The following is a 115343-nucleotide window of genomic DNA, read 5'->3' on the forward strand; positions in this document are numbered from 1 at the left end:
ACCGAATACACTACAAATATTGTATATACGGTTGCGGCGCATTGATTTTTTGCCGCACCCATAGCGTGGATTTTTGAATAACAAGAACTTCCTGCTTTATTATTTTAAAATGATCGCTCCCCCAATGAGCCATTGGCCCCTTTGCCTCCTCTTAAGCCTTCTTTTTTGCTGTGGTTTGCAAGCCCAGCAGATCTCCTTTTCGCCCATGCGTCTTTTTTTTAAAGGCGCGCCAGGAGAAACCGTGAGTGAAACCATCACGATATCCAATACAACCAGCCAACCCTATGAATTCCTGCTGAATCTTAAAGACTGGAACCGCGATTCGCTGGGCACCAAACATTATTTTCCGGAAAGCAGCCTGCCGCATTCCAATGCAAAGAATATCAGTTTGCCCCAGACCAATTTTATAATCGCTCCCGGCGAAAAAAAAATCTATACGGTCAATATGCGGATACCCCTGGCAGACACCCAGAAAACGGCAAGCAACAGCATGTTGTTTTTTACGCAGGTAAATGCGCCGCGTACTAATGCAAAGGCTAAGCCCGGCCTCGGTATCCGGATCAGCATGGAATTTGGAATACAGTTGTTTTACACGCCACAGGCGGCGGATCGCGGCTCGCTCCAATTTGAGGCATTTAATTATGAGTCCCTGCGTATAAAGGATAGTGCTGTGCAGCGCCTGATCGTAAAGTATCAAAATACCGGGCAGGTGCATAAAGATGGCTTTATTCGTTTTGAACTGACGAATAAACAAACAGGAGAAGAAATAAAACCGGCGCCGGTACCTATGGCCATAGCGCCCCTGAGCAACCAGGTAGCGTATTGCCCGCTGGTTAAACAGGCCCCGGGCGATTATCTTGCGGTAGCCATACTGGACACCGGCGCCGGTAATGACCTGCAGGTGGCAGAAAAAAACATTCATGTGGATGAATAAATTGGCCGGCCTTTTCTGGCTGAGGCTGTTTCTTGGGTGTGGTGCGCCGGTAGCGGCCCAGAACCCCCAGCTGACCATTGACGAAGCGGCTTTAATTGCGGATACTAAAAGTGTAGAAGCAGACGGCTACAACTATAACCACGGCTTGCTTTCGCTGCTGCCCAATATTATGGTAAAGGGCAATGGAGACCTGAACCCTGTTTCCGGTGCTGCCATTCCCCTGGGAAGATTTACGGCTACTTATATCAGGGGAACCACAACGGGAAATACCGTTACCCTTAGTACTTCGCTCAACCAGTCAATGACCAGTTCGCTTTTGGAGTCATCATTGCTTAGTGATGGGCTTTTCAAGGTAAAGTACGAGGCCCCTGCGCTTTCCCAAGCGACCTGGCTGGCCGGAACCTATTCCAATACATTGGCTTATACGCTTAGTGCCATCGGCATTGGAGCTTCCGTTACTCCTGCACAGGTTACCATGACCGTTATTGTGCCCGCATTTATCAACGCAAGCAGTATCTCCGCTGCGCCCGCTAATATGGAATTGACGGTTAATGACCTGAAATATTTCCGCAATACAACGCTCGAATTCAGCAACGCATTTCAGCTGCGGCATACGGTTCCGGTACAGTTAACGGTGGCGGCAACCTCCTCACCCCAAATGGATTTTACCAATAGCTACCCGGGGGTAGCAGATCCGCAAACTTCCATTGGTAAAATACAGGTGCAAATGGGAGCAGTAACGGTGCCGCTGGGGACTACCAGCCAGCCGCTGGTGGCTAATGCACCCGTGTTGCAGGGCAACAAAACCGATTTTAATGCCCGTTTTTTTATCAGCCCAACGGATCTTAAAGCAGGCTTTATCAATAAAGGAAGTTATAAAACCACGGTTGTGCTGCAGGGTACCGGCACCAGCGGACCGGCGGCCACCTACAATAAAAACGTAGATCTTCTTGTAACCGTAAATGATCTTTCCGAATTGGTTGTTTCTGCTACGGATGTGACCCTTTCTTTTCAATCCGCGGAAAATTACAAAAACGGGGTAGCCGTAGATATGGCCAATCATTTGCGGGTAAGCAAAACAACACCCTATGATATCAGTGTAAAAGCATTGGCGGCTGATTTTACAGGCGCCGGCGCTGCCTCCGGGGTCACGCTGCCGGTAGGTATATTGGAGTTGGGCCCGGCTTCGGGCCAAACCGGTGTTAACACCATCAGTGCCCTCTCTGCAACAGATCAATTGCTGGTGAGCAGCGCTCTTCCTGCGGTGGACCGGTATTTGAATATCCGCTACCGGGTACCTGCGTCCGGCACACAATACCTGATCAACAAACCTGCCGGCACTTATGTGGTCAATATTCGTTATACGCTAACGGCGCATTAAGTCATTTTAGCTAAAACCGGGTTACCTCTACTTTCCGGCCCTGGTAGCTATACTTTAGTTCAATCGTTTGGCGCTGCTCCTGCCGAACCTGTACTATCCGGTTTTCCTGGAGCATGGTGAAGCCCGGTGCCCCGGTTTCTACTGAAAGGGTATATTGGTTTTCGGGAAGATAAAGGCGGAACAACCCCTCCTCATTAATAAGCGTCATAAATACGGCTCCGTTTTTTGAAACCGCTTTTACCCGGATACCGGCCGGCGTTGGCGGAGCATCGGCATATTTATCTGCCACATAAACCAATCTACCCGTTAGCAATTCCGTTTTTACAAGCGCTACGTCCATCCGGCTGTTTTTTTTGAGTGTTATTTCAAGGCCCTGCAAGAGGCTCCAGTTCTTATTATTCAGGATGGAGACCGAATAGCTTTTGTTTTTTTCGCCCGTAAATTTCACAGCACCCTTCCTGTTGGTAATGGCCATCGTACCATCGATACGTACCTGTACACCTGCGGCGGCGGGTTCCTCCGCATCGCGCCGGCCATTGGCATTGAGATCGGTATAAAAGAAAAGCTCCAGTTTTCCTTCCTGCTGATGATTTTTGGTATTGAAGCTCTTTTCTATTCCGAACCGGAGTTGCCTGCTGCTGTATCGGTATGCCGGGGTGGGATCGCCAGGGTCATCACCGGCCCCGGCCCCCCGGATAATATTATAGGCCATCGGCTGTACATTGACTCCAAAGAGCAGATCAGCAGTTAATGCCCAGTTGTTTTTAAGCTGCCAGCGGAGATTGCTGTTTATGGAATAGTTGGAGCCATGATTATAGCCGGAATAATTATAGGAAGCGCCTGCATTTACAGATACCTGCTGTTGAAAAAGGGTAAAGGCTGCCGTAGGCCCAAGGGACAAAAAACGATATTGTGGCCGCTCCAGCTTAAGTGCCAGGGCGTCCGTTAAATAATAGCTGTTAAACTGGGCAAATACCGAAAAACCCAATACCTGGCCTTTGTACGATGCATTGACGCGCGAGGAAAAGAAAGAAGTTTTGGGCTGGTGAGCGGCGTTTTGAAACGTATAGCCATTATCTGCTTCCAGGAAAACCGTATGCATGGCGTCAACATAACCCAGGTTTATTTTTCCACGAACGGATCCCGACCTCCGGGTTTTGTTTTCCGTTTGCATCCGGATATGTTGTGCAAAATAGTAAGGCCGGAGGGCAAGGTTCCAGTTTCCAGGCCGGCTGCTGTAGCCAATTTCGTAAATGCTGTTTCCAGAACGGTTAATTGTTGAAAGATATTCATTGCCAAAATAGTAAAGCAGCCTGGGGTTATTATTTAGCAGGCGTATGGTGGCGGAGAGGGTGCGGCTCCTGCCCAAATCAAAGGAACCGCTGTTGTCCAGCTGAAGCAATCCTCTTCTTAACCCTCCGTAGTAGGGTGTCGAATAATAATGGTAGCTATAGGCCCTGATACGGCTGCCATTGTATGCGAACTTTAATCCTGCAGCAAGCCCCCTCCGGCTGCGGGCGTCTTTTATATGAAGCTGGCTGTAGCCGGCTTCAGCCCCAAAATGTATTTTTTCGCTAACCGGCAGGGCGATGCTTCCGGAGAAAAGCGAAGTATTAACATGGCTCCAGGTATTGGAATTTCGTAATAAGATGAGGGTTTTATTATTTACGGGCGATGACTGGTCCTGATAAGCAATGGCAAAAGTAGCGCCCTGGTTTTGGGGAAGGGAGCGAAGCTCGTTGTATAACATGTAGTTGTTATCAATTCCGTATAAATTCAGCGATCGGCCGGGTCCGGTTTGCAAACGGGCTTTAATGCCCCTCCCGTTCAGGTTAAAATCAAGCAACTCGTAAATGGTTCCGGCCCTCAATCCCCACTTGGAGGATTGGTAGTTGATGTAGGTGTCATACAGGTTGAAACCCTTTTGCACCGGGTCGTTTACATAATCGGCGTTTAACCGGTATTGGAGCTGGCGGCTGCCGGCAAGGAAAAGACTGCCGTTGCCCTGCAGCTGGTACGCAGATAGACCAGCATTTACAGACAGATACCGCAAGCCAACGGTATTGGGCAAACTTTGCGAAAAAGAAGTCTGGTTCAGCCCAAGCCGTTTGTCGCTGCTCATGCTCATCATACGCAGGCTCTTTGCGGCAAGCTGGTTTCCTCTTTTGTCGAGGGCCCGGATAGTGACCAGGAAGTCGGAGGCAATACGGCTTCTCAGCTTGTTGGTGGCGGTAAACACAATGGTTTGCTGCTGCCCTGGCCCAAGGGTATGCCCGGTTCCATCGCCGGTAAATTCCAGTTCCTCCGGGATATTGCTTAACTCCAGGCGAAAGTCGACAGGGATCAGGCCGTTATTGTAGCAATGCACAGGGACGCTGGTTTGCCGGCTCATCCGGCTCAGGTAGATCTCCGGTTCGTCCGTATCCACCACCAGCCCCTGTATTTGTTGCAGGTAGGCCGTAAAGGAAGCCTGGGTTTGTACCGGAATGTGTTTTTGTACAGCCGCCAGCATGAAGCGAAACTGCTGAAAATGGCTATGCACCGTGCGCCGGTTGGCAAAATATTTAAGGGGGAACCATTTTTTTTCACCGGCCTGTAAGCGAATGCTGTCCGGCAGATCCAGCAGTCCTTTTACGGAGGTTTCCAGGTTTGTTTGGAAAAGGCAAACCGCAGCGGCGCTTTTGTTTTCAACCCAGAGACTATTGGAAAATGTTTCGCCCGGTCGGATGACTACCGTATCATATTTGAGGCCATAGCGCACAAGAGACTGCTGCGCTGTAACAAACAGGCTACCCATCAAACCCAGGATAAAGAAAACAATGCGCACGTAGATATAAGCAGTAAAAGCGGTAAGAGGACTTTAAATACGATTACACAAATGTACGTGGTAGCCAACCTTTTTGGCCGGTTACATAATCACATAAAGATGTGATTTAAAGATAGTGGAACCGGAGCAATGCAATAAGTTCTGCCTTGCTGTTGATCCGGAATGCTTTATATATATTTTTGATATGTTCGCGCACGGTATCGATAGAGATCTTGTATTTATGTGCGATCAGCTTATAGCTGAGTCCTTCCAGGATACCCTCTACAATTTGCCGCTGCCGGAAGGTAAGTTTGTCGGCCAGGTCAATATTGTGGTTGAGATAATCAAAAATCTTACGGGTAACGGCGGTACTGATAAAAGCATCACCCCCGATGATTTTTACCAGCGCTTCATTGAATGCAATGGCGGAGAAGGAGGCAGGAATGAAACCGCGCACACCGGAGCGGATGTATTTCAGCAGCAGGCCAAGATCCCCCACTTCGCCAAAGGTTACCAGCAGGGACCCGGGAAGGGACCGTGACAATGCAGCAACTGCCGACAAACTTTCGGGCCGTGTGAGGTCTGCTGCAAAAAAGATAAGCGCTGGCTGAGCAGAAGGGAGCCGGGATATATGCAAAGAAGGATCGCAGGGGGCCGTTACTACCTGAATCCTGAAGCGGAAAGCGCTGCTTTGCTCCAGAAATGCAGTTAAAGGCTCTGTAAAACAAATATTGTCCGATACAATCATCGTATCGATAATGGTATTAAAGGGCAAAACCATAATTTTTATTTATGTCAGCACCCACTGGGAGGAAAAGACCAACTAAATTTCAATTTTGGCTGAATAACAAGGTAAAATTACATATAAAAGTTTGGTTTTGCATACCGTTGTTGGTATATTTGGTTATAAGCTAATACCATGAAGACAGTACAGCGCTTTTGGAGTGCGTTTTCTCATCTTTTTTATCCGCATGTGTGCGCAGGTTGCGGCAGTGATGCCTTACCGCAAAACAGCGAACTCTGTTTGTCCTGCCTGCACGGGTTGCCGGTAACCGGCTTTGAAGATAATGCCCGCAATCCTATTGAAAAAATTTTTTCGGGAAGGATCCGGGTTGAAGAGGCTTGCGCCCATTATTATTTTTCAAAACAGTCGGCTATGCAGCATATACTGCACCAGGTTAAATACGGTGGTAACAGGGCGCTGGCGCAGCAGTTGGGCGTAGCGCAGGGCGCTGCATTAAAGAGGTCATCTCGTTTCAGTTCGATCGATCTTATCGTGCCCATGCCCTTATTTATTGCAAGAGAGCGGGAGCGGGGCTATAACCAGGCGCTGGTTTTATGCGGTGGTATTGCTTCGGTTATCGATCGGCCCGTTTGCGCAAAACTCGTTTACAGAAGCCAGGCAACAGCCACCCAAACAAAAAAAAACCGTATCGATCGCTGGAACAATATCCAGGGTAAGTTCAGCGTACCGGACGGCGCCCCTGCAGCAAACCGGCACCTGCTGCTGGTGGATGATGTGGTAACCACCGGTGCAACGCTGGAGGCCTGTGGCAACGTCCTACTAAAAATACCTGGTGTAAAGTTGAGCATTGCCGTTTTGTGTTTTGCCAGCGACTGAGCCCCGGGGCATTGTTGTTTAATAAAAAAGAATAAGAAAAACCGGTTACCTTTAGCAAATAAATCACATATATATGAAAGTATTTTTAATGACGTTGGTGCTGGTAGCGGGGATCGCAGCCAGTTCCATTTATGATTTTAAGGTAGACGGGCTTACCGGAGGTTCCATCAACTTCAAGGATTTCAAAGGGAAAAAGATCCTGGTGGTAAATACGGCCAGTAAGTGCGGGTACACCCATCAGTATGAGGGACTTGAGGAGTTGTATAAAAAGTACAAGGATAAACTGGTGATCGTTGGATTTCCGGCTAATAATTTTAAGTCCCAGGAGCCCGGCAGCAACGATGAAATTGCTGAGTTTTGCAAGAAAAACTATGGGGTCAGTTTTCCAATGGCCAGCAAAATATCTGTTCAGGGAAAAGATATGGCACCTATTTATAAGTATTTAATTGCTGAAGCGGAGAAGAAAGGAATAAAAGATCCGATCAAGTGGAATTTTACAAAGTTTTTGATGGATGAGAAGGGCGCACTGATTGCCGTGTTTCCCTCGAAGGTAGAACCCATGAGCGAAGATCTTTTAAAATACCTGAACTAAGTTTTCTATATATTTTTTCCGGCAACAAGCAATTAATAGCCCCCGTAAAAAGGGGCTATTTTTTTATATTCGCTATAAAATAGCTTATGCGTACGCTGGCCCTTGTTGTATTAATAAATGTATGTATGATCGCCTGCCACACAAAAAAAGAAGCAGATTTGCTGGTGTTTAACGGTACCATTTATACGGCGGATAGCTCCTTTAGCAAGGCGGAAGCCATGGTTATCAAAGACGGTAAGATCGTTGCACTGGGTACCAAAAACAATCTGGAAAAGCAATATACCTGTAAAGAACGGCTTGATGCGGCAGGAAAATTCATTTACCCGGGTTTTATTGATGCTCATGCACATTTTGCAGGGTATGCGAAAGCAGTTTCTGAATTGGACCTGGTAAATACCCGGCAATGGGAAGAGGTACTGCACCGGCTTAGTGACTATGAAACCAGCCGCGATGCTGCGGCCTGGATCATTGGCCGGGGCTGGGATCAGAATGATTGGCCGGATAAAGAATTTCCGACCAATGAGGCGCTGAATAAAAAATATCCCAACCGGCCGGTGTACCTGGTCCGGATCGATGGACATGCGGCCATTGCTAACAATAAAGCATTAGAGCTGGCAGGAGTAAAAGCAGGCGACACTATTGCCGGGGGCGAATACCAGGTAAAGAATGGAAAGCTTACCGGTGTCCTGGTCGACAATGCCATGGATAAAGTGGCTTCGCAAATCCCGGAACCCTCCTTTGAGGAGCTCAGAACCATGCTCGGGCAGGCGCAGGCCAACTGCTTTGAGCAGGGCCTTACCTCCATACACGATTGCGGACTCAACTACGACATGGTGGAGAAAATGGAGGCCATGCAAAAGAGCGGCGCCCTGAAAATGCGGTTGTATGTCATGCTGAGCGATGCAAAACAGAACTATGATTACCTGCTGAAGCGGGGTATCATTAAAACCAGCCGGATGCATGTGCGGGGGTTTAAGGTCTTTTCGGATGGCGCGCTGGGATCAAGAGGCGCCTGTCTGTTGCACGACTATTCCGACAGGGCGGGATGGAAGGGGTTCCTGTTGAGCAGTCCCGAACATTTTGATTCGGTGGCGCGTGTTATTGCAGCGCAAGGCTGGCAGATGTGCACGCATGCTATTGGAGACAGCGCCAACCGCACCATACTGGAAATATATGCAAGACACCTGAAGGGCCGGAATGATCTGCGCTGGAGGATTGAGCATGCCCAGGTGATCAACGGCAACGATTTTCATTTCTTTGGCGATTACCAGATTGTGCCCTCGGTGCAGCCCACCCATGCCACATCCGATATGTACTGGGCCGGTAGCCGGCTGGGCAGGGATCGGGTAAAAGACGCGTATGCTTACCTGAAATTATTAAAACAAAATGGCTGGATCCCGCTGGGGACCGACTTTCCGGTGGAGGACATTTCGCCACTGAAAACTTTTTATGCGGCGGTGGTCAGAAAGGATGCAACGGGATTTCCTGCATCGGGGTTCCAGGTAGAAAATGCGTTAACAAGAGAACAGGCACTGCGGGGAATGACGATTTGGGCAGCAAAGGCGGCATTTGAGGAGCAGGAAAAAGGCAGCCTGGAGCCAGGAAAACTGGCTGATTTTGTGGTGCTGGATTATGATCTGATGCAGGCCCCGGAAACGGAATTATTAAAAATAAAAGTGTTGAAGACCTATTCAGGCGGGGAGGTGGTGTTTGAAAAGAAATAGGAAAGACCTGTGAGGTTTACAAAACCTCACAGGTCCGGGCGGCTACACATCGTAGGTGGTAGACGCAGTATCGCCACCCCTTCCCGTCCAGTTGGTATGGAAGAACTGTCCGCGGGGTTTATCGGTTCTTTCGTACGTGTGGGCGCCAAAGTAATCGCGTTGTGCCTGTAGCAGGTTTGCCGGCAACCGCTCGGCGCGGTAGCCATCGTAGAAGCTGATTGCCGCGTTCAGGCAGGGTACGGGAATACCGTTTTGTATGGCTGTAGCAGCTACCTGCCTTAACCCGTTCTGGCAGGCCTGAATTTTTTCAGCAAAATAGGGATCCAGCAGCAGGTTGGCGAGGTCCGGGTTTTGGTCAAATGCTTCTTTAATATTGCCCAGGAAGCGGGAACGGATGATGCATCCGCCTCTCCACATCAGCGCAATATTGCCATAGCTCAGTTCCCAGTTATATTCTTTCGCAGCCGCTTTCATCATCTGGTAGCCCTGTGCATAGGAAATAACTTTTGCGGCATACAGCGCGTCCCTCAGGTTATCAATAAAAGCTTTTTTGTCGCCATTAAATCCGGGCTGCGGACCAGCGGTCAGCACCTTCGATGCTGCTACTCTTTCATCCTTTAATGCAGAAAGACAGCGGGAGAATACCGACTCTGTGATCAGCGTTAGCGGAACGCCCAGTTCCAGCGCCACGGTTCCGGTCCATTTACCCGTACCTTTTTGTCCTGCGGTATCCAGGATGCGGTCAATGATGGGGGTACCGTCCGCCTCTTTATAAGCCAGGATATCACGGGTGATTTCGACAAGGTAGCTGTCCAGTTCGCCCTTATTCCATTCTTTAAACACTTCATGCATCGCATCAGCCGACATGCCCAATACGTCTTTCATAATATGATAGATCTCGTTGATCAGCTGCATATCGCCATATTCAATCCCGTTGTGCACCATTTTTACAAAATGACCCGCACCACCGGTACCCACCCAATCGCAGCAGGGCGTACCATCGGCTACTTTAGCGGCAATACCCTGGAAGATGGGTTTTACCGCAGGCCATGCTTCTTTGGATCCGCCGGGCATAATGGAGGGGCCAAGTAAAGCACCTTCTTCTCCGCCCGAAACGCCCGTACCAATAAAATACAGTCCTTTGCTCTCTACATATTTCACCCGGCGCTCGGTATCCGGAAAATGGGAGTTGCCGCCATCAATAATGATATCGCCTTCATGCAGGTGCGGAATCAGCAGGTCGATGAAGTCATCTACCGGTTTACCGGCTTTTACCATCAGCATCACCTTCCTGGGAGATTTTAATGAGGCCACCAGGTCCTCGATCGACTTTGCACCATAAATATTCTTTCCTTTTGCCCTGCCGTTTACAAAATTTTCTACTTTATCAACAGAGCGGTTGTATGCGGTTACATGAAAACCCTTGCTTTCCATATTCAGGATCAGGTTTTCGCCCATTACTGCAAGGCCAATAACGCCTATGTCAGATACTTCATTCATAATTACGCGGAATTAATGTATAAACTAAAAATATTAACCTCCAAATTTAATCCGATGGGCGGTTAAATCCAATTCCGTTCTGCGGATATGGGGTATAATTATAAAATTTACAATTAATAGCGTGTTTTTATGATAGTTTTTTAAGAAGCGCTAGGGGAAATGTTTTAATAGGACCATCATCACGGGGAAATGATCGCTATACCCGCCGCGGTACAGATCCCCGGTATAGCTGCGCATGGGGTATCCTCTGTAGGGACCAATGTTTTCGATAAGCGCGTCTTTTTTAAATACAGCATTTTTATAAAAGAAGAACCCGGTTTGCTGCTTCTCAAGAAAGCCTTCGGAGAGGAGGATCTGATCAAAAAGGCTCCAGGCGTTCTGGTAGGCAAGGGTTCCTGTTCCGTTTTTGTAAAGGGATACCCATGGGTTGTACAGTTCTCCCATTTTTATGGCTGCCGCCTGATCGGTGGTCTTTAGCCCGTTTACAATACTATTGCTGACCGGCTCATCATTAAAGTCGCCCATAACAATAATTTTAGCCATAGGATTGTACCTGATCAGGGTATCGATGAACCGGCGGATGGTAAGGGCAGCGGCCATACGGCCCGGGGCTGATTTTTTTTCACCGCCATAGCGGCTGGGCCAATGGTTTACGAACACATGTACTTTTTCTCCATTCAGCAGCCCGGTTACCCAAAGGATATCGCGTGTATAGCCGGATTCTTTTGTACCCTCGGGGATTTTCACAAAAAGCGGCCTGCTTTTTTGCAAACGGAAATACCGGGGATTATAGAACAGTGCTACATCCATGCCACGCGCATCTTTTGAATCATGATGTGCATACCGGTAATGACGGATAGTTAGCAGCGGATGCTGTGCCAGGGCATCCAGCACGGTATTGTTTTCAACCTCCGATACCCCCAGCAGGGCGGGTCCATCGGGGTTAATATCTGTACCAATGCGGGAGATGACCGCCGCCAGGTGATCTGTTTTTTCCTTAAAAACAGTACTGGTATAGGCTTTCGTGCCTCCCGGAGTAAAGGCTTCATCGTCCTGCCGTTTATGAAAAACGGTATCATAGAAATTTTCCAGATTGTAAAAGGCAATAATGGCAGACTGGTATTTCCGGGGCTGGGCGGCTGCATTTAAACAGCAGGAAATGATGATTGCCAATGTCAGAAATGGGATCTTTTTCATAGGTTTTATTTCTATTGCGAAAGTCATAAAAAATTTTAAAATAAAAAAAATTAAACATTTAATTTATTTAGTATATTTACAACAACCTATTAAAAATTATAACAAATGAAAAGCACCGTTACCTTAACGCTTGCGTTTATGTATTTGTCGGCAAATGCACAATCACTTTCTTCTGTGCCCGGCCGCGACACTCTTCCGGGAACTGATTCCCTTGTAAATGATCTCAAAGCCGATGCCGAAGCGCAGTTGCCTGTGATCCTCCTGGATGAATCAGATCTGTATGAAGGAAACAGTGCCCCGGTTTCATCTGTATTGTCGGCAGGAAGAAATCCTTTTCTTGCTGCTGCTGCTTTTAGTTTTTCACCATTGCGTTTCCGCCTGCGCGGCTACAACAATGGCGATGCTGTTTACCTGAACGGGGCCGGTTTTATAAGTTTGGATAATGGCAGTACTCCATTTGGCCAATGGTCCGGGCTTACTAATATAATGCGTGCCCGGCAAAATGCCTATGGGCTGGAGGCCGCTGATTTTGCGTTTGGCAAACCCGGCCTCAATACCAATATTGATTTGCGTGCCGGTGCGCAGTGGGTGCAAACACAGGTGGGATACGCCGCATCAAACCGGAGTTACCGGCATCGTTTTTTACTGACGCATGGGTCCGGCTTTAATAAAAAAGGCTGGGCCCATAGTTACATGCTTAGCACCCGTTACAGCGCGGAAGGGTATGTGCCGGGTACTTATTACCGAAGCCTGAGCTATTATGCCGCCATTGATAAGCGAATCAATACACGAAATGTTTTTTCCCTCATTGCCTTTGGTGCGCCTACGGAAAACGGAAGACAAACGGCAAGTGTACAGGAGGCCATGGATCTGGCGGGTACTGTTTTTTATAATCCTGCATGGGGCTATCAAAATGGAAAGAAGCGGACCGCCGCGGCAACCACCACATTTCAGCCCGTTTTTATGGCGGTGCATGAACGCAGGCCCCATGCGCAAACGAGCTGGACGACCACCCTGGCCTATATATTTGGGAAACGGAAACTTTCGGGATTTGACTGGTATAATGCTCCCGATCCGCGCCCGGACTACTACCGTTACCTGCCCGGTTACTATGCCGTAACACAGCCTGCTACAGCCGCATCATTGCGCGCATTATTATCCGGAAACCCGGATTTACTGCAGGTGAACTGGAATCGTTTGTACGAAGTAAACCGGGCAAATTGGGTCACCATGCGCAATGTTTCGGGTTTGCCGGGAAATGACGTTGGCGGAAAACGATCGCTTTATATTTTATCCAACCGGGTTAGTGACCTGCGCCGGTACCTCATCAATTCCATGTATGCTACAAAACTCCGGGGAGGGCTGGCGCTTGCCGCGGGCATCAGCTACCAGTACCAGGATAACGTGTATTACCAGGAGGTAGAGGACCTGCTGGGCGGCGATTTTTGGGTGAATGTAAACCAGTATGCGGAACGAGATTTTCCCAATGACCCCGGCCCGGCGCAATACGATCTGGATCATCCGGATCAGCTTAAAAAAGAAGGGGAACCCTATGGGTATCACTACCGGATGATTGCGGGCCGCGCCACGGCCTGGGGGCAACTGAGGGCCAGTTTGAACCGGGTTGACCTGTTTTTTGGAGCTAACGCTGTTCAAACGCAATTTTACCGGCAGGGGCTTAACCGCAACGGGCTTTTTCCCGGCAATTCTTATGGCCCATCCACACATCAGCAGTTTATGAACCCTGGCTTTAAGACGGGCGGCACCTACAAATTAAATGGACGGAATTATTTTTTTGTGAACGGAGGTTTTTTCCGGACCCCGCCCTTTTTTGACAATGTTTTCATTTCGCCGAGGACCCGCAATACACTGCAGGAGGGCCCGCTTAAAAGTGAAACCACCTGGTCTGCGGAGACGGGATACAAGCTGAATAGCCCCCGGTTCAAAATTGGATTAACGGGATATTATACCCAAATAAAAGATGCCTATGATGTGATGAGCTTTTATCATGATCAATACCGGAATTTTGTGAACTATGCATTGAGTGGTATCCATACCGTTCATTTTGGCGGAGAAATAGGCGCCGAAATCAAACTGAATACGGCATTAAGTTTTAATGGGGCGGCATCGGTTGGCCGCTATTATTATAATAGCCGTCCCTATGCGGTGGTTACAGCAGATAATAACGCAGAAGTGCTGGCGGAGCAGGTGGTTTACCTGAAAAATTTCCGGGTGCCCGCTACTCCGCAAAATGCCTGTAGCGCTGGCTTTTTTTTCCGGTCGCCGCAGTACTGGTTTATCAGCCTTACTGCAAATTATTTCGATAATGCCTGGCTCAGTATCAACCCCATTCGCAGAACCTTTGCTGCTATTGGTGATGCAGATCCTGCATTGGACGGCATCGGGGAACTGATCGATCAAATGATCAAACAGGAAAAGCTTCCTGCATCGTTCACATTAGATTTTTTTGGCGGCTGGTCAAAGCGGCTGCCCCGGCGCTACACCGTTCATAAACAACCGGTGTACCTGGTATTCAGTATTGGGGTTAATAATGTTTTGAATAATACCGCGATCCGCTCCGGCGGGTTTGAGCAGCTGCGTTTCGATATGGAAGATAAGGACGCAAGCCGGTTTCCGCCCAAATACTATTATGCATTAGGGCTCAACTATTATGCAAGCATTATGCTCCGGTTTAAATAGACCGGGGAGCTAACCTTTATTGTACAAATAATAAAAATAATTTTATGAAAACATACCTTTCTGTTTCCGGCGTGTTGCTGATCTGCACAGCGGCACTGATCATCTCCTGCAACCCGGCCCTTGACGTGCCTCCTTTAAACGCAGATCCGGAGGTGCCGGTAAACATGACCATTGCTGTATTGAAGGACCGCTACCAGGGATATGGCATCTTTCAAAAAATCTATGATGATATAACGATTACAGGGGTGGTGACGGCCAACGACCAATCGGGTAATTTTTATAAACAGATTGTCATACAGGACGAAACCGCCGCTATTCCGGTGCTGATGGATGGGAATAATATATATACATCCTATCCCCTGGGCCGCAGAGTTTTTGTAAGGCTAAAAGGAATGATGCTGGGCGACTATGGCGGTACAATCCAGCTGGGACTGGATTCTGTACGTGATGGAGCATACCTGAACCTTGGCCGGATACCTGTTGCGCAGTTTGACCAGTTTATAGTAAAAGGCTCTTTCGGAAACGCCATAGTGCCCAGTATAATTACGCCTGCCGACCTTACAACCAATATAAAGGATCCGTTGCAAAGTATGCTGGTACAGCTGGAGGGGTTTGAGTTTGCAGCCCGGGATACCTCCAAAACCTATGCAGACCCTGCAAAGGAAGTAAGCGCTGTTAACTTTACCCTCCACGATTGCGGGCAGCAATCCATCGTTTTACGGAACAGCAGTTATGCCAGTTTTGCAGCCTTAAAAATACCTGGCGGAAGCGGGACCATCACAGGTATCTACAGCATTTTTAATAAGACGCAGCAGCTGTTTATACGGGATACCGGGGATGTACAGTTTCAGAAGCCCCGGTGCGGGCAAGGTCCGGCCCGGCCAATGACCATTGGGACGCTTAGGCAGCAGTATGCCGGAAGCCCTGTAGCCCTGGACCGGTATGCATTGGGGGGCACCGTAATTTCGGATGCCGGCTCGGGAAATATTACTGCCGGATGGGTGGTTTTGCAAAGCGGCAACAGCGGGGTAATGGTTGATCTTGGAAGCGTTGTTACTTACCGCACGGGAGATTCGGTTGTTTTAAATCTCAGTAATGCGGATTCGCTGGTAAGCCACGATGGCCTGTTGCTGTTAAAAATGCATAAAGACTTTGAGCCACCCGCACCTATCGCATCAGCGCGAATGATTATACCAGCTGTGCGAACCATACAGGAGCTGAAGGCAGCACTGGAATTGCCGGCGGGCGATTCCGGCAATATAGAATCAACATTGGTAACAATTCATCAGGCCAGTACGGCACCCGGGTTTTTTTCAGGCGCTCATATACTCGGGGATGGCAGCGGCGTCATGGAATTGTATATACAGGAAGATGCTGTTTTTGCATCCGGTATCCTTCCATCGGGAATGCAATCCTGGACCGGTTTTGGAAGGGATAGCAATGGGATAAAACGATTTTGTATAAGAAACACGGGCGATGTTACCGGCTTTACACCTGCGGTACCGTTTGCGGCCCTGTTCAGCTTTTCGGGTGTTTCCGATAAAACCGGGGTTATAGATCCCACGCCGTTGCCGGCGATCCCCAACCTGGTTATTACACCTTTTAAGGCGGTTGGCGTAGGGGATCACGCTACCGCAGGCGGACGTTTTTCGTTCAGCGGCTGGCCCGCCGGCGCCGCTAATGGATCCGATGTGCTGAATGGAGCCGTTGATGCGGATCGTTACTATGAACTAACGATTGAACCTTCACCGGGAACGCTACTGAATTTTTTCAGAATCAGCTTCACCTTAAGACGCTCCGGAACGGGGGTACGGCAGGTAGTAGTGCGCTCCAACAGGGATCTTTTTAAACAAAACCTTCCCGTTGTTTCGGAGCCGGGAAATAAAAATATACAGATCTTGCCTGATAACATCTTGCAGGTAAGCGATGCTTCTGTAACGGACAATTCGGGGTGCGTGGTAATACCGGGTACCGCATTTATAGCGCTAAAAGAACCGGTAACCCTTCGTTTTTATGGTTTCAACAGTGAGTCTGCGGGAGGAACATTTAGTATGGATGATGTGATTATTTCGGGGAGCGTTCATTAACCCCGGGGCAGCCGGGGAATGTAAAATATGGAATATTAAATGTAAAATACCGAAGTAGTAACTCCGGTCAGCAACCGGATCTATATTGCTGCATTCGATATTTTACATTGAATATTTTAAATTTCTAAGCGCCCTGTTTGCGCAGGTACTTTGTAAGAATGACGATGGTTTGCCCTTCGATCCGGCCTTCGATCTGTTCGGTGTTTCCTTCTACCAGCCTGATATTTTTTACAACGGTACCCATTTTAGCATTCAGGGTGGAGCCTTTTACATCAAGGCTTTTGGTAAGCACTACGGTATCCCCGTTCTGCAGGGTGTTTCCGTTACTGTCCTTATGCAGGTCAACCGTGCCATCATCTTCATGATCACCGGTGGCTTTTGCCCAGGCCAATGTAGCATCATCTAAATAAAGCATGTCCAGGTTATCGGCCGCCCAACTTTCGTTTCGCAGCCGGTTCAGCATCCGCCAGGCCGTTACCTGTACAGCAGGTACCTCGCTCCACATGGATTCGGACAGGCATTGCCAGTGTGTGGCATCCAGCTCCTCCCTTTTTTCGATCTGCACTTCGCACTTGTTGCAGATGAAGATCGTTTGGTCCGCACTGTTCTGTGCTTTAGGCGCTACTTCATAGGCGCGTATTCCTTCTGTGCTTTTACAAAGTTCGCAGCCATTTTTACTTCTTTCAGCCAGTTCGTTTGCCATGCTTCAATTTTTGCCGGCAAATGTAGGGTTTATTGCTGAATTGTTCTGATGACACCTGCGGTACAAAAGCAGATTCCTTTAGATCGTGTGAACCATACATAAATGCCGGATAAAAGCTGCAACAATTCCGAATCTTCGTAATTGAAATACATTCATTGATAAATGCTAACCCCGGGCATATTTTATACAACGCTGTGGAAAATTGAATGGCCCTCGATCTTAAGAAAAGGGAGTTTTGGGCTTAAAAATTCGTATCTTTAAGTATGGCTATTATGAAAAACACGGAGTTGCTTCCCATGGGAAAGTACATCGATCCGCTAACTGATTTCGGGTTTAAAAGAATATTTGGTTCAGCGCCCCAGAAGGATCTGTTGATTGCCTTTTTGAATGAGTTATTCAAAGGCCGTAAGGTAATACGTGACCTGGTCTACAATCAGACGGAAAACGGTGGCCCTGCAAGACATTACCGCAAAACTATTTTTGATGTTACCTGCACAGGAGTTCATGGAGAGACCTTTATCATTGAAGTACAAAGAGCCAGCCAGAAGTATTTTATCGATCGTGCGATCTTTTATGCAGCGAGCAGGTTACATGAGCAGGGACCAAAGGGTGATAAGTATTGGGGTTTTGAATTAACAGAAGTATATTTTATTGGATTGGCAGACTTTAATTTTAGTGATTTTTCATCTGGGCAATACCTGCACCGGGTAAGACTGACGGAAGAAGCAACCCATAAAGTATATTATAATAAGCTATGGTTCATTTTTTTAGAGTTGCCAAACTTCAACCTTGAGGAGAAAGAACTAAAAACGGACCTTGAGCGCTGGGTCTATGTACTACGAAATATGGGGAAATTGCAGAAAATTCCGGTAACTTTGTGTAACGAAGTTTTTCAGAAACTGTTTGAAATTGCAAAGATAGCTAACTTAAAAGCGGAGGAATATATGTTATATCAAAAAGATATTTTGGACAGATGGACCGAGTATGCCGTATTAAAAACTGCAGAAGAAAAAGGAATAGCAGAAGGTAAGGCTAAAGGAAAGGCAGAAGTGGTTGAGAACCTGATCAGCAAATTTGGTTTTACGGATGAGCAGGTCATAAATGCTGCCGGGGTTTGTCTTGATTTTGTAAAAAAAATCCGGTTGTCTCTGAAGAATACAAAATAGTGTTTTTAAGATAATTGAAAAGGGCCGTTGCTACTTGTTTAGTGACGGCCCTTTTGTTTACTGCGATCAGTTTTGGAGAAAGATCTGCAAAACTCCAATGCTTTCATTATTCCGGCAACCTCGTATTTTTGCCGGATTCTTTGGTGGATATGCAAAAAAAAAATACCGGGTTAAAGTGGATACTGGCGGGGCTGGTGTTTGCTGTATTATGGTCGTCTGCGTCAACAGCAACAAAGGTAGCGTTAACCGTTTCGCAGCCGCTTGTAATTGCCGTAACGCGTTTTGGTGTGGCTGCGTTTATTATGCTGGTGATAGCGCATTTGGTGCTGCGCAAACCGTTGCCTCAAAAAAGGGAATGGAGGCCCCTGGCGATTTATGGTGTGCTCAACATCACCATTTATCTGGGTTTGTATGTAATTGCCATGCAGCAGGTAACCGCCAGCATCGGAGCATTAACGGTAGCGGTAAGCCCGGTGTTTATCAGTTTTATATCTGTATTCTTTTTAAAAAAACCACTATCACCCCGCATTCTTCTGGCTATTTGTATCTGTCTCCTGGGCATCTTCGTGGTGGCCTGGCCCCTGCTGGGCGGGGCAGCAGTTACGCTGCCGGGCCTGGTGTTGCTGCTGGCCAGCATGTTGTCCTATTCAATCGGGACGATGTATTTTTCCTCAAGGAGTTGGGGAACAATGCATCTGTTTGTGATCAATGGCTGGCAAACTTTTTTTGGAGGTCTGCTGATGCTGCCCATAGCCCTGTTTAGCTATAAAACAACTGCCAATCATTATACCTGGGCTTTTTGGGGAGGTACGCTCTGGCTGGCTATACCGGTTTCAATTGGTGCGGTGGCGCTTTGGCTCAACCTGTTGAAACAGGATGCGGTAAAGGCCGGGATGTGGTTGTTTATTTGCCCGGTATTCGGTATCATCATCGCCGCGCTTTGGGTGCATGACCCGGTAAGTATCTATACCGTTTTGGGAGTAATAATGGTATTGGCGGGCCTGGCATTGAGCCAGCTGGAAAGAGGCCGGACAAACCCTAAGTCTTAAATGTCGGGTGCAATTACCGGCTGTGGTAAGACCAGTTGTCGGCGCTAACTTACCGCTCATCCAATTTTTTTGGAGGAGTATAATCTTTTTATAATTTTAGCCCACCTTATACTCAAGAACAATCAACGTTTGCACTCAAGCAGGCATTCCTGCACCTGGGGCTATTATTTGTTGAAGATTTTATTATTTATTAATGTCATGTTAGTACAACAACGTCTAATTTCGTTTGAAAGCGGAAAGAGAAAGGTATTCCGCTATTTGCTGTTTTTAGCAGCGATTGTTTTTTATCCCGGTTTTTCTTATTCCCAGCCCGGCGGCCCTGGCTCTACATTTACAGCAAGGCTGATGAACCTGGAAGCTGCAGTTAATGAAACCTTCCGGTACAATACTTCCCTGCATAATGCCGCGCGGCAGCCCAAAATTTTTGAGCTGAGATCGGATGCCCCCATTGGCTGGAGCGTGGCCTTTAAAGTGGAGGGAAGCCAGGTGGCATCCTTTCGTCTGGACTCTAACAAAACGCAGGAAATTTCCATCGAAGTGAATCCCTCGCCTGTGGCACATCCTGGCAAGTACAGCATTCCGTTGAAGGCGATTTCCGGTACGGATACTGCTGCTTTAACCATTGAAGCTGTTGTAAAGGGATCCTATGCAGTGGAGCTGAGCACGCCTACAGGAAGGCTCAGCGATGAGGTAACCGAGGGTAGCAGTACCGCTCTGCACCTGGTGGTGCGCAATACCGGTACCATTGCGCTGGATAACCTGGAGCTTTCGGGGCAGGCGCCTGCGCAGTGGGATGCTTCTTTTGAACCATCAAAGATCAACCGGCTGGATCCGGGAAAAACCGTTGACGTAACCGCTACATTGAAAGTGCCGGGCAAAACCATCGCGGGCGATTATGTAACCAACTTCAGTGTTAAAAACCCCAATGCAAATGCCAGCGCGGCATTCCGCATGACGGTAAAAACCTCCCTGTTATCGGGCTGGGTGGGATTGCTGGTAATCCTGCTGGCAGTTGGCATCATCTATTATCTGATCCGTAAATATGGAAGAAGGTAATCATGAAGACTCCGATCATTGAACTGAAGGGGTTAACAAAGTGTTACCGATCGCTCAGGGCTGTAGATAACCTGGATCTGACCGTTTACAAAGGAGAGATCTTCGGGTTGCTGGGACCCAATGGGGCCGGTAAATCCACTACGATCCTGATGATGCTGGGACTAACGGAACCGAGCTCGGGCCTGGCCACGGTTTGTGGTTTTGATGCCACCAGGAACCCCATACCGGTAAAACGGAAAATAGGCTATATGCCCGATAATATTGGGTTTTACAACAATATGACGGCCCTGGAAAACCTGGTATATATCGGGCGGCTGAATGGTATCCCGGAAAGCGAGGTGAAAGAACGGGCGCGGGATATGCTGGATGAAGTGGGCCTTTCGGGCGCCATGCATAAACGCACGGCCACATTCTCCCGCGGGATGAAGCAGCGGCTGGGCCTGGCGGATGTGCTCATCAAACAACCGGAAGTGATTATCCTTGATGAGCCCACATTGGGGATCGACCCCAGCGGGGTAAAAGATTTTCTGGCGCTCATCAAACAACTGAGCCGGCAACAGGGGCTTACGGTATTGCTATCCTCCCACCACCTGCACCAGGTACAACAGGTTTGCGACAGTGTGGGGATCTTTGTAGGCGGCAAGCTATTGGCAGAAGGAAATATTGATACCCTGGCAAGTAATCTGTTTGCCAGTGACCCTTTTGTAGTGGAAATAGCCGTAAAGAACGAAGTTCCGCCAACATTGGAAACAGACCTGCTGGCCATAGATGCCATAAAGAAGGTTACGGTAAATGGGCAGTTGCTGCAAATATCCGGCAGCACGGGATCTACCCCCGACCTGGTGCGCCTTCTTGTTCAAAAAGGGATGGATATTACCGGTGTGCAGCAGCGTTCTTATGGGTTAGATGAAATTTATGAACGTTATTTTGAAACCAATTTAAACGAAAATAGTTCCAGTGAAAAGTCCAGCGGTTTATTTCAACGATCTTTTTTCAAAAAGCGTAAGTAGCAGGAAGAAACAATTGGTCAACCGGCCATTTTCGGTAATGGTGCGCAAAGAAGTGGCGGATCATATCCGGAGCTGGCGGTTTATTATATTGCTGGCCCTGGTACTATTTACTTTTTTAGGGTCGATGTATGTTTCGTTATCTAATATTTCTAAAGCTGTTGGAAATACAGAAGACCCTGATCGTCTTTTCTTATACCTGAAATTACTGACAACCACCGACAACAGTTTGCCCCCTTTTCACATTTTTATAGGTTTTCTGGGCCCCCTGCTGGGTATTGGGCTGGGGTTTGATGCCGTCAATGCCGAGCAAAATAATGGAACACTCATTCGCTTGCTGGCGCAGCCGGTGTACCGCGATAACCTGCTGCTGGCCAAGTTTACGGGGGCGCTCGTCGTAATCAGCGCACTTTTTTTATCGCTGGGCTTACTGATGATCGGGGGCGGCCTCATCATTACCGGTGTACGGATGGAGCCCCAGGAGCTTTTGCGCATCCTGTGTTTTATCGTGCTCACCATTGTTTACGTTGGATTCTGGCTAAACCTCTCCATCCTGCTTTCGGTGGTCTTCAAACAGGCGGCCACTTCCGCATTAACGGCCATTGGCATCTGGTTATTTTTCACCGTTTTTTACCAGATGATCATGAGCCTGGCGGTGAAGGCATTCCTGCCCGATCCGGCCCTGCTTTCGCCGGATGAAGTAACCGGCTACAACAACACCATCATGACCTTTCTGAGGCTGGTGCCCAGTCAGTTGTATGCCGATGGGACTACCACCCTGCTGATGCCCTCGGTAAGGAGCCTGGGGTCTTTGTCCATGGAGCAAATGTCGGGCGCCATTCCCACGCCACTTTCGCTCCGGGAAAGTCTCCTGATTGTATGGCCGCAGCTCTGTGGTTTACTGGCGGCTACCCTTTTGTGTTTTGCCCTGGCGTACCAGCGCTTTATGAGAAGGGAGATCCGCAACTGATGGTCTCATGCAGAGACGCGAAGGTTTTCGCAACGAATGCCAGGACATTCTATTAAGTTCCTATCGCGGGCTTCGCGGATTCTTTGCGCACCTTGCGGTTAGGTTTTAAACCGTTTCTCAGCAGCGATGTGTCCTGTTTCTGTTGCTTTATCTCTAATTTCGCAGTCCTGCGGGATTAAAATTTAAAGTAAAACAGCGGGTCATTCGTTATCAATAAAAACAGTGTCAAACCCGTTGAATCGCTCCTGTAAAAATATATGACAGCGCAAACTACCAAGGCCCCAAAAGCGGCAAAGCCCAATATGTTTACTATGCTCCGGCCCTACAGGGGGCTTATCAGTATATTGCTGATGCTCGCTTTATTCAGCAATGGACTGAGCCTGGTGATTCCTAAACTGGTGCAATCAGCCATTGATAATGTTGGTCAGCAGCAGTTCCAAATGCAACGGCTGGTGTTTTACTTCCTGGGTGTATCGGTGCTGATCCTGTTGCTTACCTATTTCCAGAGCTGGGTGCAAACCTATGCTTCGGAAAAAGTGGCCCGGGATCTGAGAAAGCAACTGGCGGATAAGATCTCCCGGCAAACACATGCTTTTATACAGGATACGAACCCTGATAAATTGCTGACCAATATTACTTCGGATGTCAACGCGGTGAAGACCTTTGTTTCGCAGGCCATTGTCAATATTATTTCATCGGTGGTACTGATTGTGGGCACGGCCATCCTGTTGCTGAGTATCAACGGGCGGCTGGGACTGATCGTGCTGTGCGTGATTCCCATTATTGCGCTGGCCTTTGTGTTTGTGTTCAAAAAAGTAAAAACGCTGTTTAAGCGGTCGCAGGAAGTGATTGACAAGCTCAATAAAACTATTAGTGAATCTATACTGGGAGCTGCACTCATCCGGGTGCTCAACGCACAGTTCCAGGAGTATGATAAGTTTATGGAGGCCAACAATGAGGCTAAGAGCCTGGGATTTTCAATCCTGAAGCTTTTTGCAACATTGATTCCCATTATCGTATTTACCGCCAACCTGGCGGTATTGGCTGTTGTAGCGGTGGGCGGGCATTATACTATTTCCGGATCCATGACTATGGGCGCATTTGCCGCGTTTAACAGCTATATCTCCATTTTAATTTTTCCCATTTTGCTGATCGGGTTTATGAGCAACCTGATAGCGCGGGCATCGGCTTCCTATGGCCGCATTTATGAAGTACTGAATGCACCGGATACAGAAGCCGGCGGCCGCTTTGAGAAACAGCTTGATGGGGCTATTGAAGTCAAAGATCTTACAGTAATGTTTGGTGAAAAAAAAGCGTTGGATCATGTTTCCTTTAGTATAAAAGCGGGATCCCGAACTGCCATTATCGGCCCCACTGCAGCGGGCAAAACCCAATTATTTTACGCATTAACCACGTTGATCAGTCCCGGGCAGGGTACGATCTGTTATGATGGTGTGCCCATACAAACCTATAACCAGGAAGTGTTGTTGCGGCAGATCGGGCTGGTGTTCCAGGATGCTATTATTTTTAATATGAGCCTCCGTGAAAATATCGCCTTCAACGCCGATGTTCCGGAGGCTGCACTGCAAAAGGCGGTACGCACTGCAGAACTTGCCGATTTTGTGGCAACCCTTCCCCGGGGATTGGATACCGAAGTATCTGAACGGGGGCTGAGTTTGTCGGGCGGACAAAAGCAGCGGATCATGCTGGCAAGGGCACTGGCAGGCAACCCGAAGATTTTGCTGCTGGATGAGTTTACGGCTCGGGTAGACCGGAATACCGAACAGCGGATCTGGAAAAATGTGGCGGAAAATTATCCCGGCATCACCATCGTGTCCATTACGCAGAACCTGGATCCGGTAAAGGATTATGAGCAGATCATTTTGCTGATGGAAGGGGAACTGGTTGCCAGCGGTACGCATGAGCAGCTGCTGCGCTCCAACCCGGAATACAACCAGATTTTGCAAAGCCAGCAAAGTCTGAATAATTATCAAACCACAGAAGCTAAATAAAATGCAGGGAGAAAACGGGAATTATCAAACGGATTATAACCTGGGCGCGAAACAGAAAACTTCTGCAGGCACCGCATTGCGCAAGATGTTCCGGTTTATGAAGGGCGAGAAAAAAAACCTCCTGGTTGCTTTTTTTGTAATGATGCTCAATGCCGGCATCACCATGCTGACGCCTTACCTGGTAGGTTATATTGTGGATCATTTCATTCTTAAAAAGCAATATGGCCCGTTGATGCAATACAGTGCCCTGTTACTGGGCATTTATATTGTATGGGCCGGTACAGAGTACCTGCAGGCCAAGCTAATGGGTGGGGTAGGGCAGCGCATGCTGTACCTGCTGCGAAACGAGGTGTTTAATAAATTGCAGCAGCTGCCCGTGGCGTTCTTTAACAGTAATCGCTCGGGCGACCTCATCTCAAGGATCAATAATGATACCGATACGGTGAACCAGTTCTTCTCGCAGTCGCTGATGCGGTTTATGGACAGTATTTTTTCCATGATTGGCGTGGCGGTATTTGTACTATCCATCCACTGGCAGTTGGGGGCTGCTTCCCTGGCGCCGGCTGTTTTTATCCTGTTGTTTGTATTGCTGGTTTCTCCCTGGGTGAGGAAAAAAAATGCGATCAGTCTTAAAGCCAATGGCGGCCTGAGTGCCAATATACAGGAGGGCCTGCATAATTTTAAGACGATTGTTGCATTTAACCGGCGCGACTATTTCAGGGATCGTTTTGCAAAATCCAACGAAGAAAATTATAAGACCGCCATCGCAGCGGGTATTGCCAACAACCTGTTTACGCCGGTATTTGGATTTTTCTCCAACCTGGCGCAATTGATCGTACTGGGCTTTGGGATCTACCTGATCCTGAACGGGCAGTTTACGATTGGGCTGCTGATTAGTTTTATGAGTTATGTGCAGTTCTTTTACCGGCCGCTGCGCGAGCTGGCTGCTTTGTGGGCCAGTTTCCAGACAGCCCTGGCCGCCTGGGACCGGATCTCAGTAATCCTTTCCAGGCAATCGAATCTGCCGGTGCTGAGCAAAACGGAAAAGGGCGCGCCGGTACCCGGGGCCATTATGGCGTTTCGGCAGGTATCGTTTCACTACCCTGGGGGTAAGAATGTGCTGCATGCTGTCAGTTTTGAAATGCAGCCTGGCAAAACCTACGCGTTGGTAGGGCCTACCGGTGGGGGCAAGAGTACAACGGCGGCATTAATTGCACGTCTGTACGACCCTTCAGAAGGAACCGTGCTTTTAAAAGGAATTGATATCCGCACTTACACGGCTGAAGAACGCACCCAGGCAATCGGCTTTATTTTGCAGGAACCTTTTTTATTTACGGGAACACTGCGGGAGAATATCCTGTATGGAAATACTGCGCTGCACCGGCTTAATAATGAACAGCTGCTGCAGGTGATCAGCGATGCAGGCTTAAACGACCTGCTTTCCCGTTTTGACACCGGGCTGGATACCCCGCTCAGGGCTTCGGCAGATTCAGTAAGCCTTGGACAAAAACAGCTGATCGCTTTTATACGGGCGGTATTGCGTAAACCGCAGATCGTGATCCTGGATGAGGCTACAGCCAATATTGACACAGTAACAGAAAAACTTTTGGACGGGATCCTGGACAGGTTGCCGGCAACCACCACGAAGATCATCATCGCGCACCGGTTGAATACCATCGAAAATGCCGATGAAATTTTCTTTGTTAATGCCGGTGAACTGATCCCTGCAGGCACCCTGGAACATGCCATGGATATGCTGCTGCAGCATAAGCGCGCGAGTTAAAATGCAGGATTTTTTAAACTATTAAGAAGTGAAGGTTCATTAAGTTGCTGGTTGTGCGGTTTTTTTCTTAATGTTTTTTAATGCCTCCTATGTTTGTTTTTTTAAAGTTCTTTGAGATTTTGATAAAAAATACCAATAGATTAGAGACTTAGATAAAGTGAAAAAGGGTGAGAGTTAATTAGTGCCTAAACAACTGTCAAAGTATGTTCTCATTAAGATATAACCTCACTCTTTTTTATCTCTTCGAGTTTGAACAGAATGTAAGGAGTGTCCATTTATTGCGACAAAACCAGAATATCCATCCAGGAGACAAAATGAAGGGAGATTTTTCACTTTATTGTTTTTTATTTTAAAAGTATTGGTATGAAACAAATTGTAAGACAAGTCTGTGGTATTGATGTAGCGCAGGATGAGTTGGTAGTGGCCCTTGGGCGGATGTACGATGATTTAAGCCGGGAAGTGTATGCTTATAAAGCGGTTAAAAACAATACAAAAGGCTTTGAGTTGTTGTTGAAATGGGTAAAGAAATTGACCGCTGATAGTATTGATGTGCATTACGTAATGGAAGCCACCGGTGTGTATCATGAAAAATTAGCCTATTGTCTTTATTTGAATGCCCCGTCACTGAGTATTGTGTTGCCTAATAAGATCAGCAATTATCTCAGGACACTGGATGTAAAAACAATTACAGATAAAACAGCTTCCGAAGGAATTACCTTGTTTGGGTTAGAGAGAGACTTAGACAGTTGGGCTCCACCAGATCCGGTATATAAGCAAATGCGTCAATTGGTCAGGGAACGAGACCAGATAGTGCAGGCCCGTACCGTGGCTAAAAACCAGCTTCACGCTGAGCAGGCAGAAATGTTTCCGCATAAAAGTACTATCGCCAGACTGAAGAAGCATATAGTGCTTTTAGACCAACAGGTTGTAGAGGTTGTTTCAGAGGTCAACGAATTAGTCAAATCAAACGAAAAAATAGCAGCAGCCGTGGAGCTATTAGCCTCAATCCCAGGTGTGGGATTATTAACCGCAGCAACGGTTTTAGCCGAGACCAATGGGTTTGATTTAATCAATAATAAAAGACAACTGGCCAGCTATGCGGGACTGGATGTGAAAGAAAAACAGTCAGGTACTTCGGTAAAAGGTAAGCCCAAAATATCAAAGAGAGGGAATAAATATTTGCGAAAAGCGATGCACATGCCGGCACTGGCAGCTATCAGGCATGATGAGCGATTCAAGGGCGTATTTGCAAGATTGGTCGCTAAGCACGGTATCAAAATGAAAGCAGCTGTAGCCGTGCAAAGGAAGCTTTTGGAACTGATGTACACCTTGTTTAAAAAGCAGGAAAAATATGACAAGGATTATTTACAAAGCCAAAATCAGGTAGCGGACGCAGGAGCAGAAATAAAAAAGTAGAGAGCAATCTAAAATAATTGCTCCCTTACACAGGCTGGTATAAAACCGCCTAAAGAATAAAATTAAAAAATCTCTTGGAAATTAACACAGAATCTTAATGGTTTATAAAACCCGTAGTGCTGAATTTGCCCGAATCTTTAATGGCCTTAAAGCCGCCCTGCACATCGATCACATGATCAAAACCCCGTGCTTTTAAAATAGAAGCAAAGATCATGGAACGGTATCCTCCCGCACAATGTACATAAACAGGCTGATCCCGGTTGATGGCCGCAATATGATGATTGATATAGTCCAGCGGCATATTCTCTGCGCCTTCAATGTGTTCGGCCTGGTATTCGCTTTCTTTGCGTACATCCAGGATATGAGGTTGGTTAACGGCGGCTAACTGATCGGGGGAAATACTTTCGATATGGTCCGTTTCCTTTCCGGCGTTTTCCCAGGCCCGGATACCACCTGCCAGGTAGCCGATGCTGTAATCGTAGCCCACGCGCGCCAACCGGGTAACCACTTCTTCTTCGCGGCCTTCATCGGCAATAATCAGGATTTCCTGTTTAAGATCAGGGATGAGGGTGCCCACCCAAACGGCAAAACTGCCATCAATTCCAATATTGATGGAGTTGGGAATGAAAGCCTTTGCAAAATCCTGCGGCGCCCGGGTATCCAGCATGATGGCGCCGGTATGGTTGGCGGCTTCTTCAAAAGCATCGGGGTCCAGTGCATGGTTACCCCGCTTCAGCACTTCATCCACGCTATCGTATCCCTCAATATTCATTTTTACGTTTTGGGGAAAATACAGGGGAGGTTCGGTTAATCCATCGGTAACGGCCTTAATAAACTGTTCTTTGGTCAGCTCCGGGTTCAGGGCATAGTTTATTTTTTTCTGGTGGCCCAGGGTATCCGTGGTTTCGCGGCTCATGTTTTTGCCACAGGCGCTTCCCGCACCATGTGCCGGGTAAACGATCAGCTCATTGGGCAGGGGCATGATCTTGTTTCGAAGGGAGTCATACAGCAAACCAGCCAGCTTTTCTTTGGTAAGATCACCGGATATTTTTTGAGCCAGATCCGGCCGGCCTACATCACCAATAAATAAGGTATCCCCTGTAAAGATGGCGGTTTCCTTCCCCGTTTCGTCTGTCAGTAAATAAACGGCACTTTCCAGGGTATGGCCGGGCGTATGCAGCACTTTTATGGTAGCGTTGCCGATCTTAAATGTTTCCCCGTCTTTGGCAATATGAGCATTATAGCCCAGGTGTGCGTTGGTGGGGCCCAGCACGATCTGCGCCCCGGTTTTTGCTGCCAGGTCAATATGGCCGCTTACAAAATCGGCATGAAAATGCGTTTCAAATATATACCGGATGGTAACTCCGTCTTTTGTGGCCCGGTCGATATAGGGCTGCACTTCCCGCAGGGGATCAATGATGGCGCCTTCTCCGCCCGAAGAAATATAGTAGGCCCCCTGGGCCAGGCATCCCGTGTATATCTGTTCTATTTTCATACTTCATGAAATTCAATCTGCAAAGTTCGTATTTACTACTATATTATAACGGTAGGGTGCAGGGAGCGGTTGACGGGTGGGGGCTATTTATTTTTAAGGAGTATTGTTACGATCTGCAGCAAAATCGCGTTTTGTTTTTGGAATAGCTATAAAATGAAATATTTATCAACACTTTTGCTGCTTTTGATCGTTGTTGCCTGCCATAAAAACCAGGATGAGGGGGCCGTTTTTTGTCAGAATCCGCCCCCTAAATTTGGCTTCCGGGTTGCCGATGCGGTTACAGGGGCCGACCTGCTGGCTAATGGTACCATACAGGAGCGTGAATTAAAAGTGATGAACGAGAAAGCAAAAAATTTTTCGCTACGTATTTTTGGAAATGATACACTTAAGATCGTTGAAATATTTGTTGGAGCCGAAATTGGGGTGCACCAGTATACCTTCTCAGCAGGTCAGCGGTCAGCAACTTTTCCGCTGAATATTGTGTCCGGAAAATGCGGTGCTTATATTAAGGATGAAGTAAGCACCCCGGCTATTTCCCGGGGTACCCGGGGATTTTACGTCCTTAAGTTTTAAAATACTGCCGGCTGCCACCTTCTTCCTACATTTGCCGCATGCAGTTTAAGCAGGTTATTGGTCAGCATACGTTAAAAAAGGAGCTCCCCGAACTGATGAAGGAGAACCGGCTGGCGCATGCCCTCTTATTTTTAGGCAAAGAAGGCAGTGGCGCCCTGTCGCTGGCCCTGGCATTTGCCCAGTATATTGTTTGTGAACGGGCCTCCCCCAAACCCCCTTCTGCTGAGGGGGCTTCACTATTCGGAGATTTGCTTCCTCCTCCTCTCCCGGGGGAGAGGAGGTTGGGAGGTGAGGCCGACTCTTGCGGTACCTGCCCGTCCTGCGTAAAGGCAGCGGCTTTTGCCCACCCGGATATACACTTCAGCTACCCCGTTGTTACAAAAAAACCGGGAACGCCCCCCATCAGTACGGATTATATTACCGAATGGCGGGAATTTTTAAAAGAATACCCCTTTGGTAATGCCTACGACTGGCTGCAGTTTATTGGTGCGGAGAACAAACAGGGAAATATTACGGCACAGGAGTGTAACGATATTATCAAAAAGCTAAATCTGAAAAGCTTTGAAAGTGAGTATAAAGTGCTGGTGATATGGCTCCCGGAGTACCTGGGAAACGAGGGCAACAAACTTTTAAAACTAATTGAAGAGCCACCCCCCAACACGGTGTTTTTATTGGTAGCCGAAAATGAAAGCCAGATACTGGCCACCATTCTCAGTCGTGTGCAGCTGATAAAAGTGCCGCTGCTGGAAGACAAGGATATTGAAGCCGCCCTCAATGAGAACAATCGTACCACCCATGAAGCGGCGGCCCGCATTGCTGCTGTAAGCCAGGGCAATTATCATACCGCCCTGCAAATGGTCCAGCACGCCGATGAGGACTGGCAGGAGCTGCTGCGTGGTTGGCTAAACGCCATTATGAAAACGGGACCCGTAGCCCAGTCGAAGTGGGTGGATGAGGTGAGCAAGCTGGGCCGCGAAAAACAAAAACAGTTTTTACAGTATTTTAATCATCTTCTGCAACTGGCGCTTAAAATGCAGATATTTGAAAATGCCGGCGAGGGATACCCCGACCGCGACCGGGATTTTGCAGCCCGCCTTAACAAGATTACCGGCATGGAGCAGCAGGAAGCCATCATTACGGGGCTGGACAATGCTGCATACTACATAGAACGAAACGCTAACAGCAAAATGCTGTTTATGGCGCTGACCATTAAAATTTATCATATCATTAAAGACAAAATCGTATTTTTGAATGAATGAGGTGTTGGGTATGAAGCTGTTTGAAAATGATCAGACAACTTTTAAGAAGAGGAATTGATTTTTTAAAACAAATGGGGTGTTGAAGTTTTTGTGCGTTTAGTGGATTTGATTTCTGCCGTTTATTAGCCAGATATATCATAACCGGTCGGTTTATCGGTTATTACTACAATTAAGACCAATGCATTTAGTTGGCCTGGTATAATAATATTACATCAAAAACACACCACCCTCCCTATAAAAAATTAAGAATGGGTTGTTCAAATTGCGGTACCGCCACGGGTGGAAAACCGAACGGATGTAAGAGTAATGGCGGCTGCAGCACCGGTGGTTGTAATAGGATGAATACCTACGATTGGTTGCGTAACCTGCCTATAGCAGACACAGAAGTTCAGTGCAACGTGGTTGAAATCAGCTTTAGCAAGGGCACAAGAAAAGATTTTTACAGGAATACAACATTACAATTATTTGAAAAGGGAGACCTGGTAACCGTTGAGGGCGTCAGCGGTTTTGATGTAGGAGAAGTTTCGCTTACCGGCGAAATTGTACGGCTCCAGATGAAAAAATATGGGGTGAAAGAAGAAAACCCCGAAATGAAAAAAGTGTTGCGCATGGCCACAGACAGGGATCTGGACCAGCGCAGGGTCAATAAAGACCGGGAGCCGGAAGCCGTTATCAGGAGCCGGGCAATAGCCAAGCAGCTGAACCTCAATATGAAGATCAGCCAGGTGGAAATGCAGGCGGATGGACGGAAAGCAACCTTTTTCTATATTGCCGATGGGCGGGTCGATTTCAGGGAACTGATCAAAGTATATGCCCAGGAGTTTAAGGTAAAAGTAGAAATGCGCCAGATCGGCGCCCGCCAGGAAGCGGGAAAAGTAGGGGGTATCGGAAGCTGCGGAAGAGAACTTTGCTGCTCCACCTGGCTAACCGATTTTAAATCGGTGAATACCACGGTGGCCCGTTACCAAAACCTTTCTATTAACCAAACCAAGTTAAGCGGTCAGTGCGGCCGCCTCAAATGCTGTTTAAACTACGAGCTGGATACCTACCTGGATGCGCTCCAGGGATTTCCCAACGATTGTGACCATATCCAGGTGACGAAGGGCAATGCCTACCTGATTAAGAAAGATATTTTCAAAAACCTGATGTGGTATTCCCTGCCAGACAGTAACAAACAATACCCCCTTACTATTGAAAGGGTGCGCAAAATAAAATCGCTGAACCGCCAGAATATCATTCCCGAGGAACTGGAACCGGTAGAAGTAACCAGCTCCAGGCCCGTAGAAGTGGAGCCTGAGTTTGTGGATGTGGTGGGCCAGATCAGTTTGCGTAGCCTGGAACGGGCCGATAAAAAGAAACGGCAGCAAAAGAAAAACCAGCAACAACAACAACGCCCGCAGACATCGGGTCAAAAGCAGCCTGCCAGGCAACAACAACCGGCAAGGCCCCAGCAAAAAAAGGCAGAAGGAGGGCGTCCGCAGCAGTCAAGGCATAAGCCTAACCCTAACAGGGCTAAACAACCCGAGGGGAAAAAACAGGACGGAACAGGCTCCTGATCTTAAACGCTGTCTGAAAGATTTTCCCTGATATAATTCCCATCCTGAATCCTCCGGGAAATGTAAAACAATAAATAAACAGCTTCTTATATTTGCGATAAAGGATCAAGACATGCTTAAGAGGATGCCCTACGTTTTATTGCTGGTAACCGCTATTGTTTTGTTTATTGCCGGGCTTTTTACCAGCACTAAAACAACAATCGATATTCACCTGCATGATACAATGCTGGTGGTGGCACAAGCGCATATCCTGGGCTTTGCCGCCTTTTTCCTGTTTTTATTATGGCTTATATACATGGCTACCCACCGGATCCTTTTTTCCAATAAGCTTACCTGGTTTCATATACTGGCCACTCTTGTACTCCTTGTTTTTGTTTTATGGTATGGTTACAGGCATCTTAATGGCTTACTGGTTTCGCCCCGCCGGTATACAGAGGAGCCGGCATCTTTTTTTAGCGATGCCAATGCCGTCCTGGTCTGCAGCATTGCCGCGCTTATTGTGGTGCAGCTGGCTTTTATTATCAACCTGCTTACCGGCTGGTACCGGAAGCCCATCCGGTAAACCGGGGCATTTCAGGTGCTTCAACCGTATATTTGCGGTTTAAATAACACATATAATGCCGGACAGAACCGTGGCGCCCCCCTTTGTGGATGCCGTTAATTTCAACTTGCAATTACAACCCTACCAGAAATATACCCTGAAAAACGGGGTGGATGTTTATGCTATCGATGCAGGAACCGAAGATGTGCTGCAGATTGAATGGGTGTTTGATGCCGGCAACTGGCAGGAGGAAAAAAACCTTCAGGCGGCGGTAACCAACCACCTGTTAAAGAATGGAACGGAATCTAAAAATGCGTATGAGATCAATGAATACTTCGATTATTATGGGGCTTACCTCAACCGGAACTGTTATGCGGAAACGGCCACCATCAGCCTGCATTGTCTTACAAAACACATCAAAGAATTGTTGCCTGCGGTAAAGGAGATCATTGCCGGAAGCACCCTTCCCCAAAAAGAAATGGAAATAGCCGTGCAGAATATGAAGCAAAAGCTGGATGTGAACCTGAAAAAAAGCAGCTTTGTTGCCGGCCGGCTCATTGATGTATACCTGTTTGGGGCAACGCACCCTTACGGGCGCTTTAGCCGGCATGAAGATTTTGACCGGTTAACGAGGGAAGACCTGTTGGCTTTTTATGAAACCTATTACAGGAACGGGAGCCTGAGAATATTTATTGCCGGAAGACTACCCCAGGATGTGGGCGGGCTATTAGACACTTATTTTGGCGACCTGCCCAATAACCCGGCCCAAAACCAGTCGATCGGCATTGAGCCGGCAACGCAAAAAAAATACGAGGTGGTCAATGACTCCAAAAATAACCAGGGGTCCATACGCATTGCCCGGCCTTTTTTTAACCGCCACCACCCCGATTTTTTAAAATGCCAGGTGCTGAATATCGTATTCGGAGGCTATTTCGGAAGCCGGCTAATGGCCAATATCCGTGAGGAAAAAGGATATACCTATGGTATTCATAGTTACCTGCTTAATAACCGTTATGACAACGGCTGGATGATTTCGACCGAGGCAGGCCGGGAAGTGAGCGCGGCGGCAATAGCCGAGGTCTACAAGGAAATGGAACTGCTGCGGGAGGAGCCTGTTGACGCTGAAGAGCTCCTGCTGGTCAAAAACTTTATGATGGGCTCCATCCTGGGCGATCTCGATGGCCCGTTTCATATTATAGGGCGCTGGAAGAACATGGTGTTGAATGACCTTGGCGATGACTTTTTTGAACGTTCTATACAAAACATTAAAACCGTTACGGCAGCCGATTTGCAGGAAATGGCTAATAAATACCTGCACCCGGAGGCGTTTTATGAGCTGACGGTTGTTTAGGTTCCATGTTTCACCGTTTAAAGTTTCAGGTTTGGACCGAACCTGGAACTTTTGAAACCTTAAACTTGGAACTTCTTAGTCCGGCAGCCTCTCTTTTACGGGCCCCTCATTTACACATTTACATATTTTCAAATTCTCAAATTAGTCCAGCAACCATCCGAACCCTAAAGTATTGATGGCCCTGCGCCCCCAGTTTACTACCGTGGGTATGGTTTTGCCGGCAGGGATGCGCCGCAGGTACGCCAGCCGAAACTGATCAGAATAGTTTTGATAGTTGGCATCTTTTTCATTGGAGCCGATGAAGAACCGGTTGGAGATTACGGATGCCACCAGCTCCCATTTTTCGGTGTTGTATCCAAACGCTCCGCGTAAACTGAGGTTGGGGCTAAAATACCAGCGGGTTTGCTGTGCGCCTGCGACCGTTTTTTCAACCGTCTGCGCCGCATCGCCATTAACAGAAACCACCCCGGTTGCAAACAGGTGTTTTTTAATTACGAAGGTATGGGCATAGCCTGCTGTGGGGCCAAACATCATATAACGCATATAATTTACCGGAGCATTAGGGAACAAAGGTTGCAGCAATGCTGGTACAAAGGCACTATCGCCTTTGGCGTTCCCGTAAATAAATTCGCCCCCGATGAGGAACGAGCCTGCAGACCGTAACTGCCAGCTGTCGTATACGAAAGGCGCTTTTATGGAAAACCGGTCGCCTTTCAGGATCTTACGGATGGTAACTCCGAAGATCTGTGTTTGAATATCGGGGCGTGTATAGTAGGCGCCCGGGGCCAAAGGGGGATCAGGCCGCCCCCTCAGGTAAAAGCCCTTATTTACCTGGAAGTGCAGATCGCCCAGAACGTATTTCCCGTTGATGGCCATCTGAAAATTTGCCGCCTTCGTTTTTCCTTTTTCTTTTTTATAATCGGGATCCAGGGTGCCCAGCCCTACCGAGCCGCTAACGGTAAGCCAGTCGTACCCGATGGAGAGCCCCAGCCGCGTGGGGCTATTGGTAGAATACCGCAGGGGCAGGGCGCCATCTTTGGAGCGGATTGCATAAACGCTGTTCTTTTTTACCAGCAAAGGCCCCAGGGTCAGCTTGTGACTGTAACGCTGGTAGTAGCCGGTATCCTGCGCTATATGCCGGCCGGCCTCCTGTGCAGCGGCATAGAGGCCCGGGCAAAAAAAGAGCAGAACGGCTATAATTTTGTTCATGTGCAAAACCTGACAGTTTTGCCAGGTTAAAGTAAAAATAGGATTTTATACTATTTGTTGGGAATGCCCGCGATCCATTCCCTGACCATACTCCAGCTTTGCCGGGACGTTTGGCTATCCAGTTCATCGGCGCTTACCATCCAAACGGAGGGTTGCACACCGCCGCCTTCGTCTTTGCCAAGGTCTTTATCCTTCAGCAGGTTCAATAAATATACGATGGCTGGTGCGTTGCACACCGTTCCCCAGGTATAGCGCGAGGTGGAGCTGGCCGGATGCCGGGATGCGTTAATACAATAGGCGCCTAATCTTACAACACAGGCAATGCCGGCTGCTATGTTTATTTCATAGGTTTGTGCCACGATGCCATTTTGGTCATCGGCGCTGGCCGATACCAACGTAAGGCCCGCGGGGAAGGTAACCCTGATTTCGGCGGCTGTGGTGTTTTTTAGTACCAGGTACACATCCACCAGCGTACCAAAGCCAACGGTTTCGCAAACGTCCGATGTGCTTTCGCCCGCGATGCTCCCCTGAAGCTGGATGCCCTGGGGCAGTGAAAAGGCGGTGCCGGGTATGGCACCCTGGTTATCTCCAAAACCGGGGATGGCTGTTATTGGGGGAGCGCCGCTGCTATCTACTTTATCTTTTTTGGAACAGGAAAAAAAAGCGAGGCCAATAAAGGCTGCCAGGAGCATTGTTTTCATGTAGCTATATTTAATGATTCATGGTTAATAAGCGCAAACCTAAAAATAATCCGGCTTATTTGTTGTTTTTGAACCGGGTTTTTTTGTGGTTGCCACTGAAACATTGAAGCACTGAAAACCGTTGGGCTGTTTCCCGCAACGATGCAAGGGGCAATGGCGCGGCGGCAGGTCTTCAATCCCTGGGTTTGCTACTAAAGCAATGAAGGCCAAATTTTCCGGAGCCGTCAACTTCTTTGTGAATCTTTGTGTCTTCCGGTCTTTGTGGCCCTCCGCGGCCTTTAATCAAAAAATGAAAACGATTTATTAGGTTTGTAGTATGACAAGGGATCTGAAGGGCCTGGCCCCCGATCAGTTAACGGAAATGTACCGGCAACTGCTGTACCCGCGGCTGATTGAGGAAAAAATGCTGATCCTGCTCCGGCAGGGAACGGTTAGCAAATGGTTTAGCGGCATTGGCCAGGAAGCCATTGCTGTGGGCGCCACGCTGGCGCTGCCCCCAAATGAGTGGATCCTTCCGCTCCATCGTAACCTGGGTGTATTTACCGCGCGCAATATGCCTCTTGGCAGGCTATTTATGCAGTGGCAGGGTATGCAGGAGGGCTATTCAAAAGGCCGGGAACGGAGCTTTCATTTTGGCAGCCGTGAGCATTATATCTGTGGAATGATCTCGCACCTGGGGCCGCAGCTGGCAGTGGCCGATGGTGTTGCGCTGGCCGGCCGGCTAAAGGATAACGACCGGGTGGTGCTGGCGTTTAGCGGCGAAGGAGGCACCAGTGAAGGTGATTTTCATGAAGCGCTGAACCTGGCGGCTGTTTGGGACCTGCCGGTGATCTTTCTGGTTGAAAATAACGGATATGCCTTAAGCACACCTGTGCAGGAACAGTACCGGTGTATTTCCATTGCTGATAAAGCCCGGGGGTACGGGATCGAAGGGGCCACCATTGATGGCAATGACCTGCTTGCTGTTTATGATACGATAAAAGGGGTGCGCGAATACTGCATCCGGTACCGGATGCCTTACCTGGTGGAGTGTATGACCTTTCGTATGCGCGGACACGAGGAGGCCAGCGGCACCCGGTACGTACCCGATGAACTCTTTGCCCGGTGGGCGCAAAAAGACCCGGTGCTGCGGTATGAGCAGCTGCTTTTAAATGAAAAAATAATTACGGAAGATTTCATACAAGCCACCCGCAAGGTACTGAAGCTGCAGGTTGAGGAGGAGCTGGCAAAAACAGCAGCAGGAAGCCTGCCGATGATCGACACAGCCGAGGAGCTGCGGTCTGTTTATGCTGCACCGGGCATTGCCGGTTTGCCAACGGATACCGCAGGCATGCCCGCAACGGAGCGGCGGTTTGTGGAAGCCATCAGGGAAGGGCTTGTTCAAAGCCTTGAAAAGGATGAGGACCTGGTAGTGATGGGGCAGGATATTGCGGAATATGGCGGGGCGTTTAAAGTAACGGAAGGCCTGGTAGCCATTTTTGGAAAACACCGGATCCGCAACACCCCCATTTGCGAAAGTGCTGTGGTGGGCGCCGCGCTGGGACTGTGCCTGGAGGGGAAAAAGGCCGTGGTGGAAATGCAGTTTGCTGATTTTATAACCATGGGCTTTAACCAGGTGGTCAACAACCTGGCAAAGATCCATTACCGCTGGGGCCAGCCGGCCAGCGTGGTTATCCGTATGCCTACAGGAGCGGGGGTAGGGGCAGGCCCCTTTCACAGCCAGAGCAATGAAGCCTGGTTTGTGCATACGCCGGGCCTTAAGGTGGTATACCCCTCTACACCGGCAGATGCAAAGGGCCTGCTGATGGCGGCCATCCAGGACCCTAACCCGGTATTGTTTTTTGAGCATAAAGCCTTGTACCGGAGCATCAGCGGCCCCGTGCCCAATGAGCCGTTTGCAGTGGAGATCGGCAAAGCCCGGCAGGTACGCAGGGGCGAAGATATAGCAATGATTACCTATGGGATGGGGGTAATTTGGGCGGAGGAGTATGCGGCGGCGCACCCGGAGACCTCTATAGAAATACTGGACCTGCGAAGCCTGGCACCGCTGGACTATGAAGCCATCCGCGGCTCCGTAAAAAGAACGGGAAAAGTGCTGGTTTTGCATGAGGATACGCTTACCGGCGGAGTGGGCGCAGAAATTGCTGCGTGGATTGGCGAGCATTGCTTTGGTATGCTTGATGCACCGGTTTTAAGATGCGCTTCGCTGGATACGCCGGTGCCGTTTAACAAAGAGCTGGAAAAAAACTTCCTGGCAAAACAAAGGCTGGAGCAGGTGGTTGAAGAGCTGATGGGGTATTGAAGAGGAAAGTGAATGGTGAAAAGGTAATAGTGAAATGTTGATAGTGAGATGTTGATAGTAAAAAGTTGATAGTAAAAGGTTGGTAGGGAAAAGACAATAGGGGAACGTAGTAGTAAAAGATAATGATGGGTGAGAAGATGATAGTAAGAAGTTATAGTGCGCGCCTGGCGTTAAAAGCCCATGCCCACCGGACTTCTTACCTCCAACTTCTCACGTAAAACTTCTCACTTCTCAAATCAAACTTTTCACTTCTCACCCATAAAACAAAAACAAATGAATACGGAAACACAATTCCTGGTAAACAGTATTAAGAAACATGTAGCGCTAACGGCCGCGGAAGAAGAAAAACTGATAGCGGTTTGCCTGGTAAAACAGGTGAAGAAGAGGCAGTTCTTTTTGCAGGAGGGAGAAGTGCAGCGCCACCTGGTATTTGTGGTGGAAGGATGCTTAAGGAGTTATTCGGTAGATGAAAATGGCTTTGAGCACATCCTGCAGTTTGCACCGCCCGGCTGGTGGATCAGCGATATGCGCAGTTCTTTGGAGCAAACGCCTGCGTCCCTTAATATTGATGCGGTAGATGATAGCCAGATTATATTGATCAAACTGGACGATCTGCAGCGCCTGTACAGGGAGATTGAATACCTCGACCGGTTTTTCCGTATCCTCTCCGAGCGGGCCATAGCCACCCATCAACACCGGCTCATCGATTCCCTAAGTCTTACTGCCAAAGAGCGTTATACCAGCTTCTGCCAGCAATATCCCTCACTGATTACCTGTCTCCCCCAAAAATATGTAGCTTCCTATATCGGTATTACACCGGAGTTCCTGAGCAAGATGCTGAAGGAACCGCTAAAAAAATAATTGAATACATTTTATGAATTGTCAACATCGGGATGGACGGTTGACGAATCTGCATACGGCATTTTTGACACCTGCCGGAAGCGCAAACGATTGCATAAAAACAATATTATACGATTTTTTATTTGTACAAACGGTTGCGCATAGTTTTCTCTTTGTTTATATGAAATGTCCCATTACCTTAGCCCTCGTTATTGAATTTTAATAAAACAATAACAAACATAATTGAGAGGAGATTGATATTACTAATGATTAGCTGTTGTAGCAAATGTACAACGCTGCGATAACGAAGGGCGAAAGCTAAAGAGACACTGCATTTTTTTAGTAAGGAGGCGGATTGTTTTACCAAATATAGTACACGTTTTTAACGGAACAGGTTTTTTATGTTTTCAAGGAAAAAGTATTTAGAAACCAACTAATTTTTTCAATGACTGTAAACAATTGTTTGACGTATTTTAGACGCTGGAGTTTTTGCGGGCTGTTTGTCTTCATAAGTTTATGGGCCAATGCCCAGGACTCCACGGTTGCCGAAAAAAAGGATACGCTGCCCCCTATGTCGCAGAGCGAACAAAGGGTTGCACTACAGGCTACCAACCTCCGGGAAGATATCATTAGCGCACTTCCCGTAAGGTATGCGGAGCAAAAGCCTTATGTATCAGCTCAGCAAATCATAAAAGGCCTGCTACCCGGAACCTTTGTACAGGAGCCCACCGGTGAGCCGGGAACGGATCAGCATATTTTTGTAAACGGGCTGGGTGCGCCCCTTTTGTCAAAAAAAGACCTTTACAACCAGCAGGCTGTGGTGTACATCAATGGGATTCCCATGCAAAAGGATCACCCCTCTGCTTATGAGCTGCAAAAAAATGAGGATACCCGTATTGGCACCGGCATCAACTCCCTTGCTGTTTTCAATATTGAAAACATTGAGTCTGTAGAAGTAATTAAGGACCCGGTACGCCTGGCAATGCTGGGGCCCCTGGCATCCAACGGCGCCATCTGGATCATTACAAAAAATGCCCGCCCGGGAAGCAATAACATTAATGTAAACCTGCATTCCGGCTACACCCCTGTACCGGATATTATGCCGGTGAATGCTGCTTTTGAGTATAATTTCCGGAAACCGTTTTATGAAGAATATAATGCTTCCGGTACCACACAGATGCCCTATTTTTTGAGGGACTCTACCAATCTGGATTATTACGGACCGGCCAACTGGTATAAATCGTACTATAAGCCGGCGTTTACTTACGGAGCCGATGCCAGCCTCACCGGCGGGTCGGACCGGGCTAATTTCCGCTTATTCCTGAGCGGGTTAAAGGATGCCAACAGCGCCGATAATACAGCGCTGAAGCGGTACAATGCGGGTTTTTATATTACCGTGCTGCCGGTAAAATGGCTGGTGTTTAACTCCATGATCAATTATACCCGGCTGGAGCGCGTCCGCAACCGCAGCATCGGAGAGCGGGTGATGGAGCAGCGGTATATCCCGGATATTACCAACCCGCTTACCCCCAACCGCTCCCTGTACGACAAGTACCTGGAGGAGTTTGACAAGGCCCTTGATAACAATATCAACAGCTCCCTGCAAACGGCATTTAATGCAACGGCCATGTTGAAACAACTGACGCTTAAAGCCTCCTTTGCACTGAACTATGAAGATGCCGCAAGAGACGCCTTCTGGCCCTCCTCCCTTTTGGAAGGCAACCGCTTTGTATCGGCCTACCTCGGCATCAACCAGCGCGTGGTATTCAATAGCTCCGCCTCCTATAAATTCCTGCTTCCCAATGAGCAGTCGCTGACGCTGGGGCTAAACCAGAGTTTTACCAACGATTTTCAACGTCTCAAATATGCCTACGGTTATAACGGGCCTAATGATTTTATTAAAATCAACCTGTATGCCGCCAATACAGATGAGAACAAATTTGTTACTTATTATTTCCCTGCGCGTCAGCAAATGGCGGTTTCCTCCTTTTTTGGAAATGCCGGTTATGAGTACCGCGACCTGTTAAAAGTGGCTGCCGTTGTAAGAAGAGACGGCGCTTCTACCATGCAGCCCAACAATCGCTGGTTTACCGGCTACTCGGCCGGGCTGGATTATAACCTGGGTCGCCAGTTGAACCTCAGCAATACCAAATTGTCTGTGCAGGCTGCGTATGCACGGGTGGGTATTCCCCTGCAGGATGATCGTTATTCCACTGGGCCGGTTTATACTTCCTACATCGGGTGGCCGCAGGAACCTACGCTGGGTACTTATATAGGCGTGCCCGCTATTGCGCGGCCTTATACCACGGGATGGATCGGATATGATATACCCTGGGCCTATTACAATAAAGCAAGTCTGGGCGTTCGGCTTGGATTGCTGAATGAAAACCTGGTGGTAGGAGCCGATTTGTATAACCGTGATAACAAAAACGGAATGCTGCTGATGCCCGTGGCCAGCGAATGGGGTTATACCGGTGAAAATAAAAGCGGTTTAACGGTTAATAACAGGGGGCTGGACTTAGTGGTAAACGCCAGTCTGCTGGGCGCATCCTCCCCGCTAAAATGGACTTTTAACGGTAATATCAGTTTTAATCAAAATAAGTTGAAAGCCTTGCCCGGCGGTGTTTCCAGCGTAGAAATGAACAATACAAAGCTGGAAGTAGGCAAACCTATTGATGCTTTTTGGGTATATGAAAATACCGGCATTTATAACTCCAAATCGGAAGTACCTGTAAACCCGTCTAACAACCGGCCGCTCACTTTCCAGGGTGTGGAGCTCAAAGGCGGCGACCCCCGCTGGGTAGATCAGAATGGTGATTATGATATTAACGAAGACGATAAGGTACAAAAAGGCAATTATATGCCCAAACAGTTTGGCGGCTTCGGCAGTGTGCTGCAGTATGGTAAGCTTTCGCTCGACTTCCAGTTCTTCTTTGCCCTGGGACGCTACGCGATGAACCAATACGCATCTACCCGCCTGGATTTTGTAAACAACGACTATACCAAAAGCTTAAATGCGGTAAAAGAGATCACTTACTGGGAACGAAAAGAGGATCTGTCGGTGTATCCGCAATACAACCCATGGAGTGATGTAATCGCTTATCGTAATGACCAGGACCTGTTTATTCAAAAAGCTTCGTTTTTAAAGCTGCGGTCCGCCACATTGGCCTATGACCTCAACAGCAGCAATTTTTTAAAGAAGTTTAAAACCTTCCGCCTTTACCTTACCGGTACCAACCTGGTAACCTTTACGCCGTTTAAAGGCGATGATCCGGAGCTGATCACCTATAACGGTATTTACAATGGAAGGGCATTGCCGCTTCCGCGGACCATAACTTTTGGGGTTAAACTCAATTTCTAAATTTTTTAATAAAGAAACTGTATGTTATCGCGTTTATTAAAATATACCTTCATACTGTCTGCAGCATTGGTGCTGGCAGGTGGGTTTAGCGGTTGTAATAAAAAGCTGGACTTAATGCCCACCAGCGTTGTTTCACAGGCCAACCAGTGGAAAGCACTTGAAGATGCCCGCTCGGGTGTAATGGGCATGTATGGCCTTTTAAGAACAGCGCTGGCAGAAGGCAATAATTACTGGCTTTGGGGTGAATTCAGAAGCGGAAATTTTCAATCTGTTTCCCGCCCGGATTTAAAGGCTGTTATTGAAAGCAACCTGAATGCATCCTATCCCCTGGTGCAAAATGCTACCGACTGGCGGCGCTTTTATGCGGCTATCAATAGCTGTAATGTGCTCATCGAAAACCTGGAGGGTTGTTTAAAAGATCAGCGTTATACGAAGGCGTATTATGACCTGGATATTGCACAGGCGCGGGCGCTGCGGGCATTTACCTATTTCCTGATGGTGCGCATCTGGGGCGATGTACCCCTGATTACTACTTCCGGCGAAGGCAAAAATTTTGAACAGTTTGAGCGAACCAGTGAAGCGCATGTACTTTCATTTGCGAAGACGGAACTGGAAGAAGTGGCCAAAGACCTGCCGTTTATTTATTCCGGCGAAGATCTGGAGTTCAAGTTCCCGACCAACTATTACGACCAGGGCAGCGGTTTTTGGCTAAATGCGCCATTTACAAGGCTGGCGGCCTATGCCATACTGGCCCATATCAGCGCCTGGCAGGGCAGCTACTTAGATGTGGCAACCTATACCGATTTTGTAATTTCCAATGCCGATAAGGCCAACGTATTCCTCTCTACCACTGATAACCTGGTGGATCCTCAGGGATTGTTTGCCGGCGGTTTTGACAACTATCGCCAGCTGGTGGCTTTTCCCTTTATAAAAAACCGGGGCGAAACCACCATCGATGGGCATATAGAAAACCTGACCCTGGCCAATACCACGGCATTTGGCATGTCCAAACAATTGCCGGATGTGTATATACCCAAGGAACGGATCACCACTATCTTTTCCGAGCCCGATGATGAGCGTTTCAGTATTAACCTGGATGTATCGCCCCCGCAATACCGTACGGCCTATTTTGAAAATTTTAATGCGGAGATACCGGTGTTTAAGAAAATACGGGTTATTGACGGCGGCCAGTATGCCGATGGCAAATTTGCCGTGTTCAACTCCTCCATCATCTTTACAAGGCTGGAGGAAATAAAACTGTTAAGGGCCGAAGCGATGGCCGTGCTGGGCAATACCTCACAGGCATTGCTGGGACTCAATGAAGTACGCCTGCAGCGGGGCCTTTCACTGGGCTTTACCGATGATAAGGCGCTATTGCTGAATGCTATTTTTATTGAAAGGACAAGGGAGCTCATGGGCGAGGGCTGGTTTTGGTACGATCTGATCCGGTTTAACAAACTGCTCCACTTCAGCAGCCAGCTCACCAGCTGGACCAGCAATGGCGGCATCTACTGGCCGGTGTCAAAAGAGGTGCTCAAGAGAAACACGAAGATTACACAAACTGAATTCTGGAAATAACTATTTTAAAACTGCCTCCTATGCAGCAATTAAAAACGATCTGTACATATACCTTGTTGGCCGCGGCCCTGTTTTTTATGGCTTCCTGCAAAAAAGCAGACCATAGCTACGTCAACTATAAAAATGAGCTGGGGGTTTACAGCGGCAATGCGTATCAGTACTTCAAAGATCAGCCCCAGGGCGTGTACGATTCCTTACTAAAGGCATTGGATCGCTGCCCGGACCTGGCAGCAGCGCTGGCCGGTGATTCCGTTACCGTATTTGCGCTTACCAATAAGAGCTTTGCGCTGAGCCTCCGCAATATTAACCTGGCCCGGCAGGACTCCGTGCCCCGGATGCCGGAGGTAACCCTTTCCAATATGGACCAGGTGCTTTTGCAAACCTATCTTTCGCGGTATTTCCTGCAAGGCATTTACCCCAGCCGGGAGCTCCTGCGGGCCTCCGATGGATACGCCGTTCCCTGTGTGTTGTACGGATACAAAATGCAGATTCAATTTGCATCATCCAACGGCTCGGGGTTCCTGGGCGGCGGGCCAAGATCCATCCTGTTCAGCGATCGCAATGGGTCACAGTTCAACAGTAACTGGGTAAGTGTTAATACCGTTACGGTTGACATTAAAACACAAAATGCGAGTGTAAATATTTTACCCGAAACCCACGATTTTGGCTTTGGTGTGGGGTTTATCCAAGCTGTTAACAGTATTAAATAGCCATCATTTCAAAAAATGATTATATGAAGTTTTTCCGTTTTACTTATTGGGTTCTTTTTGCCGCCGGCATCGGCTGCCTGTTTTCCTGCAAGCGGCTGATTCCCCAGGAAAGAGAAAATATCGGGCTTGAGGATGCCCTGAATGTACAGGTGTTTACACCCACGCTGGGGCGCACTACCACTTTTTTCGATATTTTTTCCAGGCAAACCACTACCTACCCGGCTACGTTTAAGATCCTGAATTTTCGCCGCAGGAGCGGTGCTCCGGCCCGGGAACTGGAAACCGTAGTACCTGTATCCGTGTGGAAACAGGCTTATACCGGCAAGGAAACCTCCCTGCAGGAAATTGAAAACAAAAGGACAAAGGAAAACCACCAGTTGTTTGAAATTGGGGAGCACTCCGGCGAGCTGACCCTGTGGGCGGAAGCCACTTCCGCACTGTTTCGCTCGCAGCCCGACTCCGGTTACCTCTTTGATCTGGAAGTGTCCAATTCCGGCGGACGCCGCTATTTTCAGGCGTTGCAGCTGATGCCGCTGAAGGCCATTCCGGCCGAGCCCTCCTCTATAGACCCCCTTACCGGCATGTCTACACGGGCCTTTGTATATCCCTCCATGGTTAATATGAAGGGCGACAGCACGGGACGCGAACTTTCTGCCGGTGATCTGCAGGTATATATCCGTAAAGTGGATGATGGCGGTAAAAATGAAAACAAATTAACCATCCGTTTCCTCGACAAACAGGACCGGTTTATAAACCCCGACAAATTTTCGGCCACCAACTGGGCCACTCAGGTACACGGGTTTAATATGGTAAAAAATGCCACCGGCGTTACCTACGATGTAGCTTACCCCATACCCCTTGCAAAACTGAAGACCCTGTATACCACTTCCAGCGGGGAGCAGGCAGCCCTGCGTTTTTCCTACCTCCGCACCGTAATTGGCGGGGAAACCAAGGAAAACTACCTGGGCCTCAACTTCCGCATTTTTGAAGCGGGCAACTGGGAAATTGTGTTCAAGTTTGTAAACGATAATCCGCGCTTTACTAATGACTAATTATTTAAGAGATAAACGCATTCAGATGAGAAGATATCGATTTGCCGGAGTTATGTTAATGCTGCTGCTGCTGGCGGGTGCCGCACTGCCATCCCGGGCGCAAAAAGCCATTACGGTTACCGGTACGGTGGTGGACGGTACCACGCAGGCGGGGCTTGCCGGTGCTACCATTACACATACCAAACAGCGCACCGCACTAACGCAAACGGATCAGGACGGAAACTTTTCGATCACCGTTCCGCTGGGCGCTACCATTACCGTAACCATGGTAGGGTATGAAAGTAAAAACCATATCATTTCCCGCGCATCCGATGTGATGATTGAGCTCAAATCCAAGAGCACCAGTGAGCAGGAGGTAGTGGTACAGGCGTTTTCGCAACGGAAGAAAGAGCTGGCTACCGGCTCCACCGTGCGCATCAGCGGTGAGGTAGGACAGTCGGCCCCCGTTTCCAACGTGATGGAGCTGCTGCAGGGACGGGTTGCCGGTGTTAATATCCAAAACAATACGGGTTCTCCCGGCTCCATCGGTACCATCAACGTGCGGGGGGTATCAACCATCGGCATGAGCGCCAGCGGCTATATTACACCCACTTCTCCCTTATTTGTAATTGATGGTATACCGGTAGATATTAACAGTAATTATTCCTACGGTACCCAGTCGGGCCCGGACAATATCAACCCGCTGTCACTGATTCCACCGGAAGATATTGAGTCCTTCGACTTCTTAAAAGATGCCGCCGCCATCTCTATTTACGGATCGCGCGGTGCCTATGGTGTGGTAATCATTACCACCAAAAGAGGCCGGTCCAAAGTACCAGTGGTAAGCTACCGGGTAGATATGTTTGTGCGCAAACCACCCACCTTGTTACGCACCCTTGGGGGAATGGAAGAACGTATGATGCGCATCAATACCATGCTGAACTATGATACCACCAACGCTGAAATCATAAAAGCAAACATCAATAACAATTCGTTGCTCTCGGATAGTCTGAATCCTTATTACAATAATGCCACCAACTGGCAGGATTATTTTTACCGGGCCACCCTCAACCATCAGCATAACCTGCAGATTCAGGGGGGTGATAATACCTTCTCCTACAAAACCAATATCGGGTATTATAAGGAGGGCGGTATTATTAAGAATACCGATTTTGAACGCTATACCCTTAGCATGCAGGCCATCTACCAGCCCATACAGCAGTTTAAGCTAACGTCCAGCATTATGGGCGGTATGGGTTTTAAAGGAAACGGAAGCGGCGAGGGCGCCCTGCAAACCGGTGTGGCAAAAGGCGCCAATACCTCATCCCTGCTGCCGCCTCCCTCATTGTTTTCCGGCAACAGCGTGCTGCTGGATGATGACCGCAAAAACAATGTAAATAAGGCCAACCAGATCCAGGGAAATGTAAAACTGGAATATGAATTTTTGCCAGGGCTCCGGATCAGCGATGCCTTCAGCTATAATTACAATGCCAATAACAACATCAGCTTTACCCCGGCCTGGCTTTCGGGCAACTCTTCTTACCTGAAGCTGCTGGACGATAAATCGACCGAAGCCTATAACCTGGCCCAGCTGCAGTATACCCGGGAGTTTGGCAGTCATACCATCAATGCATCGGCATTTAACGAGCTAAGATCTACCAAGTTTCGTGCAGACGCGCTGCAGGTGGGCGGCTTTGCCAACGATCAGCTGCAGGGCCCGCTGGGTGGCTACTGGATGCAGAGCTCCGGTGGTACCTACGACCGGGCTGATATTGCCGTTATCAAAGATGAGCGTGCCATGGCCGCGGGCGGATTGATCAGTTATAACTATAAAAGAAAATACGTGCTGGATCTGCAATACCGGGCCGATATTACTTCCCAGACAGGTCCGGCATCCGGTTACCAGCACAGCCCCACCATTGCGGCACGCTGGAACTTCGGCAAGGAAAAATGGTTCGAAAATTCTACCTGGCTCAACGAAGGTTCAGTTAGGGGAAGCTGGGGTAAACGGATTACCCCTGTGGGTAATATTTTTGATGTATACGGCAAATACACCGTGGGAGGCTATTACAATAATAACCCCACCGTGCACTTTGATTTTGGTAGCGTACCCAACGTAGACTTTGTACCCCAGGTAACCACAGAAACCAATGCGGGGCTGGATCTGACGCTGTTTAAAAACAAAGTAAATATTACCATCGATGCCTATTATAAAACCACCGATAACCAGGTAGTACAAAGGGCACTGACCTCTTCCACCGCTTTTGGAAACTATAAGGTAAACGGGGCTTCGGTGGTAAACCGCGGAGCGGAGTTTACCCTTAATACCACCCTGTACCAGCGGGATGATGTGCGGGCTTACCTCAACTTCAACTTCTCCTATGATAAGGGTACCCTGGTGGCCCTGCCCGATGGCTTAAGGGAACAAACGGCGTTTCAGAACGATGCCAATATCAGCGTACCGGTGGTACAGCGTGTGGGAAGAAATATCTTTACCAACTGGATGCTCGTAAACAAAGGCGTATACGCTACGGTGGATGATGTACCCGTAAACCCGCGCACCGGTTTGCGCCTGCAGTATGGCAATACGGGCAACTACTTTTTCAACGCGGGCGATCCCATTTGGGTAGACATTAACGGCGATTATATCATCAATGATGATGATTATGTAGCCGTAGGTAACCCCGTTCCGCTGTTCATTGGAGGCTTTAACCCCTCCATCCAGTACAAAAATTTCTTCCTTGATATCAGCGTCAACGCTACGCTCAAACGGGATATTATCAACTTAGTGCTGGCCAAAAGACTGGGCGCCTACATGAACCCAACAGAAGCTACTGCATACCAGCCCATTGACGACCTCAACTACTGGAAGCCCATTAACGGAAATCTTGAAAAAGGAACCTCCGGGGCCGTTTACCCCAACCCCTTCGATTATATACGCGGCAACGCCATGCAAACGCTGCGCTCCAACCAAACCCTGTTTATTGAGGAAGGTTCTTATGTAAAATTAAACGTGGTATCCTTCCGCTACAGGGTCAACCGCCAGCTCATTGCCCGCTATGGTATGACCCAGCTGGAGTTTAAAGCAAGTGTTAATAATGTGTATACCTTCTCCAAATACAGCGGCATAAACCCCGAAAACGTAACCAGCCTGGGGCGGGATGTATCCGGCGGTTATCCCAATGCCCGGGGCTATTCTCTTGGTTTAAGTGTACAATTCTAAATTTTTCAAAAATGATGAAACAATATTTTTCAAATATACTGCGCCTGTTCATCCTGGTAACCCTGCTAACAGGTTGTAAAAAGTTTTTGAATATTAACCCGCCCAGCAATTTATCCGGTAACAATTTCTGGAGAACAAAGGCCGATGTGGAAGCTTATACCAACGGTAATTATGAGCTGCTGCGCGAAAGTATTACCCGTCCGGATTTAACGGCGCCGGCAGGCACCAATGAATTTCCTTATTTCCTTTTTGCGGGTGATCTGCGGGGCGCACCCGTTATCCGCAATACTGCCTGGAGCCGGGATTATATCGATTGGCTCAAAAATAATGACCTGCGGGCCTTTTTTGCGGATCCAAACGGGTACTGGCAGTTTGATATCTGGAAAATGTATCGTTTTGCCATCTGGGATCAGTTTTATAAGGTAATCGGTTCCGCCAATATTGCGGTAGACCGGGTCCCTTCGATGCCGGATAATGCCTTAGATGAAACAGCTAAGAAGCAATACGTGGCGGAAGCCGTATTCCTCCGCAATTTTGTGTACTTTTTAATGGTGCGCCAGTGGGGCGATGTTATTTATTATACCAAACCCTACCAAACAGATCCCCTGCCCCGTACCAAAATGGTGCAGGTATTAAAAAACTGCGTAGCCGATATGAGCGCCGTGTACCAGGATCTGCCCTGGACTTACGAAAACCCGGTATATGTAGCCGTAAGGGCCATGCGGGGATCGGGCCTGGCGCTGCTCATGCACATGAATATGTGGCTGGCCGCCTTTGATGAAACCAATGCCAATGCCTACTACGAACAAGTGGTAAAATATGGCAAAGAGCTGGTAGAAGAAAACCAGGGCAATTACGAATTATTGCCGCTTTCGCGCACTTCCGAAATCTTTAAAGGACGTTCAAAAGAAGGCTTGTTCGAAATACCTCAAAACAAAAACTATAACGAATCCTTTGGCTGGGGCACTTATTATGATCATACCAAAAAGCCGATCAATAATTTTCAGAGCTCGTCCTATCCCTATATTTTTTATACCAAAAAATTTATGGAGGATATTTATCCGCAAAACATTACGGATAACCGCAAATCGGTATGGTATGATGCGGGTACCATGTATAATGCCAACGCAACCTTCTACATCAAAAAATTCCTGATCAGCGTAGATGAAAACAGTCCGGATAACGCGGCATTTGATGCCAGCCAAACCGTATTCCGCTACTCGGATGCCATCCTGCTTTATGGGGAGGCCCTGGCCAACCTGGGCCGCGATGCGGAGGCCATAGCTATTACCGGCCTGGTACGTGCCCGCGCGGGCGCTCCGCTGCTGGATGGCACCGGGCAAAAGCTCAAAGACCAGATTTACCTGGAGCGGGCCCGCGAGCTGATGGGCGAAGGCCATTGGTGGTTTGACCTGGTACGCACCAAACGGATCCTTGATAATCCTTATGGGTATACCGCCACCCTCTCGCAGTTTTTAAATGGCTGCTGGACCTGGCCCATTAATAAAGATGCCGGGAAAAATAACCCTTACCTCACATTAAATACGTATTGGCAATAAATAGCAGAGTTATGAAAAAGATAGTTATGAAACTGTTTGTATTTTCCTTATTGCTGCTCACCATCGCATGCGGTAAAAAAGATTATTTTGAGGATACCGGCACCCATGTGGGCAGCTTTAACGGTACGGCGCTGCAGTACCTGCAGTCTAAACCCGAATATTTTGATTCGCTGGTAAAAGTGATCAAACTGGCGGGCATGGAGGATCAGTTGAATGCAAAGGACATTACCTTTTTTGCGCCGGCAGATTCATCCATCCGCGATGCGCTCCGCCTGGCTAATATACAACTCGATAATTTAGGTAAACCCCGGATTACAAAACTGGAAGAGATTTCGCCGGCCATCTGGAAAAAGCATCTTTCCAAATACCTGTTCCATTTTTCAAAATCCCTGAATGATTTCAGCCAGATCGATTTTGGCAATATCAATACCTATGCCGGCCAGATGTACCAGTCGGCAGGAGGCGTATCCATGAACATTGGGGCCGTTTACCAGGATGTGTTGTTGCCCCGTAAGGACAACCCTAATGAGTACAACGTTATCAAATATGCGGGGGCGCGTATTCTCACCATCTCTTACCTCACCAGCCCCTTTACCCCCAGGGATGTGGGCACCTGGCGTACCGCCTTTGTTTCTTCCGTTAACATTAAGCCTACCAATGGCTATGTGCACCTGGTAAAAATTGCCGGTCATCAGTTTGGTTTTTCGGATACGGAGTTCTCCACTGATGTAGCTTATTTTAACAACTAACAACCTGAAAACAGATAAAAATGAGATTAAGACAAATACAGTTCCTGGTGCTCTTTGCTGCGGCCATTATTGCCGGGTCCTGCAGTAAGGATGTGAAGCTGGGAGACCCACCTTACCCGGGGAGCGTGGAGCCTGCCTATAAGTTTGGACCAGACAGGCCGGTGCCGGCGCGTACCAATGCCGGCGCCCTGGTTACCTACCAGATTGCGGGGTTAAAGAGCCGGGAGGGAACCTTTAAATTTTTTATCAGTAATGTAGAAGCGGAGATCACCGCAGTAACCGATAATTCGGTTACCGTAAAGGTACCCCTTACCGCTATATCCGGCAATGCCTCTATATTGATTGACGGAAACTACGTTTTTGGTCCCAACCTTACCATCTTAGGCGATGTGGAAGTAGATCCCGGGTTTTCGGTGTCGGGCACCCGTTCCAACGGAAGCATATTGGGGATTTCGATGGTTAGCAATACCAATTTTTATTTATACGGAAGGTTCAGCAACTATGCGGGCATTGGTACTACCCAGGTTCCCCTGCGGGGCATCGTAAAGATTGATGCCGATGGAGACATTGTGGGTGCCGTGGGTAATCATACGCTTTCGGGCGCCATCCAGGGAAATGTAAACTTCCTGCAGCAGCTCAGCACCGGCGAATATATTGTGGGCGGCGGCTTCTCTGCCTTTGATACGGTGCCCAATGTAAACGGCCTGGCCAGGCTGAGCAGCACCGGCATTTTACAAACCCGCGTGGTGGATGTGGTAAACCCGGATCCCATCAACGACCCGGGCGCCGATAAGGACACCGTTTCTGCACTAAACGCCGGTGTAAGCGGTGGCGATGTGCTGCGCGCCTTTGAAACCGATGACCAGGGCCTGATCGTAATCGGCAATTTTGAAGGCTATATTTCTACTTTTTACGATAACTCTACCAAGAGCAGTCCCTATTTTGATAATATACTGGCACCCGGCGCCTTTAAGGTGTTTAATGACGGAACCTATGATTCTACCTTCAATTATGACTATGCCACTAAAAGAGGCCGCAGCGGTCCCAACGGAAAAATACTGGATGCCATCCAGCTGCCCGAAGGCGATGTAATTATGGTGGGTAATTTTACCACCTACAACGGTACGGCGGCCAATCGTATTGTACGGCTGGGAGTGGCCGATGGAAAGGTAAATGCCGCATTCAGCAGCCTGGGCGGCGCCAATGGTATTATTAATACCGTAAAGTATAATGAAAATACCGGCAAAATTATGCTGGCGGGTACCTTTAGCCGGTATAATGATGTGGCGGTAAACGGGGTGGTGATGATTAACCCCGATGGCAGTATCGACAACAGCTTTCAATTTAAGGCCATTGAAGGAGGTATTGTCAATTTTGCAGCGCAGATCAATCACCATGGATTTATTATCGTGTCGGGATCCTTTACTCATTACGGCGGCCAGGTGCGCCCGGGTTTGGCCATTCTGAACCCCAATGGCGAGCTGGCTTCAGGGTTTAATAATTTTGGACTATTCAGGGGAAGCATTTCCAACGTGCTGGAAGTAAACTCAGCAAGCGGCCTGCCATCCCTGTTCCTGACGGGTTTATTTGACCGGTACGACAACCTGGAAGTGGGCAACTTTTTGAAATTGAATTTTAAAAACTAACAAGGCATGCATCTACAAAAAACAATAGGAAAATTAGGTTTCGGGCTTTTTTGTTGCTTCCTGCTGGCGGCTTGTAATAAAACCTTCGACAACGGATTAAAAAGCGCCGAAGAAAATGATCCTCCTGCTCAAAAAGTAAGTAAAGTGCTTTTTGTAATGGCGGATGGCCTGGTGGGCACTGAAATAAAACAGATCAACCCGCCAACGCTTTCATCAATGGTAAATAACGCCATCTATTCTTATAATAGTATCAATAGTATTACCGATGATAGCATCACCAACGAAAAGGGCTGGGCTACCTTATTAACGGGGGTTACCAGCAGCAAACACCAGGTAATAAATAATCTTACAGATCCCAACGACCTGGCACATTACCCCACGCTGCTTACCCGGATAAAAGCGGCCGGCACCGGTATCAAATCCGTAAGCATTGCTACCAACCAGGCTTTTAGCGATGTATTGCAACGCGATGCCGATGAAAAATTTGTGTTTGCCGCCAATGATGAGCAGGCAAGCGCAAAAGCAACGGATGTGCTGGCGCAAACCACCGCCGGGCTGGTAATGGTGCAGTTGGGCGGAGCGGATGCAGCAGGCCGGCAGTATGGATATGCTGCAGGTGTAAGCCAGTATACCCAGGCCGTAGCAAAAATAGATGGTTACATCAGTCAGTTTTTAAACACCTTAAAAAACCGGGGCAACTATGATAATGAAAACTGGCTGGTAGTGGTGGCCTCCAATAAAGGAAGCAACCAGCGCTTTACCCCCACTGTTGGCACATGGAATGCTTTTGATGATGCCATGCATAATAATTTTATCGTATTTTATAACCCCCGGTTTTTAACCAGCCCAAGCTCAAGGCCTGTAGGCATCTTACCCTATACCGGCCAAACGCCCGCGTATACGATAGCAGGATCCCAGCCCACCAATAATGGCGGCTACGTACCGGATGCACAGCTGGGCAGCCTGATGGATTTTGGACCCGGCAGCGAATTTACCATGCAGTGTAAAATTAAACTGCCTGCGGGTACTACCAGGAGTTACCCCTCGTTTTTAGGAAAGCGCAATACGTTTAATACCGGCGCTACTAATGCGGGCTTCCTGTTTTTCCTGGAAGGCGCTTATTGGGGTATGAACGTAAATGGCGGCGGAAGTAATATGCAGTCTATGGGAACCGATATCAATGATGGCAAATGGCATACCCTTACCGCCGTGGTGCGCAATGAATCCGATGGCGTACGCAGGGTAGTGGCTTATACTGATGGCGCCCGCACCACCAAGGTGACCAATACGGTGGCGGCCTCGGTAGATTTTTCCAATAATGTCGATTTTACAGTGGGATGGAGAGATGGCGGCGGCGGCAGCCAGCTTGCCGGTGTAAATATTACGGATATCAGGGTGTACAATACCGCCCTTTCAGAGGCCTATATTGGCTCTAACTTTTGTAAAACGGATGCGGCTGCTACCGACCCTTATAGAAACAACATGGTAGGTTTTTGGCCCAATACCTCTTTGGGATTTTTTATCAATGAATCGAAATGGATCTCGCCCGATTTTACCGGAAGAGGCAACCACATGATTCAGAAAAGCGGGCCGGCAACCATCTCGTTTTATGAAACTTCCAATCTGATTTGCCCCCCGGTGTCAGTTGCCATGTATGAAGCGGTACCCAATAGTGTAGATGTAACATCGCAGATTTTTGCATGGCTCGGCATATCGCCGGCATCAGATTGGGGCCTTGACGGAAAAGGCTGGATTCCGAAATATATTGATGTAGAGAATTAATAAAAGATAGTAGCGATGAAACGAAATCATATTTGGGCCATAGCGCTCGGTGTAGTTGCGGTTTTGGGATCTTCCTGCCAGAAAGCTACGGTAGATGTAGACAACGGCTTTGATGTGGCCAGGGACTCCACCCACACGCCGGTGGAGCCTTCCGGCAACGGCACCAATACCAGCAAGTACGCACAGGCACGGATCTTTCCGGGCCTGGTTTGCAGCGATGAGCCAAGGATTACCACCACGGTAAGTATGAATCTTAAGTATTTTGATGTGGACCAGGTTCTGAGGGTGTCGGTGCCGCCGGCCCCCCAGTTTAGTACCGGCCTATATGCTGCCCCGGGAGAACTGGTAGAAGTAACCGTGCCGGACAATATGTACTCTCTCTCGCTCCAGATTGGAGCCTGGACGGATAACCTTACCGCGCTCAGTGCCACCGGGCCCATTAACCGCGACCCCGTTATTGTATCGCGGGTACAGCTGGCGCCGGGCAAAAACCAGGTAAGAAATTTATACGGCGGCCATATCTATATTGTTCCCAATGTGGCGATGGACCAGCCCGTTAATATCAGTTTTGCAAACGTGGTAAAATCGCCTGACTATATCATGGGGCAAACAAGCGTGGCCGATTGGCAGGCGGCCATAAAAAAATCCTGCGTTCCCTGGCTGGAGCTGCGGGGCAAATACACCATCTTTACCGTACCCCGGGAGTATTGTCTTATGAGCCCGGTGCAAGACCCGGAAGGGCTGCTGCGGGAATGGGATGAGGTGATGAAGCAGGATTTTTATGGCTGGCAGGGCCTGAGCGAAAACCCGGCCGACCCCATCGACCAGTCGCCGGTACTGCCCGCCCGCATTGTACTGGACAATAACCCCGTAGTAGGTTATGGACACAATGGGTTCCCGGTGGTGGCTTTTATGGATATGAACTGGTTTGTATTTTCTGCCGATCTGCGCAACCTGATGGAATCCAAAACCTGGGGCACTCACCACGAGTTAGGGCATAACAACCAGCAGGGCTGGTGGTCCTGGAGCTCACTGGGCGAGGTAACCAATAACCTCTTTATTTACAAAACAGCTAAAAGGCATTCCTTCACCAACCCTTCGGCCTGGCCGGCCCTGCATGATATCAATGCGGCAGCAGGGCGCTTCGATAACCTGGCCTCTACCTTTGCAAAAGCGCTCAGTTTCTCCGCCTCAACAACCGCCAACAAGGATTTTGACAAGGCATCGGATCCCATCCTTGGTGATGATCCCTTTGCGCGGCTTACGCCTTTTTTACAGCTGTTTGAAAAAATTCCTGCCAATTATAATGGCAACGGCAGGGCCGATGGCTGGGGCTTCTTTCCCTACCTGTACAGCCAAACCCGCCGCGCCGTACGCACACCGGCCGGCGACCTGGGCAAGCATGATTATTTTTATGAAATGCTCAGCGATTATGTAAAGGCTGATTTCCAGCTCTTCTTTAAGGCATGGGGTATCCAGATAAGTGATTTAACGAGGAATCGCGTGGCTGCAAAATATGATCCTTTTCCCTATGATATCTGGAATTACAATCCTGCAACAAAAACAGGCGGAGATAAAGATGTATTCTTCATTCCCAGCGCCTGGTCGGTAATCAGCTTTAGCTCTGATCATTCCGAAGGAAGGGTGGGCAACCTGATTGATGATAATCTGACTACCTACTGGCATACACAGTATGGCCCCACCATTCCGCCGCCGCATTTTGCCGTTATTGATTTGAAAAAGGCATTGACATTTTCTAAAGTGGCCATGGCGCACCGGCCTAACGGATCGGGTACCAGCAGGCCTATCAAGAATATTTATGTGGATTATAGCACGGATAATGTAAACTGGACGCCGGCGCCCCTTTCTAACTCCTCGGCCGATGGCAACTATATTGTAACGCAGAACATACAGGGGTTGCAAACCTTCAACCTGGACGCCCCCGTTACGGCAAGGTATGTAAGAGTAAGGGTACCCAGCAGAAACGATATGTTTGCTCCGGATGACCTGGCCTGCCTGGCAGAATTCAGGGTGGTTAAATAAACTTTAATGATTGATGATTATGGCTAATAAATACAACATATTATACGTTTTACTGGTAACCTTTTTTATAGGATTATTTTCAGCCTCCTGTAAAAAATACCCGGATAATCCGCCCTATTTCCAGGAGATAGACTCCCTGCGTCCGCCGCCCAACCGCAAAGTGCTGGTTATTGGCGTGGATGGTTTTGCCTCCGGGCCCACACAGGCTATTGCCCCGGCCAAGCTGATGGCCCTGCTGCAAAAAAGCAAGTACAGCTGGGATGAAATTTCGGACCGTCCTTCTAATTCTGCCACGGCATGGAAAACGCTTACCTCGGCGGTACAGTCGTCTACACACGATATCATCGACAGCAGTTTTATACCCACCCAAACAGGCGATAACGAGCACCAGGTTATAAAAAGGTACCCTTCCATTTTTAACCTGCTGTTAAGCTCTACCAAACCCGAAATTACTACCGGGTTTATCGGACGCTGGAGCAAGATTCCCGAGTTTTTAATTCCGGAGGTTGACAATCCGCTGGTGCTGAACACCGACCAGGCGGTAAAAGATTCGCTGGTTGGCCGTTTGAAGGCTGCCGAAGCAGCTGATCTTACACTGGTGCAGTTTTCGGATCCGGTGCAGGCGGGTATCCAGGGTGGCTTTACAGCTACCGCAGCGCCCTATAAGGCGGCCATCGAAAAGCTGGCCGATAACCTGGATGAAATTATCAATACCTTAAAAGCGCGCCCCGGCTATAACACATCGGAAGAATGGCTGGTGATCATTACCGGCACAAACGGAGGCGTTAACAACAGTTATGCAAACGGAACCGTTCCGGAACGGGCAGTACCGGTAATTTATTATAACGAACGGTTTAAACCCCTGGAGTTTTCGGCACAGGGCATTAACCTGAATGTGACGGTAAACAATGCCTCCGGTAATGTAATCAGGGCCAAACTGGATGACGATGCCTCGGGCCTGTTTAATTTCGGCCTTCAAACTTATGGGCAGCCGGAGTATACCGTTCAGTTTAAAATGAACACCACCAGCGGCGCCAGTTACCCGGTGTTCTTCTCCAAGTCGGGCCCGTCACTGGGCGATGCTACCGGCTTTGCTATCTTCTTAACCGGAGGCTCGGGCTCCTGGCAGCTCAACCTTGGTAACCGGCGCATGCAGAAGCAGTTTATCAAAATTAATGACGGGGAATGGCATACCTGTACCTTCGTAATATATGATAGTATTAACAGTTCAGGAGCTAAAAAGCGCTGGGTAAAGCGTTTTACGGACGGCAAACGGATAGAACCCGATGATGTAAGCCGGGATATTACCAATTTTAACCTCAACAACACCCGTTCTGTAATTTTGGGTTTTGCGGATTTTACCAGTGGCGGTAACACGGGTGCGGCGCCCATCAACTTCCAGGATATAGCACTTTACCAAACTGCGCTTACGGATGAAGAAGTAGCCGCAACAACCTGTGCCGCTGGCATGAAAGCATTTCCGCAACAGGATAAGCTTATTGGGTTCTGGCCCTGCAATGATGGTTTTCAAACCCAGTTTGCTAATACGGTAAACCAGGCGCAACCCTTTAATATATCGGGAAATTTTTCCTGGCTCAATTTGGGTAAAACCCATTGCTCCATGCCCCCGCCTACACCCAAGCCGGGTACGGTTCAAACACAATTGCAGGTGCCGGATATTGCGCGCCAGCTCTTTTACTGGATGGGTATAACGGTACCCAATTCCTGGGGCATCAGCGGTACTATGTGGCTGGATCAATACGAAACAGAATTTTACCGGCAATAAGGTAGAGCCGTTATTGCATGTTTATTGCGGGCGTTTGAAACAATTGTTTTGAACGCCCGCTTTTTTTAGCAAAGGGTTTTTGTCCACCCCCCTTCAGATGCGGGCGGGCCCTTGTTATTGTTTTCTGTTCCCCCGCCAGCGGGGGACAATGAAATTTTCTTTTATCGCAGAACCAAAGAAGGCCACGAACTAAAGGCGGCTGCACTATCCCCCGCTGCCTGCCCTGAGTTTACTCGAAGGGGCGGGGGCTGGGTTTTAGCAATAAGGGAGATTGAAAATGGGGGTGGATTCCCACAAATGAATCAGTTAAATTGCGCCCAGCATTTGTTAAAATCCGGTTATTTAACAGATCCTGGGTTTTTTATTTTTGTTGCAGTTCTTGTTTTATAAATGGCTGGGGGGCTATTATTTTTTTTCGGAATAAAAACGTTTGAAAAGTTAAGTTAAAAGATATTTTTTCAGGTCAATTTTTTGCGTTACTTAACAGTTACTGAACCGTTTGCATAAAATTTTCTTAAAATAAAACTCTTAATGCAATCGGTTGCACGGAAAAAAAATATTTTTAAATCCAAAATTGCCCCTATCTTAGGCAAAGAATTGTGTAAAGCACAATTTATTAAATCAAACAGAGCTAAAATAGAGAATGAACAGGTTGTTTGCCAAATGCACGGTGCGCTTGTAATCGTGTTTTCCCTGTGATGCGTCATGTTTGAGCATTATTGATCAAAGCAATTTTATTGCCGGTGTATGCCCGGTTTGCCTGAAAGGCAATGGGTTTGCAATGGGCGGGGTAGGGGTATATTGTTTATAACCAAATTATACATAACATATGAGGATCGGGTTTATAGGTAATTTGAGAAAGGGACTGTTACTAACGGTATGGCTGATGGCTTACTGTGTTGTGTTTGCACAGGAGGACTCAACGGCTGCTGCCGGGGATAGCATAAAACTAAAGGCAACTGTTGGTATAACAATTGCCGCCGTTGATGCCGATTCTTCGGACATCTCCATCAATAAAGTGCCGCTTAAATTTATTCAGAAGCAACCGTACGTGTCGGTGCAGCAAATGCTTAAAGGCAATGTAGCGGGTGTTTACATACAGGAGCCCAGCGGTGAGCCCGGTACAGAGCAAAATATCTTTGTACATGGTATTGGCGCGCCCCTGCTGAATAAAAAAGATCTGTTTGAACAGCAGGCAACCGTTTTTGTAAACGGCATCCCCCTCATAAGGGAAAACCCCTTTGCCTATGAGGTTCAGAAATTTGATATTAACCGGATCGGGCCAGCCACCAACCTGTATTCGATCCTGAATGCCGATAATATCAAGTCAATAGAAGTCATTAAGGACCCGGCCTCACTGGGCTTCCTGGGTCCGATGGGCGCCAATGGCGCCATCTGGATCACTACGGAGAATGCACGCCCCGGCAAAAGCAGCTTCAGCGTAAATGCCTATACAGGAATTGTACCGGCGGAGAAAGTGACGCCGCTGAACGCGAACTACGAAAACGAATTCCGGATGCCGTTTTACGACCGCTATGCCACTATTAACGATCGCCTGAGATACCCCGCCTTTTTAAGGGATTCCACCAATGCCAATTATTATGGTCCTTCGGACTGGACGGATCTGTATTATAAAAACACACCTGTGTATGCCGCGGATTTTAGCCTGAGCGGTGGGGTAGAAAGAGCCAATTTCCGGTTCTTCGGAAGCGCCATGAAGAATGCATCGGATGTGGACAACACTTCGCTGTCGCGCTATGCGGGGTCCTTTTTCATTAATGTAGCCCCCATAAAATGGCTGATGGTTTCCAGTATGATCAACTTTACCCGCCTCTCCAGGGAACGTAACCGCAATATCCGCGATCGCATCGCCGAACAGGGTTATATCCCCGATCTGACCAACCCGCTTACCCCCAATAAAACCCTTTACGGTGCTTACCTGGGAGAGTTTGATAAAGTGGTGGACGACAATATTACCAATAGTATACAGGGCTACCTGGCCTTAACGGCCAATATCGGCAAAGTGAATTACGATGGGCGCCTGGCCTTTGACTATAATGAAAATATGCGGGATGCCTTTTGGCCCACCACCCTGCTGGAGGAAAACAATTTTGTATCCGGCTATTTTGGCTATAACCAGCGGGTACTGCTCTCCAATACCCTGGGTTATACCTTTGATATTGCTCCCAAACAATCCCTCACCATCAAGGGCGGACAAAGCGTTACAACTGATGTAAACAAGTATGAGTACGCTTCCGGCTTTAAGGGCCCCAATGATTTTATCAAGATCAATATGGTGAACGGTGATGGCGGCGCCAGTGACTACCTGCTTCCCAAGGGGTTCCGGGTTAAATACTACCCGGCCCGGATGGAATCGGCGCTGGTGTCCTTTTTTGGAAACGCGATATGGAAAATGGGAGATGCATTTAGCTTTAACGGGATCGTACGGCATGACGGATCTTCCTTTATGCAGCCAGACAGCCGCTGGTTTACCAGCTATAGCGGCGCGCTGGAGTGGAACCTGACCGAAAACCTGCTTACGCCCGGCAATACGCTCAGCGCTTTAAAGATGAACCTTTCCTGGGGCCGGCTGGGTAAATTACTTTCAGACGACCGCTTTTCCGGAGGAGCTATTTACCGGGTAGATATGGGCTGGAGCGGTGAGCCGGCCATGGGCTCCTATGTAGGCATACCGGGTCTTACAAGGCCCTATACCAGTGGATGGGTAGGATACGGCATGCCCTGGGCCTATAACGAAAAACTGATGCTGGGTTTAAACGCGGCATTGCTGAACAACCGGGTGCAGGCCGGTATTGCGGTGTATAACCGGGATGATAAGCAAACATTGCTTCCCATACCCGTAGCCTCCGAGTGGGGCTACACCGGGGTGTATAAACCCGGGCTGGTAGTTAATAATAAAGGACTGGATCTTTCGGTAAATGCCAGCATCCTGAACGAAAAAGCCGGAAAGCTGGGCTGGGTTTTTAATGCCAATTTAAATTATAACCGCAACGAGGTAACGGCGCTGCCGGATGGTTTGCAGGAGCTGGTGCTGGGTAGCAGTAAACTCCAAACAGGAAAGCCGGTAGATGCCTTCTGGATGTTTGAAAACAACGGGATCTATAACAGCGATAATGAAGTGCCGCTGAACCCTAATACCAACCAACCCATGAGCTACCGGGGCATGACGCTGAAGGCCGGCGACCCGCGCTGGAAGGATCAGAACAATGATTATGTGATCGATGAAAAGGATAAAGTGCTGGCCGGAAATTATATGCCCAAACTTTCCGGGGGCTTTGGAAGTACATTGACCCACGGAGCCTTTAACCTGGATTTCCAGTTCTATTATGTAGGCGGGCGCAATGTGCTGAACCAGTATGCGGCCAACCGGCTGGATTTTGTAAACGTGGAGGCCAACAACAATATCAACTCTGTAAAAGAGATCACCTTCTGGGAAAAAAAGATGGACCTCTCCGGTTATCCGCAGTACAATCCCTGGAGCTCCGTGCTGCCTTACCGGGCAGACCAGGACCTGTTCCTGGATAATGCTTCCTTCCTCAAACTCCGGACCGTATCGCTGGGCTATGATTTTTCAAAAGCCAGGAATCATTCAAAGCTTTTTGAAAAATTCAGGCAAAGCCTGGTGTACATTACCGGTACCAACCTGCTGACGTTTACAAAATTCAAAGGCGATGATCCCGAACTGGCAGATTACAATGGGATATATACCGGTTTTGGATTGCGGATGCCCCGCTCGGTGATCGTTGGGTTCAGGTTAAATTTTTAAAAAGATTAAAAACATCGGAATGTTATATAAGCTGAAATTTGTTTTTACGGCAGTACTCTTTGGCAGTCTCCTGTTTTCCTGCAATAAGCTGCTCGACAAAAAATCATCGCGCATCGCTGATGAGGCGGGCTCCTGGCAAAGCTTTGAAAATGCGCGGAGCGGTCTTATCGGAATTTATGGCCTCTTTCGCGCGGCACTGGCCGATAATAATGCCCACTGGATGTGGGGCGAGCTAAGGGCAGGCGATTTCAGATCGGTATCCCGGCAGGATCTGAAAGCGGTGGTAGACGGGGAGTTGACAGCGGCCTATCCCTTACTGGAGAATGTAGCCAACTGGCGCCGGCTTTATGCGGTGATCAATGCGGCCAATGTCTTTATTGAGCGGGTGGAAGGATGCCTGGCAGACAAGCGGTATACCGAGGCCTATTATAAATTAGATGTGGCGCAGGCCCGGGCGCTGCGCGCCTTCGCCTATTTTTATATGGTGCGCATCTGGGGCGATGTGCCGTTTACGACCTCTTCGGGCGATGGCGGCAATTTTGAAGCCCTGCCGCGTACCGACAAAAACGAGATCCTTTCCTTTGCGGAACAGGAGCTGATTGCCGCTGCAGACAACCTGCCCTATATTTATTCAGGATCCGATCCGGAGCAGAAATTTCCGCCCAACTATTATGGTTATGGCCAAAGCCAGTGGCTGAATGCTCCTGTTACCCGCCTGGCAGCCTATGCCCTGCTGGCCCATATTGCCGCCTGGAAGGGGCAGTATACAGAAGTGGTGATCTATACCGACTTTATTGAGAGCAATTTTTCTAAGAGCAATGTTTCCGCCAGTTCCGTAGCCTTTGTTACATCGCCTACCGGACTTTTTTCGGGCGATGCCACCGATAACTACCGGCAGATACTGGGTTTCCGGTTTCCAAAGAACCAAAAGGAAACCACCATCTCCGGCCATATTGAACAACTCACACTGGCCAATACGGTGAATTTTACCATGTCGAAACAGCTGCCGGATATCTATGTGCCCAAGGATGTGATTGCCGAGCTGTTTCCCTCCGCCGCCGGTAATGATGACCGGTTTGGTTATGATAACCGCTATACGCCGCCCCTGCTTTATACCACTTATTTTGAAAATTACAACGCGGAGATCCCTGTTTTCAAAAAGATAAGGGTGGCGGATGGTGGTACGGGTACCGGCGATTATGCGGTATTTAACTCTTCCATTATTTTTACCCGCCTGGAGGAGCTGCGGCTGTTGAGGGCAGAGGCCTATGCCGCCATCGGCGACCAGGGAACAGCGCTTTCCATCTTAAACGGTATAAGAAGCAACCGGAATCTGAAGGGCGTTTCACTTTCGGAAAATGGCGATGTGCTGAAAGATATTTTTGATGAGCGCCGCCGGGAGCTGATGGGAGAAGGCTGGCGCTGGTATGATATTGTAAGGTACAACCGCATCCGCAGGAATAACCCGGAATTTAATAAGCTCCTCGATAACGATGGTATTTACTGGCCTGTTGCCCAGGATGTGCTGAACCGGAACCCCGATCTGAAACAAAATACCTACTGGAAATAAAAAATTGTAAGACAATGAAGGATCTGCTGTATACATTTTTGAAGCCCAAAAGAGCGGCCTGGCTGCTGTTGCTGGCACTGGGCCTGGGGTATGCCGGCTGTACAAAAACGGATAACCGCTACCGCGATGATCAGCCAACAGCGGGCAAATTTGCCGGCACCGCTTACGAGTACCTGCAATCGCAGCCCGGTCTTTATGATTCCATGCTGCTGGCCATCAGCCGGATCAACGGCCTTAGCGATACGCTCAAAACAGAGAATCTTACGCTGTTTGCGGTTAATAACCGGAGCTTTTCGCTGGCCATCGGCAATATTAATATAGCCCGGAGAGATTCAGTGCCCCAAATGCCGCCGGTTTCCATCGCCAGCATGGACCCCGTTGTGCTGGATACTTTTTTATGCCGCTATATGGTTAAAGACAAACATCATTCCGCAGACCTGCGGCATACTACCGATGGTATTTTCCTGCCCACGGTAAAATACAATTTCGATATGCAGCTGCAGCTGGGATACTCCGATGCTTCGGGATACGTGGGCGGAGGTCCGCTTTCCATTATCTTCAGCTACCCCGGTTCCGACAGTACCAAAAAGATCTTTACCCGTTACTGGACCCGTGTAAACACGATGGTGGTAGATATTGAAGCATCCAACGCGGTGATCAACCTGCTACCCCCCGGCCATGATTTTGGTTTCGGATCCGATTTTGTAAGGGCCATGAACCGGAGAGACCCGATCATTAATTAACCAGCAATCATCATGACACAAGAAAGATATATGTACAGAAAACTAACATTCGCATATTGGACGGGCCTGGCGGCATTGGCGCTGTTGGCAGTGTCGTGCGGTAAGAACCTGCCGGAGGAAAGAGAGAATGTAGGAGACAATAGCCGCTTTACCACACCCGTGTTTCAGCCGGTGTTAGGGCGCACTACTTTTTACCAGGATAACTTTTTTAAGGGAGCCACTACCTTCCCGTCTACCTTTAAGATCGTGAACGCGCGGCGCTGGAATGGCCTGCCGGCGCCGGAGCTTACCGACGTTTTCCCCGTAAAAATATGGAAGGCGGCTTATGATGGCAACGAAAAATCAGTAGCCGAAATTGAAGCGAAAAGAGAGATCCAGTACCGGCCGCTTTTTGATATCGGGGAACATAGCGGTACCATCACCATGTGGTCCGAGTCGAGGGCCGCGCTGATCAAACCCCAGCCGGATTCCGGTTACCGTTTTGATGTGGAATTATCCAACTCCGGCGGGCGAAAGTACTTCAGGGACCTGAAGCTGCAGCCTTTTTATGAGCGGCCCTTTGAGCCCTCCAACCGCGATGCCATTACCGGCCAGCCCGTACGCAATGGTGTATACCCCACCCGTATCAATATAAAGGGCACCACCAAGGACCGGTACCTGGCGCCTTTTGATATCCAGGTCTATATCCGTAAGGTAGACCGGCCGGATCTTTCGGGCAATACGCTCACCTTCCGGTTCCTGGATACCCTTTTTAAACCCATCGATCCTGCCCGTTTTGCTACCACCGACTGGGAGCACCTGGTGCACGGGTTTAATATGCGCAAGACGGCCACCGAGGTTACCTATGATGTAGCCTACCCGCTGCCGGCCATCAGCTTACCCACCCGGTATACAACCCCCGCCGGCGACCGGGCACAGGTACGGTTTTCCTTTAACCGCCTTGGATTTGGCGGTTTTGCAGACAACGGTTTGCTGGGCCTCGACTTTGCTATTTATGAGCCCGGAAACTGGGAGATCGTATTTGCGTTTATAACGGATAATCCAAAATTTGACAACGATTAATTTCAGGATATGCACAGGATGTTGATGAGCATTAATAAACTATACGATATGAGAGCCATAGTGCACATAAGCCTTGTATTACTGCTGTTCGCTTTCCAGGCAGAACATGCATCGGCGCAGGGCAATGTAAAGGTTAGCGGAACGGTGATCGATGCCGATTCTCAAACACCCATGTCGGGGGTAACGGTGTCGAGGGGTAAGGAATCAGCCCTCAATCACCTGGCCCAAACCGATACCCTGGGAAGGTTTACCGTAAACGTACCCATTGGTACCAACCTGGTATTTTCCTCTATTGGTTTTCAAACAACAACCCAGAAGGTGGGCAATGTCATCGATAGCATGCAGGTAGTAATGAAGACGAAGGATAACCCCATGAACCAGGTAGTGGTACAGGGGCTGCGGCAAACCAAAAGGGAGCTGTCAACCGGCTCCAGTGTTTCCATCAGCGGTAAGGAAATCCAGGATATACCCGCGGGCAACGTAATGTCGCTGCTCCAGGGTCGTGTGGCCGGGGTAAACATTCAGAACAATACCGGGTCTCCGGGGGCCATGGGCACCATCAATATCCGGGGTAGTTCCAGCATCGGCGTATCTTCAGATGGTATGTTAACACCTACCTCCCCGTTGTTTGTGATCGATGGGGTGCAGGTAGATGTAAACTCCGGTTACCAGTACGGCTACCAGACCGGGTCTACCGGTATCAACCCGATATCCCTGATACCGCCGGAAGATATTGAGTCTTTCGACTTTTTGAAAGATGCTACAGCCACCTCCCAGTACGGCGCCAAAGCCACCTATGGAGTTATCATTATTACTACCAAAAGAGGGCGTTCCAAAGTACCCGTGGTGGGCTATTCTGCCAACTTCTTTTTGAACACGCCGCCCCGGCTGCGGCAGGTATTGGGGGGCGCCGAGGAAAGGGCCATCCGCATCCGCACCATTATGGATTATGATACCGCATCCCCCGAGAAATCGCGGCAGCTGCTCTACCTGTTTCCATATTTAACGGATAGCCTCAACGCCTATTACAATAACTCCACCAACTGGCAGGACTATTTTTATGGTAATACCTTTAACCAAACGCATAATATTTCCATTTATGGAGGTGACAGGGCATTCAGCTATAAAACCAACCTGAACTATTATAAGGAAAACGGGATCATCCGCAATACGGGCTTTACCCGGTACCAGATTAATATGAACGCCACCTATCAGCCGTCAGACAAATTCAGGATGATCGCCAGCCTGATGGGCGGGCTGGGCACCAAGCAGAACGGGAGCGGTGTGGGCCTGTTTCAAACGGGCGTTGCTTCCGGATCCAATGCCTCATCGCTGCTGCCGCCCCCCTCGCTTTTTTCAAACAACAACGCCGTGCTGAGCAGCGAAAACATCCGGGATCATAATAAGAATACCAATATCCTCTCTAACCTGGTGATCCGGTATCAACTTATAAAAGGGCTGCAGCTGCAGAATGACCTGGGATACGGATTCAACTCCGGTACCTCCGACCGGTTTACCCCCTCATACCTTAATAACGGCTCCTCCCGGGCAGATAATTATAATGATCGCAGCTACCAGCTCAATAACCGTACCATGCTGAACTATGTACGGTCCTTTGGTAGTGAAGACAAAACGCATACGGTGAGCGCCTATGTGTTTAATGAAGTATCCAGCTCCGGGGCAAAGGCCAATGTGATGCAGCTCTCCCAAACGCCGGATGACCAGATCGAAGGGCCCATTGGCGCCAATGGCGGCAGTGCCAAGGGGGGTACCGTTTCCATGACGGATAGCCGCCAGCATGGCTATGGCGGTACCGTAGAATATAACTTCGCTACAAAATATGTATTAATCCTGGGTTACCGGCTGGATGGAACTTCCATCAACGGCCCCTCCCGCGGCTATACCAAGAGCCCTACCGTGAGCGGCCGCTGGAACTTTAGCAAGGAAGATTGGTTTAAAAATGTTTCCTGGCTCAGCTATGGAGGCATCCGGATGGGCTGGGGGCGTAACATAAGGCCCAGCGGAAACATTTTTAATGTGTATGGGAAATATATTTACGGCCCTCAGTATAATAACGACCCCACGGTTAACATCGATTTTGGAAATATCCCCAGCCCGGACTTTTTGCCGGAAATCGGTTCGGACATCACCGGGGGGCTGGATCTGGGCCTGTTTCAGAACCGGGTGGAGCTAAGCATCGAGCCCTATTACCGCTCCAACGATAACCAGATCATTAATATACCGCTCAATAATACCAACGGTTTTGACCGCAAAGCCACCAATACCGGCAGCCTGGTAAATAAGGGGCTCGACTGGACCTTTACCTTCCGGATCTTTAAACCGGAAAAACCCTTGCAATGGACGGTGCGGGTAACAGGCAACCACAACCGCGGCATACTGGCCCGCCTGCCGGACGGGCTGCGCGAAATGGAAGCGTCTGTTACTGATGCGGGCGGCAGCGTGCCCATTGTGCAGCGCCTGGGCCGCAACCCTGTATCCAACCTGCTGTATTATACCAATGGCATTTATGCCAGCACGGCCGATGTGCCCGTAAACCCTGCTACCGGTAAACGCCAGCAGCTGGGCATCGGGTCCGGGTTCTACTTCCAGGGCGGTGACCCCAGGTGGGTAGATGTGAACGGGGACTATATTATTGACAGCAAAGACCTGCAGCCTATTGGCAACCCCGAGCCCCTGTTCTTTGGCGGCCTTTTGAACGAGCTGATGCTAAACCGGTCGCTTTCCTTAAGCATTAATATGGCCTACGTGTACAAAAGGGATTTATTGAATGCAGTAACCGCCTCCCAGCTGCAGAAATACAGCAACCCGTATGGTTTTAATGTAAGCGGCAACGGAGGGTTAACGCCCATTGACCAGTATAATTACTGGAAACCCCTGAATGCGGACCGCTCCGTGGGTACCGCGGGCGCCCAGTATCCCAACCCCTTCGATTTTCGCCGGGCGGGTACCCTGAGCCCCTTCCGTACCAACCAGACCCTGTTTATGGAGGATGGCTCCTATCTTAAAATAGGCTCCATTGTACTGGGATATATGGTGGACCGGCAGTTTACACAACGCTACGGCATTTCGCAGCTCCGGGTTACGTTATCGGCCAATAATGTGTATACCTTCTCCAAATACAGCGGGCCCAATCCTGAAAATGTGACCTCCCTGGGGCGGGATGTTTCCGGGGGATACCCCTCTGCACGAACCTACGCGGCCGGTATTAATGTTCAATTTTAAAACAGAGCAATGATGAAAAAAATCGTATATATCATTTTGGCCGGGTGGCTGTTACTGGGTAATTTCGGCTGTAAGAAATTCCTGAGCCTGAACCCGCCCAGCGACCTCTCCGGTAATAATTTCTGGCGCAATAAATCGGATGTGGAGCGGTATACCAATGGGTTGTATGAGCTGTTTCGCCAGGCGGTGTTTCGCCCGGATATGACGGCGCCTTCCGGTACCGGCGAATTCCCGTTCCTGTGCTGGACGGGCGATCTGAGGGGCGCCCCTCTCGTGCACCCGGGCGGCGGAAGGGAATATTTCGGGTACCTGACCAACAATGACATCAGAACCGTTGTAAATTACAGCACTGACTTTTGGCATACCAAACGCTTTACCCAGTGGGACCGTTTTTTTAAGACCATTGCATCGGCCAATATTGCCATTGACCGTATACCGGGTATCGATGATCCTTCCATGTCGGATGCGGACAAGGCCCGTTACCTGGGTGAGGCTGCTTTTATGCGTAATATCTGCTACTTTTTTATGGTGCGGCTCTATGGCGATGTTCCCTACTATACAGAACCCTATTTTAACGGCAGCCTGCGGCGAAAGTCCATGGCCGAAGTGCTGAACAACTGCTCGGCCGACCTGGATAAATACCGCAAGGGCCTGCCCTGGACCTATGATAACCCCGCCCACCTGGCCGTAAGAGCCATGAGGGGCTCGGCTATTGTGCTGCAGATGCACATCAATATGTGGCTGGCGGCTTTTGATGAGGTGAACGCAGAAGGCTATTATAAAAAAGTAGATGCCCTGGGCGATGAGCTCTGGAACGAGGGGGGCAAACAGGCTTATGAACTGCTGCCGCTGACGCGCACCAAGGAGATCTTTAAAGGCCGCAGCCGCGAGGGGCTCTTTGAAATTCCGCAGAACGTGAACTATGGCGAGTCTTTCGGCTGGAGCGCTTTTTCGGATAATGTGCTCTATGCGCCCTATAAGCGGGCGGGCATCAATGATAGCTATATCTATTATATTCCCAGTTTTATGTTCGAACTTTATCCCCAGGATCAGCCGGACCTGCGTAAAACCGCCTGGTTTAATCCCGCTACTATGTACTCCGGCACGGGCAAGTTCATCATGCTCAAATATGCCAACGTATATGCCAACGAAAATGCGGAGGATGTAAACCCGGATGATAACCAGATCGTATTTCGCCTGCCGGATGTAAACCTTTTGCAGGCGGAAGCGCTTACCCACCTGGGCGACAGGGGTAAGGCGCTCCGGCTGGTAAACGAGGTAAGGGCCCGTGCGGGGGCAACGGCCTTCCTGGACGAAGGAGAGCAGCCGCTGCTGGATAATATTTTTTATGAGCGCTGCCGCGAGTTTATGGGCGAAGCCCAGTACTGGTATGATGTGGTGCGTACCAAACGGATCATTGACCCGCAGTACCGCTACGGCTATCATTGCTCTACCGAGCAGTTTAAGGCAGGCGCCTGGACCTGGCCCATTGATCCCGCCGCCCGGGACAATAACCCGGATATTGTCTTAAACCAGTACTGGCTTAACTAAGGGCCTGGCTTTGATAACAACCATAAAATGATTGAGATGCGTAAAATAGTTACAGGTTATTGTTTGGTATTGGCAATCTTGCTGCTGGGCAGCAGTTGTAAAAAAGATTATTACCGGGATACCGGCACCCTCTCGCCGGAGTTTAATGGTACCGTGCTGGAGTATCTTCAGTCAAAACCGCATTATTTTGATTCCATCGTAAAGATCATCAAAATGACCGGGATGGAAAATGTGTTCAACTCGGAAACCATTACTTTTTACGCGCCGGTGGATACCACCATCAGGGCCACACTGGATGAAGTAAACTTTCAGCTCAGAGCCCAGGGAAGGCCGCAGGTAACCCGTATGGAGCAGATCAAGCCCGCCGTGTGGAAAAAATACCTCTGCCGCTACCTGTTTAAAGGGGCTAAATCCATGAACGATTATCCCCAGCTGGATCCCGAGAACCTTTCTGCCTTCCCCGGCCAGGTATATGCGGCCTATGATGGGCAGCTCATGAATGTGGGGGTAATACAACTAAATGCCGGCGGCGTAAAATATGCGGGCTACCGCTACCTGCAGCTGGGTTATATTCCCTCGGAAGCGGCCGCGCGCGATTATTTTAGCTGGAGGAATGTAGATGTGGCCTCTGTAAATATAAAGCCCAAAAATGGCTATGTGCATGCGTTGAGCGCCTACACTTCTGAGGCCTATAGTAATGATGAAGGGGATGGTACCATTTTCCGCACCACCTTTTTTGGCTTTATACCTATTGATTTTTACTTAGATGCCTTCAATGCCGGGATCGATTAGTGTTTATTAAAAAAATTGAATTGACGTTATGAAGCATATTTGTTTTTTTCTTTCTGCCCTGTTGCTTTTTTGCAGCGCCTGCAAAAAAGATACGGTTAAGGCTACCGAGGTATACCCGCCCTCGCCCCTGCCCTTAGTTAAATTTTTGAGCGATAAGCCCTCGCCGGCCAGCGGTGCGGCGGGTATTGTAACCACGTTTAACGTAAAAGGCCTGGATGGGAAAAAAGGCCAGTTTAAGTTTTTCATCAATAAGATGGAGGCAGAAGTGGTAGCTGTACGGGAAGATGCCATAGATGTCAAAGTGCCGGAGAATGCCAGTTCCGGCGGATCCTCCATCCTTATCGATAATGAGTATTATTTTGGCCCTGCATTTATCGTAACGGGTAAAGTGTCCATTGATCCGGATTTTAACACTGGCGCCTATCGCGCCAATGCGCCTATCAACGGTATTTTTTCAAGAAGGGGCAATGACAATTCCCTGGTTATTTATGGAGAGTTTACCGATTATAAAAGTGCGGCTACCACCAATGATGCCGTTTCCCGCATTGCCGTTATCAATGGCAACGGCGATTTTTCTACGGGTGAAGAGCGGTTTAAGATGGGTAAACTGGGGCTGGACGGGCCGGTAACGGCCGTAGCAGAAACCCCGGACGGAAAGTACCTGGTCGCCGGCAGCTTCTCCAGGTGCGATACCATCAATAACCTGAACGGTCTGGCTATTTTTACGGGCCGCAACGGCGCCCTGGAGCGTACTTCCGTGGATGTGATCAACCAGGACCCGGATAACCGCCCGAACGATAGTAAGGCCCTGGTACCCATCTTTAATGCCGGGCTCCAGAGCTTTGGAGGCGGCTTTACCACCGTAATCTCCAACCTGTTTTATAAGGAAATTGATGGCCGGTACACGTATACTGCAATTGGTAATTTTAACCGCTACAGCAATGTTTTATATGAGCGGTCTACCAAGTACAGTTACCAGTATCAGTATGTGATGACCAACCAGCTGGTCCGCATGAAGCATGCCGGGGAATTTGATTCTTCATTCAACTATGATCCCATTTTGAAGAAGGGTTATGAAACGGGCAACGGGTATATTTATGATGCCATCCGCCTGCCGGATGAAAGTTTTATCGTTGTGGGCGGGTTCACCACTTTTAATAAAAAAAGAGTGAACTATATTACCAGGATCGATGCGGTTACCGGGCTGGTAGATGAAAGTTTTAACGCCGGCCAGGCCGGCGCCGATGGAGCCATCGGCAAGATCGTTTATAATGAAGTTACCGGCAAGATCATGCTGACGGGTGGATTTAAAAATTATAATGGACAGCCCGCCAACGGAGTGGTGATGATTAACGAGGACGGCAGCGTGGACACCAGCTTCAAGTTAAAGGAGATTGACGGCACGGGGATATCCTATGCCGGGCAGCTAAGGGATGGAAGAATTATTATATCCGGCGGTTTTAGCAAATACGATGGTATTGTAAGGGAGGGCATGGCCATCCTGAACCCCGATGGCACCCTGGCCGCTGGCTGTAATGCTATGGGCATGTTCCGGGGCAGGATCTCCGCTATACTGGAGCGGCCAAGCGTGAATGGCTCAAAAGTCCTCTTTATTGTAGGAGATTTTGAGCGGTTTGATAACAAAGAAGTGGGGAACATTGTAAAAATAAGAATTGCTCCATAGTGCAGGTACAGCGGTGCCCCGGCGGAAAATAAAACAATGAATATTATAAATCATTACGGAAGATGCATACTTTTTATACCAGGAATGTAACGGCTTTGTTATTGCTTTTGGGGCTGACCATGGTGGCCTGCAACAAGCCGTTTCCCAACCCGCTGGATGGCGGCCCGGGTGCTGATGAAACCGTCATTAACCGGAAGGTGTTGCTGATAGAAGTGGATGGCGGCGTTGGAAGCGAAGTGCGGGATATTAACCCCCCCACGTTAAATAACCTTACCAGTTTTTCTATGTACTCCTGGGATGGCCTGTCGAATCCAGACAATATTGAGCAAACCAATGCCCTGGGCTGGGCCACCCTGCTAACAGGGGTAAACAGCGCCAAGCACCAGGTAACCGGCAATGATTTTGCTACCAATAATTTTGCGCAGTATCCCAGTCTTTTTACCCGGATCAAAGCCTTTAACCCAACGGCCCGTACGGTATCGTTCAGCAGTGCTGCATTGATCCCCGATGGAGTGGCAAAGGATGCTACTGAAAAAAAGGCCCTGGCCTCCGATGCAGAAACAAAGAATGCTGCGGTTACCGAGCTTAAAAGCCAGAATCCCGCCTTTATGTTGGTGCAGTTTGGCGATGTGGATGCCGCTGGCCTTGCCGGTTCCTATTCGGCGGAAGATGCGGGGTATAAGGCTGCGGTGCTCACCACGGATCAATACATCGGTGAAATTTTAGAGGCCCTCAAATCCCGGCAGTCTTATAAAAGCGAAAACTGGATGGTGATCATCACTTCCAACAAGGGAAGCAATACCGGCTACGATCCCGGGGCCGGTTATTGGTATGCGTTCAATGATCAACGGCATAACACCTTCTTTTTTTCCTTTAATCCCCGCTTTGTAAGAAAAGAGTACAACAAGCCGGAAGGGGTGCCCTACGCGGGCACTGCTCCTGTGTACAACGGTACCCAGGCGCAAAACAAGCGGGCACGGGTGTTTAATGATGGTGGTTTGTATGATATGGGCGAAACAGGCAGTTATACCATCCAGTGTAAAGTGCGCATCCCCCAGGGGAGCTATGGCTACCCGGCGTTTTTATCAAAAAGAGCCGGTTTTTCAGGTGGCAAACCAGGTTGGGTATTTTTCCTGGAAGGAAACTACTGGCAAATCAATTTTGGGCGTAATAATCCCAAGGGTACCAGCAACCGCCAGGTCCGAGGTCATGCCATCTCCGATGGTAAATGGCATGCATTAACCGCGGTGATCAAACAGGAAGGCGCGGCACGCAATGTATATACCTATACCGATGGGGCGCTTTATACAGGCGTGAGCCAGAGCAACCGGAACATTACCGACTGGGGCAACATCAACAGCCCGGAGCCGCTTACCGTGGGTAACCTGATACCGGATAACAATACCAACCTGAGCGACTACCTGGTTACCGATATCCGGATCTATAATACGGACCTGCCCGAAAGCTATATCGGAAGCAACTATTGTAAAACCGAGATTGCCGGAGATGACCCTTATAATGATTATCTTTTAGGATTCTGGCCCGGTACCAGCCCGGTAACACAAGGTAACCTGACCCTGTTGGAGGACCGTAGTAAAAACAAGCACCCCTTTACGCTGAGCACCTACAGCCCCACTAATTTTGTAGATGTAACGGATAAAGTGTGCCCCTTGATTCAGCCGGCGGTGTACAAAACGGTACCCAATGTGGTGGATGTATCGCTGCAGGTATACCAGTGGCTGGGCATTGCGGTGCCGGATAGCTGGAAGCTGGATGGGCGCTACTGGATACCGGCTTTTAATGATTTGCAATAATGAATAAAATAAATAGGATGCCGTGCACGAAATGGGCCATCAACAAAAAAATAAACAGATGAAAATATTTAAGAAATATATGCTGATCCTGCTGCTGCCGGGGGTACTGATGGTATCCTGCCGCAAAAGCAGCCCGGGCATCAGCGAAGACGGCACACAAAATAAGGGTGCAGATGGTCCTTCCATTACCATCGATACTTCCATTGCTACTATTGATGCCAGTAAGTTTGATAAGGCCCGGGTATTTCCGGGGCTGGTTTGTAAGGAAGAACCCAGGGTGGATGTGAGTTTGAACATGGACCTCAAATATGAGTATGTGGCGGAATTTCTCCGCACTACCCGCCCCCCGGATCCCCAGTTCAGTACCGGCCTCTATGCAGCGCCCGGTGAGCTGGTGATTATCGACATTCCTTCAACGGAATACTCCCTGTCGGTACAAATAGGGGCCTGGACGGATGACCTGTCTTTTATTGCAAACCCGCTGCGGGACCCCGTTATTGTGAGCCGTGTTCAGTTAGCGCCGGGGCGTAATTTTGTGCGCAATCTTTATGGCGGACCTATTTATATTATACCGGCACGGCCCGTTGAACAGCCCGTGCCCATCAAATTCAGCAATGTGGTAAAGTCGCCGGATTTTGTGCTGGGGGTTACCTCTAATGCCGACTGGAAAGCCGCTATTGCCAAATCCTGCGTGCCCTATATTGAGCTGCGCTCTAAAAATATTGTGTTTGTAGTGCCCCGGGACTATTGCGTACAGTATCCCATTGCCGACCCCACCGCTTTAATGACCGAGTGGGATGGAGCCATCCTGGAAGATTTTTACAAATGGCAGGGCCTGGAAGAAAACCCGGTTGATGAAAGAGACCAGGCGCCCCTGCTGCCCTGGCGGATCGTGCAGGATATACAGCCCTCAAGAGGGTATGCGCATTCCGGCTACCCCGTGGTTACCTATAACGACCGGGGCTGGTTTGATGAATTCACCAACCTGGATGCCCTGAAAAAGGGCGGAGCCTGGGGTACCTTTCACCAGCTGGGGCATAACAACCAGCAACCCCTTTACTGGAGCTGGAACAGCCTGGCAGAAGCCACCGGGTTCCTGTTTGCCTTTAAAGCAGCGCACCGCAACGAGATAAACGATCCCCTGGCATGGCCTCCTAAAAATGATAAACTGGCCGCCAGTATGGAAAATGCCATCGCTTTTGCAAAAGATACTACGATTGCTGTAAAGCTGTTTAATGGATCAGATGCGCGCGTAAACGATCCTTTTGCAAGAGTAACCCCCTTTGTACAGATCATTGATAAGATACCGGCCAACTGGGGATTTCCGGGCCAAAAAGATGGATGGGCTTTTATAACCGAACTGTATAAAAAAGCCCGGAGGGCCAACCGGATCTCATTATCGGACCAGGATAAGCAGGACTTTTTCTACGAAACATTATGTAATTATACCGGCCAAAACTGGAAGATCTTTTTCCAGCGCTGGGGTATTGCTATCAGCAATATTTCGTTGGGTAAAATGGAAGACCTGCCGCTGATGACCCAGAAAATATGGGAGTATAACCCCATTACCCGCACGGGGGGTGATGATTTCTTTGATCCCGATTTTTATGCCAAATCCAACTGGTCTATCCTCGCCTTTAGCTCCCAGGAACCCAATGGGGAAGGGCCTCCCAATGGTTTGGCAAGCGCTATCATTGATGGTAACGTAAATACTTTCTGGCACCCGCAGTGGCAGGCTGCTATTGGTACGCCACCGCACTGGATCACGATTGATTTTGGCTCCCGCCTGAAGATCAATGGTATTATGTTTACCCAGCGTCAAACGAGCGGCGACTTTAGAAAGATCAAAAACCTTACGGTTGAAACCAGCAATGATGCGGTGAACTGGACAGCGGCATCGGGTAGTCCCTACCTGCTGACGGTTGATAATACCCCGCAAAGCCTGGGCTTTAGCTCCACCGTTACGGCCCGGTACCTGCGCCTTACCGTACCCACTACAGACGATATATTCCAACCGGCGAATGGCATTTTTTGCTCCATGGCGGAAGTGGACGTAATAAAACCCTGAGAACAACGGAATATGCAATGATGGAAAGACCAAAAAAGTAAAACGAAGATTGATATGAAACAAAATATAAAGTGGTTGTTTTTTGCCGGTATGCTGGCGCTCACGGTAGTGTCCTGCACAAAATATGCAGACCCGCCCCCCGTTTTTGAAGACCAGTCAACCGGAGACAGTACACAGGGGGGAGGACGAAAAGTACTGCTGATCGGCATTGATGGCGGGGTAGGGCCGGCGTTTAAAACCCTTAAACCGGCCGCCATTACGGAAATGCTCAAGCATAGTAAGTATTCTTTTGATGGCATTTCTGAAAGGGCGACAACGGATGCTGCCACCTGGAAAACCATTGTAACCGGCGTTACCTACGACCTGCATGGGATCAAAGACAGCAGTTTTATTTACTCCCCCCCCTCGGGCACCGATGAGCACGCGGCTATCAAAACCTACCCGAGTTTTTTGAACTACCTGTTAACCTCCTCCAAGGGGCTTTTGAATACGGTAACCGTATCTTCCTGGAAGAGCTGGCTGACCACCCTGCTGCCCGATGCTAAAAAACAAATACAAACAACGGATGATAAACAGGTAAAAGACTCTGCCGTGGCGCAGTTGAAGAACGGAAACCCGGACCTGATGGTGCTGGAGTTTAGCGGGCTGAACCAGGCGGGCAAACAGGGCGCTTTTTCTGCTTCGGACCCCGGCTATAAGGATGCGGTTACCAAACTCGATGGCTATATAGGGGAAATCATGGCCGCTTTAAAGGCAAGACCGGAATACGACAAAAAGGAAGACTGGCTGGTGATTGTGGTTTCCAATCATGGCGGTAAGGACAATCAATACGGAGGGCCTTCTGAAGCAGAACGGAATATGTTTGCGCTCTATTATAATGAGCGGATGACCGGCTACGAGATCCAAAGCAGCAAACGTACCGGGGTGCTTATAAAAGGAACACCGGGCAATGGGTTGGTGAATGCTATTATCCCGGATGACCAGGGGTTGTATAATTTTGGCGATCAGCAAAATTTCACCTTTGAAACAAAGGTGAAGATCCCCACCAATCAATCGTATAACAATACACGCTTCCTGGGTAAGAAGGCGAGCGGCGATCAGACCGTGGTGGGATGGAGCTTCCAGATGGTTCAACGAAAATGGAGGGCCGGTGTCGGCAACCCCGCAGGTAATGGCTGGATCGAAACCGATGTGTCTGATGTTGAAATTGCCGATAATAAATGGCATACCTTAACCTTTGTGGTAAATATGGAAGGTGGAAAACGATATATGCAGATCTTTACCGATGGCATTGCGGGTGGAGGTAAAAGGGAGATTACGGCCCAGGGATCTTTAAACACTACGGCCCCGTTAAGACTTGGTTTTATGCCACCGGTGGATGTAAATACCCCCATCTATTTTGGAGAGGTAAAAATGTTTAAGGAAGCGCTCACGGAAGCCGAGATCAAGGCCGGGCTGTGTATTACAGATATGGCACAACATCCCCAAATAGCCAATCTCATCGGTTACTGGCCCGCCAATGATGGTGTAGAGGCCGGGGGGGTGTTTAAAAATAAGGCTTCGGTTGGATACGATTTTCAGATCCAGGGCGACTATTCCTGGGGTTGGGTAGATGATAGTCCCTGTGCGCCCTTTGTTACAGGTCAGCAGCTGGCACCCTTACTGCTCCGTACCCGGGATGTGGCTGCCCAGATCTTTTACTGGTTGAAAGTGCCCGTAAAAACAGAATGGGGCCTGGAGGGCAAAGAATGGTTATCCCAGTTTGACCGGGAGTTTATCCGGTAAATAAAATATACTCCGTGCCGGGTAAAAATGTCCGGTAAAAATCGTTGCGCCCTTGCTCCATAGCGTCTTTGCGCGAAAGTCAATGCACAAATCTATCCGGTAAGAAGTATAACTGATCGAAAAAAGGCTGCAGGAATTTTATTTTCTGCGGCCTTTTTTGGTTATCTGAGAGTACCGTATATTCTCCTATCCGCGTCAAACAGGTTCTTTGGGCTTGCTGATTGATTAAGGTCTGCTGTCTAAGTAAGACCAGTGCCCTATTTTTTTCCACTTTTGTTCCCTCCACATTGGTCGGGACAGGCTTGACACAAAAGCGGAGCAAAAGATCTAGTCCGCCACAAGGCAAATTCCGCCCTATCGTGATCGGATGCGACTGAATATTTACGGGGGGCGGAACCGATAAAATCTGCGTTGCAGGCTTGGTTATGACAGCCTTCCAGCAGCAGTACGGGTAAGCCTTTCACACCAAAAAAACAGCATCTTTTAATGGCAAACAGGCGCAGCGCGCCGTTAATCCTTATAACCATGAGCGCCCAAAAACGCCCGTAGCCGCAGCGCGGCGGTAATTTCCTGTGCACGGCTTGTACAAACCGCAATGATTACCGGTGCGCTGCACCTTTATTACCCGTATTGTCGTTTACTAACAGGATCAGCGCTGCGCTGCAGCTCCCGGGGCAAAAATTAACTTGACGCACATGACATTGGTCGGGGCAGGCTTGACACAAAAGCGGAGCAAAAGATCTAGTCCGCCACAAGGCAAATTCCGCCCTATCGTGATCGGATGCGACTGAATATTTACGGGGGGCGGAACCGATAAAATCTGCGTTGCAGGCTTGGTTATGACAGCCTTCCAGCAGCAGTACGGGTAAGCCTTTCACACCAAAAAAACGGCATCTTTTAATGGCAAACAGGCGCAGCGCGCCGTTAACCCTTATAACCATGAGCGCCCAAAACCGCCCGTAGCCGCAGCGCGGCGGTAATTTCGTATACCGGGCTTTTACAACCTGCAATGAATACCGGTGTGCTGCACCTTTATCGCCCGTTTCGCAGCGTTTTCCCATTTCTTTCCCCGGTATGCTGCCCCTGGTTTACGGTAATTTCCCCATTCACCAGTACATATACAAAACCGGTGGAGTAGGCGTGTGGCTTTTCAAAAGTAGCGAGGTCCTGTACTTTTCCGGGATCAAAAACAATGATGTCTGCTGCCATTCCCTCTTTAATTAATCCGCGGTCTGTAAGGTGAAATTTCTGGGCCGGTAAGGAGGTCATCCGGCGGATGGCTTCCTCAAGGGAAATTACTTTTTGGTCCCGCACATATTTTGCCAGCACCCTTGCATTGGTGCCATAGCCGCGCGGGTGAGGCATACCCTCGTTCAGGATGCGGATGGAGGCATCGCTGGCAAACATATCATAAGGATATTTCATGATGTATTGTACATCACCTTCGCTCATGCCATGAAAAACGGCACTGGCGCCCCCGTTCATCATCATATCAATAACCGTCAGGGCTTCTTCCCGGGCATTGTGTTTGCGGCCTTTCATCCGGTTGATCTGCTCAATGCTTTTACCGTTGTAGCTGGTATCGGGTTTATAATAAGCCACTACGGCATAGCTGAAATGTTTGAGCTTCCGTTGCTTCAGGCTTTTGAGCATATCACTGATTACATATTTCCTCACTTCCGGCCGCTGCAGGCGTGCACGGATGCTATCCTGCCCATCTGCCAGCACATCGTCTGGCAACAGGGTGCTGATGGAAGTGCTGCTGGCGGTATAGGGATATTGATCAATGGTGACATCGATGCCTTCCCTGCGGGCGTTTTCGATCATAGCCACCGTTTCCTTACTGCGGCCCCAGTTTTGCTGGCCGCTGAGCTTGAAGTGAGAGATCTCCACCGGGATCTTTGCTTCCCGTCCAATTTGCAGGGCTTCCTGTATGGCATCGGTAACCTTGTTGCCTTCGCTGCGCATATGTGTGGCATAAACACCATTATATGGTGCAACCACCTTTGCCAGGGCAATGATTTCATCGGATTGGGCATAGGTGCCTGGTATGTAAATAAGACCCGTAGAAAGCCCCGCCGCGCCCTCCTTCATAGCGCGCGCCACCAATTGCTGCATTTTTTCAAGCTCAGCAGCTGTGGGCGCCCGGTTGGCACGCCCCATTACCGCCTTGCGCACATCGTTATGACCAATAAGCGAGGCTACATTGATTGAAAGTTTTAATGAGTCGAGCCAGTTAAAGTACCGCCCTATATTTAGATTGGAGGCACCGCAGTTGCCGGCCACCACGGTGGTAACCCCATCGTAGATAAAACTCTGCGCCAGCGGGTCCCGGTCTTCATCGCCTTCAATATGCGTGTGCACATCAATAAATCCCGGCGCCACAACCAGGCCACCGGCATCAATAGTGGTTTTGCTGTTATAGGCAATGTTTTTGCCAATGGCCAGGATCTTCCCGTTTGCAACAGCAATATCGCCGTAAAACCAGTTGTTGCCCGTGCCATTAATGATTTTCCCATTCCGGATCAGCACATCGCAGGAGGGCTGCGCCCATGCTTGTAATGCGCACAATATGCAGGCGGCCAGCAGTGGTATTTTATGGAACATAGGAGGTAAGGTACAAAAAAAAGGTGAATGCCACTGAGGCACAGAGGCACAGAAATATTTTACGATGTTGTGATCTGCAGCGGGTTTCAAAAGGAGGGCATAACATTTTTTGTAATCCTTTTTAACGCAAAGGACGCAGTGAATACGCAATGCCCGCAACGGCGGGTTCCTATTAAATATCCTTGCGAACCTAGCGAATTCCTGGCGCACCTTGCGGTTAAATCCTGACTCTAAAAGAAGTTTGAAAGAATGTTATTGATCCATTTCAAAACTGCACAGATCTTTAACTGCTTACAGGAAAAAGGAAACTGAGTTTATCAATGATCCGGAAACTGAATGAAAAGCTACAAATTCCTGCCAGCGTACTCATTCAGGCGTATTAATAATAAAGTAATGCCACTGAAGCACAGAGGCACAGAAATATTTTTGTACACGGTGATGCCTGACGGCTGAAAAGGTCCAATAGATCAGTGTTTCTGGGTCTCTGTGGCATCCCTCCATCACAAAAGCAACGGATCACTGAATGATTCCTTCCCGGTTTCTACCCTTCCGGCAAACCTGCGCTCAAATGGCTGATCATTGCGGAGCAATACCGAAAAATCGTACCATCCAAAATTCTTTTCAAGCAAAAGTGTGAGGCGCTGCGAGGCTCCCGGAGCCAGGGTACGGAGCAGGTTCCGCTGCCCGTAGCTGTTATCCCTTACAATGATGGGCTGCGATTGTGCTGAATGGTTCTGAAGCAACAGCTGCACCTGTCCGTATTGTTTGCCCTGTGCAATCCCATACCGGCATTCAACGGTGATGCGTGCTTCGGCCGCGTGGCCCTTTAACTCCCGGTAAAAACCATTGGGACCAAAAAGCGCCAGGTGATATTCCTTGCCCGCAAACCCGCTTAGCGGGATGGGGTATTTCAGGGTTTCACCGGCGGCTACTGCAAAGGACCAGTTGCGGTTAACCACCGGCCGCCCATCGGTATCCTTGTAAGGCAGGTAGGCATATACAGAGAAGGGGCTGCCCATGGACCGCTCCTTAAAGATAGCGGTACCGGCTTTTAACACCAGTTCTATTTGCTGATGGGCTGCATCCATATATGCATCGGCATACAGTTCGTAAGGAAGTGCGCTGGATGGCTTTGCCCCTTTTTCCTGTATGAAATAGTTCCTTGTTTTTTTGAAATCGGCCCGGATGGCCCGGATAGCGACTTCCGTCAATGGCGCCACCCCCTCCGGTATGGGGCGGTAGCGGGCCTCATCAATGCGTTGCAGAAAGGCATCCCGCTTCAGAAACTCCGGCTGTTTTACGGTTTCGCCGTTATAAGGACGGAATACGGAAGAAAGATCGCCGCAAACAGCCCGGCGCCAATCGGAAAGATGGGGAAGCCGTAATTTTTTCCCGGTTTTTCGCGAAGCAAATTTTTCGATAAACTGTACCACCGAAGTATGGTCAAATACCTGGGAGTTTACATAACCCCCGCGCGACCAGGGGCTGGCCACTACAAAGGGCACGCGGTAGCCGAGCCCGATGGAGCCCTCCCGGGCATTGGCCTTGCTAACGCCCTTGAGGCGGATCTCATCATCCAGCGTCACAAATTCCTTATCGATATGGGTGATGCTGCCTGATACGGCGCCTGTGGCCGGGTTCCGGAAATCCGGTGCGGTAAAGGGAGGCACATGGTCAAAGTATCCATCATTTTCATCATAAGTAAGAATAAAGATGGTCTTTTTCCACAATTCTTCATTGTGCGTAAGGATATCCAGTACTTCAGAAACATACCAGGCGCCAAACCAGGGCGCGGAGGGGTGGTCCGAAAAATACTGGGGCGCTACCAGCCAGGAAACGGCCGGCAGTTTTCCTTCTTTGACATCCTTCCGGAAATTGGCTAGTACATCCGATTTGGGCACCTGCATCTTCCGTTTTGTGCCATGGTCATCATATTCGATGGTTTCGGTTTTGTGGTAATCCGGGTCAAAATCATTGGTGGCAAATGCCTTGTCGTGCAGGGCCTGTTCTTTTACGCTTAATGGTTCTGCCAGTTCCCTGCGGCAGCGATCGAGCTCGGCTTCATAACGCTTTTTGCGCTCTTGTAAACCGTTTAGCGCGCGTTTTATTTTTTGATCGTCCGGCTGCTCAATGGCTTTTTGCTCCAGCTCGGGTTGTTCTTTTTCCAGGGCCGCAAGCTGTTTTACCAGGTACTGCTCATATTTTCGGGAGCGGCGTACCCGGAAGCGGGTAAACCATTCCAGCGGGTTGTCCGTAAAATTACTGAGCCAGGCATCCGCGTCGCCTTCAAGACCTGAGGGGAGGCTGATTTCATTCTGGTATACTTTCCAGGGAATATGATGTTCCTCCAGCAATTCCGGAAGCGTCTTCCAGTCGCTTTCGGCGCTGTAGTCCGATTCGCTGTTGCGTACCAGCGCCGGGCTGGAGGCCAGACCGTCTTTGCGGAGTGTGCCCGACCAGAAGTAGAGCCGGTTTGGTGTAGTGCCGGTGAGCGAAGAGCAGAAGTGCTGGTCGCAAACCGTAAAGGCATCGGCCAGGGCATAGTTAAACGGGATGTCTTCGCGGGTATAATAGCCCAAGGTCATGGGTTGCCCTTCAAAGCCTTTATAACCGGTTCTTTTGGCATTAAGCCATTGGTCATATTGCCCGTTGTTGCGGGCATCCACCTGGTCGCCCCAGCTATGCGGGAGCCCGCCCATCCAGGTAATTTTGGTTTGCTGCATATCCAGCCGGAAAGGCAGATAGGAGTTCTTGTTTTTATCCGTTTGCATCCAGGCAGGGCTGCCATCAGCAAGTTTCAGCACCCGCGGATCATTAAAGCCCCGCACCCCTTTTAAGGCGCCAAAACAATGATCAAAGGAGCGGTTCTCCTGCATCAGCAGCACAATATGTTCGGCATCTTCAAAACTGGAGCCTTTGGCCGGGTTAATGGCCATCGCTTTTTGAATGGACGCCGGCAATACGGAAAAAACCCCGGCGCCACCAGCCAGTAAACTGGTCTTTTTTAAAAAGTCTCTTCTCGAAAAATCGATCGGCATGGCAGATAAAAGTTTAAAAGTTCAAGGCTTAAAGTTAACGAAACAGTTAAACTCTAAACCTTGAACCTTGAACAAAAGCAATCTATTTCAACAACCACATTACCTGGTTGGCATCGTCTGTGCCGCCGTATTGCGACTGAATGGCAGCAGCTACATTGGTGCCATTATTATCCAGCTCCAGCTGCGGGTAAAGCCAGCGGACAGGGAACTGGCTGGCGGGAATATTCCGGTTGGTATTCTGATTCAGAACAAACGCAGGATAGCCGGTACGCCGGTTTTCATACCAGGCATTATTATCAACACCCTGTAAAAATCCGGCCAGGTATTTTTGTGTGATGATCTGTTTAATCTGGTTTTCTGCAGCGCCGGTAAGCGCTACGGCGGCTGTTGCAGGATAAGCGTTGATATAAGGGGCATCCATTGCCATACCATGATTGTAAGCCGCAGGAGTATAATTGGCCAGGAAGTTCATCGAACTTTGTATACCGGCTGCATAGTAAGCCTGTGCACTGGTTCCCGTAATCCAGCCTCTTACGGTTGCTTCTGCTAAAATAAACTGGATATCCCAGTAGTTTAATAATCCTACAGGCTCTGCATTAAACAGCTCTTTATACCGTTTGTTAAATTCACAGAAATTGCCGGAATTTCTTGAGGAGGTGGTATTGGCAAACAGGTCGGAGGCCTCTATGCTCACATAGGCATCCCAGTCGGAAGCCTGTTTACCAGCGGTGATCTGGGCGGGGGCGGGCTCTGCATAGTAAAACAGTCTTCTGTCGTTTAGAGCCTTTAAAGGCGTAATCAGTGCGCCGCCCACCATGGATTGACCCGAAAAGGAGTTGAGCTGAATGGGTGTGCTGCTCCAGGGATAGGCATACCCGGCGGAATTGACATAAGTTACCGCAAAATTATCATCGTAGTTGCGCATGAGCGGCCGGCTGGCTACAATATCCTTAAACCGGTTTACTACATTCAGGTCGGCATCGCCGGTTTTTTTGTACAGCTGCATCAGTACATGCAGCTCAAAGCTGTTGGTGAGCCGGCGCCATTTATCCACGCTTCCTTTATAGATAAAATCTCCGGAAAAATCAGTGCCCGTAGCAAACAATGTATTGGCGCTGTCCAGTTCGTTCAGGATGCCAACAAATACCGCCTTCTGGTTATCATATTTGGGTTTTATGACCCCAGCGCTTTCGCCTTTAAGCGCATCGGAATAGGGGATATCGCCTACCTGCATGGTGAGCTGGTAAAACTGCCAGGCTCTTATAAAATGCGCCAGCGCCGTATAGGAATTTTTTAAACCAGCGGGCTCATTGGCCGCATAGCCCAGCATCGGCGCCACATTGCGAAGTACGCTCAATCGTCCAAAACTGGTCCGCGCTATTTTATTGTACTGGAGATCTTCCTGCCGCTCGGTCCATAACACATATTTCGATAGCATAAAAGGCCCGCAGAACCCTTTGGTGCTGGCAATATCATCGGACGTAATGGATTTAAGCATATTGGTTGCCAGCCAGGGAGCGGTGGAGGTGGTGGATGCATCGGGATTCGCATTGATGGCATCAAATTTTTGGGTGCACGATGCCCACACTATGGCGGTGACGAGCATAACCATTATATATTTCAACATAATTTTCATTTGTGTATTTTTAGAAGTCATACAATCGCATTCACTTTATAATCCCAGCTTAATGTTCAGGCCCAGCATCCGCTGCGAGGGCGCGTTTAAGTTTTCGTTACCAAGATCGGGATCCGAGAATGTGAATTTTGTCCACAGGAATACGTTTTGAGCCGTTAATGACACCGAAGCGTTTTTAATGCCTGCCTTGCTATACAACCTGGATGGGATCTTATAGCCTAATGAAATCTCTCTTAGCTTAACAAAGGACTGGCTTTTTAATCCATGCTCATAACTGTCTGTATTGTTCAGCTCCTGCATAAAGGCCTGGTAACCTACCGCTACATCATTGGGGGCAAATTGGCGGGTATCGGTAAGAATGCGCCCGTATTTGTCGTAAGTAGCTTCACCCGAAACCAGTTTTACGCCCTCTCCCACATAATTGGTAAGGCCATTTACCACCTGGTCGTACCGCCACTTGGTATCTGTTTCGGGATTGGTACCACTGTCGAACATCTTGTTCCAGATATAATCGTACATGATACCGCCAATGCGCCCATCGATGCTGATACCTGCTATGAAATTGTTGAAAGTAAAGTTGTTCACAAAACCAAATGAAAATTTGGGATCGGTATAGCCCATATTGGCTTCATAGGGGCTCGAAGCCACCAGTCCGCCTACAAGAATAAGATTGCCCTGCGGGTCTCTTAATAAGGGCTGAGAAACATATACATCTTTCCTTGCGCCCTTTTTAATCCAAAGTTTATCGGGCGTGTAAACCGAGTCCAGGTCCACATAATAATTATGATTAAAAGAATAGTTGATCAGGGAGTGCCATTCAAAATTTTTACGTTTGATAACAGCCCCGTCTACTGTTACTTCAATTCCCTTTCTTACATAGGTTTCACCGGTAGTAACTAACGACTTATTAAAGCCGGACCCCTGGGAGATGTTGCTGCTGATCTGCTGCTGGTAATAGTACTTGTTAAAATAAGCTAAATCAACGTGCAGGCGGCCTTTAAGAAAATAAGCTTCGGTACCTGCTTCCCAGGTTCTTGATGTGGAGGGCGGCAGATCTGCCGGCAGCAGGTTTGTGGGATAGCTGGTGCTGGGCAGTCCCCAGGAAGCCGCAGAGGTATAGGTACGGTTGTTGTCATATATTCCTGCGGGTGTTTTACTTTGGGTCCAGGATCCGCGCACTTTCCACATATCCACGGCCCTGGGCATGTTGATAAACTGGGAGAGGATGATGCTTCCTGCAAAAGAGGGATAAAAATAGGAACGTTGAGAGACGGATTGCGTAGAGCTCCAATCATTACGCCCGGTAATATCCAGGTAAACAATGCGGTTCCAGCTAAGAGAGGCTTTGCCGTAAAGGCTGTTTACCTGTTTTCTCCAGGTGCCGAAATTGGTTTTTATTTTGTCGACACCCACTGCGGTCGATGCCACGGCATTGGCCAGGGAGTACCAGCCGGGAATGGCAAGACCATTAACGGTTTGGGCGCCCTGCTCCCGGTTAATATAATAAGTAACGCTTCCGCCACCCAGCAAGTTTACATCAAAGTTGCCGAACTTTTTGTCGTATGTTAATATCAGGTCGTTATTGGTGCTGAAGCCCCACATCTGGTTCATACCATACATTCCTTTGCCACCATAGTTCCAGCTAAACGTGAGGTAATCCTGGCCAAATGTGCCTCTGCTGGATCCTCCCCGCGTAGAGTTAATGCCCGCAGGGCTTTGTACCGTTTCTTCATTTTTATAAAAATCATACCCGGTACGGAACATCAGCTTCAGATCTTTCGTGAACTTATAGTTAGCGGTGAGGCTGGCATTGAGCTTGTTTTTTTGAATGCCGTCTAATTTTTCGTAGGCAATCATGTAAGGGTTATCATACCACTCGGAGTACAGCCAGTTTTGTTTTACGTTGGGGGTAACCCAATAATCCCTGTACTGGCGTACATCATAGTCGGGCCCCGTCCACATCTGCAGCTGGTAAATATAGCCCTGGGCGCCATAACCCTGACCCCAGATCTGGGGCGATTGCTCCCAGGTATAACCCATGCTGCTTTCCACGCTGAATTTCTTGCCTATTTTTAAAGCCCCGCTCATTGTATAGTTGATGATGTTCAGCTTTTCGTTGGGGAATTGCCCTTTGTTATAAATATGATTCACACCAGCTCTGAAAAAGCCGTTCTCTCCATTTTGGGTAACGGTGATGTTGTTGTTGGTGATAAGGCCGGTTTGCAGAAAGTTTTTAAGGTTATTTTTTCCACTGGATACCAGGGGCATCATTTCTTCCTGTTTGGTAACGGGGTTCCATTGTTTGGCACTGTTGCCAATATCTAATTTTGGCCCCCACACATAGTCGGTAGCAATCTTTCCGTCAAGACCATGGCCGTAAGAGGTTTGTATTTTAGGAATGGCCAGGAAGCCTGAGGCGATCATGGTATTGCTGTTAATATCGATAGACAGTCCTCCGCCTTTTCCTTTTTTGGTAGTGATCATAATGGCACCATTAGCGCCTTTATAACCATATAAAGCTGCCGCGGTAGGCCCCTTCAGTACGCTGATATCATCAATATTGTCGGATGGAATATCGCGCAGGGTCATATTTTCATAGGGTACGCCATCAATAACCAGCATCGGTTTCTCTCCGCGCAATTCAATGGTGGGACTTGCGTTAAATTCAGTTGAGTTTTTTATAACAAGGCCCGAAATCTTTCCGGTAAGGGAGGTTGCAGCATCTACACCTTTTACCGTTTGAATCTGGTTGCCGCTTACTTTTTGCACGGCATAACCCAGCGCCTTTGCTTCGCGCGTAATACCCAGCGCCGTTACCACCACTTCTTCCAGTGCGCGGTTGGCTTCCTCAAAAATTACGTTGAGGGTTTGGTGGCCGTTTACTTTTATTACCTGGGTGCCGTAACCCACATAGCTGAAGGTAAGCTCATCAAACTCGTCTACCTCAATACTGTATTCACCTTTATCATTGGTAATGGTGGCCTTGCCTTTATTGGAAGATACGGTTGCGCCGGCAACGGGCTCACCTTTTGAGTTGGTAACCACACCCTTTACGGTTATGTTCTTTTTGATGGCTGCTTTTTCGCGAATCACGATTAAATGATCGCTCATTTGCTGGTACTCAAGTCCCGTTCCATTAAGAATGGTTGGTAGTAATGATAAAACAGGAGTATTCTGCACTTTAATATTTACCATGCCGGTTTCATCCACCAGTTTATTGCTGAACACAAACCGATAGTCCGTTTTTTTCTGTATGGTTTTTAAAATGGTAGACAGCCGGGCACTCTCCAGCTGCAAGGAAACGGCCCCCTGGCTGTATCCTGTATGAGCAGCAACCTGTGTTGCGGTTACCAGTATCAGGGCAAGACATAATTTCATAAACAACAGTTTTTTGAGCAGCCGACGGGGCCACTCACTCGGGTAAGCACATTTTTTCATACTTTTATTTAGTTTATTATTAAACAAGTGGAAGGCTTTGTTCCTTCCATTTTCCATGAGGGGGAAATGGCCGCAATCCGTTTCTCCCTTTTTTTGATTTTTTTAGTACTGCATTTTCTTATTTATATATAGTGATTTGATTGACGGTTCTCTTATACGAAAAGGAATAGGAAAGCTGTAAAGCTTTTAATACCTCATCGATATTCTCCTGTTGAAAAGTTGCTGTATAACGGTAGTGCGCCACTTCATCATTGGCAATGGTAATGGCCACATTGTATCTGCGTTCAAGGATATTTTTAATTTCATCAAGCGGCTGGTTTTCAAAGATCAGCAGGTCCTTCACCCAGGCTGTTTCTATATTCTGGCCGGCATCATGGTAAGTTAACGCCACTACTTCGGGCTTCGTTGCAGCCTCCCGTGTGAGGCTGTCCCGAAGGGGCATTACAAACTTCTGGTTTACCTGCAGGGTTTTGTAAACAATATCGTTATCTCCCCTGGGAAGCAGGATTTGTATCTTCCCTTCCAGCAGCGAAGTTTCGCTGTACCGGTCGTTCGTATAAGCCTTTACATTAAACCGTGTACCAACGGCCCTGATCTTATATTGCGCTACATGCACTATAAAAGGAAGCGCTTTATTATGCGCTACGTCAAACAAGGCCTCGCCCGTCAGGGATACATTCCGGTCCTGTTTACCAAAGCCGGGCGACACCAGCAGCCTGGAGCCCGCATTCAGTACCACCTTTGTACTGTCCGGCAGAAAAATAGTTTTGTGTTCGCCTGGCCGCGACTGGGTTGTTTGACCAGAACCGGTATTGGGTTTAATGGCTGCTGAGAGTGGGCCTGCTGCCTTCCGGGGCTGGTTAAGCAAATAGATGCCTGCGGTAACTAAAAGCAGGAAGCAGGCCGCAACAGCAGTCCACCTTTTCCATTTGATGGGCCAGGGATGTTCGTTAATAGACCGGAGGGTTTTTCCGGAAGCAATGTACAGCGCATGTTCGGGCGAATCATCGGTAGCGGATAATTCATTTTGCTTTTTTTGCAGCATATATTTGAGCCCCAGCACCAGTCTGCGGGACTCCTCAATAGTGATTAGTGCTTCGGGGTGTTTTAACAGGTAGTCATCCCAGCGAGCAATGTCGTGGGGGTTGTTCCGTGTGCAAAAAGCAATAAAGGAATCATCAATGACCAGTTCTTCTACGGTATATGTCATGTTCGCAAAGCCGGTTTCTATTACAGACGCCGGTATTGACGAAACCTAACCGCTTTTTTAACTTTATTTTAGAAATTGTTTTGAAGTAGCTCCTTCCCGGTACAGCCTCCACAGATTTACAGGAGGCGATCTTCTTTGCGTTTTATAGGAAAAGTTGTTTTTAAACAGGTCTTTATGGAACCAAACAGAGCATAAAGTTGACCAGCCGTTCCAGCGCGGTGTCTTTTTTAAGATGCTGCCGTAAGTGCTGGATCCCTTTTGAAAGGTTATTATAAATAGTTTGGTGTGTAAGCCCTGTGAGGGCAACAATTTTTTCAGTGGAATACCCCTGGTAATATTTCATATAAATCACCCGCCGGAACCGGGCGGGCAGTTTTTTAAACGCAGCAGCTATATGATTGATCAGTTCAGCATCCGTTTCCAGTTTTTCAATGATCTCCTGTGCGGAGGGTAGATAGAAGGATTCGATTTCCCTGTAATTGCCCCTGCGCTGCTGGATCCGGTGCAGATCAATAAGCCTCCGTTTAAAGGCGGTGACCAGCCAGGCTTCAGGGTTTTGAATGGCGTCCGGCAGGTTTTTTTGCAGTAAATCCAGAAAAAACTGGTGTACAATGTCTTCGGCTTCCTGTAGGCTATATCCAAAATGACAGGCGATTGCCTGGAGCTTGGGTCTGTATGCAGTATACCAGGAATCGATCAAAAGCATGAATCAAACTTACGCGAATAATTAATAGAAGAGTGCTGATGTTTTTAAATTGTTATTAATTGTTTGTAAATGAATTGTTTATGTAGTTGAGGGATTCGTTCCGTGAGCATCTGTAAGTAAAGGTGCCCAAATAAAAAGACCGGGTTACGCGCATACATCTGCATAGAACAAATAGCTACATTTATTTGGGCTGAATGTATTTTTATTATGTGCAGGCAATTGCTTAAAATATTTTCGAGAAAAAAAATGATTTCAAACGATTGAAGCCGATGTCATTGTTAAAGATTTCAAAAACCCTATTATCTTAGGCTCGTCATTTGAATAAACATAAACTATGTGAGCGCATATTTAAAACTGATCAATTAACCGCCATCGATTAAAGGTTGCCTGGTTTTTTCATTTAATGGTTGATAGAAAAATATTCGGTAGATCGGGTTGAATCAAAAGAGGCCGGAACAGCCACCGACCCTGAGTTTAACGCGATAACGGGAAGCTTGCATCATCTGGATTGCTAAATATCTGGCTGGAGACCAACTATAGACTCGCTTTGTCAATGAATTCATACAGGACCTTAATTATTAAGAATATTTATTTATTATGAGAAAACTCAACGGCTTTTTTACAATATCCTTTATATTGTTTTTTTTGCATGCCGCCGGTGCAACCCGTTTTGAGGGAGACAATCCATTCACAATGCTTCAGGAAGACATAGAAGTTAGTGGTCTCGTTACGGATAGTGCAAGGCAAATTTTAAGTGGGGTATCGGTAACCTTAAAATCAAAGCAGAGCATAGGCACAACAACGGATTTGAATGGCCGCTTTGTATTAAAAGTGCCGGCTAACGATATATTGGTATTTACCATGTCGGGGTATACAACGAAGGAAGTGCCTGTTGGTAACAATACCACCATTGACGTAGTGATGCAAAAGGACATTCAACTGCTCGAAGAAACGGTGGTGGTGGCATTTGGCAATAGAGCTAAAAAAAGAGACCTTATCGGCGCAGTAACATCTGTAAGCGTAAGCGAGTTACAAATACCTTCAAGCAATTTAACCACTGCACTGCAGGGCCGGGTTGCAGGTATGATATCTTATCAGCGAAGCGGCGAGCCGGGGTTGGATAACGCCGACTTTTTTATACGTGGGGTAGGAACCTTTGGGGTAAACCAGCAGCCGTTGATACTAGTGGATAATATGGAAATGGACATTAACGATCTGGCGCGTATTCCCTGGGACAATCTGGAAAGTTTTAGCGTATTAAAAGATGCATCTGCTTCGGCCATGTATGGCGCCCGGGCGGCCAACGGCGTTATTATTGTAACCACCAAGAGAGGTAAGGACGGACCGGCGAAGGTAAACCTCCGTGCGGAACAGCGCATCTCTGCGCCTACACAAAATTTGAAGATAGCGGATCCGGTAACATTTATGAAAATGAACAGGGAAGCGATTTTGACAAGAGACCCTCTTGGTAAAGACAATACTTACTCCCTGGAAAAAATTGATAAGACTATTGCGGGCGATGATCCCATCCTTTACCCGGCTGTAGACTGGCTTGATTTTATAACCCGGAAAGTAACGACCACTCAAAATTACAACCTGGGTGTGTCTGGTGGCGGGCAGTTAGCCCGGTACAACGTAAGCGCCAACTATACCACTGATAACGGACTGCTTAAAATTGAGCCGATTAATGATTTTAACAGCAATGTGCGCTTTAATGTGTTTGATTTTTTAAGCAATGTAGATATCAACCTTACCAAATCGACCCAACTGGTGGCACGGGTTAAGGCCAACATTCAGGATTATAATGGACCGCCTTCATCCGGTTCTGCTGCCTACGGAAATGCAATACGCTCTAATCCCGTGTTGTTTCTGCCCGTTTACACGCCCGGCGAAAGCCAGTCCTATATCAAACACCCCATGTTTGGCAACTATGCAAACGGGGGATACCTGAATGCTTATGCAGAGATTGTGAAAGGCTATTCAGAAAAAAGAAGAAGCAACCTGTCATTCCAAACCGAGCTGACCCAGGATCTGGCTGCGATTATTACCGAAGGTTTAAAATTTCGCGGGATGTTGAATATAACCCGTAAATCATATTTTGAACAGTCCCGGCAGTATAAACCATTTTACTATTCACCCATTGTGGACCCGGTAACCAATAGGGTATCGAGCTATTTTCAAATTAATCCGAAAGACGGAACGGAGTATCTTGATTTTGTTCCGGGTAATAGGGACCAAACAGCTACGCTATATGGTGAAGCACAGTTTTTATACAACCGAACATTTGCTGAAAAACACGGATTGACCGGCTCTTTGATTGGAACACTGAGGAGTAATGTGGCCACGCCAACAGATAATGATATATCTTTGATTAACACCCTTCCTTACAGGAATGTAAGTTTTTCCGGTAACTTTTCTTATGCGTATGACGAGCGTTACTATGCTCAGTTTACATTTGGCTATAACGGTTCTGAGAGGTTTGCAGCCGATTCCCGCTGGGGGTTTTTCCCTTCCTTTGGGGTGGCCTGGACCGTATCTAAGGAGAAATTTATGGAAGGTCTTTGGCCGGTCATCAGCAATTTGCGATTTAGGGCCACCCATGGCTGGGTAGGTAATGATAATATAAGCAACACCCGCTTTTTTTACCTCTCCGATGTAAATTTGAACGATGGGGGAAAAAGGTATGCATTTGGGCTGCCTACAAGCGGGCAGTACGCTGTAAATGGCGTTTCTATCCGGCGTTACGAAAACCCTTTTGTGCAATGGGAAATATCACGGCAAACCAACCTGGGCATCGATTTAGGAATGTTTAAAGGCGCGCTTACCTTTACCGGTGAATTTTACCGGCAGTTCAGGTATAATATTGTTCAGGATCGGGCGGCGATCCCCTCTTCTACCGGCCTGCAGGCCGCTGTTTTGGCGAACCTGGGCAAATACGAAAGCAAGGGCTTCGAGGGAGAGCTGGCCTATACTAAAAGCGTTAATAAAAACTTGTTTTTTCAGGGACGGGGTACTTTTACGTATGCCACGGGCCACTATGTTTATTACGAAGAACCGGCCTATCAATATGCTTATCTGAGCAGGATTGGGTTGAATGCAAGACAACAAACCGGGTATATTGCCGAGCGGCTGTTTATTGATGACAATGAAGTATTGAACAGTCCCGAACAGCAATTTGGAGGAGCGGCAGTATTGGGAGGGGATATTAAATATGTGGATGCGAATAATGACGGTGTTATTAACAGCAACGACCTTGTTCCTATTGGCCAGCCTACCACTCCCGAAATTACTTATGGTTTTGGGCTTACTACGGGTTATAAATCTTTCGACTTATCGTTCTTTTTCTCAGGGATAGCACGTACTTCGTTATTTATAAGCCCTGTTTATTATAATGGCTCAACCCAAAAATACGGCGTTGCGCCCTTTGGGAGCGCAACAGCGCCCAACGCAGTATTACAGGCATGGGCAGACAGCTACTGGTCTGAAGAAAATCAGAATATATATGCGCAATGGCCAAGGTTGAGCCAAAGTCCGACAACCAATAATATTCAAAACAGCACTTACTGGATGCGCAATGGTAATTTGTTAAGATTAAAGCAGGTTGAGTTGGGGTACAATTTAAAACAAAACCTGTTGAAGAAGTACAGGATGAATACGCTGCGTATTTATTTTAGCGGAACGAACCTCTTTAAATGGAGCCCCTTTAAATTATGGGATCCTGAAATGGGTGGCAATGGACTGGCCTACCCGTTGCAGCGCGTATTCAATTTTGGGATCAATATCAATATCTAAAAAATAAGCAGATGAAAAAGTATAGCTGGTTTACAGTATTAATAATAGCGTTGACCGCGGGGGCGTGTAAAAAATTTTTAGATGTGGTACCGGATAATGCTCCCATTATCGATCAGGCATTTAATGTAAAAGCCATGGCAGAACGTTATCTGGTAACCTGTTATTCCCGGTTACCATCCTCCACAAGTATCGGTGATAATGTTGGCCTTTTAGGCGCTGATGAATTTTGGTTGAATTCAACTACCAATTATCCCTCTTCCTCAAATCCCGCCTGGTATATAGCCCGGGGGCAGCAGAACTCCAATACACCGCTGATTGATATGTGGGGCGATGGAACGCCCTCCGGGGCCTACTGGCAGGGTATATATGACTGTAATATTTTTATCGAAAGAATACCGGCTGTTCCGGATATGGATGAAGGTGAGAAAACCATGTGGGCTGCTGAAGCAAAATTTTTGAAAGCCTACTATCATTTTTTATTGGTGCGTGCCTATGGTCCCATTATCATTAAGGATGTTAATACGCCTGTATTTGCCAACCCCTCAGAATCCCATGTGCCCCGGGCGCCGGTTGATGAGTGCTTTGCTTATATCGTTAAAACAATAGACGATGCCATGCCCTATTTAATGCCGGTTGAAATGAATCCGAATCAGGAAATAGGGAGGATTACGCAGGTAGCGGCCAAAGCTGTTAAAGCCCAAATATTGGTAGAAGCGGCCAGCCCGTTATACAATGGCAATACTGAAATGGCGGCATTGAAAGATGATGCCGGGAATCCGTTATTCAACCAGGTTTATGATGAAAATAAATGGGTGTTGGCAGCTGCCGCCTGTAAGGAAGCGATTGATTTTGCCCATGCCAATAACAAAGCGCTCGAAAGATGGGTGCGACCTTCAAATTTTACTGTTCAGGGCCCTACAACTGCGTATCAGATGAACCTCCGGTATGCCATTACGGAGTCGGATGATAACACGGAAGCACTATGGTACGACAGTAAAAATGTGGCCAATACCGGGTTTCAATCGGTGTTTACAACAAAAGGTATTCCTGCTGTTGCTTTTAATAACGGAAATGTTAATGGGCGTATGGCTACTACATTAAATATGGCTGAAAAATTTTATTCAAAAAATGGCGTGCCTATCGATGAAGATAAAACCTATTCCTATGCGTCAAGATACGATATTGTAAAAGTACCCAACACCGATCAGTATAAATATGATTTACAGGCAAATTATACAACGATAGGGCTTCATCTGGACCGGGAACCGCGGTTTTACGGGTGCGTTTCTTTTGACGGCGGCCGGCATTTAATGTACTCCGAAACCAGCGATGCCAAAGCATTTAATGTAAATTATAAACTGGCGGGAGGTGTATATTCAACCGGAACAGAATATACCATAACCGGGTATATGGTAAAGAAGTATGTGAACCCCACAAACACTTATACAGAGAGTGCCCATAACGCCCGGCCTTATTTACTGGCCTTTATAAGATTAGCCGATTTATACCTGCTTTATTCAGAAGCCTTAAATGAAAGCGAAGGACCTGGAGCTGAAGCGTATGGGTATATTGACAGCGTAAGAGCCCGGTCGGGATTGAAAGGGGTAGTGGAATCCTGGGCAACCTATTCATCTATGCCCGCAAAGCCATTGACAAAAGAAGGGTTAAGAGAAATCATCAAACGCGAAAGAACGAATGAGCTGGCATTTGAGGGTAAACGATTCTGGGATTTGAGAAGATGGAAAGATGCTCCCCGTGAGTTGAATGAGCCCATCTTGGGATGGGATCGTTCCCAGTTGACCCCTCAGGCGTTCTACAGGGCTCAAACTTATTTCAACAGAACGTTTACCGTACGTGATTATTTTTGGCCTATAAGCCTTGCTGAGCTAAGACGAAACACTAAATTGAAACAAAATGTTGGATGGTAATGAGTTTAACAGGCAGCAGTTCCGCCCGCAGATGAAAAGATAGCCAACTGCACCCTATTGAATATCATATTCTGGAAAATAGTAACATATTGAACATGACAAAATATTTATCTCAAAAATTGATGATAGCCATTACAACGCTAATTGCAGCCTGCTTTATTGGAGGGTGCAAGGAAGACCTTGGTATCGGTGTAAATAAAATTGGTGAAAAACCTTTGCCTGTTTCAAATATTACCGTAACCTCTATATCCGGTGGCGCTTATATTAAGTATGATTTGCCGCTTTCAGAGGATTTGCGTTATGTAAAGGCTACCTATAAGCTCGACAATGGCATTGAACGGGAAGCCAAGGCTTCAATTTATAAAAATGAAATACTGGTAGATGGCTTTGGCGAGGCCGGCGATTATAATATTGAATTAAGAGCTGTGGCCGTAGGTGAAGTAGCGTCAGACCCCGTAACGGTTAACGTAAATGTGCTTACTCCGCCACACCAGCTTGTGCTTCAAAAGCTGTCCGAAAGTGGTAAAATTATGGAAACCTTTGGTGGCTTTAATTTGAAATATCAGAATGAAACAGCATCCGATATAGTAATAAGGATTTTAAAAAAGGACTCTGTAGGGCAATGGAAGCTTATACATTCGGAGTATACAAATCTTAAAGAGGATGTTATAAAAGTAAGAGGAGTAGAAGCCGGCCTTTCTGATTTTGGTTTTTTTATTGAGGATCGCTATGATCATTTTTCTGATACGTTGGTCCGCGCACTAAACCCAACCAAAGAAGTATTAATTCCCAGGGACAAATTTGCTCAATTCAAATTGCCAAATGATCCTAAAATAAGATCAACCTTTCCTTTCGTACGAATATGGGATGGCAACATAGGTGCCGGGGCATTAACAGAACTGCAAACGCTCCCTATCGCCTTTACCATCGATGTGGGAATACCGGTAATGATAAGCCGGATGGTTACCTGGACCAATTATGGAAGTACGGCAGGGGGCTACGGATCTGCTCATATCTACGATTTTGAACTATATGGGAGCAATGAGCCCAATCCTTCGGGCGCCTGGGACTCTACCTGGACCTTGTTGGGGAGTTTCAAAGGCCAACGGCCCTCCGGCCTGGGATTTGGAGTAGCTCCATCGCAAGCAGAGCGCGATTACCTGCGCGATAATGGTGAAACCTGGGAGCTTCCCAGCCCCGAAGCGTTTCCTAAATTCCGGTATATCAGGCTCAAAGTATATGCAACCTGGAATGGAGCATACGAAGTTCCTGCAGAGGTCTATCTCAATGAACTTTATTTATACGGACAATATTAAAAATTTGCAGCATGCCCGTAACTATTAACGGTTTGGTTTTGTTCATGCAACATTCCTTTCGCTCATTACGGCAGGGTTTGCTTTGGTAATCATAAAAAATTTACGAATGAAAAATAGAGTATTGTTGCTGGGGGGCATTATGATCGCTGTCTTTTTTTTCAGTTGTGATAAAAAGGCCGATTCTTCCTACGCCAAATATTTAAACGCGGCCGAAATCGCAAAACCAGGAAAAGTAGATTCAATGGAGATACTCCCCGGCTATAACAGGGCGCTCATAAAATTTAAAGTGAGTCCGGATAGAAGAGTAAACAAAATTAAAATAGACTATTATACTTCTATCTCATACCTGATAAATACGAAAACCATCGATGTTACAGAAACGGACTTTGGCAAATTCAAAGAGTTGTTAATTGATAACCTTCCTGAAGCAAATCTGTTTGTAAATATTGTTACCTATAGTGCTGCCGGCGATAGTTCCAGTGTTTCGGATGGTGTGGGCGCTGTTTACGGAAATCGATATGCCAGCCTGGTTGCAAACAGAATATTTTCTAACATAACTACCACAGATGGCATAAAGAGCATCAACTTTGCGGGGGAACAATCCAGGCCCCGGGACAGTACATTGTTTTACCCGTTGCAAAAAACAGTTTTAACCTATCCAACAATTCTGGGAGATACAAATACTATTGAGTTTTCGCCACATACCAACACGATTCCGGTTCCGGACATTGCAGATTCGGGAACCATTACCCATTATTCCGTTTATAAACCCACCAGCAATGCCATCGATGTTTTCAAATCGAGCGGGGTATCAGTAACGTTTTAGTTTTTTACAGGCGCCGGTAGCTGTATGTCAGTACTGCAAATCTTCATCGCCGGTTAACCCCTCTCTCCACATGGGCGGTGCCGGTAAGCCCAGCTTAAACCGCTCATAGGAGCGTTTAATATATGTGTGAAACGTATAATCATTCACCCGGGTGGCAAACAGGTAGCTGGGCTGGTATTGAATAATAAACTGGGTAATCACACTGTCTTCCGTCATACCGGTGATCCGGCGGATAAGCGCCTTGCTGAAACGGTAGCGCACATAGCCGTCCTGCTCATCGGAGATCAGCTTGTTCCGAAACCGGGTTAGTTTGCGGGTGCGCCCAAAGCGGAATGCGTTTACCAGCTCGGTAAGATCAAAGCCCACACCAAACCCTCCTGTACCGGCATTCGTAGAGGTGGAAAGCCCGGGTTTTTCAAAATCGAAATATTTCCGGTAGGTGTCCCTGTTTTCAAGAGAGTCAAACCGGTAATCCCGGTTTCTAACCTTTACCTCCGGCAGATCAGGGATGCTGATGCGCAATGAAATATCAAAAGCGTAAGGGGTGGTGATACCGGCTACCGGAAATTTGCGGGTGGGCTTGTTCAGATAGCTGAACCAAATGGAATCCTGCGGCCGCACAACAACACGGTAGCTGCCATCTGAAGCGGTCATGGTACCTCCGCCCGAGCTGGTGAGCACCGATACCAGCGGTACCGGCGTTCTCCCGATGCTATCGTAAACGTTTCCCCTGATCTGGATCTGGGCCCGGGCGTTAACAACACAAAACAGGACTAACCCCGTAATACTTATGGATCTAAACAGGTTCAATTTTTACAGATAAACAAAGCAAGGAAAGAATTTGCAAAAACTATGGTAAAGTGTATGAAGTGAATAGTTAATAGTTAATAGACAATAGACAATAGACAATAGACAATAGATAATAGATAATAGATAATAGATAATAGATAATAGATAATAGATTTCTGATGAACTTATTAAGGTACGAAAGAACCGGTTAGTACCGAACCTTAAACCTTAAACTTGAAACGTCAAACAAAAAACCGAAGACTCCGGCAATACCCCGATCTCATTTTCCCATTTTCAAATCAGCACATTTTCAAATTTCCCTCAAAATCAGCTTCTCCACCACCGGTGCAAAATGCTGGTGTTCCAGGAAATGTACTTTCTGTGCCAGGGACTCCGGCGTGTCGGAGGCCGATACCGCGCAGGTAGCCTGAAACAGGGTGGCACCGTGGTCATACTGCTCGTCTACCAAATGAATCGTGATCCCGCTTTCCGCTTCCTTAGCGGCGATAACAGCTTCATGTACATATTGCCCGTACATACCCTTTCCGCCATACTTAGGCAAAAGAGCGGGGTGTATATTTACAATGTGCCCCGGAAACGTTTCAACCAGTGAAACGGGTATTTTTAGCAGAAAACCGGCCAGAACAATAAAATCAATGCCTTTTTCTTTCAGTTTTTTGGGAAAATCTTCCGATTGAAGAGATAGACGATCAATCAGGAGCAACTCTATGTCCTCCGTTGCGGCAATTTGGGTAACACCCGCCCCGGGTTTGTTGCATACGACCAGCGAAACGCTGGCAAACGCATGGTCCCGGAAATGATCAATCAGCTTCCGGGCGTTTGAGCCGGCTCCGCTGGCAAAAATGGCGATCTTCTTTTTCATAATAAAGGATCAAATATCTTACAATTTGCGGAAATATTGGCAGTTTATCCCGGGGCCGATAGAAGTGACTTTCAGGAATTTTGCGGGGAACGGGATAAGCTCCGGCTCCGGATCGGGGAGGGCCCTTTTTGCATAAATAAAAAGGCTGCAAAAAAATAGTGCAGGGCTGCATATCGATACTTGTATTTTTCCTTCCGCATTTGCACTTCCTGTTTCGGGGTATATCCGTTTTGCAATGTGATTTGTTAGATTGTCCGTCAGCAGATCCTAAATCGTTCTAAATCCGGGTATTAATTACAGTCGTTTGTATGTTTTTTGAAAAACTTGATCCAAATCAAGAGTAATCCAAAATAAAGTCAATGTGAACAACTCACATTGTTCCCAAACGGATGACTTTTTAATGACAAAGATTTCTTCAACCGAAAAAAATCGACCCTAAAATCGCCTGAAACACAGTCTGGTAGCGGGTTTAAAAAATTTACAAAATGTTGCTGTTTTGTTAAGTCCGACCCTTATTTTTGCAGTTGATCAGAGACATTTATCCACATTTTTAGATTTAATGCGTTTATGACTATTTCTAAGCATATAATTAACCGATTCTTCTTAATTATACTAACGCTTTTCACTCTTTCCAGGTTCAATTCTATTGCTGCGCAGGACGTTGATGGTAAACAACTGTTTATCAGCAAGTGTCAGGCCTGTCACTCCGGCGATATGAAGTCTGAATCAACGGGACCGGCTCTGTTTGGAGTAGAAGGCCAATGGGAAGACAAAGGAAAACTGCATGAATGGATCCGGAATAACCAGAAACTGATCGCTTCCGGTTACCCAAAAGCAGTAGAGGTTTCCAAGCTGAAGTCAACGGCAATGCAGACCTTTCCTGATCTTACTGATCCTCAGATAGATGCGATCTTAAAATACATTGATGAAAAAGGAAGCGGTAAGCTGGATGCAGCAAAAGGCGATGCTACAGCAGGTAAAACAGCCGGAGAAGCCGATACCAGCCAGCATCCCTTATTATATGGTGTCATTACCCTGATTCTTTCCCTGGCTGCATTGATCCTCATCTTTGTAAACAGAAATCTTAGAAAAATTTCGGACGATACCGAAGGCAAAAAAACACCGGATGCGGTTCCGTTCCTTCAAAATAAGGTTTACCTGGCTACTGCGGCCATCCTGTTGTTTATCGTTGGCGGATACTTTATGACGAAAGCCATGATCAACATGAACCGTCAAAAAAATTATGAACCCCGGCAACCGATCTTCTACTCCCATAAGGTACACGCGGGCATCAACCAGATCAACTGTTTGTACTGTCACGGAAATGCCTGGGAAAGTAAAACAGCGGCAATCCCCTCTGTAAATGTGTGTATGAACTGCCACAAGACCATCCAGAAATACAGTGGTCCGGAGTTGAAAGATAAAAATGGCAATGCGGTAGACGGTACTGCAGAAATCGCAAAACTGTACCAATATGCAGGGTTTGACCCTCAGAATCCTGATGCATGGGATGCCAATAAAGCAAAGCCCATTGATTGGGTAAAGATCCATAATCTCCCTGATCACGTTTACTTTAACCACAGCCAGCACGTAAGAGTAGGCAATGTACAATGCCAGACCTGCCATGGTGAAATCACCGGCATGGACGAAGTGCATCAGTTTGCCGAGCTGAGCATGGGATGGTGCGTAAATTGTCACCGTGAAACCAAAGTAAACTTTAACGTGGACTCTGCAACCGGTAACCAGTTTTACAGCATTTACGAAAAGTTCCATAACGATATTAAATCCGGCAAGATGGACAGCGTGACCGTTAAAGATATCGGCGGTCTGGAGTGTCAGAAGTGCCACTATTAAAAAATTAGAAAATATGGAAATGTGAAAGTGTGGAAATTATCAGGTATTTAATTATTATTTCATTTACACATCTACACATTCCCACATTTCCCACATTATCACATTTCACACATTTATCACATTAGTATGAATAAATATTGGCAGGGTTTCGGCGAGTTAAATGAATCCGAAAAGTTTCAAAAGCGGGCGGATGATGAGTTTCGCGATGAGCTCCCTTTTGAAGATTTTGATAGTAAGGGATTACTGGATGCAAAAGCTCCCAGAAGAGATTTCTTAAAATATCTGGGTTTCAGCACTGCTGCGGCAACATTGGCGGCAAGCTGTAAAACAAAGGTGCGGGAGGCCATTCCTTATGGTAACAAACCCGACAACCTGGTGCCCGGTGAAGCAAAATATTATGCCACCACCTATACACAGGGTGGAGATGCGGTTCCGGTAATTGCGAAAGTGCGCGATGGCCGCCCCATCAAAATAGAGGGGAATGATTATCTTTCTGCAACCAACGGGGGTACCTCGGCCCGGGTGCAGGCCTCTGTGCTGGATTTGTACGATATGCACCGTCTGCGTTTTCCCCAGCGGAAAGTGGGCGATAAGTTTGAAGAAAGTATGTACGATGCGCTGGATAAAGCCATCGCGGTTGAACTGGCAGGCGCCGGCTCTATTGTGTTGCTGACCAGCTCCATTAACTCTCCCTCTACGCTCGATCTCATTGCAAAAAATCCGAAGATCCGCCTGGTACAATACGATGCGGTAAGCTATAACGGCATTCTTATGGCCAACGAGGCATCGGGCTTTGGACGTAAAATACCTTCTTATAAATTTGACCAGGCTGCGGTAATTGTGAGTCTGGGCGCCGACTTCCTGGGTACCTGGCTCAGCAGCGAAGAAAATGCTGCGGGCTACGCAAAAGGAAGAAGGATTGATGAAAAGAACCCGGTAATGAGCAAACATTACCAGTTTGAGTCCTTCCTGAGCTTAACCGGTTCCAATGCCGATGAGCGCTTTACGCACCGCCCTACACAAACCGGCGCTGTAGCACTGGCATTGCTGGCGGCAGTAGGCGGTGGTGTTACTGCCCCCGCTATTTCAGATGCCAAACTAAATGCCGGTATTGCTAAAATAGCGGGCGAGCTGAAAGCTGCTGCGGGCAAGGCCCTGGTAGTTTCAGGCAGCAATGATGTTAACATCCAACTGGTAGTAAACGCCATCAACAATGCCATTGGCGCTTATGGTACCACCATCGACTGGTCCAGGGCCGATCAATCGCGCAAGGGAACCGATAAGGAATTTGCCGACCTGCTGGCACAGATGGAAGGCGGGCAGGTAGATGCCTTACTGATTCACGAAGCCAACCCGGTTTTCGATCATTTTGCGGGCAAACGCTTTGCGGCCGCTCTTTCAAAAGTGAAAACCACCGTTTCCTTTGGATATCGTATGGACGAAACCACGGAACTGTGTAAATACATCCTGCCTTCACCCCATTACCTGGAGAGCTGGGGAGACGCAGAACCCAAAACCGGCGTTTACAGTTTTATCCAGCCGACTATTTTCCCTTTATTTAAAACACGCCCCTTCCAAACCTCCATATTAAAATGGAGTGGCAGTGCAGAAGATTATGATACGTATGTAAAGAACTACTGGCATCAAAAAGCCGGAAGCGAAGCCGCCTATCATAAAGCTTTGGAGAATGGTGTAATCGAAGAAGCCGCCAGTGGCTCCGGCCTCTTTAATGGCGGTGCTTTGACGGCGGCAGCTACTGCTATAGCAGCGCACCCTGCCGGCGGAAAAGATGAACTGGTGCTGTATGAAAAAGTATCGATCGGACCGGGCTACGGCGCCGTAAACCCCTGGTTACAGGAGCTGCCGGATGCAGTTTCAAAAGCCAACTGGGGCAGCTACGCGCTCATCTCCATACCCAAAGCCAAAGAACTGGGTATTGTTACCGATGTGGATTACGAATACTACCCCGATAAACCGGTGATCAAAATAAGCGATGGCAAAAACACTGTAGAATTGCCGATTCTGGTTACACCGGGGATGAATGCCAATACTATTGCGGTGGCCATCGGCTACGGACGCAGCGAAAAGCTGGGTAAAACGGCCGCCGGCGTAGGCGTTAACATGTTCCCGTTTGCGTCTGCGGCGGGTGACGGAAGCGGGATCCGCTATTTTGTTTCCAACGTAACGGTTTCCAATACCGGACGTAAGGAAAAAATTGCGCAAACGCAGATCCATAACTCCTATGAAGGACGCGTGGAAGTGCTGCGGGAAACCACCCTGGCTACTTACCGCCAAAAACCCAATGAAGTACTGGATTTCCGCAACAAGCTTGTTGAGAATTACGCAAAAAATACCGGCGATTTCAGAAAAGAAGCCACGCTTTACGGTGATCATGACAAGCCGGGCATCAAATGGGGAATGAATATCGACATGAATGCCTGCACCGGCTGTAGCGCCTGCGTAGTGGCATGTCATGCAGAAAATAACGTATCAGTGGTAGGCAAGAGCGAGGTACTGCGTTACCATGATATGCACTGGCTGCGCATTGACCGCTATTTCGTGAGCGATGAAAAAGACCCGGATAACCTGAAGGGGGTAGTGTTTCAGCCGATGCTGTGCCAGCATTGCGACAACGCTCCCTGTGAGAATGTTTGCCCGGTAGCAGCTACCAACCACAGTACGGAAGGTATTAATCAGATGGCTTATAACCGTTGTATTGGCACGCGCTATTGCGCCAACAACTGTCCGTTTAAAGTGCGCCGGTTTAACTGGGCCGATTATACCGGGGCCGATTCCTTTGCAAACAACCAGGATCAAAAACTGGTAGGCGTGCTGGATCCGGTGGTGCACCAGATGAACGATGCGGTAAGCCGTATGGTATTGAACCCGGATGTTACGGTTCGTTCGAGGGGGGTAATGGAAAAATGTTCTTTCTGTATTCAGCGGTTGCAACACGCCAAACTGGATGCAAAAAAAGAAAACCGCCCGCTGAAAGACGGCGAAGCAAAAACAGCTTGTCAGCAAGCCTGCGCTACCAATGCCATCGTGTTTGGAGATACAAGGGACGCGCACAGTGCCATTAGCATGGTGCGGTTAAACAACCCGCAGCGCCTGTTTTACTCGCTGGAACAATTGCACGTATTGCCGAATGTAAGCTACTTCTCCAAGATCCGGAATACGGATGAGATTATTGGTGGTGATGAGCATGGAGCAGAAGGCGGTCATGGAGCGGAGCACGGAGCAAAAGAACCGGCCGCAGAAAAGCATGAGGAAGCGGCACATCACTAATCCCGGTAGCTATCGGGATCGAGTTTCAAGTTTAATGTTCCAGGTTAGACGTTAAAAAGAGAAATAAGTAGAAGAAGAATAAAGGGTCAAAAAAGTTAAGGAGAGCCATTTCAAACCTTAAACTTCAAACCTCAAACAAAATATAAGTATGTCACTAAACAGATACGAATCGCAAGTACGGGGCCCATTGGTGGAAGGAAACAAAGACTACCACCAGATTACAGAAGATATATGCCGTCCTGTAGAAGACAAGCCCAGTACGCTTTGGTGGGTTGGATTTATTATCTCCATCGGGTTGTTGTTATTTGGTGTGGTATCCATTTATATGGATGTTACTTATGGTATTGGACAGTGGAACCTGAATAAAACCATTGGCTGGGGCTGGGATATTACCAACTTTGTATGGTGGGTGGGTATTGGTCATGCGGGAACCCTGATCTCTGCGATCCTGTTACTGTTTCGCCAGGGATGGAGAACAGGGGTAAACCGGGCTGCGGAGGCAATGACCATCTTTGCAGTAATGTGCGCGGGGCAATTCCCCATCTGGCACATGGGCCGTGTGTGGAACGCCTTTTTCGTAATGCCTTACCCCAATACCCGCGGTCCTTTATGGGTAAACTTTAACTCGCCGCTGCTTTGGGATGTGTTTGCGATCTCTACTTATTTTACGGTTTCTTTGCTCTTCTGGTATTGCGGTCTGTTACCCGACCTTGCCACATTAAGAGATCGGGCCAAATTAAAATGGCGTAAATTATTTTATGGTGTTGCTTCTTTTGGGTGGACCGGAAGCACCAAGCACTGGCAGCGGCATGAAGCTTTGTCGCTGGTACTGGCCGGGTTAGCTACTCCCCTGGTACTTTCCGTGCACACCATCGTATCCTTTGACTTTGCTACTTCCGTAATTCCCGGCTGGCATACCACCATCTTTCCGCCTTACTTTGTTGCGGGTGCGGTATTTTCCGGTTTTGCCATGGTGCAAACGCTGTTATTGGTTACCCGTAAAGTGCTAAAGCTTGAGGAGTATATTACCATTGAGCATATTGATGTAATGAACAAGGTTATTGTATTGACGGGCTCCATTGTGGGGATCGCCTACCTTACCGAATTATTTATTGCCTGGTACAGCCACGTAGAGTACGAATGGTTTGCCTTTCGCGAAAACCGGGTAAACCTGGGTAGCCCCTATGGCTGGGCCTATTACCTGATGATGGGTTGTAACGTATTATCGCCCCAGATCTTCTGGTTTAAGAAAATGCGCCGCAACCTGCTGGTAACCTTCTTTATGAGCATCCTGGTAAATATTGGTATGTGGTTCGAGCGCTTTGTGATCATCGTTACTTCTATCTACCGCGATTACCTGCCCAGCTCCTGGAGTACCTATTATACGCCTACCATCTGGGAAATCGGGTTTTACATGGGTACATTCGGATTGTTCTTTACCTGCTATTTCCTGTTCTCCAAGTTCTTCCCGGTTATTGCGATGGCGGAAATCAAACATATCCTTAAGCGCAGCGGCGATAACTTTAAAGAGAACATGGAAAAAGATGAGAACGAATCGCTGGAGGCGTTCCAGCATGCAAATGCACACCATTAGGAATAGTTTCAGGTTTTACGTTCAAAGTTTCACGTTGAGGTCCGTAACCTGAAGTATTAAATTGAAAGAAATAATAAGGAAAGAGGGCTAAACATGAAACGTTAAACCTGAAACCTGAAACAAAAAATAAATATGGCCATCAAGAAGTTTATTACAGGCAATTTTTACGACGAGGCGGTGCTTTTTCCCGCAGTGAAGAAAGTACGCCGCGCGGGCTATAAAGTACAGGATGTATATACGCCCTTCCCCATCCATGGTTTGGATAAAGAGCTGGGGATGAAGGATACAGACCTGCATATTGCCGGTTTCATTTATGGAATTACCGGTACCACTACCGCTATCAGCTTTATCGGCTGGGCGCTGGCGCGCGACTGGCAGATCAATTTTGGCGGTAAACCTTTCTTCTCGCTGCCGGCGTGGATACCCATTATGTTTGAGCTCACTGTTTTGTTTTCTGCGGTTGGGATGGTGCTCACCTTTTGCTGGCTTTGTCAGTTGGCGCCCTTTGTAAAAAAAGATCATTTTAATCCAAAGAGTACAGACGACACATTTGTGATGGCAATCGAGTGCACCGATAAAACGAATGAAGAAGAAGCCATTGCTTTTCTGAAAAATGCGGGCGCCGAGGATGTACAGGTGCAGCGCCGCGAAACCGGCTGGTGGTTTGGCCGGTACGATGTGGAAACGGTACGGTTTGGTAAAAAAGTACCGGCAGTATAAGCATTTATAGTTTGATGTTTTTGGTTTGATGTTGTCCTAACCTCAAACTTCAAACTTCAAACCTCTAACAAACTTTGATAAAAGGAAACATGAATAAATATATATTTATAGCAACGGTAACTTTTAGCGCAATAGCAGCAGGTTGCGGAGCGGATAGTAACCCGGGTCATTCTTATATGCCGGATATGACTTACAGCAGGGCTTATGAAACCTACGCATCAACTGCAGACCTTGAAAAAGAAGGCGTTTTTTACAACCGGCGGCCGGTGCCGGGTACCGTGGCAAGAGGAGAAGATGTGGAGTTTGAATTTAACCTGCCGCATGATTCTGCCGGCTATGCACAATCGGCCCAGTTAAAAAACCCCCTGGATTCGGCCAGCGCCAAAGTGGATATGAAGGAAGCCGAGCGCCTTTACCTGATTAATTGCGGTATTTGTCATGGTGCCAAACTGGATGGCAACGGACCCTTATTCAATGGCGGTGACGGACCTTTTACCGCAGCTCCAAAGGACTTTATGGCGGCTGATATGAAGGCCCTGCCGGAAGGTACCATGTTTTATTCCATTACCTACGGTAAGGGGCAAATGGGAAGTTATGCCTCCCAGATAAGCCCCAAACAGCGCTGGGAAATCATCAAATTTATCAGATCCAAGCAAGGGGTAGGCGCTTCCGGTGCGCCGGCAGCAGATAGCACCGCCAAGGGGACCGGAGCCGGTGTGGCGGCAGATGCCACAGCAAAAAAGTAATAACTAATTCACAGAACTATTAATATAAGATTCGAATGTCAACGTCAACTACGGAAAAATTCATACCTGCAAAAAGATATAACACAATAGCGTTCGCGTTAATGGTGGTGGGTGTCATAGCAGCTATTTCCCTGTTTGTGGCAACCGGCGGAGAGGGCAATCACGATAACCGCGCACGTTTTTGGGCCAGTTTACTTCAAAACAGCGTATACTTCCTGTTGGTGGTAAATGCGGCCATGTTCTTCATGTGCGCTACTATACTGGCCTGGGGCGGATGGCAGATCGCTTTTACCCGTGTTACAGAAGCCATTGCTTCCTGTGTACCGGTGATCGGGGTAATAGCCCTGGTGATCCTGTTGGCTTTGTGCTTTGGCGATCACCATACGATTTATCACTGGACGGATGCGGAGCACGTGGCACATGACCCGGTACTGGAACATAAGAGTGGCTTCCTGAGCAAAGGTTTTTTTGCCACCGTTACCATCCTGACGGTTGTGTTGTGGTCATTCCTGGGTTGGAAGATGCGGCAGCTTTCACTCAAAGCGGATGAAGGTGATATTGTAAGCACCCTCGAAAAAAGAAAGAAATTTGTATGGAACAATACGGTTATGGCGGCCCTTTATATTGTGGTGTTTGCATTAACCGTAATGTCTTCCATCCCCTGGCTGTGGATTATGAGCATCGATGCGCACTGGTACAGTACCATGTTTAGCTGGTACAACTTTGCCAGTACCTTTGTTGCCGGGTTGTCATTGATTGCATTGTATGTGGTGTTTCTGAAAAATAATGGTTATTTGCCGATGGTAAATAAAGAGCACCTGCATGATCTTGGTAAATTCATCTTTGCCTTTTCGATCTTCTGGACTTATTTATGGTTTGCCCAGTTTATGCTGATCTGGTACGCCAACATTCCTGAAGAAACAGTTTACTTTAAGCCAAGGGCTGAGGGTATTTACAGTGCCATTTTCTGGATGATGCTGATCATCAATTTTGTGGCGCCGATTCTGATTTTTATGAGCAAGGATTCAAAAAGAAATTATACCGTGGTTACCGTGGTGTCGGTACTGGTACTCTTCGGGCACTGGCTCGATTACTTCCAGATGGTGTTTCCCGCAGTATCGCCGGATAAAGTGCCGATGATCCTGTTTGATATGGGTATCGGGCTGGGCTTTGTGGGTATTATTATGTTTGTGACCGGTAAAACATTGAGCAAACATTCTTTAACCGCACGGAACCATCCGTTCGTAAAAGAAGCGGTGATCCACCATACATAAGCTGTTTAAGGTTTAACGTTCAAGGTTTAAAGTTGTTTGAACGTTGAACATTGAACTTTAAACTAAGAAACATAGAACTGAAATAAATAGAACAATATCGTATGCAAAACTTTTTAATATTCGCCATTTTAATATTAGGTTTTATAATAACCTTCCAGATTGCAAGGGCAAGCGAATTTGTCTCTGTGATCCGGGGTGAAGAAAAAACCAGGAAACAAACCAATAAGATCAATGCTGCCCTGCTGCTGGTGTTTTTGATTGTAGGTTTGTTTGGAGTGTATTGGGCGCACCATACATTAGGCGATAAAATTTTGAAACTAGGCACTTCTGCATCGGATCACGGGATCCTGGTAGATCGTATGCTGAAGTATACCATTATTGCCACCGGCCTGGTTTTTTTTGGCACGCAGATCCTGTTGTTCTGGTATTCCTTTAAGTACCAGGAGTCGGATAAACGCACCGTATATTATTTTCCGCATAACAACAAACTGGAATTGCTTTGGACGGTGGTGCCTGCCATTGTACTAACGATCCTTATCGGTTTTGGTATCGTTTACTGGTACCGTATCACCGGCGCCGCCCCCGAAAATGCCATGCAGATAGAGGTTACAGGAAGTCAGTTCAAATGGGAATTCCGTTACCCCGGAAAGGATGGCGTTTTTGGAAAAAAATATTATAAAAACATCGATGAAGCCCACGACAATCCGCTGGGGCAGATTTGGGAAGATGCCGCCAACCATGATGATATTTATGTAACCGGGGCGCCTATGCACCTGGTGGTTGGAAAACCGGTGAAGCTGATCATCGGGGCTAAAGATGTGATACACAGTGTGGGTCTGCCGCATTTCCGCCTAAAAATGGATGCAGTGCCAGGTACCCCCACCACCATGTGGTTTACACCCATAAAAACCACAAAGGACATGATAAAAGAAACGGGAAATAGTAAATTTGTATATGAAATAGCCTGTGATCAGATGTGTGGCGCAGGTCATACCGGAATGCGGGGTGAAATTGTGGTAGAAACCCAGGAAGAGTATGACCAGTGGATGGCGTCTCAAAAACCTAAATATGCACAAATGGAGGAAGCCGCAGCACCGGCAGCAGTTGCCCCCCCGGTGGTAAAGGATTCCGCCAGGGCAGCAATTGCAGACACGGCTGTTGTAGCAAAAAAAGATTCGACAGGCAAGTAGTAATTTTTTGATAAAGAAAGATAGGTCAGTTTTTAAACGTTTATTATTATGAGCGATACTTTACATATTCAGCATGAGGTGGCGAGTCATGGTCATTCGGGAGAGCCGCATGTTCATCATCACAAAGAAACATTCGTATCGAAGTACATCTTCAGTATGGATCACAAGATGATTGCCAAACAATTTCTGGTAACAGGTATTATCTGGGCCATCATCGGCGGGTTATTTTCGGTGCTGTTTCGTTTACAATTGGGCTTTCCTGATCAGTCGTTCCCGATCCTCGAAACCTTTTTTGGCCACTGGGCCGAAGGGGGCAAGATTAAGCCTGAATTTTATTACGCGCTTACCACGATGCACGGAACCGTGCTGATCTTCTTTGTACTTACCGCGGGGTTGAGCGGTACCTTTGCCAACCTGCTTATTCCATTGCAGGTGGGAGCAAGGGATATGGCCTCTCCGTTTATGAACATGCTTTCCTTCTGGTTGTTCTTTGCGGCCAGTATTGTAATGTTGTCTTCTTTATTTACCCAAACGGGGCCTGCTGCCGGCGGATGGACGGTTTATCCTCCGCTGAGCGCACTGGGGCTGGCTTCCCAGGGTTCTAAAAGTGGTATGGATCTCTGGATTATTGCCATGACCCTGTTTGTAGCCTCGCAGTTATTGGGTGGTTTGAACTATATTTCCACGATTCTGAACATGCGTACAAAGGGCATGTCTATGACAAGGATGCCGCTCACCATCTGGGCCATCCTGTTCACAGCCATCCTTGGCGTATTGTCCTTCCCCGTATTACTCTCCGGCCTGGTATTGCTGATGTTTGACCGTCACCTGGGCACCAGCTTCTACCTGAGCGATATTTTTGTGGCCGGACAGGCATTGCCCAACGAAGGCGGTAGCGCCATCCTGTACCAGCACTTGTTCTGGTTCCTGGGGCACCCTGAGGTATATATTATTATCCTGCCCACGATGGGGCTGGCTTCGGAGATCCTCGCCATCAATTCGCGTAAGCCGATCTTCGGTTATATGGCAATGATCGCGTCCCTGATGGCCATTTGCGTACTGGCCTTCCTGGTATGGGCGCACCACATGTTTGTGACCGGTATGAACCCCTTCCTCGGGTCGGTATTCGTATTGCTCACGTTGCTCATCGCCATTCCGTCTGCCATCAAAGTATTTAACTGGATCACCACCATCTGGCGAGGCAGCCTCCGGTTTACCCCGGCCATGCTTTTCGCCATTGGGTTTGTGAGCATTTTTATTTCCGGCGGTTTAACCGGGATCTGGCTCGGAAACTCTACTATTGATGTGCACCTGCACGATACGATGTTCGTAATTGCCCACTTCCATATTGTAATGGGGGTATCGGCGTTCTTTGGAATGTTCGCGGGTATCTATCACTGGTTTCCCAAACTATTTGGCCGGTACATGAACAACACCCTCGGGTACATCCACTTTTGGGTAACGCTGGTATGCGCCTACCTGATCTTCTGGCCCATGCACTATCAGGGTATGGCCGGTATGCCAAGGCGTTATCTCGACAAAAGCAGCTGGGTGAGCTTTAGCCAGTTCCACAGCCTGGATGCCATGATCACGGTTGCAACCATCATCGCTTTTTCCGTACAGCTGATGTTTGTATTTAACTATTTTTATTCGATGTATAAAGGAAGAAGGGTACGCACCATGAACCCATGGGGCGCCACAACCCTCGAATGGACAACGCCCATTCATCCCGGCCACGGGAACTGGGAAGGTGAAATTCCGGAAGTGCATCGCTGGGCGTATGACTATAGCAAGGATGGAAGAGACTTTATTCCCCAAACCGAGCCGGTTGGAGAACATGAAAGTACACATTAGAGGGTGAATGGTCAATAGTCAATAGTGAAGCCATTGACCATTGACTCATTGCCTGTTGACTAAATAAAAAGAATTGAAAAGATCAGAAGGGGGCGGAGTAAGGGATTTTCTCCAGTTAATGAAGCCCTCATTAAGCATAATGGTGGTTTTCAGCAGCGTAATCAGTTACCTGCTGGTACCTGATGTGATGTATGATTGGTGGAGGATCGTTTTGCTCTTTGCAGGTGGTTTGCTGGTTACAGGTAGTGCCAACACCATCAACCAGGTTGTGGAAAAGGATACGGATGCGCAGATGAAACGGACCGCAAAACGTCCCATTGCCTCCGGGCGGTTAACGCCGGAGCAGGGCTGGGGCTTTGCGATCTTTAGCGGCGCAGCAGGCATCTTTATCCTGGGGCATTATTTTAACTGGACAGCCGGTGTGCTGGCCGGTTTTAGCCTGTTCCTGTATGCTTTTGTATACACACCCTTAAAAAGAGTCAATTCCATTGCGGTATTGGTGGGCGCTTTTCCCGGTGCCTTTCCCTGTTTGATCGGATGGGTGGCGGGCTTTGTTCCGGGGCAGCAAATCCATTGGCTGGGGGGTATGGTACTGTTTGGGATCCAGTTTCTTTGGCAGTTTCCTCATTTCTGGGCGATTGCCTGGGTGGCCCACAAGGACTATAGCAGTGTAGGGTTTAAGCTGCTGCCCAGCGACAAGGGACCCACAAAGTTTACGGCCCTGCAAACGGTGGTGTACTCACTGCTGATGCTGCCCATAACGATGGCGCCCTTTTTTACAGGCATCTGCAGTTTTGGAACGGTTAAAGGGATAATAGGCGGAGCGCTGATTATTGCAGCAAACCTCTTTTTAATTGGAAGATCGGCCACTCTTTATAGTAAAATGGATGTGGCTTCCGCAAGAAAAGTGATGTTTGGAAGTTATATTCATTTGCCGGTAGTGCTGCTGGCGTTGTTATTGGCGAAAGCCTGATATTTTTTGATTGGATTTTTGATAAGCGTTTTATATGAACACAACCATTGTGAGTGAACAACAACATACAAGATTGCACCCTCATAAGTTTGCCTTATGGGTGGCCATCTCAAGCATCCTGATGATGTTTGTCGGGTTCACCAGCGCATTCATTGTAAAAAGCAACCAATCCGGCTGGAGAACTTTTGTATTGCCTCATATATTCTGGGCTTCCACAGTGTTGATTCTTGTAAGCAGCCTTACCATGCTGATGGCTATCAAGGCCTTTAAAAGCCGGGCCATGCAGCAGTATCGTTTATTAATGGGGATTACTTTTGCGCTGGGTGTGGTCTTTGTGATTTGTCAGCTGATTGGCTTTAAACAATTGTGGGACAATAACGTGCAGTTTAGGGGCGCTTCCGGTGCCGGCCAGTTCTTTTACGCTATAGCCGGCATGCATGCCGTACACGTAATTGGCGGTGTTATAGCACTGCTGATAATGTTTTTCAAATCGATAGCAGGGAAAACAAAATCCTTTAATCCTGTTCCCGTGGAAGTAATGGGGATGTACTGGCATTTTGTAGACTTGCTTTGGCTGTATTTA

75 protein-coding genes (2 of these 75 cut by a window edge) are annotated in these 115343 nt (G+C 48.1%); 59 read left to right on the top strand and 16 right to left on the bottom strand.

All coding sequences use genetic code 11. The features are described from left to right. The 3 genes from GGU45_RS07960 to GGU45_RS07970 all read left to right on the top strand — a co-directional run. Positions 1–45 carry the 3' portion of a hypothetical protein gene (locus tag GGU45_RS07960; RefSeq protein WP_435223607.1) on the top strand. Its footprint begins 483 nt before the window's first position, so 45 of the gene's 528 nt are visible here — the last part of the coding sequence; its start codon lies off the left edge, out of view; it ends in the stop codon at positions 43–45. Positions 46–124: 79 nt separating this feature from the next. Continuing rightward, positions 125–934: a fimbrial biogenesis chaperone gene (locus tag GGU45_RS07965; RefSeq protein ID WP_435223609.1), complete on the top strand. Its 810-nt coding sequence runs from the start codon at positions 125–127 to the stop codon at positions 932–934. Further along, positions 927–2315: a hypothetical protein gene (locus GGU45_RS07970; RefSeq protein WP_435223610.1), complete on the top strand. Its 1389-nt coding sequence runs from the start codon at positions 927–929 to the stop codon at positions 2313–2315. Before GGU45_RS07965 ends, GGU45_RS07970 begins: the two co-directional genes overlap by 8 nt. Before the next feature lie 10 nt (positions 2316–2325). Here the strand turns inward: GGU45_RS07970 and GGU45_RS07975 are convergent, their stop codons facing one another. After that, the gene (locus GGU45_RS07975; RefSeq protein ID WP_435223611.1) at positions 2326–5112 is read right to left on the bottom strand and encodes a COG1470 family protein; all 2787 of its coding nucleotides are present in this window, start codon (positions 5110–5112) and stop codon (positions 2326–2328) included. A gap of 136 nt (positions 5113–5248) precedes the next feature. Then, on the bottom strand, positions 5249–5902 hold the full coding sequence (locus tag GGU45_RS07980; RefSeq protein WP_435223613.1) for a helix-turn-helix transcriptional regulator: 654 nt from the start codon (positions 5900–5902) through the stop codon (positions 5249–5251). Between the two features lie 138 nt (positions 5903–6040). On the opposite strand from GGU45_RS07980, the gene GGU45_RS07985 reads away from it, so the two are divergent. The 3 genes from GGU45_RS07985 (at position 6041) to GGU45_RS07995 (ending at position 9058) form a co-directional block, all read left to right on the top strand. Continuing rightward, complete coding sequence (locus GGU45_RS07985) at positions 6041–6742, top strand: ComF family protein (RefSeq protein ID WP_435223614.1); 702 nt, start codon at positions 6041–6043, stop codon at positions 6740–6742. A 73-nt stretch (positions 6743–6815) separates the two neighbouring features. After that, positions 6816–7334 (top strand): glutathione peroxidase, encoded by a 519-nt coding sequence (locus GGU45_RS07990; RefSeq protein ID WP_435223615.1) that lies wholly within the window; start codon positions 6816–6818, stop codon positions 7332–7334. A gap of 86 nt (positions 7335–7420) precedes the next feature. Further along, the gene (locus GGU45_RS07995; protein WP_435223616.1) at positions 7421–9058 is read left to right on the top strand and encodes an amidohydrolase; all 1638 of its coding nucleotides are present in this window, start codon (positions 7421–7423) and stop codon (positions 9056–9058) included. A gap of 42 nt (positions 9059–9100) precedes the next feature. Here GGU45_RS07995 and gnd read toward each other — a convergent pair whose 3' ends face one another. Together gnd and GGU45_RS08005 are read right to left on the bottom strand one after the other, a co-directional pair. Beyond that, positions 9101–10558: a decarboxylating NADP(+)-dependent phosphogluconate dehydrogenase gene (gnd, locus tag GGU45_RS08000; RefSeq protein ID WP_435223617.1), complete on the bottom strand. Its 1458-nt coding sequence runs from the start codon at positions 10556–10558 to the stop codon at positions 9101–9103. 150 nt (positions 10559–10708) lie between these two features. Next, positions 10709–11755, bottom strand: a complete 1047-nt coding sequence (locus tag GGU45_RS08005; RefSeq protein WP_435223618.1) for an endonuclease/exonuclease/phosphatase family protein — start codon at positions 11753–11755, stop codon at positions 10709–10711. Positions 11756–11860: 105 nt separating this feature from the next. Here GGU45_RS08005 and GGU45_RS08010 point away from each other — a divergent pair, with 105 nt between their 5' ends. Then, positions 11861–14455: a TonB-dependent receptor gene (locus GGU45_RS08010; protein ID WP_435223620.1), complete on the top strand. Its 2595-nt coding sequence runs from the start codon at positions 11861–11863 to the stop codon at positions 14453–14455. Between the two features lie 44 nt (positions 14456–14499). After that, positions 14500–16542, top strand: a complete 2043-nt coding sequence (locus GGU45_RS08015; RefSeq protein ID WP_435223621.1) for a DUF5689 domain-containing protein — start codon at positions 14500–14502, stop codon at positions 16540–16542. A gap of 124 nt (positions 16543–16666) precedes the next feature. Here GGU45_RS08015 and GGU45_RS08020 read toward each other — a convergent pair whose 3' ends face one another. After that, positions 16667–17245: a PhnA domain-containing protein gene (locus GGU45_RS08020; RefSeq protein WP_435223623.1), complete on the bottom strand. Its 579-nt coding sequence runs from the start codon at positions 17243–17245 to the stop codon at positions 16667–16669. 296 nt (positions 17246–17541) lie between these two features. Here GGU45_RS08020 and GGU45_RS08025 point away from each other — a divergent pair, with 296 nt between their 5' ends. The 8 genes from GGU45_RS08025 (at position 17542) to GGU45_RS08060 (ending at position 27704) form a co-directional block, all read left to right on the top strand. Further along, the gene (locus GGU45_RS08025; RefSeq protein WP_435223954.1) at positions 17542–18411 is read left to right on the top strand and encodes an Rpn family recombination-promoting nuclease/putative transposase; all 870 of its coding nucleotides are present in this window, start codon (positions 17542–17544) and stop codon (positions 18409–18411) included. A 149-nt stretch (positions 18412–18560) separates the two neighbouring features. Further along, the gene (locus GGU45_RS08030; RefSeq protein WP_435223624.1) at positions 18561–19460 is read left to right on the top strand and encodes a DMT family transporter; all 900 of its coding nucleotides are present in this window, start codon (positions 18561–18563) and stop codon (positions 19458–19460) included. A 198-nt stretch (positions 19461–19658) separates the two neighbouring features. Continuing rightward, a complete protein-coding gene (locus tag GGU45_RS08035; protein ID WP_435223625.1) occupies positions 19659–20516 on the top strand; it encodes a COG1470 family protein in 858 nt (285 codons plus the stop codon). Positions 20517–20518: 2 nt separating this feature from the next. After that, the gene (locus GGU45_RS08040) at positions 20519–21526 is read left to right on the top strand and encodes an ABC transporter ATP-binding protein (protein WP_435223626.1); all 1008 of its coding nucleotides are present in this window, start codon (positions 20519–20521) and stop codon (positions 21524–21526) included. Then, a complete protein-coding gene (locus tag GGU45_RS08045; RefSeq protein WP_435223628.1) occupies positions 21474–22493 on the top strand; it encodes an ABC transporter permease in 1020 nt (339 codons plus the stop codon). Before GGU45_RS08040 ends, GGU45_RS08045 begins: the two co-directional genes overlap by 53 nt. 257 nt (positions 22494–22750) lie before the next feature. After that, positions 22751–24505, top strand: a complete 1755-nt coding sequence (locus tag GGU45_RS08050) for an ABC transporter ATP-binding protein (RefSeq protein WP_435223630.1) — start codon at positions 22751–22753, stop codon at positions 24503–24505. A 1-nt stretch (position 24506) separates the two neighbouring features. Next, positions 24507–26288: an ABC transporter ATP-binding protein gene (locus GGU45_RS08055; RefSeq protein ID WP_435223632.1), complete on the top strand. Its 1782-nt coding sequence runs from the start codon at positions 24507–24509 to the stop codon at positions 26286–26288. A 363-nt stretch (positions 26289–26651) separates the two neighbouring features. Continuing rightward, positions 26652–27704: an IS110 family RNA-guided transposase gene (locus GGU45_RS08060; RefSeq protein WP_435223633.1), complete on the top strand. Its 1053-nt coding sequence runs from the start codon at positions 26652–26654 to the stop codon at positions 27702–27704. 94 nt (positions 27705–27798) lie between these two features. Here GGU45_RS08060 and GGU45_RS08065 read toward each other — a convergent pair whose 3' ends face one another. Continuing rightward, positions 27799–29199 (bottom strand): MBL fold metallo-hydrolase, encoded by a 1401-nt coding sequence (locus GGU45_RS08065; protein ID WP_435223634.1) that lies wholly within the window; start codon positions 29197–29199, stop codon positions 27799–27801. 153 nt (positions 29200–29352) lie between these two features. On the opposite strand from GGU45_RS08065, the gene GGU45_RS08070 reads away from it, so the two are divergent. The 5 genes from GGU45_RS08070 to GGU45_RS08090 all read left to right on the top strand — a co-directional run bounded on the left by GGU45_RS08070 (position 29353) and on the right by GGU45_RS08090 (position 34479). Next, positions 29353–29772 (top strand): hypothetical protein, encoded by a 420-nt coding sequence (locus GGU45_RS08070; RefSeq protein ID WP_435223636.1) that lies wholly within the window; start codon positions 29353–29355, stop codon positions 29770–29772. Positions 29773–29810: 38 nt separating this feature from the next. Further along, on the top strand, positions 29811–31031 hold the full coding sequence (locus GGU45_RS08075; protein ID WP_435223638.1) for a DNA polymerase III subunit: 1221 nt from the start codon (positions 29811–29813) through the stop codon (positions 31029–31031). A gap of 248 nt (positions 31032–31279) precedes the next feature. After that, positions 31280–32587: a PSP1 domain-containing protein gene (locus GGU45_RS08080; protein WP_435223640.1), complete on the top strand. Its 1308-nt coding sequence runs from the start codon at positions 31280–31282 to the stop codon at positions 32585–32587. Positions 32588–32699: 112 nt separating this feature from the next. After that, complete coding sequence (locus tag GGU45_RS08085) at positions 32700–33149, top strand: heme-copper oxidase family protein (protein ID WP_435223642.1); 450 nt, start codon at positions 32700–32702, stop codon at positions 33147–33149. Positions 33150–33204: 55 nt separating this feature from the next. After that, a complete protein-coding gene (locus GGU45_RS08090; RefSeq protein WP_435223644.1) occupies positions 33205–34479 on the top strand; it encodes a M16 family metallopeptidase in 1275 nt (424 codons plus the stop codon). A 141-nt stretch (positions 34480–34620) separates the two neighbouring features. Here the strand turns inward: GGU45_RS08090 and GGU45_RS08095 are convergent, their stop codons facing one another. Together GGU45_RS08095 and GGU45_RS08100 are read right to left on the bottom strand one after the other, a co-directional pair. Then, positions 34621–35688 (bottom strand): DUF4421 family protein, encoded by a 1068-nt coding sequence (locus tag GGU45_RS08095; protein WP_435223645.1) that lies wholly within the window; start codon positions 35686–35688, stop codon positions 34621–34623. A 50-nt stretch (positions 35689–35738) separates the two neighbouring features. Beyond that, positions 35739–36389 (bottom strand): hypothetical protein, encoded by a 651-nt coding sequence (locus GGU45_RS08100; RefSeq protein WP_435223646.1) that lies wholly within the window; start codon positions 36387–36389, stop codon positions 35739–35741. Positions 36390–36705: 316 nt separating this feature from the next. Between GGU45_RS08100 and GGU45_RS08105 the strand changes: the two genes are divergently transcribed. The 24 genes from GGU45_RS08105 (at position 36706) to GGU45_RS08220 (ending at position 79098) form a co-directional block, all read left to right on the top strand. Then, positions 36706–38691, top strand: coding sequence for an alpha-ketoacid dehydrogenase subunit alpha/beta (locus tag GGU45_RS08105; protein WP_435223648.1), 1986 nt, complete (start codon positions 36706–36708; stop codon positions 38689–38691). Positions 38692–38964: 273 nt separating this feature from the next. Next, on the top strand, positions 38965–39552 hold the full coding sequence (locus GGU45_RS08110) for a Crp/Fnr family transcriptional regulator (RefSeq protein WP_435223650.1): 588 nt from the start codon (positions 38965–38967) through the stop codon (positions 39550–39552). A gap of 442 nt (positions 39553–39994) precedes the next feature. Continuing rightward, positions 39995–42892, top strand: a complete 2898-nt coding sequence (locus GGU45_RS08115; RefSeq protein WP_435223652.1) for a TonB-dependent receptor plug domain-containing protein — start codon at positions 39995–39997, stop codon at positions 42890–42892. Positions 42893–42913: 21 nt separating this feature from the next. Continuing rightward, positions 42914–44470: a RagB/SusD family nutrient uptake outer membrane protein gene (locus GGU45_RS08120; RefSeq protein WP_435223654.1), complete on the top strand. Its 1557-nt coding sequence runs from the start codon at positions 42914–42916 to the stop codon at positions 44468–44470. A gap of 20 nt (positions 44471–44490) precedes the next feature. Then, complete coding sequence (locus tag GGU45_RS08125) at positions 44491–45180, top strand: hypothetical protein (protein ID WP_435223655.1); 690 nt, start codon at positions 44491–44493, stop codon at positions 45178–45180. Between the two features lie 23 nt (positions 45181–45203). After that, positions 45204–46232, top strand: a complete 1029-nt coding sequence (locus tag GGU45_RS08130; protein WP_435223657.1) for a DUF5007 domain-containing protein — start codon at positions 45204–45206, stop codon at positions 46230–46232. Between the two features lie 25 nt (positions 46233–46257). Then, a complete protein-coding gene (locus GGU45_RS08135) occupies positions 46258–49434 on the top strand; it encodes a SusC/RagA family TonB-linked outer membrane protein (protein ID WP_435223659.1) in 3177 nt (1058 codons plus the stop codon). 11 nt (positions 49435–49445) lie between these two features. Beyond that, a complete protein-coding gene (locus GGU45_RS08140) occupies positions 49446–50993 on the top strand; it encodes a RagB/SusD family nutrient uptake outer membrane protein (RefSeq protein ID WP_435223660.1) in 1548 nt (515 codons plus the stop codon). A gap of 11 nt (positions 50994–51004) precedes the next feature. Beyond that, a complete protein-coding gene (locus GGU45_RS08145) occupies positions 51005–51742 on the top strand; it encodes a hypothetical protein (RefSeq protein ID WP_435223662.1) in 738 nt (245 codons plus the stop codon). Positions 51743–51762: 20 nt separating this feature from the next. Further along, on the top strand, positions 51763–53388 hold the full coding sequence (locus tag GGU45_RS08150) for a DUF5008 domain-containing protein (RefSeq protein ID WP_435223663.1): 1626 nt from the start codon (positions 51763–51765) through the stop codon (positions 53386–53388). 6 nt (positions 53389–53394) lie between these two features. Then, positions 53395–55170 (top strand): alkaline phosphatase family protein, encoded by a 1776-nt coding sequence (locus GGU45_RS08155; protein ID WP_435223665.1) that lies wholly within the window; start codon positions 53395–53397, stop codon positions 55168–55170. Between the two features lie 15 nt (positions 55171–55185). Continuing rightward, positions 55186–57213: a M60 family metallopeptidase gene (locus GGU45_RS08160; protein WP_435223666.1), complete on the top strand. Its 2028-nt coding sequence runs from the start codon at positions 55186–55188 to the stop codon at positions 57211–57213. 19 nt (positions 57214–57232) lie between these two features. After that, positions 57233–58999, top strand: coding sequence for a hypothetical protein (locus GGU45_RS08165; RefSeq protein ID WP_435223668.1), 1767 nt, complete (start codon positions 57233–57235; stop codon positions 58997–58999). Between the two features lie 886 nt (positions 59000–59885). Beyond that, complete coding sequence (locus tag GGU45_RS08170) at positions 59886–62786, top strand: TonB-dependent receptor plug domain-containing protein (protein ID WP_435223670.1); 2901 nt, start codon at positions 59886–59888, stop codon at positions 62784–62786. A 19-nt stretch (positions 62787–62805) separates the two neighbouring features. After that, on the top strand, positions 62806–64356 hold the full coding sequence (locus GGU45_RS08175) for a RagB/SusD family nutrient uptake outer membrane protein (RefSeq protein ID WP_435223672.1): 1551 nt from the start codon (positions 62806–62808) through the stop codon (positions 64354–64356). Positions 64357–64370: 14 nt separating this feature from the next. Continuing rightward, a complete protein-coding gene (locus GGU45_RS08180) occupies positions 64371–65099 on the top strand; it encodes a hypothetical protein (RefSeq protein ID WP_435223674.1) in 729 nt (242 codons plus the stop codon). 12 nt (positions 65100–65111) lie between these two features. Next, positions 65112–66161, top strand: a complete 1050-nt coding sequence (locus GGU45_RS08185) for a DUF5007 domain-containing protein (protein WP_435223675.1) — start codon at positions 65112–65114, stop codon at positions 66159–66161. A 48-nt stretch (positions 66162–66209) separates the two neighbouring features. Beyond that, positions 66210–69404: a SusC/RagA family TonB-linked outer membrane protein gene (locus GGU45_RS08190; protein ID WP_435223677.1), complete on the top strand. Its 3195-nt coding sequence runs from the start codon at positions 66210–66212 to the stop codon at positions 69402–69404. Between the two features lie 9 nt (positions 69405–69413). Then, positions 69414–70955, top strand: coding sequence for a RagB/SusD family nutrient uptake outer membrane protein (locus GGU45_RS08195; RefSeq protein WP_435223678.1), 1542 nt, complete (start codon positions 69414–69416; stop codon positions 70953–70955). Positions 70956–70991: 36 nt separating this feature from the next. Further along, on the top strand, positions 70992–71747 hold the full coding sequence (locus tag GGU45_RS08200) for a hypothetical protein (protein ID WP_435223679.1): 756 nt from the start codon (positions 70992–70994) through the stop codon (positions 71745–71747). Between the two features lie 28 nt (positions 71748–71775). Beyond that, a complete protein-coding gene (locus tag GGU45_RS08205; protein WP_435223681.1) occupies positions 71776–73431 on the top strand; it encodes a DUF5008 domain-containing protein in 1656 nt (551 codons plus the stop codon). A gap of 62 nt (positions 73432–73493) precedes the next feature. Then, positions 73494–75245 (top strand): LamG-like jellyroll fold domain-containing protein, encoded by a 1752-nt coding sequence (locus tag GGU45_RS08210; RefSeq protein ID WP_435223683.1) that lies wholly within the window; start codon positions 73494–73496, stop codon positions 75243–75245. A gap of 58 nt (positions 75246–75303) precedes the next feature. After that, on the top strand, positions 75304–77313 hold the full coding sequence (locus GGU45_RS08215) for a M60 family metallopeptidase (RefSeq protein WP_435223684.1): 2010 nt from the start codon (positions 75304–75306) through the stop codon (positions 77311–77313). Between the two features lie 54 nt (positions 77314–77367). Then, a complete protein-coding gene (locus GGU45_RS08220) occupies positions 77368–79098 on the top strand; it encodes an alkaline phosphatase family protein (protein ID WP_435223686.1) in 1731 nt (576 codons plus the stop codon). A 1032-nt stretch (positions 79099–80130) separates the two neighbouring features. On the opposite strand, the gene GGU45_RS08225 is transcribed toward GGU45_RS08220, so the two are convergent. The 6 genes from GGU45_RS08225 to GGU45_RS08250 all read right to left on the bottom strand — a co-directional run bounded on the left by GGU45_RS08225 (position 80131) and on the right by GGU45_RS08250 (position 91733). Continuing rightward, complete coding sequence (locus GGU45_RS08225; protein WP_435223688.1) at positions 80131–81705, bottom strand: N-acyl-D-amino-acid deacylase family protein; 1575 nt, start codon at positions 81703–81705, stop codon at positions 80131–80133. Between the two features lie 500 nt (positions 81706–82205). Then, positions 82206–84743 carry a phosphocholine-specific phospholipase C gene (locus GGU45_RS08230; protein ID WP_435223689.1) on the bottom strand — a complete coding sequence of 846 codons (2538 nt, stop codon included), beginning with the start codon at positions 84741–84743 and terminating at the stop codon, positions 82206–82208. Between the two features lie 82 nt (positions 84744–84825). After that, positions 84826–86370, bottom strand: a complete 1545-nt coding sequence (locus GGU45_RS08235) for a SusD/RagB family nutrient-binding outer membrane lipoprotein (RefSeq protein WP_435223691.1) — start codon at positions 86368–86370, stop codon at positions 84826–84828. A gap of 45 nt (positions 86371–86415) precedes the next feature. Further along, positions 86416–89757: a SusC/RagA family TonB-linked outer membrane protein gene (locus GGU45_RS08240; protein WP_435223693.1), complete on the bottom strand. Its 3342-nt coding sequence runs from the start codon at positions 89755–89757 to the stop codon at positions 86416–86418. A 178-nt stretch (positions 89758–89935) separates the two neighbouring features. Continuing rightward, positions 89936–91027: a FecR family protein gene (locus tag GGU45_RS08245; protein WP_435223694.1), complete on the bottom strand. Its 1092-nt coding sequence runs from the start codon at positions 91025–91027 to the stop codon at positions 89936–89938. A 172-nt stretch (positions 91028–91199) separates the two neighbouring features. Beyond that, complete coding sequence (locus GGU45_RS08250; protein ID WP_435223696.1) at positions 91200–91733, bottom strand: RNA polymerase sigma factor; 534 nt, start codon at positions 91731–91733, stop codon at positions 91200–91202. 693 nt (positions 91734–92426) lie between these two features. On the opposite strand from GGU45_RS08250, the gene GGU45_RS08255 reads away from it, so the two are divergent. The 4 genes from GGU45_RS08255 to GGU45_RS08270 all read left to right on the top strand — a co-directional run bounded on the left by GGU45_RS08255 (position 92427) and on the right by GGU45_RS08270 (position 99595). Continuing rightward, positions 92427–95525: a SusC/RagA family TonB-linked outer membrane protein gene (locus GGU45_RS08255; protein WP_435223698.1), complete on the top strand. Its 3099-nt coding sequence runs from the start codon at positions 92427–92429 to the stop codon at positions 95523–95525. Between the two features lie 11 nt (positions 95526–95536). Continuing rightward, complete coding sequence (locus tag GGU45_RS08260; RefSeq protein ID WP_435223700.1) at positions 95537–97453, top strand: RagB/SusD family nutrient uptake outer membrane protein; 1917 nt, start codon at positions 95537–95539, stop codon at positions 97451–97453. A 95-nt stretch (positions 97454–97548) separates the two neighbouring features. Beyond that, entirely contained in the window at positions 97549–98769 is a 1221-nt protein-coding gene (locus GGU45_RS08265) for a DUF4959 domain-containing protein (RefSeq protein ID WP_435223702.1), read from the top strand. A 106-nt stretch (positions 98770–98875) separates the two neighbouring features. Beyond that, a complete protein-coding gene (locus tag GGU45_RS08270; RefSeq protein ID WP_435223703.1) occupies positions 98876–99595 on the top strand; it encodes a DUF4998 domain-containing protein in 720 nt (239 codons plus the stop codon). A 27-nt stretch (positions 99596–99622) separates the two neighbouring features. Here the strand turns inward: GGU45_RS08270 and GGU45_RS08275 are convergent, their stop codons facing one another. Together GGU45_RS08275 and purN are read right to left on the bottom strand one after the other, a co-directional pair. Beyond that, complete coding sequence (locus GGU45_RS08275) at positions 99623–100405, bottom strand: peptidase associated/transthyretin-like domain-containing protein (protein ID WP_435223705.1); 783 nt, start codon at positions 100403–100405, stop codon at positions 99623–99625. Positions 100406–100694: 289 nt separating this feature from the next. After that, positions 100695–101267, bottom strand: a complete 573-nt coding sequence (gene purN / locus GGU45_RS08280) for a phosphoribosylglycinamide formyltransferase (RefSeq protein WP_435223707.1) — start codon at positions 101265–101267, stop codon at positions 100695–100697. 567 nt (positions 101268–101834) lie between these two features. Here purN and GGU45_RS08285 point away from each other — a divergent pair. From GGU45_RS08285 to GGU45_RS08330, 10 genes are all read left to right on the top strand, one after another. Continuing rightward, complete coding sequence (locus GGU45_RS08285) at positions 101835–103121, top strand: c-type cytochrome (protein WP_435223709.1); 1287 nt, start codon at positions 101835–101837, stop codon at positions 103119–103121. Between the two features lie 126 nt (positions 103122–103247). Beyond that, the gene (locus tag GGU45_RS08290) at positions 103248–106409 is read left to right on the top strand and encodes a TAT-variant-translocated molybdopterin oxidoreductase (RefSeq protein WP_435223710.1); all 3162 of its coding nucleotides are present in this window, start codon (positions 103248–103250) and stop codon (positions 106407–106409) included. A gap of 148 nt (positions 106410–106557) precedes the next feature. Then, positions 106558–108003 (top strand): NrfD/PsrC family molybdoenzyme membrane anchor subunit, encoded by a 1446-nt coding sequence (nrfD, locus tag GGU45_RS08295; RefSeq protein WP_435223712.1) that lies wholly within the window; start codon positions 106558–106560, stop codon positions 108001–108003. Positions 108004–108135: 132 nt separating this feature from the next. Further along, complete coding sequence (locus GGU45_RS08300; RefSeq protein ID WP_435223714.1) at positions 108136–108723, top strand: DUF3341 domain-containing protein; 588 nt, start codon at positions 108136–108138, stop codon at positions 108721–108723. A gap of 89 nt (positions 108724–108812) precedes the next feature. Beyond that, positions 108813–109469 (top strand): c-type cytochrome, encoded by a 657-nt coding sequence (locus GGU45_RS08305; RefSeq protein WP_435223716.1) that lies wholly within the window; start codon positions 108813–108815, stop codon positions 109467–109469. 35 nt (positions 109470–109504) lie between these two features. Then, positions 109505–110743, top strand: a complete 1239-nt coding sequence (locus GGU45_RS08310) for a quinol:cytochrome C oxidoreductase (RefSeq protein WP_435223718.1) — start codon at positions 109505–109507, stop codon at positions 110741–110743. Between the two features lie 101 nt (positions 110744–110844). Next, a complete protein-coding gene (locus GGU45_RS08315; RefSeq protein WP_435223719.1) occupies positions 110845–111933 on the top strand; it encodes a cytochrome c oxidase subunit II in 1089 nt (362 codons plus the stop codon). Positions 111934–111981: 48 nt separating this feature from the next. After that, positions 111982–113787 (top strand): cytochrome c oxidase subunit I, encoded by a 1806-nt coding sequence (locus tag GGU45_RS08320; RefSeq protein WP_435223721.1) that lies wholly within the window; start codon positions 111982–111984, stop codon positions 113785–113787. Positions 113788–113860: 73 nt separating this feature from the next. After that, positions 113861–114760 carry a heme o synthase gene (gene cyoE / locus GGU45_RS08325; protein WP_435223723.1) on the top strand — a complete coding sequence of 300 codons (900 nt, stop codon included), beginning with the start codon at positions 113861–113863 and terminating at the stop codon, positions 114758–114760. A gap of 34 nt (positions 114761–114794) precedes the next feature. Further along, a protein-coding gene (locus GGU45_RS08330) for a cytochrome c oxidase subunit 3 (RefSeq protein WP_435223725.1) crosses the window boundary here: on the top strand, positions 114795–115343 show its 5' portion. It continues 27 nt past the right edge of the window; 549 of the gene's 576 nt are visible here — the first part of the coding sequence; it begins with the start codon at positions 114795–114797; the stop codon falls past the right edge of the window.

Origin of the sequence: Niabella hirudinis, from assembly GCF_051201075.1 — a bacterium.
Lineage (GTDB): Bacteria > Bacteroidota > Bacteroidia > Chitinophagales > Chitinophagaceae > Niabella > Niabella hirudinis.

Coding starts and splice junctions, on each gene's coding strand:
- GGU45_RS08270 (WP_435223703.1), top strand. CDS start 98,876: ATGAAAAATAGAGTATTGTTGCTGGGGGGCATTATGATCGCTGTCTTT.
- GGU45_RS08030 (WP_435223624.1), top strand. CDS start 18,561: ATGCAAAAAAAAAATACCGGGTTAAAGTGGATACTGGCGGGGCTGGTG.
- GGU45_RS08200 (WP_435223679.1), top strand. CDS start 70,992: ATGCGTAAAATAGTTACAGGTTATTGTTTGGTATTGGCAATCTTGCTG.
- GGU45_RS08305 (WP_435223716.1), top strand. CDS start 108,813: ATGAATAAATATATATTTATAGCAACGGTAACTTTTAGCGCAATAGCA.
- GGU45_RS08035 (WP_435223625.1), top strand. CDS start 19,659: ATGTTAGTACAACAACGTCTAATTTCGTTTGAAAGCGGAAAGAGAAAG.
- GGU45_RS08075 (WP_435223638.1), top strand. CDS start 29,811: ATGCAGTTTAAGCAGGTTATTGGTCAGCATACGTTAAAAAAGGAGCTC.
- GGU45_RS08215 (WP_435223684.1), top strand. CDS start 75,304: ATGAAAATATTTAAGAAATATATGCTGATCCTGCTGCTGCCGGGGGTA.
- GGU45_RS08235 (WP_435223691.1), bottom strand. CDS start 86,370: ATGTTGAAATATATAATGGTTATGCTCGTCACCGCCATAGTGTGGGCA.
- GGU45_RS08240 (WP_435223693.1), bottom strand. CDS start 89,757: ATGAAATTATGTCTTGCCCTGATACTGGTAACCGCAACACAGGTTGCT.
- GGU45_RS08290 (WP_435223710.1), top strand. CDS start 103,248: ATGAATAAATATTGGCAGGGTTTCGGCGAGTTAAATGAATCCGAAAAG.
- GGU45_RS08010 (WP_435223620.1), top strand. CDS start 11,861: ATGAAAAGCACCGTTACCTTAACGCTTGCGTTTATGTATTTGTCGGCA.
- GGU45_RS08015 (WP_435223621.1), top strand. CDS start 14,500: ATGAAAACATACCTTTCTGTTTCCGGCGTGTTGCTGATCTGCACAGCG.
- GGU45_RS07995 (WP_435223616.1), top strand. CDS start 7,421: ATGCGTACGCTGGCCCTTGTTGTATTAATAAATGTATGTATGATCGCC.
- GGU45_RS08220 (WP_435223686.1), top strand. CDS start 77,368: ATGAAACAAAATATAAAGTGGTTGTTTTTTGCCGGTATGCTGGCGCTC.
- GGU45_RS08150 (WP_435223663.1), top strand. CDS start 51,763: ATGAGATTAAGACAAATACAGTTCCTGGTGCTCTTTGCTGCGGCCATT.
- GGU45_RS08080 (WP_435223640.1), top strand. CDS start 31,280: ATGGGTTGTTCAAATTGCGGTACCGCCACGGGTGGAAAACCGAACGGA.
- GGU45_RS08315 (WP_435223719.1), top strand. CDS start 110,845: ATGCAAAACTTTTTAATATTCGCCATTTTAATATTAGGTTTTATAATA.
- gnd (WP_435223617.1), bottom strand. CDS start 10,558: ATGAATGAAGTATCTGACATAGGCGTTATTGGCCTTGCAGTAATGGGC.
- GGU45_RS08255 (WP_435223698.1), top strand. CDS start 92,427: ATGCTTCAGGAAGACATAGAAGTTAGTGGTCTCGTTACGGATAGTGCA.
- GGU45_RS08085 (WP_435223642.1), top strand. CDS start 32,700: ATGCTTAAGAGGATGCCCTACGTTTTATTGCTGGTAACCGCTATTGTT.
- GGU45_RS08120 (WP_435223654.1), top strand. CDS start 42,914: ATGTTATCGCGTTTATTAAAATATACCTTCATACTGTCTGCAGCATTG.
- GGU45_RS08245 (WP_435223694.1), bottom strand. CDS start 91,027: ATGACATATACCGTAGAAGAACTGGTCATTGATGATTCCTTTATTGCT.
- GGU45_RS08110 (WP_435223650.1), top strand. CDS start 38,965: ATGAATACGGAAACACAATTCCTGGTAAACAGTATTAAGAAACATGTA.
- GGU45_RS08210 (WP_435223683.1), top strand. CDS start 73,494: ATGCATACTTTTTATACCAGGAATGTAACGGCTTTGTTATTGCTTTTG.
- GGU45_RS08230 (WP_435223689.1), bottom strand. CDS start 84,743: ATGCCGATCGATTTTTCGAGAAGAGACTTTTTAAAAAAGACCAGTTTA.
- GGU45_RS08040 (WP_435223626.1), top strand. CDS start 20,519: ATGAAGACTCCGATCATTGAACTGAAGGGGTTAACAAAGTGTTACCGA.
- GGU45_RS08175 (WP_435223672.1), top strand. CDS start 62,806: ATGTTATATAAGCTGAAATTTGTTTTTACGGCAGTACTCTTTGGCAGT.
- GGU45_RS08020 (WP_435223623.1), bottom strand. CDS start 17,245: ATGGCAAACGAACTGGCTGAAAGAAGTAAAAATGGCTGCGAACTTTGT.
- GGU45_RS08250 (WP_435223696.1), bottom strand. CDS start 91,733: ATGCTTTTGATCGATTCCTGGTATACTGCATACAGACCCAAGCTCCAG.
- GGU45_RS08285 (WP_435223709.1), top strand. CDS start 101,835: ATGACTATTTCTAAGCATATAATTAACCGATTCTTCTTAATTATACTA.
- GGU45_RS08145 (WP_435223662.1), top strand. CDS start 51,005: ATGAAAAAGATAGTTATGAAACTGTTTGTATTTTCCTTATTGCTGCTC.
- GGU45_RS08310 (WP_435223718.1), top strand. CDS start 109,505: ATGTCAACGTCAACTACGGAAAAATTCATACCTGCAAAAAGATATAAC.
- GGU45_RS08155 (WP_435223665.1), top strand. CDS start 53,395: ATGCATCTACAAAAAACAATAGGAAAATTAGGTTTCGGGCTTTTTTGT.
- GGU45_RS08260 (WP_435223700.1), top strand. CDS start 95,537: ATGAAAAAGTATAGCTGGTTTACAGTATTAATAATAGCGTTGACCGCG.
- GGU45_RS08100 (WP_435223646.1), bottom strand. CDS start 36,389: ATGAAAACAATGCTCCTGGCAGCCTTTATTGGCCTCGCTTTTTTTTCC.
- GGU45_RS08005 (WP_435223618.1), bottom strand. CDS start 11,755: ATGAAAAAGATCCCATTTCTGACATTGGCAATCATCATTTCCTGCTGT.
- GGU45_RS08160 (WP_435223666.1), top strand. CDS start 55,186: ATGAAACGAAATCATATTTGGGCCATAGCGCTCGGTGTAGTTGCGGTT.
- GGU45_RS08265 (WP_435223702.1), top strand. CDS start 97,549: ATGACAAAATATTTATCTCAAAAATTGATGATAGCCATTACAACGCTA.
- GGU45_RS08025 (WP_435223954.1), top strand. CDS start 17,542: ATGGGAAAGTACATCGATCCGCTAACTGATTTCGGGTTTAAAAGAATA.
- GGU45_RS08065 (WP_435223634.1), bottom strand. CDS start 29,199: ATGAAAATAGAACAGATATACACGGGATGCCTGGCCCAGGGGGCCTAC.
- GGU45_RS08190 (WP_435223677.1), top strand. CDS start 66,210: ATGAGAGCCATAGTGCACATAAGCCTTGTATTACTGCTGTTCGCTTTC.
- purN (WP_435223707.1), bottom strand. CDS start 101,267: ATGAAAAAGAAGATCGCCATTTTTGCCAGCGGAGCCGGCTCAAACGCC.
- GGU45_RS08205 (WP_435223681.1), top strand. CDS start 71,776: ATGAAGCATATTTGTTTTTTTCTTTCTGCCCTGTTGCTTTTTTGCAGC.
- GGU45_RS08095 (WP_435223645.1), bottom strand. CDS start 35,688: ATGAACAAAATTATAGCCGTTCTGCTCTTTTTTTGCCCGGGCCTCTAT.
- GGU45_RS07980 (WP_435223613.1), bottom strand. CDS start 5,902: ATGGTTTTGCCCTTTAATACCATTATCGATACGATGATTGTATCGGAC.
- GGU45_RS08165 (WP_435223668.1), top strand. CDS start 57,233: ATGGCTAATAAATACAACATATTATACGTTTTACTGGTAACCTTTTTT.
- GGU45_RS08225 (WP_435223688.1), bottom strand. CDS start 81,705: ATGTTCCATAAAATACCACTGCTGGCCGCCTGCATATTGTGCGCATTA.
- GGU45_RS08180 (WP_435223674.1), top strand. CDS start 64,371: ATGAAGGATCTGCTGTATACATTTTTGAAGCCCAAAAGAGCGGCCTGG.
- GGU45_RS08170 (WP_435223670.1), top strand. CDS start 59,886: ATGGCTTACTGTGTTGTGTTTGCACAGGAGGACTCAACGGCTGCTGCC.
- GGU45_RS08195 (WP_435223678.1), top strand. CDS start 69,414: ATGATGAAAAAAATCGTATATATCATTTTGGCCGGGTGGCTGTTACTG.
- GGU45_RS08300 (WP_435223714.1), top strand. CDS start 108,136: ATGGCCATCAAGAAGTTTATTACAGGCAATTTTTACGACGAGGCGGTG.
- GGU45_RS07985 (WP_435223614.1), top strand. CDS start 6,041: ATGAAGACAGTACAGCGCTTTTGGAGTGCGTTTTCTCATCTTTTTTAT.
- GGU45_RS07965 (WP_435223609.1), top strand. CDS start 125: ATGAGCCATTGGCCCCTTTGCCTCCTCTTAAGCCTTCTTTTTTGCTGT.
- GGU45_RS08050 (WP_435223630.1), top strand. CDS start 22,751: ATGACAGCGCAAACTACCAAGGCCCCAAAAGCGGCAAAGCCCAATATG.
- GGU45_RS07970 (WP_435223610.1), top strand. CDS start 927: ATGAATAAATTGGCCGGCCTTTTCTGGCTGAGGCTGTTTCTTGGGTGT.
- GGU45_RS08055 (WP_435223632.1), top strand. CDS start 24,507: ATGCAGGGAGAAAACGGGAATTATCAAACGGATTATAACCTGGGCGCG.
- GGU45_RS08185 (WP_435223675.1), top strand. CDS start 65,112: ATGACACAAGAAAGATATATGTACAGAAAACTAACATTCGCATATTGG.
- GGU45_RS08135 (WP_435223659.1), top strand. CDS start 46,258: ATGAGAAGATATCGATTTGCCGGAGTTATGTTAATGCTGCTGCTGCTG.
- GGU45_RS08090 (WP_435223644.1), top strand. CDS start 33,205: ATGCCGGACAGAACCGTGGCGCCCCCCTTTGTGGATGCCGTTAATTTC.
- GGU45_RS07990 (WP_435223615.1), top strand. CDS start 6,816: ATGAAAGTATTTTTAATGACGTTGGTGCTGGTAGCGGGGATCGCAGCC.
- GGU45_RS08130 (WP_435223657.1), top strand. CDS start 45,204: ATGAAGTTTTTCCGTTTTACTTATTGGGTTCTTTTTGCCGCCGGCATC.
- GGU45_RS07975 (WP_435223611.1), bottom strand. CDS start 5,112: ATGGGTAGCCTGTTTGTTACAGCGCAGCAGTCTCTTGTGCGCTATGGC.
- GGU45_RS08320 (WP_435223721.1), top strand. CDS start 111,982: ATGAGCGATACTTTACATATTCAGCATGAGGTGGCGAGTCATGGTCAT.
- GGU45_RS08060 (WP_435223633.1), top strand. CDS start 26,652: ATGAAACAAATTGTAAGACAAGTCTGTGGTATTGATGTAGCGCAGGAT.
- GGU45_RS08140 (WP_435223660.1), top strand. CDS start 49,446: ATGATGAAACAATATTTTTCAAATATACTGCGCCTGTTCATCCTGGTA.
- GGU45_RS08070 (WP_435223636.1), top strand. CDS start 29,353: ATGAAATATTTATCAACACTTTTGCTGCTTTTGATCGTTGTTGCCTGC.
- GGU45_RS08105 (WP_435223648.1), top strand. CDS start 36,706: ATGACAAGGGATCTGAAGGGCCTGGCCCCCGATCAGTTAACGGAAATG.
- nrfD (WP_435223712.1), top strand. CDS start 106,558: ATGTCACTAAACAGATACGAATCGCAAGTACGGGGCCCATTGGTGGAA.
- GGU45_RS08125 (WP_435223655.1), top strand. CDS start 44,491: ATGCAGCAATTAAAAACGATCTGTACATATACCTTGTTGGCCGCGGCC.